This window comes from Demequina sp. NBRC 110052, from assembly GCF_002090075.1.
In the GTDB taxonomy this organism is placed as follows: domain Bacteria; phylum Actinomycetota; class Actinomycetes; order Actinomycetales; family Demequinaceae; genus Demequina.
Map to the genome: position 1 here is coordinate 455,046 of NZ_BBRI01000002.1, position 113,046 is coordinate 568,091.

Sequence of the window (113,046 nt, forward strand, 5' to 3'; positions counted from 1 at the left end):
TCGCCCGAATACGATTCGGACGAAATGTGACATTCTTCACATTAGCCTTGTGCGTCCGGTCCGTACACCCCAGTGAGGTTAACTCTGCGTTAACTCTCCCGTGCTGCGGCGCGCGCGTGCTCGGGCCGACGCAGCGGCTCCCTAGTGGGCTGTCTCGCCCGGCGCCAGCACAGCCTTGAACGTGCGCAGCATGATCGACACGTCGCCCAGCAAGGACCAGTTCTCGACGTAGTAGAGGTCCAGACGCACCGCATCGTCCCACGTGAGCGCTGAGCGGCCGCTCACCTGCCACAGTCCCGTCACGCCCGGCCGCGTCAGCAGCCGACGCTTCGCCGAGTCCGTGTACATCGCCACCTCGGCAGCGATCTGCGGACGCGGACCCACGAGGCTCATGCTGCCACCGAGCACGTTGAGCAACTGGGGCAGCTCATCGAGCGAGTACTTGCGCAGAATCCGCCCGATCGGAGTGATGCGGGGATCGTTCTGCACCTTGAAGAGCGGGGTCTCCGAGGTGCCCTGCTCGCGCAGCAGCGCGGCGAGCTCCCTATCAGCACCGGGCCGCATCGACCGGAACTTGAGCATCGCGAAGGGCTCACCGCCCAGACCGATGCGCTCGGACCGATACAGAATGGGCCCTGGACTCGTCGCCCTCACCGCAATCGCGAGCGCGATCAGGATCGGCGACAGGAGAGCGAGCAACACCGCGGAGACGGCCACATCGAACGACCGCTTGAGGAACCTGTTGCCGCGCGAGAGCTCCGGCGTATCCACATGCAGCAGCGGAAGCCCCGCCACGGGACGGGCATGGAGACGCGGATCTCCGACGCCGACGATGCTCGGCGCAAGCACCAGGTACTGCTCGCCGGGCCGCAGCTCCCAGCTGATCTCCTGCACCCTGTGCGCGGTCAGCACGTCCGCGCTCGTGACGACCACGGTGTCTGCGCCCGCCACCGCCATGGCTCCCTGGACATCGCTCGGATCTCCCACGATCGGCACAGAGGTCCCTGCGACCATATCGCCGGCGGCGCCTCCCGGGACCGTGGCCCCCACGACGCGATACCCCGCGTGAGCCGTGCGCCCGAGCTCCTCTGCGATCTCGCGCACCGAGCTCGACGATCCGACGAGCAGCACGGTGGAGCAGTACTCACCGTCCAGGCGGCGCGCGCGGAGCCACAGTCGCCACAGCCAACGCTCGACGAACAGCGCGAGGAGACCCAAGGGCACCGTGAGGAAGAGGAACGGCTTGATCGACTCGACGTCGAACACGTACGCGAGAGTCGCCGTCACGCCGAACACCATGAACGTCGCGTCGAACACGCGCTCGTATTCGCCGGAGCCGAAGCCTGCGACCCGAGGCGCCCTGGTGTCAGCGAGCGCGAGCGCAGCCTGCCACGACACCAGCAGCAGCACAGGAAAGCCGAACACCAGGCCGACGAGCGGACCGATGGGCGTCTCCGCCGGGAGCTCCACCCCGCCGTACAGCGCGATCTCCGCTGCCCCCACGACCCACACGAGCGCCGCCAGGTCGGTCACGAACAGGCGCCGCGCATACGTGCGCCGCCAGTCCGCTCTGCGCGGAGGCGACCCCAGGTTCGCGCCCTCTGCCTTGATCCGGCTCGGCGCGGCGGCGATGGCCGCCACCCCTGCCGTCCTCTGATCCGTCATTCGTCCGACCCCCCACCTGGTCGTTGCACGTGCCTCGCGGTCCCACTCCCGCATACGGGGCGTCCCCAACCCCGCCGATGACTGCTCGAGCGCTACCCACGCTAACGGACAAATGTGACGATCATGTGACATCCATCACATTTCAGACACTCGTTCAATGTCGCGCTCGGATCCGAGCAGACCGCGAAGGATCTCGGCGTGACTGGCCGCCGCCTGAGACGGCAGGTACTCCTTCGCGGCCTCGAGGCGTCGGCTCCGGTCGGCGTCAGTGTCCTGGCGCTGGCGCGCCCGCACGAGTCCGGCGGCGAGCGCAGACACATCGTCCACCGGGACGACCTCGCCGAGCGCCGGGTCGGTGATGATGTCGGCCGGGCCGAAGTCACAGTCCGTCGCCAGGACCGGCACCCCGCACTGCAGGGCCTCGACGAGCGCCACCCCGAAGCCTTCCCACCGCGAGGCGAGCACGAAGCAGTCCGACGCCGCGATCTCGTCCTCGGGAGCGGACACGTAGCCGACGAACTCCACCGTCTCGCCGAGCCCGAGCGAAGCGGCCAGCTCGCGGAGCTCGTCACGCATCGGCCCGTCGCCGACGAGTCGCAGGCGTGCGCCGTCGAGGTGTGGAGCCGCGAGCGCGAAGGCCCGCAGCAACTGGTCCTGACCCTTCTGTCGCGCGAGCCGCGCCACGCTGACGAACGTGAAAGGCTCGCCGGCCGTCCGCTCGTGCGCCGTCGGGCGGAGGTCGCGCACAGGGTTCTTCGCGAAGTGCACCGGAGCGCGGGACGACAGGTGCGCCGCCGCATACCGTGCGAGCGAAGGCGACACGGCGAGCACGGCGCTCACGGACCGCGCGACCCACGCACGATAGGCGACGAAGGCGAGCTTCGTCGTGACGTTGCCGTCCGCTTCCTCGACCTGGGGATTGCCATGGAGGTGTGGGACGAGCCTGACGGAGCGCGCGCCACGCGTCGCGACCCACGCCACCGTCGACGCCTCCACCTGCGGAACCACGAGCAGGTCGATCTCTGCGCGCCGCACGAACCGCCTCAATGGTCCCGCGAGCGACATGAGCCGCGGGACACCCAACTCGTGCTTCGTGTACGGCACATCCGCAAGCTCGGGCTCCTCATAGTGAGAGGCGAACGCCACATGGACGTCGAACTCGTCACCGTGTTCCCGCGCGAGCGTGCTCGCAAGCTCATGGACCACGCGTTCGATGCCTGCGAACACCGGAGACGGCGGCACCACATAGGCCACCCGCGGGCGGCGCGCTTCCTTGCTCTCGTCGGCAGAACCCCCACGGCGTCGGCGTGGGAGCACCTGTCCATACACGTCGTCGTAGTCGCGCTGCATGCGTGCGACGGTGAATCGCTCGGACCCGCGCCGGGCGCGCTCACGCCAGTCCCCCAGCGCTCCCTCGCCTGACATGAGCTCGCGGAACGCGTCCGCAAGCTGCCCCGGCGCATGCGTGTCCACCAGGTGACCCGCCGCGCCGTAGCCGAGCACCTCCGGGATGCCACCGACGCGGGTCCCGACTACGGCCGCACCGGCGACGCGCGCCTCCATGACCGTCAGCGGGCACGGATCAGCGAGCGAGGCGGTCACGACCACGTCCGACTCGGCGAGGTACGGCCACGGCGTCACCGTCGCGCCGAGAAAGTGCACGCGATCCTCGAGCCCGGCGGACTCCACCTGCCGCTCGAGATCCTGCTGGGAGGGACCCCACCCGAGGATGTTCAAGTGCCACGCGGGGTGCTCCTCGGCGACGCGACGGAAGCCCTCGACGACGTCGTCGACCGCCTTGCGCGGGTGGAGCCCGGACAACGTGGTGACCGAGGGGCGGCGCAGGGCTCCGATGTCGTCGAACGGCAGGCCCTCGCGCGCCGAGCCGGCGGTGCCGTTGAGCACTGTGACCACCTGCCAGTCGGGGTAGCGCCGGGAGCGCAGCAGGCGCCTCTCCGCCTCGCTCACCGCGACCACCCTGCGACCCGCACGCATGAGCCAGGAGTGGGCGTCGAACGAGTTGTGCATCGTCGTGACGAGCGGCGCGCGGAATGCGAGTGACACGGGAAGGGCGATCACTGCCGACGACATCATGTGCGCATGCAGGACGTCCGGCTTGACGCGCCTGACGAGCTTCGCGAGGGCTACGGCGTTGTCGATCGCGTGCCGCTTCGAGTCGGGCTCGGGCAGGTCGGTGACATGCACGCCGCGCGACGCGAGCACGTTGTCGTAGTCGCCTCGCGCGCTCGCGAACCACACGTCGTGCCCCGCCTCCGCCTGGGCGCAAGCGAGGTCGACGGCGAGATGCACGCTTCCGTTGCCCCGAACCGCATGCTTGAGCAGGTGGACGATCTTCATGTGCCGCTCTCCTTCCCCGAGCGTGGTGGCCTCACTTGGGCGACACCTTTCCCCCCAGTGCACGTTCGGCGGTCCGCGTGGAGACGCGAGCCGTCGGCTGGTACTCGAACCCTCCCTGTTTGCCGAGCGACTGCACCCCATGACTCCTCAATGTGGCGATCTGCTCGGACGCCCGGGTCGCGCTTCCGTGGGTGTACACGGGGTAGACGCTCTCGAGCAGGTGCGTCCCCTCGATCCTGAGATCTCCGTCGAAGAGTCCGTGCTTGCGCACATGTGTCAGGAAGCCACTCTCCGCGCTGTTCACGTCCGGCGCGCTCTGCGACGCAACGACCTCGACGCAGAAGTACTCACGACCCTCTGCAGTGCCGTAGAAGTCGGAGTGCATCGTCAGGCGCTTCCAGTCGCCCGAGTGCGAGAAGTTGTACAGGATCGATGTCGAGAATCCCCTGTCACCGGCGAAGCTGCACAGCAGCGAGATGATGGTGACCGTCGGGAGCGGCTCGGCGTTCACGCCCACCAGTTCAAGCGCCCGATGCACCGGGATGGTCGAGACCACCTGCCGCGCGGCGACCTCGACGCCCTCGGCACGCACCATCGCCACATCGCCGGTCGCCTCGATCGCAGTTGGGCGGCACCCGAGCACGAAGTCGACGCCGGTGTCGCGCAACCGATCGACCACCGGCCCGTACAGCGCCGCGAAGCCCTCGCGCGGTCGCACGAGCTGGCGGTTCGGAGTCGCTTCGGCCGCGTCGTCGGACGCCCGACGCGGCGCGATCCTTCTCGCAGCGGCGGAGCCGAACGCGGCGAGCCTGGGGCGCAGTGCCGCGCTCTGAGCGATCCACATCATCCTCGCGCGCGCGAACTCCAGGTCGATCTCCTCGGCGGGACGTCCGTAGAAGCGCTCGATGTAGTGCTCGAGCCCCGTCCGGTGCGCGAGCCTCGCGCCGACCCAGAAGCGCGCGAAGTCACGTGCGTTGCGCTGGCGCCGGTGGCGCAGCCTGCAGCCCACGAGCGAGCCGGCCATTCGCGCCCACTCCAGCGGACCGGCGGCGATGAGATCGTCCCGCACTGAGATCGGGTACTCGGCGATGCGCCCCTGCGGATTCAGACGCGACCAGCTCGGCTCGACCGGCACGTACTGCGGCAGCAGTTCGGGGAACCGATGCACCAGCGGAGAGTCATCCTGGAAGATGAGGCTGCCGACATCGAACGTGTACGGGCCGATCGAGAAATCGAGGTGGTTGCCGCCGGCCTGCTGGTACTCGTCGAGCACCAGGACGGAGCACGCCCCGCGCTCGACGAGGACCGATGCGGACACGAGACCGCTGATCCCGGCGCCGAGGACGACGGCGTCGTAGGTGCTGTGGCGTGCCCCCCGGTCCGCCACCTCAGTGCACGACCCTGCCTGGGGGCGCGCCGCTCGTGAGCCGCAGATACTGCTGGCGATGCCCGAAGCGCGCGCGAGCGAAGGCGTGTAGAGCGTGACGCGAGGAGCTTGGCACTGTCGGCGACCTCCCGTGAGTGTGGGGATGAGGTACGCACGTCTGCCCGTCGATGTCGGGTGACGCTGGTGATTCGTGGAACCCGGCCGAGAAGATGAATCGCACGCTAGCACAGCGCCCCTCGGCGTCCGCAAGGGTCCCCGTGCAACTGCTCGTGCGTACTCGGGCAGCGGGGCGTCAGGTCACCGTCGCAGGCGTGGGACCGACGCGGGAAGCCGCCGGGGAATGCCGCATGGCCTGGCTGCCGCCTTCGTCGGCGCGCGCGGCCTCCTCGCGCCGATGCGCGACCACGATGCCCGCGAGCACCCCGAGGCACATCCACAGGAGCCCATCGGTTGGCGACAGATCCGGACCCGAGACGATCTTCGTGGCGAGCACCGCCGCGAGCACCCACACCACGGGACGCGCCCGGCGCACCGCGAGCGCGGGACCGACGACGGCGGCGATCGCGCCCACGAACAGGAGCGTGCCGACGAACCCGGTGGTGCTGAGCAGGGTCGCGACGAACGAGGAGGCGCGCCCGCTGCCGAGCCCGACGCCGAAACCGTACGTGTCGAGGAAGATCTCGAAGGACCGCGCGTCGGTTCCCGACCTCGCATCGAACGAGTCGGACTCCACCTTGTCGCCGACCACGCCCGTCACCCACGCGTAGATGGCCGGCGCCGCCGCGACCAGCAGAACCCCTGCTCCCCATAACGTCGCGGCGGAGGACGGCGCCAGCACCGCGCGGCGCCCGAGGAGAGCGCCGAGAGACACGACGGCGACGAGCCCGAGCATGATCATGCCGACCACGACGAAGGAGGTCGACGTCGAGACGGCGCCCAGCAACGCGGCCACCGTGCCGACGAGCAGGTGCGCGATCCTGCGCGCACCTCCCACCTGGCGCGCGCGGGCGATCGCGTACGTCATCGTCGCGATGACCACGCCAGCCAACGCCGCCGGCTCCGAGGTGATGCCTCGGAAGCGTTCGACTCCCCCAGCTGCGGTCTCGATGTACGCGAAGGTGGGAGAGTTGTCGAACACCCCCTCGGGGAATGGAACGCCCTGGTGAACCGCAAGATAGCGCCACCCAGAGAGCAGGATCGCGGCATACAGCGTGAGGCCGATGGCCTGGGGACCGATATGCGAGGTGTACGCGAAGATCACGACGACGCACACGCTCAGGCCGAGGTAGACGATCTGGGCGACGTTCGACATGGTCAGGTCTCCCGCGGCGAGCACGGCGCCGGACGGAGTCTCCGTGCGCAACCCGCTGAACAGCAGCGGCGCGACGACAGTCACCAGCACCGACCAGCCGAAGAAGCCGAGGAACAGCCCCCACCCGGGCATGCCCGCGAGCCGCCGCAGGTCTCCGCGGGAGCCAAGGAACCTCGCTCCGAGCACCACCACCAGTCCCGCAGCCACGGCGTAGAACGTCGGCACCGCGACAGGTCCCAGCACGAGCGCGGCGCCCGCCGAGGTGGCTCCGGCGAGCGCCAGGGCGCGGTCATAGCGTCGCGTCGCCAGGCCGTACAGGACCAGCAACGCGGTGCTGGCAGTCAGGAGCCCCATGCCCGTAAGGTACCTTGCGAGGGGAAACAGCGCCGTGGGTCCAGGTGGTGGATCCATGCGCGTGCGCTCACCGCAGTCATCGGGAGGGGACCCATGGAACTGCTGGACTATCTCCGCGCCATCCGCAGAAGCTGGCTGCCGCTGCTCGCCGCCACTGCGATCGGAGCGATCGCCGGCGCGATGTATCTCTCGTCGGCGCCACAGGTCTACGAGGCCTCGACCCGCATCGTCGTCACCGCCAACGAGCCCGTCGGCATCCAGGATGCGCAAGCAGGCGTCGACTTCGCATCGAGTATCGCGGCGACCGTCGCGGGGATCATCGACTCGCCCGTCGTGCTCGAGCCTGCGGCGGCAGCGCTGGGAGGTGGGACGTCGACGGGCGACCTCGAGGCCATGGTCGGTGTGACCACCCAGGTCGCGACGGGCCTGCTGACCGTCACGGTCAGCGCGCACGAGCCCGGCCTCGCGGCCGATGCCGCTGCCACCGTCGCACGCTTCGCCGTCGAGGTCGTGCCTGACAGCGTCGGAGGCGAGAACCTGGCCGGCGACGACGCCCTCCGCCTAGAGATCCTCAGCCAGCCTGAACCTCCGTCGCAGGCGAGCTCGCCCGACGCGAAGCGCGTCCTGGTGCTGACGGGACTGATCGGCCTCGGCATCGGCCTGGTCGTAGCAATCGTGCGGTTCACGCGCGACGATCGCGTGCGTACCCGCGACGATCTCGCCACGCACGGCATCGGCGTGCTCGGCGTCGTCCCGGTGCCCGCACGCCGAGCGACCGCGCCGGACGCGGACCGCACCGAAGTGCCCGCCTCGTACCAAGAGCTGCGCACGCGGCTCCTTCAGGCGGCTGACACTGCAGGCCACAGCGTGCTGGTCGCTCCGCTGTCCGCAACCGCGTCGGATGCGGCGGTGCCTCACCAGCTCGCCCTCGCCTTCGCCCGCAGCAATCGCCGCACACTGCTCGTCGATCTCGACGGACGCGAGCAGCGGGCGTCTCGCCTGCTCGAACTCGCCGACTCCCCGGGCGCCATGGAGGTCCTCGCCGGTGAGGTCGACCCTGACTCGACCGTCGTCGCGACGCACGAGCGGGGGCTCTGGGCGTTGCCAGCCGGCCACGCCGCCGCTGATCCCGCCGACCTGCTCGAGCGGCCCTCGCTCTCGCGGCTGCTCCGATGGGCCGAATCGCAGTACGACACCGTGCTCGTCTCAGTTCCGCCTCTGCTCGACGTCGCCGACGGCGCCATCGTGGCAGGCGAGGCCTCCCAGGTGACGCTCACACTCCGCGCCGGAGCCGACTCTCACGCCTCGCTGCGCGCCGCCACCTCATCGCTTCCCGAGAGGCCCGGCGTCCTCACCGGCGTGGTGCTGATCGGCGCGCCGCACACGTGACGCGCTGGCCCACCACCCCGATCCCGCAGCACAGGCCGCACGAGAAAACCCTTGCCAGCATCGGCGGCACATAGGTAACTTAAGGGACGAATCGGTGGCGCGCGGGGGCTCTGTCGTGGCGACAGCGCGAAGCCTGTTCGTGAACGACCGAGTCACCGTGCCAAGCGAGGGGCGGGGTGTCATGGGCGGCGTACTCGTGCACGAATGGCTCGCGCCGGCAGGCGGCAGCGAGAACGTCTTCGAGGCGATGGGACGGATCTTCCCGGACGCCGACATGCTCTGCCTCTGGGACGACTCGCAAGGGCGATTCGCATCGGAACGCCTGCGAGAGACCTGGCTCGCACGTACCCCACTGAGACGCAGCAAGGCGCTCGCGCTGCCGTGGATGCCGCTGGCGTGGCGAATGCAACGTGGGCCCGAGTACGACTGGGCCCTGATCAGCTCTCACGCCTTCGCGCACCATGTCGACTTCGGTCGACCGGATCTCCCTCGCTTCGTGTACGTGCATACGCCCGCGCGGTACGTCTGGACTCCCGAGCTCGACAAGCGCGGGTCGAGCGCGACCGCCCGGCTGGTCGCCGCGACGCTCAAGGGTGGCGACAGGCGGCGCGCCCACGCAGGAGCGCAGTTCGCCGCGAACAGTGAGTTCGTCCGCGCACGGATCGCCGCAACCTGGGGCACCGACGCGGCCGTGATCCACCCGCCCGTGGACGTCGAGCAGATCCAGAGCCGCGACTGGACTGCCGAGCTGTCGGACGACGAGCGGCGGGTCGTCGACGATCTGCCCCAGACGTTCATCCTCGGCGCATCCCGATTCATCCCCTACAAGGAGCTCGACGTGGTCATTCGCGTGGGCGAGGCCTGCGATCTGCCGGTGGTGCTCGCCGGGAGAGGCCCCGAGCTGCCTCGGCTGCGCGAGCTCGCAGCCGAGTCGACGGTACCGGTCACGTTCGTGCTGTCGCCCTCGAACCCCCTGCTCTGGACCCTGTTCAGCAGGACATCGGTGTACGTCTTTCCCGCCGTGGAGGACTTCGGGATCATGCCCGTCGAGGCGATGGCCGCAGGCGCACCCGTGGTCGCGCGCAACGTCGGCGGCACCGCCGAGTCCATCGTGGACGGCGCGACAGGCGCCTTGACGGAGTTCGAGTCGGCTCAGGGCATGGCCGCCGCCGTGGATACGGCGCTGGCCACCGTGCGAGAGCACCGGCTCGAGCACGCCCGACGCTTCTCGCAGTCGCGATTCGCGACAGAGATCCAGGAGTGGGTCGCCGCATGAGCGCCCGGACCGTCGTCGTCAACGGAGCATTCCGACCTCAGCGAGTCACGGGACAGCAACGGTATGCCCGTGAGATCGCTGACCGGCTCGTCGCGCACCACGGGTTCGCCGAGCATGAGCCCACGGGGCACTGGGTCGGATCCTCGCTGCGCGAGTGGGCCTGGGCCGTCCTGCGACTGCCGCGGCTCGCTCCGAGCGCAGTCCTGGTGTCGCTGACGTCGCGCGCGCCCTTCGCACGCCGTCAGGTGCTCGTCGTGCACGACCTGTTCGTGCTCACCAACCCCGAGTGGTTCTCACGCAAGTACGTCCTCACGCACGCTCCGATCCTTCGCGCACAGCTCAGGATGGCGGCCGCGGTGGTCGCCGTGAGCGAGCCCACCGCGGCCGAGGTTCGCAAGCGCTACGACGGTGAGGTGGTCGTCGCCCCCAACGCCCCCAGTGACGTGTTCGCCACGGTGGAGCACGACGGCACACCGACGCTCGACGCGCTTGGACTCACACACGGGCAGTACCTGCTCACCGTCGGCAGCCGCGATCCTCGCAAGAACCTCGCCATGCTCGCGCAGGCGTACAGCCTTGTGCCCGCACCAGTGCGCGAGCAGCATCCCTTGGTCATCGTCGGCGGCGGAGCCTCGATCTACCGGGGGGAGCCGATCGACTGGCCCTCCGGGACCGTCGAGGCCGGCTACGTCTCGGACGAGGACCTCGCAACGCTGTACGCGGGAGCACGCGCGGTGGTCTTCCCTTCCCGCGCCGAGGGCTTCGGCCTGCCTCTGGTCGAAGCTGCGGCCGCCGGTGCCGCGGCTCTCGTGGTCTCCGACCTGCCAGTGTTCCGTTGGATCTGCGGGGACGACGCAATCTACGTCGACCCGACTTCGGCGCACGCGATCTCCGCCGGACTCACTGCCGCGATCGAGGAACGAGCGCCACGCATCGCCATCGACCTCGACCGGTTCTCATGGGACACCTCCGCGAGATCCGTGGCCCAGGCCTGCAACCAGGTGGCGGGACGGTCATGACCACCGCCCACTCGCGCGCGCTGACCGCGGCGATAGTGATCGCTTCAGCGAACCGGCCCGAGCTTCTCGGTGAGCTCACGGCCAGACTCGCGGCGCAGACCATCACTCCTGTGGCGAAGATCCTGTCAGTGCCGACGGCCGAGAGCCTTCCCGACGAGATCGACCCCTCGTGGGAGGTGGTGACAGGCACAAGAGGGCTCGCAGCGCAGCGCAACGCAGGCCTCGCCGCCCTCGGCGACCGCGCCGATGTCGTGCTCTTCTTCGACGACGATGCCGTGGTGCGTCGCGACTTCGTCGAGCGTGCGCTCGAGTTCTTCACCGCCCATCCTGAGTGCGTCGGACTCACCGGGCGTGTGCTGCTCGACGGCGCCGCGAGCAAGAGCTACGGCGAGGTTCCGCTTGACGAGGCGGATCGGCTCGTCGAGAGGTCCGAACGTGAACCCCTCACGGGTGAGTTCACGAGGGGTCGCACGCTCTTCGGCGCGAACATGGTCTTCCATCGGACGAAGGCCCCCGGTGTCCTGTTCGACGCACGACTGCCGCTCTACTCATGGCTCGAGGACCACGACTTCGCACGCCGCCTCATGCGCCACGGGTTCCTCGCCCACGTCGAAGACTGCGTCATCGTTCACCGCGGCGCAGCGTCGGGCGGACGCACCAACCATGTGCGCCTGGGCTACTCGCAACTCATGAACCCGATCCACCTGAACCGCACCGGAAGCTTCCCGCTGTGGCTCTCCGCGTGGGAGATCTTCCGTCCGACGGCCAAGAACGTGGTGCGCAGCGTCATCGGGCCCGAGACGTCGTGGCGCCGGGAGCGCCTCAGAGGCAATGCGCTCGCATTGCGCGACGTGCTGCGCGGTCGCATCACACCCGAACGGATCTCCACGCTGTGACCGCTCCATCACGGCTCGAGCGCCGCACGTCTGACGCGGACGAGTCCGGATGGCGGCGCAGAAGCGCGCGAGCCTGGGCGGCGGTCGCGCTGAGCCTGGCGGCCATCACCGCCGCCGTGGTCGCCGTCGACAGGCTGGGCGGGACAGGCGACGTGATCGTGAGAGCCTCATCGGCCACGGAAGGCACCGACCCGAACGACCTCGTCCGTGCCGCGCGCGACCTCGACGAGCCTGCACGCGCTCCCGAGCGCGCGATCGATGAACCCCTCGGTGAGCCGGACTACGCCGCGTGGGCGAACGTCGATCCCGTGTGGGTGTCGCGCACTCCCGCCAAGGGTTCGTGGCTCACACTCGAATGGCACGACCCCGCTGCGGTGAGCCACATCCGACTCGACGGCGCGGGCGGCCCCGCTCACGCCTATTCCGCAGCAGTGGTCACGTTCGACAACGGCGCCTCGGTGTGGGTGACGCCTGACCGGCACGGCAACGTCTCGGTCGACATCGAACGGGTGTGGGTGACGAGCGCCGAGATCCGATTCGTCGATGGCGCACCGGGCTCCGAAGCCGTGGCGCTACGCGCTCTCTCACTCGACGACTCCGGCTCCATCCAGAGCGGAGGGGCGGCGGGGGCACCCGCTCCTCGCGTCTCGAGCGCACAGGCGGGCGACTCTGCAGCGGCCCTGGCCGACGGGAGCATCGAGGAAGGCGACATCGGCGCGACCTGGTCACCCGACACCGCAGACCAGGCACCGTGGGCCGCGCTGTCGTGGGACGAAGCGACCGCTGTGGCGAGCGTCAGCATCGCCGGATCCACGGACGGCGGCGATCCGATGCACGGAACGCTCGTGTTCAGCGACGGCAGCACGATCCCTGTGAGCGGCGTGGCCTCCGGGACGCACCCCCTGACGACCATCGCTATCACGCCTCGCCGCGTCACGTGGCTGAGATTCGAGATTGCTGGCGACGCCGCACCCGTAGGCGAACTGCGCGCATACCCTGCGGGTTCGACGCCGCCGCGATGGCCGACGACGCGCGGCGTCGAGGTCGACGCGCCGGACGGGCCCGGGTGCACCGCGTCGTCGGCGGCGGTCGGCACCTCGAGCGGTGCGGAGCTGGCACTCGTGTGCCCGGCAATAGGTACCGCAGTCTCCGGCGATACGACGGTGGTGGTAAGCGCGGCGCCTGGGTCCTCCGTCACTGCAGCGGCGTGGGACCCGCGCTTGCAGAGCATCACGGACGTCGCGGAGTCAGTCGCCGACAGCGACGGGCGTGCAGTGCTCATGGTCGAGCTGGACCGACTGCAGCATGGGCCGGTGGCTCTCAAGGTCACGGCGCCCTCCGCCGCAGCTCCGCTCTACCCACAGCTGTACAACGTCTCAGGTGTGGCCGTCACGTCCGACGGCTTCGCTCCTGCGGGCATGACCCTCCAGTACGAGGACGACTTCTCCGAGCCCCTCTCGCTCACGCAGGAGGGCCACGGCGCCACCTACTCCGCCACTAAGCCCGACGCTGGCGGCAGGGGTGAGTTCGGCGACGCCGTGTTCGCAGATCCCGCATGGGGCACGGACTCCATCGGCACCTTGAAGGAGGAGTACCTGCGCATCAAGGTCGAACCGCTCGGTACGCGCGACGATCCATGGGGCTGGGAAAGACAGCACACGGGAGGCATCCTCTCCTCTGCGCGCGTCGGCGGGTCGGGGTTCTCAGCCCAGTACGGCTACTTCGAAGCCCGCATCCTCGCGCCGGCCGCAGCCGGATCGTGGCCCGCGTTCTGGATGCTGGACACCGAGAGCGCCCGGGCGCCTGCCGATGCCGCCGGAGAGATCGACGCGGTGGAGCTCTACGGTCACAACCCCACCGGCAGCTGCCACACCGCGCATAACTGGCTCTCCGACTCGGACGCGGTGGGGGTTGACTGCTTCCACGACAACGGCATGACTGACTGGGCTCTGACGTGGCACACGTACGGAGTTCACGTCCGCCCCGACGGTGCCGACATGTTCATCGATGGCAGGCTCATCACCTCGTGGAGCAACCTCGAGCTGGATGCACTTCCCTACTTCTTCCTCATCGATCTCGCACTGGGCGGCGGGTGGCCGGTCCACCTCGAACCGCTGGGGGAAGAGATCGAGATGTACGTCGACTGGGTACGCGTCTACACGTGAGGCGTCACGCCGCGGAAGGCTGTCGGAAGCGCATCTCCACGAGCCGTGACGCCAGCGCACGCGGAGCGACGAGCGTCGCGATCGACCAGCCTGCGACCATCAGTCTCCGTTTCGCCGAGTCCGGCCCCGGAACGAACGGAGAGGCCACGGCATCGCCGAGCATCCGCGCTCGAGAGTCACCCGGCAACGGCCGGTCCTGAGGACGCATCCTTCGCGCCGCGACTCTCAACTGGAGCAAGTGGCGCCCGCGGAACAGCGGAGCGTCCCCATCGGCCTCGTTGCCCGACAGCGCAAGCGCGAACCGATGCCTCTGGAGCGCCCTGGCCACATGGTCGCTGAAGCGGCGTGGATCAGCGAGGAGGAAGCTGTCGTTCTCTCCATGCTGTCGGTAGCGCGCCTGGGGGCGCTCTACCGTGATGACATCACCGAGGTAGGGCGCCGCGGCGAGACACGCGGAGTCGGTCCACGCGCCGCACGTGCCGTCAAGAGGGAACAGCTTCTCGAGGAAGGTGCGGGCGTACACGTTGCCCGTGCCCGGCGGCGTCGGGTACTCGCCCGTGGCCCGCATCCACCGACGGACGTCGTCCGGCGTCGGCACTCGGGCGAACTCGGGGAAGCGCGAGCCCGTGGGGATGCCGTCCCGGTCGATGCGGATCATCGGAAACTGCACCTTGCTGACGCGGTCGCTCCAGACGATCGCGACCTCGCGGGCGAGCGTCGGCTCGAGAAGGTCATCGGAGTCGAGGAACACGATCGCGTCGCCCGTGGACCTCGCGAACCCGACGTTGGATGCCTCGCGCGCTCCCGCGTTGGCCTGGAACACGGCCGTGATGCGATCCCCGTACGCGGCGATACGCTCCCGGGAGTCGTCGGTGGATCCATCGTCCACGACGATCACCTCGACGTCCGGCCAGTCGACGGCGAGCGCGCTGTCGATGGCGGCCTCGATGAAGCGCCCATAGTTGTAGTTGGGGATCACGACGCTGAGCCGCTCCATCATGCGCGACCTCCTGCGATCGCGCGGCGCGCCGTCCTGTACGTCGTCCTCGCCAGGTAGGCCCCCTCGATGGTCGCGAGCAGCGGCGCGCGCAAAGGCGTTCCCGACCGGGCGATGGTGCCCTCACGCCACATCGTCGAGCCTCTGAGCGAGGCGAGCGGCCCCTTCCACGGCTCCGTCGTCCACGTCTCCGTCCGCCCGAAGTCGTGCGATCTCGTTCCCACCGCGAGCGCCGTCGCGTCATCGGCCGTCGGCCAGACGATCGCGCGCCGCAGCCGCTTCCAGGCGCCAGGCGCATCGGCCAGGACCTTGGCCTCGCCGCCGGCGGCAACGTCTTCCTGCATGTAGCGCAGCACACCATGGAACGCCTCGCCCTCGAGGGGCAGCACCTTCTCAGACCAGCCGTCGACCTGTTCGAGGTTCGAGACCACGGCACCGTCCCGCTCGTCGAACCGCCTGACGCTCGGGAGCGCAGGCTCGAAGAGCCATTCCACGAAGTGCCAGTAGCGGAGCAATGAGCTGCGGGCCCGCCAGGGCGCGTAGCCGTCCGAATGCTCGATCAGGCCGTAGGTCGGCACGCGGGAGAGGTCCATGCCCGGCGCCCGCTGGTGCGCGATCAGGGCGGCGGAGACGCGCAGCTCGGGGAAGCCCTCGGCGAGCAGCAGTCCGGTAGTCCCATAGAGACCCGTGTCGACGAGCAGCGCGTGCTGCGCTCCTCCGAGGGACTCGCGCACGTGCCGGGTGAACCGCTCTGCCTGGACCAGGAGCTCTTCACGCGCCGGGGCGGCATCGGGGTGCGTCAGAACGGCGAGGACCGACGCAGCGTCGGCGGGCTCCTCGCCTCTCGGGATGTCTACGTCCATATCGACGCCCGAGAGCGCCTGTGCCGCCTCGCGGGCCGGAAGGTGCGAGAGCTCGCGCTGGATGGCCGTGCTGGCGGCCGGGCCGAACCGTGCGGACGTTCCCGTCAGGGCGGGCACGAGGGCGGGACGAATGGAGGTCAGCCGCGATGTCATGAACGGTACGGTCGCGGTCGGGGCGGGCCTCGCGACCGCGTCACCGAACCTCAGATACGCCTCGCGCAACCGCAGGCCCCCTCTGGCGCAGAACAGCATGGCCGTACCCTCAGGCACCTCGATCAGGCTCGCCAGGCTCATCAGCCTCAGGCAGAACTCTGCGACCACCGGACCGAGCACCGCTCGACCGAACTCCTCTGGCGTGGCCTCGACCATCACCTCACCCCCTTGAGTACATCACCAGCGCTTTCAGCCTTCCCACCGCGAGCGCGACCCCAAACGCGTGCCCCCGCGACAGATGGCGCGCGGCCCACCCCGCCGCAGTCGCTCTGCCGTAGTCCGCTGCCCACGTATCCCCCACGTGCAGGAAGTGCTCCGCCCCATAGCCTTCGAGGTCCGCCACCTTCTCGAAGATCCCGCCGTGGTGCTTCGTCGCGCCGAGTTCCGAACTGGTGTAGATGCGGTCGAACGGCTGCAGGCCGAGGACCCGCACCAACAGTTCGCCGACGTCGTCCGGCGCGTACCAGGTGTCGCTCGTCGCGATCACGCGCTGTCCCCGAGCGCGCGCCTCATCGATGATCGCGAGCGCTGGAGCCCCTGGCTTGAGCCGCTCGGCATCGACGTCCTTCTCGCACTCGGCAAGCACCGAGGCGGCTTCGCCTCCGAGGCCGACGCTTGCGACGGTCGCGCGGCAGATCGCATCGAACCGGGGATCAGCCCCGGGCCGTTCCATGCTGATGGCCCGGTACGCGTTCGTGTGCGCAAGGATCCGCGCCGCCGCGAGCGCACCCGGATCCACTCCCAGCCGCGGGGCGGCACGACGTCCGGACTTGACGAAGCGCTCAACCTGAGTGCTTCCGTCACGGAGCAGCACCGTGTCGAAGATGTCGAGCGACAGCACCGCCGGAGCCGGGGCGGTGACCGAGTCCTGCAGCATGCCGACGCTCACGGTGACCTCCGTGGGAGTGGAACAGCTCTGACGATCCGCCGCCATGCTAGCCCGAAGTGGCCGTTCGGCACTATCGATTTGTCCCAAGTGCCCCTAATGTTGACCCGTGGCCTCCGCCCCCGAGAAGGACCCGAGCTTCAAGCGTGCGGCAGTTCTCATGACGGCGACGAGCTTCCTCGTCCCCGCCGCAGGACTCGTCACCGCACCCATCCTCGCCCACGGCCTCGGCGCTGAAGGGCGCGGACTCCTTGCGGCTGCCCTCGCGCCGTCGGCGCTGATGCTCAACCTCGCCACGCTTGGCCTCCCCGACGCGCTGACCTTCCATCTGGCGCGCCGCCCCAGCGTCACGCGCCCGACGGTCTTGTGGGCGTCGGTCGCGACGCTGGCCGTCGGCATCCTCTCCGTCGCTGTGACGGTGTTGCTGCTGCCGTTCCTCGCGGATGGCGACTCCGAACTCGGCTCCCTGATCTTCGTGGCGAGCGCGTCGACCGTGCCCGCGCTCATCGTGGGGGTCGTGCGCGGGGCCGCGATCGGCCGCCAGATGTGGAAGCACGTCGCTATCGAGAGGCTCATCCTCACGGCGGGCCGTGTCGTCGCGTTCGGCGTGCTGTTCCTCACCGACACACTGACGGTGCTCACCGCCGTGATCGTCAACGTCGCACTGCCGGTCCTGGCGGGGGTCGTCTACATCGTCGTGGGCGCGAGGCCACCGCTCGATCAGGACAAGAGCGATGGAAGCGACGGCACGCTGAAGCCGCTGTTCGGCTACGGCGTGCGGGTCTGGTGGGGGTCGGTGGCGTCGATGACGCTGTCGCGCCTCGCCCCACTGCTGATGGTGCCCCTGTCCACCGCCTACGACCTCGGGCTCTATACGGTCGCCACCACGGTCTCCGACCTGCCGCTCGTGGTGGCGCTGGCGATTCAAGGGGCCCTGTTCGGCGTGGGAAGCCGCGATCAGCTCGCGTCGCGGGTCGCCGACACGTCGCGTCTCACCCTGCTGCTCGCGATCGTGGGTTCCTCAGCACTGGCGCTCACCTTGCCGTGGTGGATCGAGCCGCTCTTCGGACCGGAGTTCGCGCCGGCGCTGTGGCCGACGATCCTGCTCCTGATCTCGGCGTGCGTCTGCGTTCCCGGCCTCATGACCGCGAGCGGCCTGAGCTCGTGGGAGAGGCCCACGCTCCGGAGCGTGGGCCTGGCGATCACCCTGGTAGCCAACATCGCCGCGTTCGTGATCCTCGTCCCGCCGTTCGGTGTGTGGGGCGCGGCGTGGACGAGCCTGATCAGCAATGTCGTCATGACCGTCTTCATGGTCGTGATGGCGGGTCGCGTGCTCGGCCTGTCGCCCTGGGCGTTCGTGCGGATCACACGCGACGACGTGGCCCGGGCGTGGACCCTCGGCATGTCTGCGAGGGACCGTGCCTTCGCGATGGCGCGCCGCTAGCGTGCCGGTCAGCAGCGCCTAGCCCGGCCCCGCGTCCGACGCGCGGGCCGGGTCAAGCCCTTCGCCGTCGGCTCCCTCGACGGCGGCTTCGGCGACGTCCTCGTCGCGAATCGCGTGGCGTCCGACGACCAGCGCCCCGATCGCGGTGGTCAGCGGCACGGCGAGCACGAGCCCGATCGACCCGACGAGTGTGCGCACGACCTCCTCGGCGAACTCAGCGGACGTGAGCGTGACGCCGAGGCTCTGGCTGTAGAGCGAGACCATCATGATCGTGGGCAGTGCGGCCCCGACGTAGGCGAAGGCGATGGTGTAGACGGTGGAGGCGATGTGATCGCGGCCCACGCGCATGCCGCGCCTGAAGAGCTCCCAGCGCGACATGTCTGGCCGCACGGCGCGCAGCTCCCACACGGCGGAGGCCTGCGTGATGGTGACGTCGTTGAGGACGCCGAGCCCCGCGAGGATGATGCCGCACAGCACGAGGCCCTCGAGCGATACCCCGCGGTACCAGAACTCGAGGTGCACGCCCTCCTCGTTCCAGATGCCTGTCAGCCTCGAGGCTCCCACGGCCCACCAGGCAAGGGCCGCGGTGATCATCAGGCCCGCGAGCGTGCCGAGGTACGCAGTGGTGGTACGAGCGTTCGGGCCGTGCGCAAGGTACAGCAGCACGAAGAGCGCCCCAGAGCCGGTCACGAGGCCCACGATCAGTGGGTCCCCGCCTGCGAACAGCGCGGGGATCGTGAACAGGATCACCACTCCGAAGGCGGCGACCAGACCGAGCAGCGCACCGAGCCCGCGCCAGCGGGCGACGGCGAGCACGACGAGCACGTAGGCGATCGCCAGGATCAGCAGCGGCGAGCCGCGCTCGAAGTCGGCGAACACCAGGTACCCGTCGGGCAGTTCGAGCGCGCGGATGACATCGCCCGTGCGGATCTCGAGGGCGGGGTCCCCGGTGCCGAGCAGGATCACCTCACCCTGATCCTCCTCGCCCCGGATCAGCGCGCCGTACTCTCCCTCGACCCCGCTCGAGGCTGGCCCGATGATCTCGGCGGTGACCCACCGCGAGCCCTCAGCGGCCGTGGGCCAGGTGCCCAGCTCGTCGGCGTCCTGAGGCCACACGACGGCCGCGCCGACCAGGGTCAGGAACAGCACCACCCCCACGATCGACGCAAGGATGATCGACGTGCGCTCGCTCGCCCGGGGAGCGGACTCGAGCGCGGTGCCGTGCGAGTGGCCCGCGCCCATGGGATCACGCGCCCAGGAGCTTGGGCGCGAGGTACTCCGCGACCTTGCTGAGCGCCACGCGCTCCTGCTGCATCGTGTCGCGATCGCGGATGGTGACGGCCTGGTCATCCTTCGTGTCGAAGTCGACGGTGATGCAGAACGGTGTGCCCACCTCGTCCTGGCGGCGGTAGCGCTTGCCGATGGACTGCGTCACGTCGAGCTCGACATTCCAGTGCGCGCGCAGCTCGGTCGCGAGCGCCTGTGCGGTGGGCACGAGCTCCTCCGACTTGGACAGCGGCAGGACGGCCGCCTTCACGGGAGCGAGTCGCTTGTCGAGGCGCAGCACGGTGCGGGTCTCGGTGCCGCCCTTCGCGGTGGGCACCTCCTCTTCCTCATACGCCTCGACGAGGAACGCCATGAGGCTTCGCGAGAGGCCGGCGGCGGGCTCGATCACGTACGGGGTGAAGCGCTCGTTCGTGGTGGGGTCGAGGTAGCTGAGGTCCTTGCCGGAGTGCTCGGAGTGCGTCTTGAGATCGAAGTCGGTGCGGTTGGCGATTCCCTCGAGCTCGCCCCACTCGCTGCCCTGGAAGCCGAAGCGGTACTCGATGTCGACGGTGCGCTTGGAGTAGTGCGAGAGCTTCTCCTGCGGGTGCTCGAACAGGCGCAGGTTCTCGGGGTCGATGCCAAGGTCGGTGTACCACGCGTGGCGCGTGTCGATCCAGGTCTGGTGCCACTCCTCGTCGGTGCCGGGCACCACGAAGAACTCCATCTCCATCTGCTCGAACTCGCGGGTGCGGAAGATGAAGTTTCCTGGCGTGATCTCGTTGCGGAACGACTTGCCGACCTGGGCGATGCCGAACGGGGGCTTCACGCGCGAGGCACGCATCACGTTCTCGAAGTTCACGAAGATGCCCTGCGCGGTCTCGGGACGGAGGTAGTGCAGGCCGGAGTCGTCCGACGCGGCGCCGAGGTAGGTGCGCAGCAGTCCGTTGAACATCTTGGGCTCGGTGAACTGGCCGCGCGTGCCGCAGTTCGCGCACGCGATCTCGGCGAGGCCGCCCTCGGGCGCGCGGCCCTTCTTCTCCTCGAACTCCTCGAGCAGGTGGTCCTCGCGGTAGCGCTTGTGGCAGCTGAGGCACTCGACCAGCGGGTCGACGAACGCCTTGATGTGACCCGAGGCCTCCCACACCTGAGGGGCGAGGATCACGGACGAGTCGAGACCGACGATGTCGTCGCGGCTCGTGACCATCGCACGCCACCACTGGCGCTTGATGTTCTCCTTGAGCTCGACGCCGAGGGGCCCGTAGTCCCACGCGGAGCGCGTACCGCCGTAGATCTCACTGCACGGGAACACGAAGCCGCGGCGCTTCGCGAGCGAGATGACGTTGTCGAGACGGCTGGGTGCGGCCACGGGTTACTCCTTGCGGGCGGTCGTCGGATGCTCGCTCAAGTCTAGTGGTGCGGTGCGCAACCCCGAGCCCGCCGACGAGAGAGGGGTCCGGATCCTCCGCACGAGGACCCGGACCCCTGTGGCGGTCGGCCGCTTCCCCACAGCGGCCGACCACGATTCAGCTCGCGCGGCTCGCTGCGGCCGCAGCGCGCAAACGACTCCCTGGCTTCAGACGAGCTACATGTGCGGCCGCGACCGTGAGAGGCTCACCGGAGCGGGGATTGCGCCCCTGACGCTCAGCACGCGCGACGACGTCGAGCGACAGGATGCCGGGCAATCGCACCGACGCTCCCGCGGACGCGGCTGCGAGCAGGGAGTCTTCGATTGCAGCCAGGGCGCGGCTGGCCGCCCGGTCGCTGATGTCAGCCGCACTGGCCATGGCGGCAATGAGGTTCTGTCGTGAGACGGTCATCAAGGTCCTTTCGTCGTGACGCGCGAGGCGTCGAGGGTGCTGGAGTCGAGCAGCCCACGGCGCGCGGCTGCGACGAGTCGGCGCGGGAGCCGGTAGCGGCCGCCGTCGATCGTGGCCTCTGTGAGGGTGACGTGCTCCGCCTTCCACTGCGCGCGGCGCATGCGCGTCCGGGCGCGGGAGGTCTTGCGCTTCGGTACGGCCATCAGCCCTGCCTGGCCTTGAGGCGGGGGTTGCGCTTGTTGATCACGAAGGTCTTGCCTCGCCTGCGGACCACGATTGATCCTTCCTTGCGGGCGAGAGAGCGGATGCTTGCGCGCACTTTCATGAAATGTCCTTTCCGTAGCGGCGGTTGAAGCGCTCGACGCGCCCAGCGGTGTCGATGACCTTGGACTGACCCGTGTAGAACGGATGGCTTGCCGAGGAGATCTCGACGTCGATCACCGGGTACTCGTTGCCGTCCTCCCAGATGACCGTCTCCGAGGAACCGCGGGTCGAGCGCGTGAGGATTGCAAAGCCTGTTGATCGGTCGCGGAATACGACGGGTCCATATGCGGGGTGGATTCCCTTGCGCATCACCAGCTCGCCTTCGTCACGCCGGGGAGCTCGCCACGCAGGGCGGCCTGGCGGAACGACACGCGGGAGAGGCCGAACGTGTTCAGGTGGCCGCGAGGCCGGCCGTCCGCGGTGTCCCGGTTCCTCAGCCGTGTCGGGGAGGCGTCTCGCGGCAGGGCGTGGAGGGCTGACATGGCCTGTGCTCGCTCCTGGGGCGTGAGGTGCGGGTTCACCGACGCCTCCTTGAACTCGTGACGGCGCTCCGCGTAGCGGGCTACGGTCTGTTCGCGCTGGTGCTGCCGCGCGATCTTGCTCTTCTTAGCCATCAGCGGGTCTCCTTGAAGTCGACGTGGCACCGCGCGATCCGGTCGTACTTCCTGAGCACGAGGCGGTCCGGGGTGTTGCGGCGACTCTTGGTGGTGACGTAGCGAACGCCGGTGCCTACTGTCGACTCGAGAGTCACCTTGTCGCGGATGTCCTTGCGCGCGGCCATCAGATCCGCTCCCCCGTCGCAAGAAGGCGTGCCGCGACTGCTTCGATGCCATCCCGGTCAATCACCTTGAGACCCTTCGCGCTGACGAAGATCGTGACTCTGCGGCCGAGGCTTGGCACCCAGAAGGTCCGGCGCTGGATGTTGACCTTCCAGCGCCTCGAGCTGCGGCGGTGGGAATGGGAGATGGACTTTCCGAAGCTGGGCACCGCTCCGGTGACTTGGCATCGCTGTGCTGACATGTCGAACAAACTAGTAATGAGAATCGTTCTCGTCAAGTGCTACAGTCGGCCGCTATGAGCACCTTCACCATCTCCATCCTCGCGACGATCGATCCAGTGATCCGCTCGTCGCTGTCCTTCCAACTCGCTACCGACTCGCCGGACACCGTCGTCGTCGCTCACGATGTCGACGCCGACTCGGTATCCCACGTCGCCTCAGGGTCCTGCGGCGTCGTGGAGGAGACCAGCCACCCGCTTGCGCACTCATGCCTCTCTTGCGCAGTGCGGGAGGACGTAATCCCCACGCTCGTACGGATGCGCGAGGAGGGATGCTGGAGCCACGCCGTCGTCGCGCTTCCGGTCACCGCCGACCCCGCGCCCCTGCTCCGCTCACTCACTGTCGAGCTCGTCCGGGGCGGCGCTCTTGAGGGGAGTCAGTTCGGTGCCACCATCGCGGTGCTCGACGCCGACGCGCTCGTTGACGACGCGTTCTCGGACGACTTGCTCGCCGATCGCGGGATCGACCTCGGCGACGATGACGACCGCGTCGTCGCAGAGGCGGTCGGACCAATCGTCGCAGTGGCGGACGTCGTGCTGCTCACTGCCGACGACGCCCCGAGCCCCGACGCGCGCGCTCTCGCCGACCATCTTCGCGGCGAGGGCTCAGCGGTGGCGGTCGCACAGCTGGGCGAGATCGACCCGGTCGACCTGTTGCGCAGGACGGGCCGCCCCTCAGACTCCCTTGAACGCGTCTCGCCCACGCACCGATCGCGCCGTTCGGTGAGCGACTCATGCGGAATCTGGACGCTCACCCTCGACAGTCCGCACCCCTTCCACCCGGGCCGACTCCGCGCAAACATGCGGCGCCTCGCCGACCACCAAGTCCAGGCGCGCGGCCACTTCTGGGTCGCGTCTCGACCGCACGGCCTCTGCGTCTGGGAGTCCGCCGGCCGTCAGCTGCGCGTCGGCGAGCACGGCCCTTGGCCCTCCACGAAGCGGCGCACGCACCTGCGGATCACCGGCATGCATGGCGATCGCTCGATGATCGCTCAAGCGTTCGCCGACTCGCTGGTGCGGCCAGGTGAGGATCTCGGCGAGCAGCTGGACACGCTCGACGACTGGTTCCCGCAAGACTGACGACATTTTTGACAATGATTATCAATACTTTTAGGATGATGAACATGAAGATCACCACTCCCCGCGTCGGCATCGCCGCCGCAGCCTCCGCCGCACTGCTCCTCACGGCCTGCTCGTCATCGACCTCGGATGACGGCGCCATCGGGGACCCGGCCCTCACCGTCGCCGCCGCGTTCTACCCGCTCCAGTTCGTCGCCGAGCGCGTCGGCGGCGACGACGTCTCGCTCATCTCCCTCACGCCGCCAGGTGTCGAAGCCCACGACGTCGAGCTCTCCCCCGCCACCGTGCGCGAGCTCGGCACCGCCGACCTCGCGCTATACCTGTCCGACTTCCAGCCCGCCGTCGACGACGCGATCTCCACGACCGGCATCGCCTCGCTCGACGCCGCGAGCGTCATCGCGCTTCACGAGGCCGAGGAGCACGCTGAGGGCGACGAGGACGACCACGACCACGACCACGAGGGCGAGGATCACGCAGACGAGCACGACCACGGCGACTCGGACCCGCACTTCTGGCTCGACCCGCACCTGCTGGCCGAGCTCGCGGGGTCCGTTGCCGAGTCCTTCGGCGAAGCGGACCCTGACAACGCGGCCACCTACTCCGCGAACGCCGACGCCCTCGTGGGCGAACTCGAGGCCCTCGACGAGTCCTTCGCCACCGGCCTCGCGCAGTGCGAGCGGGACACGATCGTCGTGAGCCACGAAGCGTTCGGCTACCTCACCGAGGCCTACGGACTGCATCAGGAGGGGCTCGCGGGACTCGACCCGGACACCGAGCCGTCGCCCGCACGACTGCTCGAGATCCAGGACATCATCGCCGAGACCGGCGTGACCACCATCTTCACCGAGTCGATCGTCTCGACTTCGGTGGCCGAGGCGCTCGCGGCCGACGTGGGCGTCGAGACCGCCGTGCTCGACCCGGTCGAGAACGTCACCGACGGTGACGACTACATTGATGTCATGACCAGGAACCTCGCTGCGCTGCAGGCGGCCCTCGGCTGTGCCTGATCCCACCGAAGACCGCGCCGTCCCGCCCTCGCTCGTCGAGGCGCGGGACGTCCGCGTCTCCCTGCAAGGCACCGAGATCCTGCATGGCGTCTCGCTGACCGCGAAGCCGGGCGAGGTCGTGGCGCTCATGGGAGGCAACGGCTCCGGAAAGTCGACCTTCGTGCGCACGGTCGTGGGCGCACTGCCTCTCTCGAGCGGCAGCATCGCCCTGTTCGGCACGCCGGCATCACCAGAGTCAAGGGCCCAGCTCGGCTACGTCCCCCAGCGCCTCACCGCGGCGGGCGGCGTCTCCGCGACCGCGCAGGAGGTCGTCGTCTCGGGACTCCTCGGCAGCCGCGGCGAGCGACGTGGACCGCTGTCGCGTCTCGCGGGAATCCTGCCGCCGCACGACGCGCGCGAGCGCGCCCGAGCCGCGCTCGCCTCGGTGGGCATCGAGGATCTCGCTGGCCGTGACTGCAGCCGCCTGTCCGGGGGCCAGCAGCAGCGGGTGCTCATCGCGCGCGCCTTGGTGCGCGACCCGCTCCTGCTCGTGCTCGACGAGCCCATGGCGGGCGTGGACCTCGACTCCCAAGTGCACTTCGCGCACACGCTCGGACACCTCAAGGAGCACGGCGTGGGGATGGTGATCGTGCTGCACGAGCTCGGGCCCCTCGCCCGGCACATCGACCGCGCCGTCGTGCTCGAGCGCGGCTGCGTCACCTACGACGGCCCGCCCCCGCAGGACCTCGGCGTGCACGCCCTGCCCGGCCACGACCACGAGCACCCTCATGCCGGACCGCACGACGAGGACGAGCCGACGATCGCATGGGAGGGGCCATGATCGCACTGCTCTCGGAGCCGTTGATCCAGCGGATGCTCCTGGTCGGCCTGCTCGTCGGATCGGCCGCGCCCGTCATGGGCACCTACCTCGTCCAGCGGCGCATGGCGCTTCTCGGAGACGGCATCGGCCACGTGGCTCTCGCGGGAGTCGCCGCCGGCTGGCTGGCGGGCTCAGCTGCGGGGCTGGCCGACCAGGACGCCTGGGCCATTCCCGGCGCCGTCATCTTCGCGATCACGGGCGCGATCCTGATCGAGCGCATGCGTTCGCGCGGCACCGGCGCCGACGTCGTGATGGCGATCCTCTTCTACGGCGGCATCGCGAGCGGCGTCCTGCTCATCGGACTCGCCGGCGGATCCAACGCCAACCTCATGGGCTACCTCTTCGGCTCGATCTCGACCGTCACCTGGGGCGACGTCTGGATGAGCGTCGGCCTCGCCGCGCTGATCCTGCTCATCGGCGTGGGCCTGCGCAGCGCGCTGTTCGCCGTGACCCACGACCAGGAGTTCGCACGCTCGACCGGGCTTCCCGTCGAGGTGCTGAACATGGTCGTCGCGATCCTCGCCGCGATCACCATCACCGTCGCGATGCGTGTCGTGGGCGTCCTGCTCGTGAGCGCACTCATGATCGTGCCGGTCGCGATCGCACAGCTGCTCACGCGGTCCTTCTCGCGTGTGATGGCCCTCGCCATGGGCATCGGCGCGACGCTCACCCTGACGGGCATCTGGATCACCGTGTTCTACGACATGCAGCCCGGCGCGCTGATCGTCGTGCTCGGCGTGCTCGCCTACGTCCTCGTCGCCGGCGCCACCGCGATGAGTGAGAGAATCCGACGATGACCGACGACGTCCAGCCGCGCCCCCGCATGACCAAGCAGCGGACCGCCGTCCTCGAGGCGCTCGCCGCAGGCGACTTCCGCTCGGCTCAGGACTGGCACGACCACCTCAAGCACGACGGCTCCTCGATCGGCCTCGCGACCGTGTACCGCACCCTGCAGTCCTTGGCCGAGGCAGGCGACGTCGACACCGTCGTCACCGACGCCGGCGAGACGCTCTACCGACGCTGCGAGACGCCCGAGGTCCATCACCACCACCTGCGCTGCCGCGTCTGCGGGAGGGCCGAGGACATCGATATCCCGGACTTCGAGGCCTTCGCCGAGAGGGTCGGCGCGCAGCACGGGTACGCGCGCATCGACCACACCGTCGAGCTCACGGGCGTGTGCGCCGAGTGCGCCGCGAAGGGCCACTGATGGCAGGAGTGCCCTCCTTCATCTCGGAGGGGCCGTGGCTGGGACTGTTCGCCTTCCTCTTCTGCGTCGTGCTGCTGCGAGCACAGGGCACCTATTGGGTGGGGCGCTGGGTGCGCTCGGGAGCCGAGTCCGCGTCCCACGGCGACGAGGAACGTCGCCGCGCGCGCTTCGCTCGGCGACTCTCGGGTCCGTCGTGGGACCGCGCGCAGGACTTCCTGGACCGTTGGGGCTTCGTCGGGGTCCCCCTGTCGTTCCTGACCATCGGCTTCCAGACGATGGTCAACGCCGCCGCTGGTTACACCCGCATGCGATGGGACCTCTACACCGCGGCGATGATCCCTGGGTGCGTCGCCTGGGCGACGATCTACTCGCTGCTGGGCCTGAGCCTGATCGATGCCTTCGGCCGCTCGCCATGGCTGGGCATCGGCGTCCTCGTGGGAGTGGTCGCCCTCGCGTGGGGCCTCACTAGGCTGCGCCGAAGCGCCGGTTCCGACGCGCGTACTCCTCGATAGCCGCCCACAGGTGCGTGCGGTCCACATCGGGCCACAGCACATCCGAGAACACGTACTCGGCGTACGCGGCCTGCCACGGCAGGAAGTTGCTTGAGCGCTGCTCGCCGCTGCTGCGCCAGAAGAGGTCCACATCAGGCATGTCCGGCTCATCCAGGTGAGCGGCGAGCGTCGCCTCCGTGATCTTCTCGGGGTTCAGCTCGCCCGACGCGACCTTGCGCGCGATCTCCTTGGCGGCGTCGGCGATCTCCGCCCTGCCCCCGTAGTTGACGCACATCGTCAAGGTGAGGACGGTGTTGTCCTTCGTGAGCTCCTCGGCCTTCTCGAGCTCGGTGATCACGGACTTCCACAGGCGCGGCCGACGCCCTGCCCAGCGCACCTTCACTCCCCACGAGTGCATCTCATCCCGGCGGCGGCGTATGACGTCGCGGTTGAATCCCATGAGGAAGCGCACCTCTTCGGGGCTGCGCTTCCAGTTCTCAGTGCTGAAGGCATAGGCGGAGATGTGCTCGACGCCGATTTCGATCGCGCCGGCCACCACATCCAGCAGGGAGGCCTCTCCCCTGGCGTGACCCTCGGTGCGCGGCAGCCCGCGCTCTTTGGCCCAGCGGCCGTTGCCGTCCATGACGACGGCGACGTGCCTGGGCACCGCCTCCCGTGGGATGTCGGGAGGCGTCGCACCACCTGCGTGCGGGAACGGCTTCGCGGGAGTCACGGAGCCCAAGCCTACTTGCGCCCGACGCTGGGGCCAGTCTGATCCGGGGCGTCGGAGCGCGACCGGTCGACCAGCCCGAGCGAACGCACCTTGCGCTCGAGGTGATACTGGGCATACGCCGCGATCAGACCCGCCGCGTCGCGGCGATGCCGCTCCTCGGACGCATCCGCCACCGCCCAGTCGCCCATCAGAAGCGCGCTCAGGAGCGCGAAGGTCTCCGGAGCGGGAGCCGCAGCCCCCGGAGGCCGGCACGCCTCGCAGACGGCGCCACCCTCGGCGATGGCGAAGGCCCGATGCGGCCCCGGCGCACCGCACACCGCGCACTCGTCGAAGCTCGGCGCGTAGCCCGCGATCGCCAGCGACCGGAGCAGGAACGAATCGAGCATCAGACCCGCGGCATGCTCGCGTCGGCTGAGCGCCCCGAGTGCGCCATGCAGGAGCCGATACTGCTGGTACGCCGGTTCCTTCTCGTGATCGACGAGCTTGTCTGCGGTCTCGACCATGGCCGTTGCTGCGGTGTACATCCCGTAGTCCTCGGCGATGCGGCGCGCATACGGCTCGCGCGTCTCGACCTGGCTGATGATGTCCAGGTTGCGCCCCTCGTAGAACTGGATGTCCGCGAGCATGAACGGCTCGACGCGCGCACCCAACCGGCTCGAGGTGCGCCTCACGCCCTTGGCGACCGCGCGCACCTTGCCGTGGTTCCGGGTCAGCAGCGTGACGATGCGATCGGCTTCACCCAGCTTGTGGGTGCGGAGCACGATGGCGTCGTCACGGTACAGGGGCACCCGCCTATTCTCCCCCGCGGGGCCGGCAACTCGGGGACGCGGGCCTACGCTTCGAGCGCGTCGTCCGCGTCCTTCTGCGGAATCCCGGACGCGCGACGGGACATCACCCAGTCCGCGTGCAGGTCGTCACTCTTCTTCTGGAGCAGCTCGACGTTGAGGTCCTGGTAGAGGTACGCGGGGATCCCCGTGGCGACATCGTGGAGAACTCCCAGCACCGTCTCGAAGTCCTCGCCGTAGACAGGCTCGGCACGCCAGGTCCAGATCGCGCCACCGTCGATGACGATGGGCACACCCACTGCATCGGGCCTCTGCAGTCGCTCAAGGGTTCGCGCGTGCAGGATGTCGTGGACTCGCCGTGCATCGTCGCCACGCACGCGCCACGCCGCATTGAATTCGGCAGACTCGAAGTCGATCCGACTCCCGCCGGCCATCTCGCGGCTCTGCTCCACGGTGTCGCGAGGCATAAGGTGCACTCGCGGCATGTCATCGTTGAACGGCAGGCCGATGATCTGATACGTGCCGAGCGACTCGGTCCCCTGAGGCCCGCCGACGTTGTCGACCATAAGGACCGTCGCCCAGTGGCCCCGGAAGCCGCCGACGAATGCAATACCGGCGTCCAGTTGCTTGCTTCCGTCGAGCGGGAAGGTACGAGCCTCCCAGACCCACCGAGGCGCCTGAAAGAGCGTCCACCCATGCCCTTCGGCATAGTCCTCGAAGTTCGCGTCATGCACAGCCTGCGACGCACCCTGCATCACGCCACCGACGATCGCGAGGGCCAGCCCCACGGCAATCACCACGAGGAACACCCATACGGGGACGGTCTGCAGATCCTGCGTGAGCGTGGTGTCCTCGACCCCCTCGACGGGATCGATGACCGCGCCCAGTCCGCGCCGGAAGAGCGCCATCCCTCCGACGATCATCATCGCAGTGCCGACCCACGTCACAGTGTTGCTCCGGCTGAACCTGAACCCCATGGCTTCCCCAGCTCATTTCATGATCGAGTCACGACTCTCGATGCTGAGGAGAATGTAGAGCCAACGAGGCCCACACGACCGCGACGCGCCGAAAGGAGCCTCGCGGCAAGACCACTGCGCCGGCTACTCCGGGGATGGAGCGACAGCGTCTTCGAGCCCGGCGAGGATCATGTCGAGACCCACGTCGAACGACGCTCCGAACGAGTAGTCGGGCTGCGCGACATGCTCCATCGCGAGCCGCGTCAGCTGCGGATACTCCCCCGTCATGAAGGCCTGCGCAATGTCGGCAGCCGCCTCTGAGAGTCCATCGCCTCCAAGATCGGGCAGATTGGCCTCCTCGATCGCGAAGCCGTACACGAAACTGTCCAGGATCGCGTAGCCGTGCGCCATGAGGGGCAATGACAGGCCGCCGCGCTCCAGGGTGGCGAGCATCGCCTCATGATGCCGGAGCAGCTCGGGCCCCGGTGACCTCCTCGACTCGAGAAGTGGCACAGCCCACGGATGACGCACCAGCACCACGCGTGCGGAGCGGCAGCGAGTGCGGATGGCCTCGCGCCACTCGAGGCCCTCCGGAGGCAGATCGATCTCTGAGAAGACCCGCTCCACCATCAGGTCGAGCAGCGTCTCCTTACCGTCGACGTGGGTGTAGAGAGTCATGGGCTTGCTGCCGAGCTCGGCCGCGAGTGCGCGGATCGTGAGCGCCTCGACTCCGTGCCGGTCCGCAAGCTCCATCGCCGCATCAACGATGCGCTCCTTGGAGAGCTTCGCGCGGGGGGCGGACGAGGCGGGCATGACGACTCCTTCGATGGATCGTGGGCGGATGGGCCTGCTCAAGTGTCACAGATCGAGGGGGCATGGCCGCCGCCTGGCACATGCGTGTCGAGTGGCGGCCACTCCCCTGGGACGTACACGTCAGTACGCCGCCGACGACATCGCGGCGATGCCATAGCCGAGCAGGAAGACCATCCCACCGGAGCTGAGCATCAGCATGGACAGGATCGCGGGGATCGCATACCACGGGTACTCCTTCTTCTGGTCGGTGACGGCGGCCGGGGATGACGTGCCGGACATGATGTTCTCCTTACGAGGTTCGTACTTTGTACGGCAACTACCGTAGAGCGTACTTAGTACGCTCGCAACAAGGCTGGTAAATACACGACTCCCGCCGACTCGCTTGACGTTCGTACTAAGTACGTCTAGCGTTCTCGGTGGCAAGCGTACTTAGTACGAACACACCAGATCCCGGGGAGGGAATCATGAACGCCAGCACCACCGCTGCCGCCTCGGCGGCCTCCATCGCCGCTGCCGCCTCCGCGACGGACGGCACCTCGGACACTGGGCCGGCCTCCACGATGAGCGCCGCCGTCCAGCGCCGCTACGCCGGACCCGAGCAGATTCGCGTCGACGCCGTTCCGGTGCCTCAGCCGGCCGACGACGAGGTGCTCGTCGAGGTTCACGCCGCGGGCGTCGACCGCGGCGTGTGGCACCTCGCGACCGGCCGTCCGCTGGTCATGCGCGCCATCGGCTTCGGACTGCGTCGCCCCAAGCAGCCCGTGCAGGGCACCGACGTGGCCGGCGTCGTCGCAGCCGTCGGATCCGCAGTCACCCGCCTCGAGGTGGGCGACCAGGTCTTCGGCAGCGCCGACGGCTCGTTCGCGCAGTTCGCAGTCGCCAAGGAGAGCCGACTCGCCAAGAAGCCGGCCGGCACCTCGATGATCGACGCGAGCGCGATGCCCGTCTCCGCCGTCACCGCCCTGATAGCGGTCGAGAGCTCAGCCCAGGTCAAGGCCGGTCAGCGTGTGCTCGTGATCGGCGCGTCGGGAGGCGTCGGCTCGTTCGCGGTCCAGATGGCCGTCGCCGCCGGCGCTCACGTCACCGGGGTCGCGTCCGCCGCAAAGTCCGAGCTCGTGCGCGAGCTGGGTGCTGAGCGCGTGCTCGACTACCGCACGGCGGATGTCACCGCGCTCGACGAGACGTTCGACGTCATCCTCGACACCGGCGGCCTGACGCCGCTGCGCCGACTGCGTCGCATCCTCTCCCCCACAGGCACACTCGTGATCGTCGGGGGCGAGGGTGGCGACTCCGTGCTTGGCGGATCCGGCCGTGCGCTCGTCGCCCCGCTCGTGTCGACGTTCACGTCGCAGCGCCTCATGGGGCTCATGTCGGCCACCTCGTCCGACCGCCTGGAGCGCGTCCGAGAGCTCGTTGAGGCCGGCTCCGTACGCGCCGCGGTCGACCGCACCTACCCGCTCGACCGCGCGTCCTACGCGGTGACCGATCTGGCCGACGGCCGCATCGCAGGCAAGGCCGTCGTTACCGTCCGCGACGCCAGCTGAGCGCCCCCGCCTCAACTCCCCGACCACCACCACACCCTTGCCTGTCACCACCTCGAATCCATCGGAGAACCTGTCATGACCACTCGCAATGAACTCACCACCGCCGCCGCCGCGCGACTCGCAGGCATCGGCTACATCGCCATCGTCGTGCTCGCCATGGGCGCCAACTTCCTGGTGCGCAACCAGCTCGTCATCCCCGACGACCCGGCCGCCACCATGAGCAACATCGCCGAGAACGCCACCACGTTCCGCCTCGGCATCGCGGGCTTCGCGCTGATCGCCATGCTCGATATCGGGATCGCGTGGGCGCTGCACGTGCTCCTCCGCCACACCGGAGAGCGACGTTCGCTGCTCGCGGCGTGGCTGCGCCTGGCCTACACGATCGCCTTCATCCCCGCGATCGCGTTCATGTACCTCGCGCTCCAGCTCGCCGTGGGCGGCGACGTGGTCGCCGGACTCGGAGAGGCCGAGCGCGAGGCGTGGACTGGCCTCGCCATGGAGGCTTTCGACATCACGTGGCTGCTGTCCCTGGTGGCCTTCGGGCTGCACCTGATCGCGCTCGGCCGCATCCTCGTCGCCTCCCGCATCGGCCCCCGCGCCCTGGGCTACGGTCTGAGGATCGCGGGCGGCACCTACGTCGCCGACACCTTCGCCCACCTCCTGATGGCGAACTACGCCGACTTCAGCGGCGCGTTCCTCGCGGTCGTCGCGACCGCGTCGATCGTGACCGAGGTGTGGTTCACGGTCTGGCTCCTGGTCCGCGCACCGCGGACGGTGGCCACCCTCCCCGGCAAGGAGCCGGAGCTCGTCGCGGTCTGATCCGCTGCAGGCGGCACGCCCGCGACGACAACGCCCCGTCGGTCCACTTCGAGGACCGGCGGGGCGTTCGCGCGCGTCCTGGCATCGCATCAGTGCCGGTTCCGGAGACATTCTCAGCACTCATGCGATGCCACCGCGCCCCAGCCGCGGGTGCCACACCCGCGGCGAGTGTGCGGACGCGCCGGGTCTGCCGTGGTCGACGGCTCGCCCGGCGCGTCCGGTCCCCGGGGAACGCACGTGCCCGTGGTCGACGGGAGCGCGCTCAGCGTCCTGGGGACGCCGCGGTGTCACCGAGCCTGGCGGTTCACCGCGGAGATGATGGCCTTGAGCGTGGCCGTCGTGATGGAGGGGTCGATGCCGACTCCCCAGAAGATCTCGTCGCCGATCTGGCATTCGACGTACGCGGCGGCACGCGCGTCTCCGCCCGCAGTCATCGCGTGCTCCGCGTAGTCGAGCACGTCCACCTTCACGCCGCGCGTGCCGAGCGCGGCGACGAATGCCTCGACCGGGCCACCTCCCGAGCCCTCGATGGTCACCGGAACGCCCGCATCGGTCACGTCTGCCGCGAGAGTGTCGGGACCGGCGTCGGACGAGGTGGTCCGCGTCCCCTGGAGCGCGAACCTTCCCCACTGCTTGCCGGGATCCGTCGCGGGCAGGTACTCGTCCTCGAAGATCCGCCACAGCGCATCGGCCGTCATCTCGACGCCCGTCGCATCGGCGTGCTGCTGGACGACGCGTGAGAACTCGATCTGCAGGCGGCGGGGAAGGTCGAGATGGCGCTCCGACTTGAGCAGATACGCGACACCGCCCTTGCCCGACTGCGAGTTGACGCGGATGACCGCCTCGTAGCTGCGGCCCACGTCCTTGGGATCGATCGGCAGATAGGGCACGCCCCACACGATGTCGTCCACGGTGACGCCGTCGCGGTCCGCGCGGGCCTGCATGTGCTCGAATCCCTTCTTGATCGCGTCCTGGTGCGAGCCCGAGAACGCGGTGAAGACCAGGTCGCCACCCCAGGGGTGACGCGGATGCACGTCGATCTGGTTGCAGTACTCGACCGTGCGACGCACCTCGTCGATGTCGGAGAAGTCGATCTGAGGGTCGATGCCCTGGCTGAACAGGTTCATGCCCAGAGTCACCAGGTCCACGTTGCCCGTGCGCTCGCCGTTGCCGAACAGGCAGCCCTCGATGCGGTCGGCGCCTGCCATGTAGCCCAGCTCGGCCGCCGCGATCGCAGTGCCGCGGTCGTTGTGCGGGTGCAGGCTCAGCACCACGGAGTCGCGGTAGTCGAGGTGACGGTTCATCCACTCGATCGAGTCCGCGTAGACGTTCGGCGTCGCCATCTCCACCGTCGCCGGCAGGTTGACGATCACCTTGCGGTCAGGAGTGGGCTTCCAGACGTCGAGGACCGCATTGCACACGCGGACGGCATACTCGAGCTCGGTCCCCGTATACGACTCGGGGCTGTACTCGTAGAACACCTTCGTCTCAGGGATCTGCTCCTCGAACTTCTGGCACAGCATCGCTCCGTGCGTGGCGATGTCGACGATCTCGTCCTCGTTCGCGCGGAACACGACCTCGCGCTGCAGAACCGAGGTCGAGTTGTACAGGTGGACGATCGCCTGCTTGGCGCCTCGGATGGACTCGTAGGTGCGCTCGATCAGGTGCTCACGCGCCTGCGTCAGTACCTGAATCGTGACGTCGTCGGGGATGCGGTCCTCATCGATCAGCGCGCGGACAAAGTCGAAGTCCGTCTGGCTGGCGGAGGGGAAACCGACCTCGATCTCCTTGTAGCCCATCCGCACCAGCAGGTCGAACATGCGCATCTTGCGCTCGGCGTTCATAGGCTCGATGAGCGCCTGGTTGCCGTCGCGCAGGTCCACCGCGCACCAGCGGGGTGCCTTGTCGATGATCTTCGACGGCCAGGTGCGGTCAGGGAGGTCCACGCGAATCTGCTCGTGGAAGGGCACGTACTTGTGGATCGGCATGGCCGAAGGCCTCTGCTCGCCGCCGGTGTAGTGCGTCGCGTTCGTGGGGGTGGTGCTCTCGCTGCTCATGATGCTTCTCTCAGGGGTTCGACTCGTCCGTGGGCCGGCACACCAAGCGCCGCGACGAGGAGCCAGCCTGTTCTAGGCCTCGTCGCGGCAGCTAAGAAGCAGCGAGCGTGCGCGCATGCGTTCACCATAGCGCACGCGTTCCGCGCGCTGTCCACCCTCGTTCAGAAGCCCAGGCGGCCCAGCTGCTTGGGATCGCGCTGCCACTCCTTGGCGACCTTCACGTGAAGGTCCAGGTAGACACGCCTCCCGAGCAGCCGTTCGATGCCTTGGCGGGCCGTCGCGCCGACCTCCTTCAGACGCGATCCCGCACGCCCGATGACGATGCCCTTCTGCGAGTCACGCTCGACGAACACGTGCGCCCGGATCTCGAGGATGTCGCGACGCGCCTCCTCGTCGTCGGGCTCGACCATCTCCTCCACGACCACCGCAAGCGAGTGGGGAAGCTCGTCCCTCACTCCCTCGAGCGCGGCCTCGCGGATGAGCTCGGCGACCATGACGTCGATCGGCTCATCGGTCACCTCTCCCGACGGGTACAGCGCAGGGCCTTCGGGCAGACGCGAGACGAGCACGTCTGTGAGCACGTCCACCTGGATGTCCTTGACCGACGACACGGGCACGACCTCCGCCCAGTCACCGAGCTGCGACACCTCGAGCAGGTGCTCGGCGACCCGGTCGCGCGAGACCGTGTCCACCTTGGTGACGATCGCCACGACGGGCGCCCTCGCCTCGGACAGCTCGCGCGCGATCCACTTGTCGCCGGGGCCGATCTTCTCGTCGGCTGGCAGGCAGAAGCCGATGACGTCGACCTCGGCGAACGTCTCCCGCACGAGGTCGTTGAGGCGCTCCCCGAGCAGCGTGCGCGGCCGATGCAGCCCCGGGGTGTCCACGATCACCAGCTGCGCGTCGTCACGGCTGACGATGCCACGGATCGCACGCCGCGTGGTCTGCGGACGCGACGACATGATCGCGACCTTCTCCCCCACCAGGGCGTTCATCAACGTGGATTTGCCCGCGTTGGGCCTTCCCACGAAGCACGCGAAGCCCGATCGGAACTGCGCCGTCTCACTCATCGTCCTCATCCGCCTTCCTGCGGCCACGCGACCGCGACGTCCGGTGCTCACCGGTCGACGCCTCCGCCTCATCGTCCTCCTGAGCGCGCGTCACCACCAGCGTCGTCAGCCGTCGACGCCGACCCTCGGCACGCTCGGCGACGAGCACCAGACCGTGGACCTCGGCTCGCGATCCGGGGATCGGGACCTTGCCGAGCGCCTTCGCGAGCAGACCCGCTGCCGTCTCGACATCCTCGTCGTCGATCTCGACCTCGAAGAGCTCGGCGAGCTCGTCGAGCGCGAGGCGCGCGGGCACCCGGTAGGCGTCGTCGCCGAGGCGTTCGACCTCCGGCGCAGTCCTGTCGTGCTCGTCGACGACCTCGCCGACGATCTCCTCGAGCGCATCCTCGATCGTGACCAGCCCCGCCACGCCGCCGAACTCGTCGACCACGATCGCCATGTGGAAGACCTCGTCCTGCATGCGCCGCAGCAGGTCGTCGGCCGGCACGGACTCGGGGACGAACTCGGGTTCGCGCATGAGCGCGTCAACCGGCTCGTCCAGCCGCTCCGGGCGGTCCCAGGTGTCGCGCACGCAGTCCTTGAGGTAGACGACGCCACGCACGTCGTCGGTGCCGTCTCCGATCACTGGCACACGTGAGTAGCCCGAACGAAGGAACAGCACCATGGCCTTGCGCACGGGCACGCCCGCCTGGATCGTGATCATGTCCGTGCGCGGCACCATCACCTCGCGAGTCAGCGTCTCGCCGAGCGACACGACCGAGCGCAGCAGCTCGGCGTCCTCCTCCTCGAGCGCGTCCTCGGCCTGATCCACGAGGTCTGCGGCCTCGCGCAGCTCCGGGTAGCTGAGCGACGGCAGCACCGCGCGCAACGGTGTGGTGAGCCAGATCAGCGCCCACGCGACGGGCGCGAGCGCGCGGAGCGTGGACTCGGGGTAGGCCTTCGCAATGCCGCGCGGCAGCGCGCGCACGACGAGCAGTGACAGCGCCGCACCGATGCCCGCGGCTGCGGCGAGCACCGGACCCCAGTCCCAGTCGAGTCCGTCCGCGATCTGCCAGCCCACGAAGGCCCACGCGACCAGCGCGATGGCCTCCATGATCGCGTACACGACGGAGGAGGCATTGTCGGCATGGTCCGGTAGGGCTGCGAGCCGCGCGGCGGTGGTCGGCCGACCGTCTGGCCTGGTAGCACCCTCGATCTCGCGCTCGCGTGCGTACGGCAGCTGCTCGAAGGCCGCGACGACCGCATGCATCACGGCCGCCGCGACGGAGGCGACGACCACGAGCGCGACGACGGCGCCCCACGGGAACGGATCCATGGCGTCCAGGCTAGTGGGCGAGCCCTGCCGGGCCCTCCGCGTCAGGCCTCACGCATCGCCAGGAAGGTCAGCAGGAGGCGGCGCTGCAGCGCGAACATCTCCTTCTCCTCCTCCGGCTCGACGTGGTCGTAGCCGAGCAGGTGCAGGATGCCGTGGGTGGTGAGCAGCAGCATCTCCTCTTCCGCGGTGTGCCCCGCCTTCACGGCCTGAGCGGCGGCGACCGACGGGCATACAACGATGTCGCCGAGCAGGCCTGCAGGCGTCGGCTCCTCGGCGGTGCCGGGACGCAGCTCATCCATGGGGAAGCTCAGCACGTCCGTGGGGCCGGGCTCATCCATCCACTGGATGTGGAGCTGCTCCATGGCGGGCTCGTCGACGAACATGATCGCGAGCTCGGCGCCCTCGGCGACGTGCATCTCGCCCAGCACGAAGCGCGCGAGCTCGGCGAACTCGACCTCGTCGATGACCGCCTCGGTCTCGTTGTTGACCTCGATCACTCGTCGGCCTCCTTGCGGGCTGCGGGCCGGTCGCGCCGTTCGCGACCGTGCGTGTCGTGCCTGTCCCTGCGCTCGAAGCGCCGCTGCTGGCCTTCACCCGCGTGCGGGGCCTCGTGCCGCTCGTACGCGGTGATGATGTCGCTCACCAGACGGTGGCGCACCACGTCGTCCGCACCGAGTCTGCAGAACGCGATGTCGTCGACGCCCGCGAGGATCTCGCTGGCGACCTTGAGACCCGAATGCGTGCCGCCCGGCAGGTCGATCTGCGTGACATCGCCCGTGACGACCATCGTGGAGCCGAAGCCCAGCCGCGTGAGGAACATCTTCATCTGCTCGCGCGTGGTGTTCTGCGCCTCGTCGAGGATCACGAACGCATCGTTGAGGGTGCGGCCTCGCATGTAGGCGAGAGGCGCGACCTCGATCGTGCCGGCCTCCATGAGCTTGGGGATCGACTCGGGGTCGACCATGTCGTGCAACGCGTCGTACAGCGGCCGCAGGTAGGGGTCGATCTTCTCCGAGAGCGACCCTGGCAGGAACCCCAGCCGTTCCCCCGCCTCGACTGCGGGGCGCGTGAGCACGATGCGGTTGACCCGCTTGGACTGCAACGCGGCCACCGCCTGCGCCATCGCGAGATACGTCTTGCCGGTACCCGCCGGGCCGATGCCGAAGGTGACGGTGTGCTCCTCGATCGCCTTCACGTAGTCCGCCTGGCCCTGCGTCTTGGGGCGGATCGTGCGTCCACGGGTCGACAGAATCGACCGGGACAGGACCGAGGTGGGCCGCTGCGCACTCGCGGCTGCCGCAGCGCTCGCCACGCCCTGCGCACCCCGCAGCATGCGCACGGACTCACGCGCCACGTCGGGCGTCAGCGGCACTCCTGCTGCGAGCACCGAGCGGAGCTCTTCCACTGCCGTGGCCGCAGCAGCGACATCCGCTTCCGCGCCGGTGAGCACGATCCGATTGCCGCGCACGTGGATGTCCACGCTGGGGTAGGCACGCTCGACCTCGCGGATCACGCCGTCCCCGGCGCCGAGCAGCTCCGGCATCGATGCCGCATCGTCGACCTGAATCTCACGGCTGGCGGTCACGCAGGCTCCCATCCGAGCTCGCCGCCACCCAGCACATGACCGTGCACGTGGAACACGCTCTGCCCCGCGCTCGCGCCCGTGTTGAAGATCCAGCGGAACTCGCCGCCGCACTCTGCGTCGGCGACCTCCCGCGCGACCTGCGCCATGCGGGCGAGCAGCGCAGGAGACGCATCGGCGAGCTCGGCCACGTTCGCGTGGTGAGCGCGGGGGACGACGAGCACGTGCACGGGCGCCTTGGGTGCGATGTCGCGGAACGCGATCACGTCGTCTGACTCGACGACGATGTCGGCGGGGATCTCCCCGTCGACGATGCGGCAGAACAGGCAGTCGGTCATAGGTCCAGCGTACGGGTTCGGTCCGACGCCGCGACCCCGCCCGACGCCGTGGTCACCACGTGCGTCGCAGCGCGGCGAGGGCCGCGATCGCCGCCGGTCCCGCGCTCGAGGCGCGCAGCACGTGCGGCCCGAGGAGCACGGCCTCGGCACCGGCACCGACCAGCGCCTCCACCTCGTCGTCAGCAATCCCTCCCTCGGGCCCGACGACAAGCGTGACCGGCTGGGCATGATCTGCCCAGGTGAGAGACGTGAGGGGGGTCGCGGCGACCTCGTGCAGCACGAGCACGCGCGCGCCCGCAGCCACGGCACCTCGCACCCGGGAGACCAGGTCACGGGTCGTGACGAGCGGCTCGACCTCCGGCAGCACCGCACGTCGGCTCTGCTTCATGGCCGCGAGCACCAGGGACGCCCAGCGCGCGCGCCCCTTGTCCGCCTTGGGCCCGCGCCACTGCACGATCGACCGTGCGGCAGCCCACGGCACCACGGCGGTCACGCCGAGCTCCGTCGCCGACTCGATCGCCTGCTCGTCGCGTGCATTCTTCGCGAGGGCCTGGACCAGCGTGATCGCGGGGTCCTCGTCACACGCCGTCTCCTCGACCGCGACCGTCAGCGATCCCTCGCCGATCTCGACGATCGGCCCGCCCGCGCGTCGGCCGTGTCCGTCGACGAGGTCGAGCCGCTCGCCGACGGCGCGACGCTGCACCGTCGTGGCGTGGCGCGCCTCCGCGCCATCGAGCACCACGAGGCTCCCGATCACCGCGTCGGACACGGCCGGGCACAGGAAGACCGGGGCCGTCATGGCGTCAGCCGCGGCCCTTGAACGCGTCCTTGAGCCGGGAGAACACACCGCCGCCGATGGGCGCGAGGCGTGCTTCGGGCATCTCCTCGCCTCGGAGTGTGGCGAGCTGCGTCAGCAGAGCCTCCTGCTCCTCGGTGAGCTCCGTGGGCGTCTGCACATCCACATGGACGTACAGGTCGCCGCGGCCCTGGCGCTGAAGCCGGCCCACGCCCAGCCCCTTGAGGCGCACTGTGTGACCCGCGTGGGTGCCGCGCGCGACGTCCACGTCCTGGTGTCCATCGAAGGTCTCGACCGAGAGCACGGTGCCCAGCGCGGCGGCCGTCATCGGCACCTCGAGTGTGCAGTGGAGGTCGTCGCCGCGGCGCTCGAACACGGGGTGCGAACGCTCGCGGATCTCGACGTACAGGTCGCCCTTGGGGCCTCCGGCCACGCCCGCGTCTCCCATCTGCGGAAGGCGGATGCGCGTGCCCGTCTCCACGCCAGCCGGGATATCCACCTTCACTGTGTGACGCGAGTGCGTGCGCCCGCGACCTGCGCAGTCGGGGCACGGAGACGAGATCACGGTGCCGTAGCCACCGCACGCGGGGCACGGCGACGTGGTCATGACGTTGCCCAGCAGCGATCGAGCGACGCGCTGCACCTGACCCTGGCCGCGGCACTGCGAGCACGTCGTGGGCTGGGTGCCCGGCGCGCAGCACGATCCCGAGCACGTGCCGCACACGTCGGCGAGGTCCACCTTCACCTCGCGAGTCACGCCGAACACTGCCTCCTCGAGTGAGACCTCGGCGGTCACGAGCTGGTCGCCGCCGCGCGCCACGCGCGAGCGCGGACCTCGCTGCTGCTGCCCGAAGGGACCGCCGGATCCTCCGAAGAACTGCTCGAAGATGTCCTCGAAGCCGAAGCCCTGAGCCCCGCCCTGCGCCCCGGACGCGGCACGGGGATCCGCACCGCGGTCGAACATCGCGCGCTTCTCGGGATTCGAGAGCACCTCGTAGGCCGCACCGACCTCCTTGAAGCGCTCCTCGCCCTCGGGGCCCGCGACATCGGGGTGCAACTCGCGCGCGAGCTTGCGGTACGCCTTCTTGATGTCCGCGTCGGAGGCATCACGGGAGACGCCGAGGATCTCGTAGTAGTCCTTCACTTAAGACTCCACCACCTTGGAGAGGTATCGGGCCACCGCTCTCACGGCGGCCATGGTCGAGGGGTAGTCCATGCGGGTGGGGCCGAGCGCGCCCAGGAGCGAGCTCGCGTCCCCCGAGCGGCCGTAGCCAGCCGCGACGATGGAAGTGTGTGCGAGAGCGTCTGTGCGGGTCTCAGCGCCGATGCGCACCGCCACGTCACCGCCGTCGCTCGCCATTTCGTGAAGCAGGCGCATGAGCACCACCTGCTCCTCGAGCGCGTCGAGCACCGGGCCGATCGCGTCGGCCTCGAGCCCGGCGCCGCGCGCCAGATTGGACGTGCCGGAGAAGACGACGCGCTGCACGACCCCGCCCTGCGCCGCCTGCGAGACGGTGTCGGCGATGTCCTTCGCCCAGGTCGGCTGTCCCGCACGGGCGGCCCACGCCGCGAGCGCGACCCGCGCCGCATCGGGCATGAGCCCCACTGCGGCGTCATTGAGGGACCTGTTGGCAGCGGCGATCGCGTCGTCCGCAACCTCCTCGCCGAGCATGACCGTGGACTGCTCGACTCGCGCATCGGCGCTGACGACCACGACGAGGACCCTGTCCGCGCCGAGCCGCACGAGTTCCACGCGCTGCACGGCCGCGCCCTGCGATGACGGGTACTGCACGACCGCCACCTGGCGCGTGAGCTGGCTGAGCAGACGCACCGAGCGCTCGATGACGTCGTTGAGGTCGACTGCATCGGCCAGGAACGTCGCGATCGCGCGTTTGTGGCTGTCCTGCATCGCAGCCGAGGCCAGATGGTCGACGAACGAGCGGTAGCCCTTGTCTGTCGGGATGCGTCCCGCCGAGGTGTGCGGCTGAGCGATCAGCCCCTCATCCTCGAGGATCGCCATGTCGTTGCGGATCGTCGCGGGCGAGACGCCAAGCGCCGTGTGTGCCGCCAAGGCCTTGGAACCGACCGGCTCCGAGGTCGAGACGTAGCCCTCCACGATCGCGGCGAGCACTGCCCGCCGTCGCTCCTCGCTCATGAAACCCTCCCGCTGGCACTCATCGTGTCAGAGTGCCAATCCTAACCGCTCGCGCAAGAGTCACTTGAGGGCCGTCGCGGCCTCCACGTCCAACGACGGGGCCGGCCTTGCGACTCGCGGGCGACCCCTCAGGCGCGTCGGCGTGGAGAACCTCCCGCAAACGGCCCGTTCTCGCTACATTGGGGGTGTCGGCAACGCGGCTCAGGGGGGCATTCACGGTCCGCCTCGCCGCGCGGCCGTCGTACGCATGTCCGTATCTCCAACCATAGAAACGGTGTCCCACATGTCTGAGACCCCTCCTCCCCCGCCCGCTGCACCGCAGCCCGCGGCCCCGATGTCGCCCAACGACGAGCGCATGTATGTGACGCTCGCGCACGCCGGCATCATCCTGTTCGGCTTCCTCCCGCCGCTGATCGTGTGGCTGATCGGCAAGGAGCGCTCCGCGTTCGTCGACCGTGAGGCCAAGGAGGCGCTGAACTTCTCCATCCTGATTTCGATCATCTACGTGGTCTGCACGGTGACGTCGTTCCTGATCATCCCGCTGCTGATCATGCTCGCCGCCTGGATCGCGAGCATCGTGTTCTGCATCCAGGGCGCGATGGCCGCGAACAAGGGGCAGGACTTCCGCTACCCCTTCAACTGGCGCATCATCAAGTAACGCCAGGCGGCCTCAGGGTCGACCCCGATCTCAGGTTCAGGGCCCCGCTCCTTCCTCGGAGGGATGCGGGGCCCTGGCACGTCGCGGCACGATGGAGCCATGAACGACACCGACTCCTCCGCCACGCCCGGCGAGGCCACGCCCGACGCGCCGCCCGCCGCCTCCGACTCCGCCCCTGGGGCGCCTCAGCAGCCCGCGCCGGCCCCGCCGACCGCCGGCACCCCCGCGGTGCAGCCGATGCTCGAGACGGAGGCCCGCACCTGGGCCATGCTCGTGCACCTCATCGCCGCGATCGCCGCGTTCCTGTCGGCCGGTACGCTCTCCTGGCTCGCCCCGCTCGTGATCTGGCTCATCTTCAAGGACCGCTCGGCTCTCGTGGACCATCACGGCAAGCAGAACCTCAACCTCCAGCTCACCGTGCTCGTCACGGGAGTCGGTGCCGTGGTGCTCGGCCTGATGCTCTTCGTCGTCGGCATCATCTTCACCCTGATCATCTGGGGCATCTACTGGCTCTACGCGATGATCATCTCAATCGTCGCCGCAGTGAAGGCGAACAACGGCGAGTACTACTCGATGCCGCTGATCATCCCGTTCCTGCGCTGACCCAGCCTTCCGCCGAGTGCCTGCCGGCGGAACCGCTCCGAGGCCCCGGCCGCCGCTCCGTACCCGGCAGCCGGGGCCTCGGCATGTCTGCGCTGTCGCGGCTCCGGCGAGCGCGCTGCCTCCTGTGAGGACATGGCTGCTCTCACGGCGCCGCCGGGAGCACTCAGTGCCTCGCGGCACGCACGGTCATGAGGGCCGAGGTCTAGGTCAGGTCCCTGATCGCCGCGTCGGCGAGCAGGCGCCCCTTGAGGGTCAGTCTCAGGGTGCCGCGGATCGCGTCGGCACCCTCGAGGAGCCCCTCCGCGATCAGGCGCGCCACCTCGGCGGGCCTGGGCTCTGGCAGATCCACCACCGGCAGCCCCGCAGCCAGGCGCAGGCGAAGCATCACGGATTCCAACGCCAGATCGTCGGCGCTCAGCGGCTCGCGCTCGGCCTCCGGGCTCTCCCCCGCGGCGATGCGGTCGGCGTACGCGCGCGGGTGCTTGACATTCCACCACCGCTCGGCGCCTCGCTCCTCACCGGAAGGCCCGACGCGGGGGCCCAGGTAGCTGTGCGCTCCCGGCCCGATCCCCCACCAGTCCTGGCTGCGCCAGTACGCGACGTTGTGGCGGCATGCCTGCTGGGGCTCGCGCGCCCAATTCGACACCTCATACCAGGCGTAGCCCGCCGCAGACAGGCGTGCGTCGGCGAGCTCGTACATGTCTGCCTGAGTGTCCAGGTCGACAGCCTCGATCTCGCCCCTGCGCAGCTGCACGCCCATGCGCGTGCCCGGCTCGATCACGAGCGCGTAGGCGCTGATGTGATCGGGCTCGAGCGCGATCGCGGCCGCGAGGCTCGTCTCCCAGTCCGCGAGCGACTCCCCCGGCGTGCCGTAGATGAGGTCGACGCTCACCGCGAGTCCGGCGTCGCGCGCCCACGCGACTGCGCGGGCGACGTTCTCAGGATCGTGCGTGCGCTCAAGCGTCGCGAGCACGTGCGGCACCGCTGACTGCATGCCGAAGGACACCCGCGTGAAGCCTGAGCGCGCGAGGGCCGCCAGCGACTCGCGCGAGACGGAGTCCGGGTTCGCCTCGGTGGTGACCTCCGCGTCGGGCGCGAGGCCCCAGGTGGTGCGGACGCCGTCGAGCAGACGCGCGAGCGCCGCGGCGTCGAGCATCGTGGGCGTGCCGCCGCCCAGGAACACCGTCTGCGCCGGGCGCTCGTCGCCCGCCATCGCAGTGCGCGCGAGCGCCATCTCGCCGAGCGCGGACTCCACGTAGCCCTCGCGAGTGGCCCCTCCCACTTCCGATGGCGCGTACGTGTTGAAGTCGCAGTAGCCGCACCGCACACGGCAGAACGGGACGTGGATGTAGACCCCGAAGTCGCGGTGAAGCGCCTGGGCGGCCACAGCGTCGGGCATGCCTACTTCTTCTTGCCCTTGTCCGAGCCGTCGTCCGCGGTGGACAGCGCCGCGATGAACGCCTCCGGCGGCACCTCCACCGAGCCGATGTTCTTCATGCGCTTCTTGCCGGCCTTCTGCTTCTCGAGCAGCTTGCGCTTGCGCGAGATGTCGCCGCCGTAGCACTTGGCGAGCACGTCCTTGCGGATCGCGCGAATGGTCTCGCGCGCGATGATGCGCGCGCCGATCGCGGCCTGCACGGGGATCTCGAACTGCTGGCGGTCGATGAGGTTCTTGAGCTTGCCGACCATCATCACGCCGTACGCGTAGGCCTTGTCGCGGTGCACGATCGCGGAGAACGCGTCGACCTGCTCGCCCTGGAGCAGGATGTCCACCTTCACGAGGTCGGCGGACTGCTCGCCCGCGGGCTCGTAGTCGAGCGAGCCGTAGCCGCGCGTGCGCGACTTGAGCTGGTCGAAGAAGTCGAAGACCACCTCGGCGAGCGGCAGCGTGTAGTGCATCTCCACGCGGGTCTCGGACAGGTAGTTCATGGTGCCCATCGTGCCGCGGCGCTCCTGGCACAGCTCCATGACCGTGCCGATGAACTCGCTCGGCACCAGGATGGACGCGTTCACGACCGGCTCGCGCACCTCACTGATCTTGCCGCTGGGGAACTCCGACGGGTTGGTGACGGTGTGCACCTTGCCGTCCTCCATCTCGACCTCGTACACCACGTTCGGCGCGGTCGAGATGAGATCGAGTCCGAACTCGCGCTCGAGACGGTCGCGCACGATCTCCAGGTGCAGGAGCCCCAGGTAGCCGCATCGGAATCCGAAGCCGAGCGCCACCGAGCTCTCCGGCTCATAGACCAGGGAGGCGTCGTTGAGCTGAAGCTTGTCGAGCGCATCGCGCAGCACCGGGAAGTCCGAGCCGTCCACCGGGAACAGGCCCGAGTAGACCATCGGGCGCGGATCGCGGTATCCGCCCAGCGCCTTCTCCGCCCGACGCCCGGCAAGGGTCACCGTGTCGCCCACCTTGGACTGGCGCACGTCCTTCACGCCCGTGATGAGGTAGCCGACCTCGCCGACGCCGAGGCCCTTGCTCGGCTTCGGCTCGGGGCTGATGACGCCGATCTCCAGGAGGTCGTGGCTCGCGAGCGTGGACATCATGGTGATGCGCTCGCGCGGCTTCAGCGAGCCATCCACCACTCGCACATACGTGACCACTCCGCGATACGTGTCGTACACGGAGTCGAAGATCATGGCGCGCGTGGGAGCGTCGGCGTCGCCGACGGGAGCCGGGATGGATCTCACGACGCGGTCGAGCAGCTCGGGCACTCCCGCGCCCGTCTTGCCGCTCACGCGCAGCACGTCGTCCACGTCGCAGCCGATGAGCTGCGCGAGTTCCGCGGCGTAGCGGTCCGGGTCGGCCGACGGCAGGTCGATCTTGTTGAGGACCGGGATGATCTCCAGGTCGTTCTCCATCGCGAGGTAAAGGTTCGCGAGCGTCTGCGCCTCAATGCCCTGCGCCGCGTCGACCAGCAGGATCGCGCCCTCGCACGCGGCCAGCGACCGCGAGACCTCATACGAGAAGTCCACGTGGCCCGGGGTGTCGATCATATTGAGGGCGTACGCCTCGCCCTCGACCGCCCACGGCATGCGCACGGCCTGCGACTTGATCGTGATCCCACGCTCGCGCTCGATGTCCATGCGATCCAGGTACTGCGCCTTCATCGCGCGCTCCTCGACCACCCCGGTGAGCTGCAGCATGCGGTCAGCGAGCGTCGACTTGCCGTGGTCGATGTGCGCGATGATGCAGAAGTTGCGGATGAGCGCGGGCGCGGTGGCGGCGGGCTCGATGCGGGGGTCTGTCACGGTGGGGCGGGATCCTCGTCGGGCGGTGCGGGCAGGAGTACCTATCGTCCCACGTTTCCGCAAGTGTTCATGCGTGGGCGATTCCTGCCGATATCAGTCCTGACGGCCTCTCCCCCTGGGGCCGCAGTCTGAGGGGACTGACCCATGACCACGGACATGCTGTTCCGGCAGGCGTTCATCGCCTCGCCCATCGGCATGGCGATCCTCGACGTCGAGGGCCGCTTCCGAAACGTCAACCCTGCGCTTGCGCGCATGCTCGGTCGCGACGCCTCGGAGCTGCAGGGTCGCTCGATCGCCGACTTCACGCACCCGGACGATTCCCCGGCGGCGCTCGGCATGATCGATCGCGTCGCCGGGGGCGCCGTGCCCGACGCTCAGGTCCAGCAGCGCTTCCTCCATCCCACCGGCGACAACGTGTGGGCGCGCGTCACCGTGTCGCGCTCGCTGTCCGGCACCGACCGCGTGCTGATCGCGCAGATCGAGGACGTCACCGAGACCCACCGCGCCAAGGACCTGCTGCAGCGCCGCGCGATGTACGACCACCTCACGGGACTCGCGAACCGCCAGCTCCTGAACGACCGGCTTGCGCTCGCGCTCGACAATCACGCCGGTCGCACGACGACCGTCGCGTGCGTCTTCCTCGACGTGGACCACTTCAAGATCGTCAATGACTCGCTCGGGCACGAGGCGGGCGACACGATGCTCGTCGAGATCGGGCGGCGCATCCAGAACGCGGTGCGGCCAGGCGACACGGTCGCGCGGCTCGGCGGCGACGAGTTCGTGGTGGTGCTCGAGAACGTGCGCAGCCGCGCGGCAGCCGAAGGCGTCATCTCACTCATCACCTCAGCCGTGCAGGCTCCCGTGATCGTCGAGGGCCACGAGATCGTCCCGACCGTCTCGGCTGGACTCGCTCTCGCCGACCCCGACTCGACTGCGGAGACGCTGGTGCGTGCCGCCGACACCGCGATGTTCGCCGCCAAGCAGGCCGGCCGTGCGCGCGTCGAGGCGTATCACCCGACGATGCACCGGGAGGTCATGTCCAAGCTCTCCGTCGAGGCTGAGCTGCGTACCGCGATCCGCGAGGGCCAGCTCGTCGTGCACTATCAGCCGGTCGTCGAACTCACCACGCGCCGTGTGGTGGCCTTCGAGGCGCTCGTGCGCTGGCAGCACCCCTCCCGCGGGCTGCTCATGCCGTCGGAGTTCATCGCGATCTCCGAGGAGGCGAACCTCGTCGTACCGCTCGGCTCGTTCGTGCTGCACGAGGCGTGCAGGTTCCTCGCCTCGCGCCCCGAGTTCGCGGGACGCGTGTTCGTCAACGTCTCGACCAAGCAGATCGGCGCGGCGGATCTCGCCCGCGTGGTGCGCTCCGCGCTCGCGGAGAGCGGCGTCGAGCCCGCGCGGCTGGGGCTCGAGATCACCGAGTCCGGAATGCTCATGGCCTCCCACGCCGCAACCTCGGACCTCGAGTCGCTCCAGCAGCTGGGCGTCGACATGATCATCGACGACTTCGGCACTGGCTATTCGGCCCTGTCGTCCGTCCTGCTCAACCCCGTCGCCGGCCTCAAGCTCGCGCGCGAGTTCACGCTGCGCCTGGGTGATCGCGCGACGGGAGACCGCATCTCGACTGCGATGGCCACGCTCACGTCCTCACTGCAGATGTACGGCGTGATCGAGGGCATCGAGACCGAGGCCCAGTACGCGATCGCTCGCCAGCACGGCTGGACGTTCGGCCAGGGCTTCCTCTTCGGACATGCGACTCCCTCCGAGCGGCTTGCATTCGAGCCCGACGGCAGCGTGCGCATCCTGCCCGAGCACTCCGAGTCCGGCCCCGGGACGGTCCTGCCGGGAACCTTCTCGTCGGAGCGGACGGGCGCTTTCGGCTTCAGCCAGGACCTCGGTGACGACCTCGACGACGAGCTCGCGCGCCTGCTCTGACGCCCGACGCTGTGGCAGGCTCACCCCATGACCTCCACCGGACGACGCGTGCTGGGCGCGCTCGGGCGCACCGTGCGGTCCGCCCTGGCATCGACGGCGCGGCGTGCGCGATCGTCCTCCGGCCCTGGGAGTCGCGGGAGAGCGGGTCACCCTGACTACCCCGGTGACTTCACGGGCCGACTGCGTCCGCGCTACAGCCCCCATCCGGACGGTGAGCCCGACCCCGGCGAGATCGTGTGGACGTGGGTGCCGTACGAAGAGGACCACGCACAGGGCAAAGACCGCCCTGTGCTGCTGATCGGGCACGACGGCCCGTGGCTGCTCGCGCTCCAGCTGACGTCGCAGGACCACGACCGTGACGCCGAGCAGGAGGCGCGGTGGGGGCGGTACTGGATGGACATCGGCACCGGCGCGTGGGACCATCGACGACGTCCGAGCGAGGTCAGGCTGGACCGCGTGATCCGCGTCGATCCGGACCAGGTGCGTCGCGAGGGTGCGGTGCTCGACCGACGGATCTTCCGGCGCGTCGCGCGTTCGCTCCGCAAGCACCATCGGTGGTAGAGTAAGAGGCCGTGCGTGCGCGAGGAGCCGCGCCGCCCCCAGATTTTCAGACCTACTACCCAAGGATTCACCTGTGGCCAACATCAAGTCCAAGATCAAGCGCATCGGCACCAACGAGAAGGCTCGCCTGCGCAACGTCGCCGTGAAGTCGGAGCTCAAGACCAACGTGCGCAAGGTCCGCGAGGCCATCGCCGCGGGCGACAAGGAGAAGGCTCAGGCCGCTCTGTCGACCGCCTCGGTCAAGCTCGACAAGGCCGTCTCCAAGGGCGTCATCCACAAGAACCAGGCGGCGAACCGCAAGTCGGCTCTCGCCAAGCAGGTCGCCGCTCTCTAGGGCTTTCCAGCGCCGCTCGCGCCCCCGCCGCTCGTCGGCAGGGGCGCGTCGTGCTTTCTGGAGCGTGCGCGCCCATCGGCTGCAACTTCTGCAGCGCGGGGCCTCGGGCCTCAGCCGTCCGCGAGTTGCGAGACGCGCCTGACCGCGCGCTCAAGCGCGAAGTGCGGAGCGCGGGCCGCGCCCTTGATCTCGGCGTCCGCCGCCGCGACGCACTCGATCGCCTCCGCCAGCGTGTCGGCATTCCAGCGCCGCAACTCCTTGGACGCGCGATCCACCTGCCACGGCGCGAGGCCGAGCTCGCCGGGGTTCATGCGCCGTCCGCGCGCGGCGCCCACCTTGGCGAGCGTGCGCAGCTTCATGGCGAGCGCTGCGACGAGCGGCACCGGATCGGTGCCCGTCGACACTGCGTGGCGCACGAGCGAGAGCGCCTCACCTGTCCTCCCCGCGATCGCGGCGTCCGCCACAGCGAAGCCCGTCGCGTTGACCCGCGAGCCGTAGTACCGGGCCACGTGCTCCTCGGTCAGCGAGCCCTCGACGTCGTCCATCAGCTGCTTGCACGCCGCAGCGAGCTCAGCGACGTCCGAGCCGACCGCGTCGACGAGTGCACGCACCGCCCGTGCAGCGATGGGACGCGAGGCACGCACGAACTCCCCCTGCGCGAACTCCACGAGCTCCGCATCCTTCTTGATCGCGGCGCACGCGTACTGCGGGACTCCCGCCTTGCGCATGGTGTCGAGAAGCTTCTTGCCACGCACTCCCCCGCCGTGCCGGATCACGACCGTGACGTCCGGGTCGGGCGCCTCCACGTAGGCGAGCGCGTCGGCGAGGAACTCGTCGTTCATGCGCTCGGCGCTCTCCACCACCACGAGCGCAGGATCGTCGAAGAGTGACGGGCTTGCCGCGGCGAGCAATGCGCCCTTGGTGTACGCGCCTGCGTCGAGCACCGTGGTCGACGGCGCCGCACCACCGCGCCTCAGCCCCGCCGCGATGCGCTCCACCGCACGTGCCGCGAGCAGCTGCTCCGGCCCGCTGACCAGCACCACGGGGGCGGGTGCCGCCGAGTACCACTCGAGGTCTGGTCGTCGGGTCGCTGTCGCCATGCGCCTAGCCTGCCACGGGCCGGGGACATCTCGAGGCGATCCCGAGGGCGCCGTCCCAGGTGAGCGCGATGTCACCACACTCGTCGGTCCGAAGGATCTCTGTAGCCGCCGACCCGTACAGCGACAGGGCGCTGGAGGCGGGGTGTCCGTACGGATTGTCAGCGCCCACTGATACGAGGGCCACGCGCGCGGAGATGAGCGAGGCGAGGCTCGCGTCCTGGCTCGCGGAGCCGTGGTGGGCGACCTTGACGGCATCGACGATCACCGGATCGATCGCGCCGCCGAGCCTCCGCTGCCCCGCTTCCTCGAGGTCCCCGAGCAGCAGCGCCGAGACAGCACCTCCCGTGACGAGGAGAGCGAGCGACGCGTCGTTCACCTCCGACTCGTCCGACGCTCCCGCGTCTCCCCCGGCGGCGCCTTCGGTGGGCAGCACGGAGACAGTCGCCTCTCCGACGCCCACCCGGGTGCCCGCCGCGGGAACCTCGCCTGCCACGCCGAGCGAGGAGAGGTCGCCTTGCGCGGACGCGGCTCCCGCGGCCGAGGTCCACGCCGCACTGATGGTCGCCACACGGGAGATCTCCAGGATCGCGCCGTCGTGGTCGGCGTGAGGATGCGTGAGCACCAGCAGCGGCACGTCGTGCACGCCGAACCGCCGCAGACACGCGGCGCCCGCGCCGCCCGGCGGACCCGTATCGACGACGACCGCCTCGTGGGGCCCGGAGCGTACGAGCGTCATGTCGCCCTGCCCCACGTCGCACGAGACGACGGCCCAGTCCTCGGGCGCGGGCGGGCCCGCCGCGGCCCTCACTGCGGGCACCGCGAACGCCACGGCCGCGAGGAACCCGCCACTCGCGGCCCAGATCCATGCTGAGGCGCCCGGACGCGCGGAGCCCACGCTCACGATCCCTACGGCGAGTGCGACGGATACTGCGGCCATCGCCAGCACCCCTCCCGCTCCCGCAGGCCACGCGAGCCGCGCGCCTGGCAGCGCCGCGAACCCCGTCGCCGCCGCAGCGACTGGAGCCGCGCTCACGGACGCCAGATCGATGAGCGCCTCGGCTCCCGGGAGGCCCGCCGCCGAGAGCACCAGCGCGACGAGCCCGAGCAGTGTCACCGGCATCGCCGCGACCGCAGCGATGAGATTCGCAGGCACCGTGAAGGGCCCCGCCTGGGGATTGAGGAGGATGAGCAGCGGCGCACACGCGAGCTGCGCTGCCAGCGGCACCGCGACAGCCGTCGCGACACTGGGCACAAGTGCGCGCTGCAGCGAGCGCGCCAGCAGCGGCGCGAGCAGCACGATCGCTCCGACGGCGAGAACTGACAGCATGAACCCGATCTCGAGCGCCAGGTGCGGGTCCCACGTCAGGAGCAGAAGGACCCCTGTCGCGAGCGCGGGCATCGCCTGCGCGGGCCTGCCCCACGCTAGCGCCACCGCCACCACGAGCGCCATCGTGAGCGCGCGCACCACCGACGGCCCTGGCAGGACGACGGCGGTGAACGCTGTCATCGTGCATGCGAGGACGACGGCGCGGAGCACGCGGGGCAAGCGCAGTCGCCGGAGCAGCGCGCTTGCCGCGAGCGCGACGATGGCGAAGTGCGCGCCCGAGACTGCCGTGAGGTGGGTCAGGCCGACCGCGCGCATCGCGTCGCTTTGGTCCGCGGGCATCTCACGTGTGTCGCCGATCACCATCCCGCGGACGAGGCCGCGCCGCGAGTCCGGCAGTGCGGCCGTGAGTGTGCGGAAGTCCTCGCGGACTCGACCGACCTCACCCCACAGCCCGGTCGGCTCCTGCGCGCTGACGAGCTCAGCATCCCAGGCGATCGCAACCGCGCGGCCGGCGCCCGCGTCGGAGAGGAGGGCGTCGAACGCGATCCGCTGACCCAGCCGCAGGTCCGTCCACGGACCTGACGCGATCACGACCACGCGCGCGTGCGCGGCGCGCGTGCCAGCCGCGCCGCCATCGCGATCCGGGGGTCCCACGGTGTCGATGTCGAGCTCGACGGCCACGCGCGGCTCACGCGTGAACGCATCGACACCCACGGGCCGTGGCTCGTCGACGACCGTCGCGGCGAGCTCGACGCGATCGCCGATCGCGGCACGCAGCGGCGCCTCTCCCTGGAGTCTCGCGTGCCCGACGAGTGCCGCCCCGCCCGCGGCGATGCACGCGACGACCAGCGCCCCTCCGGCGATGCGCCGCGCTCTCTCCCACGTCGCGCACACGAGGAGTGACAGGCACGCCGCTGCGGCGAGCGTGCACACCACCGCGAGCTCGGATGCGCGCGCTGACCGCTGCGCCGCGACGATCCATACGGCTGCCGCGGCGGGGACCAGGCGCAGGTCGTGCCGCGTCATACGGTGACGAGGGGCCGCAGCCGGGCGAGCGTGGCCGCACCCACGCCGCTCACTCGCTCGAGATCGTCGACGGAGGCGTATGGCCCGTGTGCGTCCCGGTCCGCCACGATCGCCGCCGCGAGGACCGGACCGACGCCGGGGAGCTCCTCCAGGGCATCGAGGTCGGCGGTGTTGAGGTTCACGGGCCCGTCGCCCACCTCCTCGCCGACGCGTGGCACGAGGATGCGTTCGCCGTCCGCGACCGCGCGCGCAAGATTGACTGCGTCGAGGTCTGCGTCATCGGAGGCGCCCCCGGCGGCCTCGATCGCATCCGCGAGCCGTGACCCGGCGGGCACCACCACCAGGCCCGGATCGCGGACCGCGCCCGCGACGTGGACGACAGCGTCGGGCTGCTGGCTCGGCGCCAGCGCCACGACCGACGGCGCGACAGAGGGCACCGTGCTGGTCGTGCCTGCACGGGCCAATCCCCACGCGAGACCTGCGAGCACTGCCACCACGACGCCGAGCGAAGCCGCCGCACGACCTGACAGTCGCCACCGCGCGCCGCGCGCCTCGTGCGGCACAGGGTTACCGTGCGCCGCCTCGTACGCGCGCGATGCGGCGCGCGCCAGCCCCTCGCGCCAGCGCGCTTCCACGTCCAAGGAGTCCTCGGATGCCGCTGGCAGCGCGGACCTGTCCCGTGGCGAGAAGGACGCATGCCCTGTCAGAGAGTGCGACGGCTGCCGGGGCTGCTGATCGGGAGTTTCGGGTGGCTCGTGTGGCGATGCCATGCGACGACGCTAGGCGCGAGCCTGGCATCACGGGCGCGGGAGTGCCCGAGGTCGTGGACAGCCCCGGTCACGCCCGCGGCTGGGGACGACGCGGTCAGTTCTCAGTCGACGGAGCCAGGCACCGTGGGCGCGAAGTGTCCGACGTCGAGGTCCGGCGCATCGACCGCCACCGCAGCAAGCACTCCCACACCCGTGTGCGCGGCGAGCACAGCACCCACCGAACCCGTGAGCACCGTGACGCCCGGGACGAGTGCCCGCAGGCGCGCGGCAGCCTCATCCACCACGACGGGATCGAGTCCCTGAACCGCCGCGACCGGCGCGCGCATCCGCCCGCACTCGTCCGCGATCCTCGCGAGCACGGCCTCGCGCGCGCGCCTCGTGGTCCGCACACGCGAGGCCACGGCGATCTCGCCGTCCTCGATCACGAGGATCGGTCGCATCGACAGCGCGGAACCGAGCGCCGCCGCAGGCCCGGAGAGTCTGCCGCCGCGACGCAGCGGCTCGAGGCTGTCCACGGTGAAGACGCATGCCGACGACTCTGCGGCGGCACGCACCGCATGCGCCACTGCGACGGCATCAGCACCGGCGCGCGCGTGCGCGGCACCGACGAGCGCCGCAAGGCCCTGCGCGAGTGCGACCGTGCGCGAGTCGACCACTGTGACGGGAACCGCGGCGTCAGACGTGCCCGCGCCCGCAGCGACGTATGAGCCGGACAGGGCACGTGAGAGGGTGACCGCGACGATCGCCTGGGCCCCCGCGTCGGCCGCCTTGCGGTACGCGGTCGCGAAGGCCTCGGGGCTGGGCTGCGACGTCGAGACGCGACTGCGTGCCTCGAGCAGCGTGACGATCTCGTCAGGGCTGACGTCGATCCCCTCGGCGAGATCGCGGTCGCCCACGATCACGCGCAGAGGAACCACGCGAATGCCGGTGTGCGCAGCGACGGCGGCATCGAGCGACGCGGCGGAATCCGTCACCACCGCCACCTGCGCCGTCATGGCACCAGGCTACCGAGAGGTCAGCGCGAGACCTGCGCATACACGGTGTGGAACGCCTCGGGCATGTCCGCCACCGTCGCGTTGTACATCCCCTCGCCCGAGTTGATCACGAGCGAGGTCGGAGGGCGCGAGACCATCGTGGGGCCGTTGACGGCGATGCCGAGCCCCTGAGAGAGCGGATCACTGCCTGCGAGGCCCACTGCAGCTGCGGGACGCGCCATCCCCGAAGCCGCCTTCTCGACGAACTCACGCACCGTGCGGCGCGCGTTCTCGGTCTTGCGCACGCGGTCGGCGACCTCCTGCGTGTTGCGCCCCACCTTGATCACGGGTCGCATCTTGAGCAGGGTGCCGAAAGCTGCCACGGCGCCCGACATGCGGCCTCCGCGGCGGAGGTACTCGAGCGTGTCGACCGTGAAGTAGGACACGGAACCGTCAGCGACGCTCTGTGCCGCGGCGGCGACCTCGTCGGCGGTGCCGCCGAGGACCGACGTCGCACCGGCAGCGAGCGCCGCATAGCCCTGCGCCATCGACGTCGTGCCCGTGTCGACCACGGTGACGGGGATGGGCGAGGTGCGCGCCGCGGTCTGCGTCGCGATCACGGTCTTCGACAGGGAGGAGCCGACCATCACGGCGACGATCGCGGAGGCGCCTGCATTGGCGCAGTCCGTGAAGGCTGACGAGAGGGCCTGCACGTGGGGCTCCTCGGTGCGCACCGACGCGCCGGACTCCATACGTGCAAGCACGTCGGCCTCGGAAAGCGTCCCGTCGGCGAAGATCTCATCGCCGATCACCACGCGCACGGGCACGACGTAGACGCCGAAGTCCGCGGCGAGGTGCGGGTCGATGCCGCACGCCGAGTCCGTGATGACCGCTACGGTCCGTTCTGCCATGTCGTCGTTCCTTCACCTGCGCCGGTTCGGCGCGACCGGAGCGCGCCGGGTGGGTGCCGCTCAGGGTTCGTCGAGAGAGGGCCGGGGGCGGGTGCGCCGCCTCGGCTCGACCTGAGGGTACCCACGGCACAGCGCGACTGGCCACCTGGCGTGAGCATGGTCACAGAGCGTCACCTCCCGGGACCTGCACGCCCAAGCCCGACGCTCGGGCTGGGCGAACAGGGCGCGGGCGCCTAGCGCGGCGCCGCGCCAGGCAGGGTACGACGCGCGTCAGGCGGTGACGATGTTGACGAGCTTCGGCGCGCGCACGATGACGGTGCGGATCCCGGCGTCGCCGATCGCGCGCTGCGCGCCCTCGGTCGCGAGGGCCAGCTCCTTCAGCTCGTCCTCGCCGATGCTAGGCGGCACCTCGAGGCGGGCGCGCACCTTGCCCTTGACCTGGACGATGCACGTCACGGTCTCCTCGACCAGCAGTGACTCGTCGACCTGGGGGTACGTCGCGAGCGCGACGTCCTCGTGCCCGAGCATCGACCACATGTCCTCGGCCGCGTACGGCGCGAACAGGCTCAGCAGGATCGCGACGACCTCGGCGGCCTCGCGCACGGCCGGATCGGCGGGGCCCACCCCCGCGTCGATCGCCTTGCGCGTGACGTTCACGAGCTCCATGACGCGCGCGACGACCACGTTGAAGCGGAACGACTCGACGAGCTCCTGCGACTCCTTGAGCGTGCGGTGCGTGTGCGCGCGCAGCTCGGCGTCCCCGGTCGAGGGGTCGGCTCCGGGCCCGCTCGTCACGTCCCGCGCGAGGCGCCAGGCGCGCGCGAGGAACTTCGCCGACCCGGCGGGCGAGACGTCGGCCCAGTCGATGTCGTCCTCCGGCGGGCCTGCGAAGGCCATGGTCAGACGCACCGCGTCCACGCCGAACTCGTCGAGCTGATCGGACAGGCGCACCAGGTTGCCGCGGCTCTTCGACATCGCGGAGCCGTCCATCTGGACCATGCCCTGGTTCAGGAGCGCGGAGAACGGCTCGCTGAAGTCGACCATTCCCATGTCGCGAAGCGCCTTGGTGAAGAAGCGCGAGTACAGCAGGTGCAGGATCGCGTGGGTGACGCCGCCGACGTACTGGTCGATCGGCGCCCACTTCTTCGCGTCCGTCGCGTCGAACGGGACGTCGTCGCGCTCGGTCGAGAGGTAACGCAGGTAGTACCAGGACGAGTCGACGAACGTGTCCATCGTGTCGGTGTCGCGCAGCGCGGGGCCTGCACACTTCGGGCAGGTCGTGTTGACCCAGTCCGACGCGGCGGCCAGCGGTGACTGACCTTTGGGCTTGAGGTCCAGGCCCTCGGCGGGCGGCAGCGTGACGGGCAGCTGGTCGTCCGGCACGGGCACCTCGCCGCACGAGTCGCAGTGCACGATCGGGATGGGCGTGCCCCAGTAGCGCTGGCGCGAGATGAGCCAGTCGCGCAGGCGGTAGTTCACTGACTGCTCGCCCGCACCATCGGCGGCGAGGATCTCGATGGCCTTCGCGATCGCGTCGGCCTTCGCGAGCCCGTCCAGCGGCCCGGAGTTGACGCACACGCCCTCGCCCACGGTCGCGATGCCCGACTCGTTCGGGTCCGGCAACGGCTCGCCGTCCTCGTCGCGCACGTCCACGACCACGCGCACGGGCAGGTCCATCGCGCGGGCGAAGTCGAGGTCGCGCTGGTCGTGCGCCGGCACGGCCATGATGGCGCCGTGGCCGTAGTCGGCCAGCACGTAGTCCGAAGCCCAGATGGGCAGGCGCTCGCCGTTGACGGGGTTCACGCCGTAGCGCTTGAGGAACACGCCGGTCTTGGGGCGCTCAGTCGAGAGTCGATCGATCTCCGAGGCGTTCTTCACCGACTCGACGTAGCGGTCGAACTCCTCGCGCACCTCACCGTCGGCGCCGTTCGCGAGCTCCGCGGCCAGGTCCGAGTCCGCGGCGACCACCATGAACGTCGCGCCGTAGAGCGTGTCGGGACGCGTCGTGTAGATGTCGATCGGCTCGTCGCGACCCTCGATCTCGAAGCGCACATCGGCGCCCGTCGAGCGGCCGATCCAGTTGCGCTGCATCGCGATGACCTTCGACGGCCAGGTGTCGCGCAGCGTCTCGAGGTCGTCCAGCAGCTCGTCCGCGTAGTCGGTGACCTTGAAGTACCACTGCGTGAGCTTCTTCTTGGTGACGGGAGTGTCGCAGCGCTCGCACAGCCCGCCCACCACCTGCTCGTTCGCGAGCACCGTCTGGTCCTTGGGGCACCAGTTCACCTGGCTGGGCTTGCGGTACGCGAGGCCACGCTCGAACAGGCGCGTGAACAGCCACTGGTTCCAGCGGTAGTAGTCGGGGCGGTGCGTCATCAGGACGCGATCCCAGTCGAACGAGCACGCGTAGCGCTTCATCGACGCCCTCTGCTGGGCGATGTTGTCCTCGGTCCAGCCTGCGGGGTCCACGCCGCGCTTGATCGCCGCGTTCTCCGCGGGCAGTCCGAAGCTGTCCCAGCCGATCGGGTGGAGCACGTTGAAGCCGCGCTGCACCCAGTGGCGCGCGATGACATCTCCCAGCGCGTAAGCCTCGGCGTGGCCCATGTGCAGGTCGCCCGAGGGATACGGGAACATGTCCAGCACGTACTTCGTGGGACGGTCATCGCCCTCGCGGCCTGAGCGGAACGGCTGACGCTCCTCCCACACGGGAAGCCAGCGCTCCTCGAGCGCGCGGAAGTCGTAGCGGGTCTCGTCGGCGTCAGGAGTCGTAGCGGTCACCCGAGGATTCTAGCGAGGCCCGCCACCGCGTCTGGCATCCGCGGTCACACGCCCGACGCACGGGCCGGCCGGCGCCCGACGGGCCCGAGGCGCAGGCCACCTCGCGCACCCATCCCCACCCGGCGTCGGGCGCGCGGTTCAGGCCGTCTGGGTGACCGTGACACGCACGTCCAGGCCCGACGTGGCGCCGGCGACGACCCCCGTGAGGGGAGGCACGTCTCGGTACTCGCGCCCACGCCCCACGACGACGTGACGGTCGCCGACCTCACGGTCGTTGGTGGGGTCGAAGCCGTACCAGTCGCCGCTCCACCACTCGACCCACGCGTGGGACTCGCCTGCAACGGACTCGCCGATCTCCGCGTCGCGCTTGGGGTGCAGGTAGCCCGACACGTACCGCGCGGGGATGCCGACGTGCCTGAGCGCGCCGATCGCGAGGTGCGCGAAGTCCTGGCACACGCCAGAGCTCACCTCCCACGCGTGCGTCGCCGGCGTATGGACCGACGTCGCCCCTGGCACATACTGGACTCGCGTGAACAACTGATCGCAAATCGCCCGCGCGGCCAGATCGGGCGCAAGCGTCCCGGCGGCGTCCTCGGCGATCTGCCTCAGCTCGTCGGTCGGCTCCGTCACCGGCGAGTTCTCAAGGTACTCGCACAGCAGATCGCGGAACCGGGGACCCTGAAGCTCCGACCATCCGACGCGCTCGTCGCGAGGCCGATGCGGCGTCACCTCGACGATGGACGTACCGACCACCGTGAGCGAGGAATGCGGCTGCAGCACCTCGAACGCGAGCACGTCCGTCTCCCAGTAGTCGCGATAGGTCGTTCTCCACGTCACGGGCGAGATGTCGATGCGCGAGTCGAGCACACGCTGTCGCGGCAGCCAGGCAGGAGTCAGGCGCGCCTCGTTGTACGAGCTGACGATCTCGCGCTCGTACGTGAACGTGGTGCGGTGCTCAACACGCAGCGTGCTCACCGGTCTCCCTCCCCCGTCGCGTGGAAGCTCACAGCGCTCCTCGACATCACAGCGCCTCCTGACTCCACAGCGTCGTCGACGCCGGCAGGAAGTAGCGATCCCGGATCAGGTCCGATGCGGTCGAGCAGGCGGCCTGCACCTCGTGCATCTGCCCCGTGAGGTCCGCGAGGATCTCGCGCACGTCGCGGTACTCGAGGTTGGTGCGCGCACGCCCCAGCGCGAGACGGGCTCGGTTGGACAGCGCCCGCCCGGTCTCGCTGCCCTCGATCTCCTGCAGGATCGTCTCCGCCCGGTCCAGGTTGTAGGCGATCGAGCGCGGGAACAGGCGGTCGACCAGCAGGAACTCGGCGGCGCGCTCCTCCGTGACGAGTGCCCTCACGGTCCGCAGGTACGCCTCATGGGCGGAGCACGTCCGCAGCAAGGTGGTCCAGTTCGGGCCGGTCGTGCCCTCGAGGTTCCGCGTCATCAGCAGTCGCGCGATCATGTCCGCGCGCTCCAGCGAGCGCCCGAGCTCCATGAAGTACCACGCGTCGTCGCGCGAGGTCGTCGCCGACATGAGGCCCCAGACGACGGCAGCGCGTTCGCGCACCCACACGAAGTAGTCGTGCGGCCGCGCCGCCCGCGTCCAGCGGGGCAGCTGCATGTGGGTCGTGTTGAGCGACTCCCACACCTCTGTCGAGATCACCTCGCGTGCGCGCCGCGCGTTCTCGCGCGCCGACGAGAGACAGCCCGCGATCGACGACGTCAACTCGCGGTCGAACGCGAGTGCCTGGAGCACGTCGCCGCGCGACACGGGCGGCTCCCACGGCGCGCTCATGACCGTCAGCAGCGACGCGTTCGCACTCGGCTCATCGACCCACTGGTCCTCAAGGAGGACGTTCAGGTGCACATCGAGAAGGCGCGCGGTGTTGTCCGCCCTCTCGACGTAGCGGCCGATCCAGAACAGGGACTCGGCGATCCGGCTGAGCATCATGGCCGGGCCTCCCCACTCTCGTGCGCACCGGACCTCGCGGGGCCCTGCTGCTGTTGCTGCTGTTGCTGCTGGCCGTGCGCGTAGTCCTCGGGATGCGCGCCCTGCGGCACCGGATCCACGCCGGCGAGCTCGACCTTCGCCTCTGGTGGCAGAGACGCGCCGCCGCGATGCCGGACTCCGCCGAGCACCCACGTGTCCTTCGAACCGCCGCCCTGCGAGGAGTTCACAATGAGCTGGCCCTTCTGGAGCGCGACGCGCGTCAGGCCGCCTGGCAGCACCCACACGTCGTCGCCGTCGTTGATCGCAAAGGGGCGCAGGTCCACGTGGCGAGGCTCGAGACCGTCCTCGGTGAGCGTCGGCACGGTCGACAGCTGGATCACGGGCTGAGCGATCCAGCCGCGCGGATCGTCGAGAATCTGGCGGCGCGTCGCATCGAGCTCCTCCGGGGAGGCCTTGGTGCCTATCACCACTCCCTTGCCGCCCGCGCCGTCGACTGGCTTGACGACGAGTTCGTGCAGGCGGTCCATGACCTCCTCGCGCGCCTCGGGCTCCTCGAGGCGCCACGTGTCCACGTTGGGAAGGATCGGCTCCTCGCCCAGGTAGTAGCGCGTCAGGTCGGGCATGTAGGTGTAGATCAACTTGTCGTCCGCCACGCCATTGCCGACCGCGTTCGCGATCGTGACGTTGCCCAGGCGTGCGGCGTTGATCAGCCCGGGAGCGCCGAGCGTCGAGTCCGGCCGGAACTGGACCGGATCCAGGAAGTCGTCGTCGATGCGACGGTAGATGACGTCCACGCGACGCCTGCCCGCAGTGGTGCGCATGTACACGCGACCATTGAGGGTCTCGAGGTCGCGCCCCTCGACCAGCTGCACGCCCATCGTGCGCGCGAGCAGCGAGTGCTCGTAGTACGCGGAGTTGAAGACGCCGGGTGTGAGCACCACGATCGTCGGGTCGTCCACACCGCCGGGCGCGGCTTTCGCGAGCGCGGCCCGGAGTCGCTGCGAGTACTCGAGCACGGGGCGCACGCCCATCGCGCCGAACATGTCCGGGTACATCTGGCTCATCGCGCGCCGGTTCGAGAGCACGTAGCTCACGCCAGAAGGCACGCGCACGTTGTCCTCGAGCACGCGCCAGATGCTGTGCTGATCCCGCACCAGGTCGATTCCGCTCACATGCACGCGCACGCCGTTGCCCGGCTCGATGCCCGCGACCGTCCGGTAGAAGTACTGGCTCGACGCGAGCAGTCGACGCGGCACGACGCCGTCCGTGACGCACCGCTGCGAGCCGTAGACGTCCGCGAGGAACGCCTCGAGCGTGCGCACGCGCTGCGCAATGCCGGGCGAGATGATGTCCCACTCGTCGGCGCCCACCACACGGGGCACGATGTCCAGCGGGAAGGGCCTCTCCTCGCCCGCATGGTCGAAGGTCACGCCCTGCGCAAGGTAGCTCGACGCGAGGGCCTCGGCGCGCGAGTAGAGGTCATCGCCCGACATCCGATCGATCTCGGCGTAGACGCGCCGATACGGCTCCCGCACCTGCCCGTCGACGTCCACGGCCTCATCCCACGCCTGCACAGGCGTGTATCCACTCCACGGGGTCGACGCGGGGTCCGTCATGCCCTCAGGCTAGCCACGACGTGTTTCGCCTGCATGACGGGCGGATGGCGGCAGTGCGACATGGCGGCATGCTTCCGACGCTGGCTGCGGAGCTCTGCCGCGACGACTTACTCGTCGTTCGGGTGGGCGACGCGGCCTTCGGCGTCGAGCGCGTCCCGGAGTTCGCCCGGGTAGACCCAGATCACGGTCTCGCCGACCAGTGAGCCGTTGAGCGGCCACGCCCCCTGTTCCGCGGGCAACGAGACTTGGACGCCAGTCAGCGCGAGGTCGGACCGCGGCGTATCCCCACGCTCGGAACTGAACGCAGCCAGTTCTCGCGGATACACCCAGAACTCGATCTGGTTGAAGCCACGGCCGATCTGCTCCTGGCTGAGGTCGACCGCCAAGGGCTCCGATTCGGGGACCCCCTCGAGCGCCACAAGCGAGGGCGGGATCTGTCGCGCCCAGAACTCGTGGTCCTTGAGCACTGCCTGGTCGCCATAGAGCGACCAGGCGAGGAAGACTGCACCGAGGGCAGGGATGCTCCAAGGGCTGCGGCGCGACGCCACGACCACAGCCACGGTCGCGATCACGCCGAACAGCACGATCGCCCACCAGGGATCCCGCTGGTCCGTCCCCACGAGAGCGTCGCTCAGGAAAGCGGAAACTGCGGGTGCGTGGGAGCCCTCCCATCTGCCGCCGAGGGGCATCAGCGGCACGACGAGCAAGAGGAACAGCGCCCCGGAGACCGCTGCGACGCCGACGACGGACCACGCGATGGCCCGAGAGAGGCGCGCAGCGAGGGCTGCGGCGCCGACCACCGCGAGCACAGGAGTGATGACCTCGATGTACCGGCCGTACGCGAACGCATCCAGGCGCGAGATACCCGCCGTCTCGCCCCAGGTGCCGCCCGCGAGCGTCATCACCACGAACACGATCGCAGCGACGACCGCAGCGAGCAGCCACCGCGACTCGAAGCGGTGCGCGCCCCGGCGCGCGCGCACCACGAGCACCAGCAGGCCGATGCCCGCAAGCCCGAGCCATGTGAGGGACTCAACCCAGGTCTGGGACACGATGGCGGTGACATAGTCTCCAAGCGATCCCGCAAGGAGCTGATCGATCTGACCAGCCGCCCGCTCGGCCTTCATGTAGTTCTGCTCCTCGATCCACAGCAGCAGCAGGTACGACGCCACCGAGATGGACGCAAGAAGCCCCCCGCCTCCCAGCGCATCCACGGGACGCTTGAACAGCATGACGGCGAAACCGACGGCGACGACGAACAGGAGCGGCAGCGCACGACCATGGACCAGGAACATCGCGCCGGCGGAGGCTCCGAGCAGCGCTGCCTGGCGGAACGAAGGGTTCCTCAGCTGGACGATCGCCGCCCATGCCGTGAGCATCACGACGAAGTGCAGGAGGTTCTCGGCGAGCAGGTAGTTGCTCTGGATCAGCATGGCCGGGCTGACCGCGATGACCGCGGCCATCAGAACGGACGCATTGCGACCTGCTCCGAACTTGCGTGCGACGCGCGACATGGGCCAGATCGTCGCGACGCCGATCGCGGCGTTGAGGAAGATCGCCATCCGGTAGACGGTCGCGGCCTCGTCGGTGAACAGCCACAGCGGCGCGATGAGGATCGCGAGCCCTGGCATGTACGAGCTGCCGAGCAGCACGACGGGGCCTTCGGGCCGCGCGAACAGCGCAGCGTTGAAGATCATGCCGGCTTCATCGGCCTGGTAGATCAGGCCCGTCGAGTCCCACGCGACGATGAGGTTGGCGACCACCACCACGGCGACCGCCACCCACACGGACCAGCGCGGAGGGTTCCACCGCCGGATCGCGATGCCGCCGCCCTTCGTCGCCCCGGCGCCTTCGTCCCGAGGCGCCGCCTTCACGGCGGGCGCTGTCTCGTTGTCGGGCACCGACTCCCCTGCCACGAGCGCGCCGGTGTCGTCCACAGTCTCCTCCGCCATGGCGGCAAGCCTAGGCCCCACCCATCGCGTCGCTGCCCTTCCCCCGCCGGGGTGCGCGCCGATACGCTCGAGCCATGGCATACCCGCGTGATCTGCTCGCGCCCGACGAGGACGTCGTCGTCGATGCGCATCCCCACTGGAAGGCGCTCATCGGCGCCGTCGCTACGACCCTGCTAGCGATCGCGCTCGCATTGCTGGCGTGGTGGTGGATGGACTCGGTCCAGTGGAGCGACGGCGTGGAGACCGGTGTGGGGATCGCCGTGGCGGTTGGCGTGGTCGTGCTCGTCGCATGGCTGGCGATCGCGCCGTACATCCGCTGGGCGACCACGCACTTCGTGGTCACGGATCGCCGCGTGATCTACCGCACCGGGGTGTTCACCAAGAGCGGCATTGACATCCCGCTCGCGCGCATCAACTCGGTGCAGTTCCGGCATGGGCTCATCGACCGGCTGTTCAAGACCGGCACGCTCATCATCGAGTCGGCCTCGGACGACCCGCTCGAGTTCGACGACATCCCGAACGTCGAGAGCGTCCACGCGCAGCTGTATCACGAGGTCAACGACGCACTCGACGGGGACGACGAGAAGTAGCCGACCGCAGCGTCGGGCCTTGTAGCGCCGCATCTGCGGCGATAAGGTTCGTCGCATGCCGCATCTGCGCATCTCCGAGGCTGCGTCGCTCCTGGGCGTGAGCGACGACACCGTCCGACGCTGGGTCGCCTCCGAGGGCATCGCCACCGCACGCGACGCCGCCGGCCGCACGCTCGTGGACGGCGTCGACGTCGCCCGCTTCGCGGCCCGCGCGAGCGCGCCGAACGACCGCACCGACGTGCTGCGCTCCGCGCGCAACCGCTTCCCGGGCATCGTCACGGCGGTCCACGCCGACAGCGTGATGGCGCAGGTGGACCTGCAGTGCGGACCTCACCGGGTGGTGTCGCTCATGAGCTCCGAGGCCGTGCGCGAGCTCGACCTCGAACCGGGATCGCTCGCGACCGCGATCGTCAAGGCCACGACAGTGATCGTCGAGGCCGCGCCTGGAACGGTACGATGAGGGCACCCCGATTCGCGGCGGTGGGCGCGGCCGCTCTCGCCCTCGCGGCCTGCGCGCCGACGGCCCTGCCCGAGGGCCGGCCCGAGACCCTGACGGTGCTCGCGGCGTCGTCGCTCGCGGAGGTGATGACAACGATCGTCTCCGACTTCGAAGCGGACCATCCCGACGTCAACGTCGCCGTGTCCTTCGCCGGGTCCTCAACGCTCGCGTCGCAGGTGCTCGAGGGTGCGCCCGCCGACGTGCTCGCAACTGCGGACGAGGCGACCATGGCGACCGTCAGCGACGAGCTCGAGATCGAGCCGCAGATCTTCGCGACGAACACCCTCACGATCGCGGTACCCGCGGGCAACCCTGGCGGGATCACAGGCGTCGACAGCCTGTCCGACGCGGGGGTAGTCCTGGTGACGTGCGCGCCGCAGGTGCCGTGCGGCGCGGCGACGGCACTGGTCGCGGAGGCGTCGGGCGCCACGCTCTCCCCTGTGTCAGAGGAGTCGAACGTCACCGACGTGCTGGGCAAGGTCGCTTCGGGCGAGGCCGACGCAGGCATTGTCTACGCGACCGACCTGGCGCGGGCGGATGGAGTCGAGGAGGTCGCTCTGGAGCATGCCGACGCTGTGGTGAACCGGTACCCGATCGCAGCGCTGCCTCACGCGTCGGGCTCGCCCTCGCAGCACGCGCGCGAGTTCGTGGCCGCCGTGCTGTCCTCCGAGGGCCGTGCGGTGCTCGCTGCTGCCGGATTCGGCGCGCCGTGATCGGCCCCCGCTGGCTCGTGCCACTCGCCGTCGCGGGCGCGCTCGTGGTGCTCCTGCCCCTCGCCGGCCTCGTCTCGAGGGTGGGGTGGTCCGAGTTCGGCACGTCTGTGACGGCGCCCGCCTCGCTCGAAGCGCTCGCGCTGAGCCTCAGGACGGCGACCATCGCCACGCTCCTCGTCATCGTGCTCGGCATCCCGCTCGGCTTCGCACTGCGTGCGATGCGCGGGCCCTGGCGCGCGCTCGTGCGCGCGATCGTGCTGGTACCGCTCGTACTCCCTCCCGTGGTCGGCGGGCTCGCCCTGCTGTACGCCTTCGGCCGTCGCGGGCTTCTCGGCGACGCGCTCGGCGGGTCGCTCGCCTTCACGACGGCGGCGGTCGTCCTGGCGCAGACCTTCGTCGCACTGCCGTTCATGGTCGTCTCCGTCGAATCGGCGCTCGCGCAGCGCAGTGGGCGTCACGAGGCGGTCGCCGGAACACTCGGCGCCTCGCGCACACGCATCCTGTTCCGCGTCACCCTTCCGGCGCTCGGTCCCGCGCTCGCGACGGGCGCCGTGCTGGCATTCGCGCGCGCGCTCGGCGAGTTCGGAGCGACGCTCACGTTCGCGGGATCGCTCGCCGGCGTGACGCGGACAGCGCCGCTGGAGATCTACCTGGCGCGCGAGACGGATCCCGCGCAGGCCGCGGCGCTGTCGCTCGTGCTCGTCGCGCTCGCCGTCGCGGTGGTGGCGATCGCCTACCGACCTGGGTCGCGCCGATGAGCCTCGATGCCCACGTGCTGATCAGGTCGCGGGCCGTCGACGCTCGCCTCACAGTCGAGCGCGGCCGCACCCTGGTGCTGCTCGGGACCAACGGCGCCGGAAAGTCCACGGTGCTCGAGGCGATCGCGGGGATCGTGCCGGTCGACTCTGGCGAGATCGCGATTCACGGTCGCGCACTCACCGGTGGCGGGCGACGCGTGCCGCTCGCGTCGCGTCGGATCGCCTTGCTGTCGCAGGACGACGCGCTGTTCCCCACGATGTCGGTGCTGGACAACGTCGCCTTCGGCCCTCGCTCTCGCGGCTCGTCCCGCGAGGAGGCGCGGCACACCGCGCGCGCCTGGCTTGAGCGCGTAGGTGCCACAGACCTCGCTGCACGCCGACCCACCGAGCTCTCGGGAGGGCAGGCCCGGCGCGTCGCGATCGCGCGCGCACTCGCGCCCGCTCCCGAGGCCGTCCTGCTCGACGAACCCCTCGCTCGGCTCGACGTCGAGGCCGCCACCGCGATCCGCGCGCTGCTTCAACACGTCCTGCGCGACGTCACCGCCATCGTCGCCACCCATGACGCTCTCGACGCGCATGCGCTCGCCGATGACGTGGCAGTGATCGAGGCGGGCGTCGTCGTCGAAGCCGGAACGGCGTCGGAGGTGCTGACACGACCTCGCACCGCGTTCGCCGCGCGTATGGCGGCGCGCGTGCTGATCCGCGGCACGATGCAGGGCGGAGCGCTCGTCCTCGTCAATGGGACCCGCGTACCGGTCGCCGGGGGCCCGAGGGCGGGCGCTGCGGCGGGGATCGCGGTGCGTCCCACTTTGATCGCGCTCGCGCTCGGCGACGAGCCGCGCGTGCCCGGCCGCGCGTGGGTCACGGACACCGTGGTCGCTCTCGAGCCGCGTGGGGATGAGGTGCGCGTGCACGGGTCGGCGGCCGCCGCCGACGTGGATCCGGCCGAAGCTTCGCGCATCATCGTCGGCGAACGCGTGCTGTTCGGGGTGCCTACGGGGCTGCCTGCATACGCGATCTGAGGCCGTTCTCACAGCACCGCCGCCGCGCAGGCGTTCTGTACGCAACCCCCGCGAAACACCTTGGTTCCTACACTGAAGCCATGTCCCCCGCACTCACCGGCGTCCTCATCGCGGTGGTGACCGTCTCCGACCGGTCGTCCCGTGGTGAACGCGTCGATGCGTCGGGCCCGATCCTTGCGGAGGCGCTACGGAGCCTCGGCGCCGAGGTGTGGGCCACGACCGTTCCCGACGGCGCCGACCAGGTGGAGCATGTGATCCGCGCCGCGGTCGCCGAGGGAGCCCGAGTGGTGCTCACCTCGGGCGGCACGGGCATCGGCCCGCGGGACTTGACCCCAGAGGGAACCGCGAACGTCATCGCGCGTCCGCTGCCCGGCATCGCAGAGCGCCTGCGCGCGGTCGATGCAGATGCGGTTCCGGGTGCGGTACTGTCGCGGGGCCTTGCCGGCCTCACGGGCGGCACGCATCCGGCGATCGTGATCAACGTCGCGGGCTCCACCGAGGCCGCGCGTTCTGCGGCCGCAGTCCTCGCCGACGTGCTTCCGCATGCGCTCTCCCAGCTCGACGGGGAGGACCACTGATGCCTGCGATCGCAGCCATCTCCGCCGATTCGCTGTCGCTCGACGCGCACGTACGCGCCGTGTCGGATGCCGCGCACGGAGCCGTCGCCACATTCGTCGGGCTTGTGCGCGACCACGATCCTTCCGTGGAGGGCGAGGTGACGCACCTCGAGTACTCGTGCCACCCCGACGCTCCGGCCGTCATCGCGCGCATCGTCGCCGAGGTCGAGGCAGCCTCGGGCACCGCGATCGCCGTGACGCACCGCACGGGCATGCTCGCCGTGGGCGAGGCGGCGATCGTCGCTGCCGCCGCCTCGGCGCATCGGGCTGAGGCCTTCGAGGCGTGCAGGACCGTGGTCGAGAGAGTCAAGGCGGAACTGCCCATCTGGAAGCGCGAGATCCTCGCGGATGGCTCGCACACGTGGGTGGGGATCGCATGAGTCACGCCAGGCTCGTCGACCGCTACAGACGCGTGCACCGCGACCTGCGCGTCTCGCTCACCGACCGATGCTCGCTGCGCTGCACCTACTGCATGCCTGCGGATGGCGTGCCGTGGCTCAAGTCCGCCACACTCCTGTCGACCGACGAGCTGGTGCGACTCACGCGCGTCGCCGTGGACCTCGGCGTCCGTGAGGTGCGACTCACGGGAGGCGAACCGCTGCTGCGACCCGACGTCGTAGACGTGGTCGGCGAGCTCGCCGCAATCGAGACGCCGGACGGACCTCTGGACCTGTCGCTCACCACGAATGCCCTGCGCCTGCCGGCCCTGGCCGCGCCCCTGCGCGATGCGGGTCTGAACCGCGTGAACGTCTCCCTGGACACGTTGCAGCGCGCGCGCTTCATGGAACTGACCCGGCGCGATCGACTCGCGGACACCCTCGCAGGGATCGAGGCCGCTCGCGCGGTCGGCTTCTCGCCCGTCAAGCTCAACGCCCTCATCATGCGGGGCGTCAACGACGACGAGATCGTGGACTTGGTCGACTTCGCGGTCGAGCGCGGCTTGCAGATGAGGTTCATCGAGCACATGCCGCTCGATGGCGGCCATACGTGGCGGAGGGAGGAGATGGTGACGGCTGAGGAGATCCTCGCCGCTGTCACCGAGCGGTACACGCTCGAGCCGCTGGGCCACGACGGCACGGCTCCCGCCGAGCGCTTCCGCATCGTCGGCACCGAAGCCACCGTCGGTGTCATCGCCTCGGTGACACGCAAATTCTGCGACCGTTGCGACCGCGTGCGGCTCACGGCGGACGGGCAGTTCCGCAACTGCCTCTTCGCCCACGAGGAGTCCGACCTGCGCACGCTGCTGCGAGAAGGCGCGGATGACGCCCGACTCGCTGAGGCGATGGTGGCCTGCGTCGCTCGCAAGCTGCCTGGACACGGCATCGACGACCCGAGCTTCGTCCAGCCGAGCCGCCCCATGAGCGCGATCGGCGGCTGAGCCACACCACCCGCGCGCGGCCTCCACCCTCGCGCTAGGCATCGACCTGAATGCGCGCTCGTCCGCCCAGCACCGGTGTGCGTGCGGGGTCGATCGAGCGCGGCGGGGTGAACCACACCTTGTGGTCTCTGACTTCGATTCCCCATCCGTCGCGGTGCACGTCGTGGTGGCAGCGGGTGCACAGCAGCACCCCGTTGGCCAGATCGGTAGGCCCGGAATCTCTCTCCCACCAGCGAATATGGTGCGCCTCGCACCAGTCGGGTGGGGCATGACACTTGGCGCATCCCCCATCGCGTTCCACCAACGCTTGCCGTTGGTCCCGCGTGAACAGCCGCTTGCGCCGGCCCCAGTCGAGTACCTCGCCTGCGCCGCCGAGGACCACCGGGATGACCTCAGCGTCGGCTGCGAGCCTCCGAGCAGTGGACGCCGATACTGGAATCGCCATGCCGTCGACCTCGGCAACGCCAGTCCCCTGACGCAGTTCCTCGAGCCCCAGGCGCACCACCACCGTGGTCTTGACCCCGCCGTGCTCGGCCTCACACCCTTGAGCGTGGCGCGCCAGCCAGGTCAACGCATCGGCGCGCAGCTGCCCCGCCTGAGGAGCAGCACCGCAGGCGGCGCCCGCCGCGACAGCGTCGCGGCGCTCCTGGAAGGTGCGGCGAACATAGCCGTCCAGGAAGGCACGCACGGGAGCAGCAGAGGCAGGATCGAGGCGTGCCGTGAGAGTCACGGAGCCGTCCGGCTCGTCGCGGAGGCTCGCGAACCGCTCCTCGAACAACTGCGCCTCGCGTGCTTCGAGTTCGCGCGGGTTCACCTGCGCCTCGGCGTGAGCGAGCAGACGGCGCACCTTCGTGATCGGCAGGCCGATCGCCTTGCGCACCACCCGGCCCTCCAGGTCGCGGAGCTGCTCGCTCTCGCAGCCCTGGGCGATCAACCTCTCAAGCACTCGCGCGATCAGTGCGCTTGCCTCCGTGGACAAGTCACCGCCCGTGACCGCGGCGGCAAGGTGCTCGAACCGCGGACGTGCCCCCTCATCCGCGGCACCGCTCCCTCCCACAGGTGCTTCCGCATCCGCCAGCACGCGACCCACCGTCATCAACCGATCCGCCTCACCTGTCGAGGCACCGGACTTCGTCGCGATCAGCTGCTGCGGGGACCCGAACCCCTCGCGACGTGCGAGCCCCTCCCGACCGTCGTCACGCGTCGAGCGCCGTGCAATCTCAGCAGCAACCCTCGCAAGAACGACATCCACAGCGCGCTTCGCGGCGACCGCTTCCTCCTGAAGCGCCAACAGGGCCGGCCTGGCAAGCGAGTCCGCCGACGACGCGCGACGTTGAAGACCCTCGAGGTCTGCCACACGCGCCGCCTGGGATGCCGTCATGAATACAGTCCATCAGACACCACTGACATTCAAACGCGATCAAACCGCATCTTCCACGGCATGGGGAGCGAATGGGACTCTCGACACCGACCGATGAGCGACGTGCACGCGAGAACTCCGGCCGAGCCCAGGGATCACCCTCCGGCGAACGGCGGCAGGACGTCGACGACGTCCCCCGAGGCGAGCTCCGCGGAGTCGTCCAAGCGGTCACCGCCACGCAGCATCGCGCACTGCCCGACGACGCGCTCGGCGTCCTCTCCCGTCGCGCCGAGGGCGGCACGCAGGTCGGCGACAGACGCGGCGTCGACGCTCAGCTCGTCAGCGCCGACAGCCTCGGCGGCCGCAGCGAACAGCCGCACGGCGATCACTCGCTCACCCAGCCAGTCGCCAGGCGCGATACCTTGTCGCATTCGAGCGAAATGTCGTCGCCCGCGGCGGCTCGCCTGCCGGCGGCGTACCCGATCAGGAACGTCGAGACGGGCGCAGCCGGGCGCACCACCGAGTGCGCGGCATCACGCGCGACGTCGAGCAATGCCTGCACATCGAGATCGCCGAGGTCCAGATCGAGTTCGTCGGCGAGCGCCGCCGCCCACTGCTCCAGCGCACTGTCGGTCATCCGAGCTGCTCCTTCCAGAACTGTGCGTCCTCCCACGTGTCCAGGTCGCGTGACACGCCGTCAGCGTCGGTCACCTGGAGCATCCTGAGGCCCGCCACCAGACTACGCATCGACCGCCCGGCCTGCGGGTCCGCGCAGCGTGCCGCGAGCGCCTCGGTGCGATAGACGGCGAGCAGCGGCTGCTCGTACCCCGTGTCGTCGACGAGCCAGGCGCCGTCGACGTCCTCCCCCGCTCCAGCGTCGGGCGGGAGCATCGCGAGCAGGGCAACCACTGCGTCGGACGCGCGCGGCGTGTCCACCGCGAGCACGACCGTCCAGGCCGCACCGCTCCCGAGGGCTGCGACGCCTGCGGCGACGGCGGCGGCCGGCCCTGACCCGGCCGGACTCTCGACGGCCCAGAGGACGCCCTCGCGGCGCGGGCCGCCCACGATGACGGTCTCGCGCGCCCCGGAGACGGCGGCCAACGTGCGGTCGAGCAGGGGCATGCCGCCGACGCTGAGGTCGGGCTTGGAGACGCCGCCCAGCCGGGTGCCGCGGCCGCCGGCGACGATGATCGCGTCGTAGGCGATCACTCGCGGCGCCACGAACCCGACTTGCCGCCGTGCTTCTCGACGAGCTGGATCTCGCGGATCACCGTGCCCTTGTCGAGCGCCTTGACCATGTCCACCACGTTCAGCGCCGCGACGGCGACGGCGGTGAACGCCTCCATCTCCACGCCGGTGCGGTCCGCCGTGCTGACGGCGGCGCGAATGCGCACGCCTTCGTCCTCGACACTCACGTCCACCGTCGCACCGTGCACTCCGATGACGTGCGCGAGCGGGAGCAGCTCGGGGGTGCGCTTGGCGGCGGCGATGCCTGCGATGCGGGTGAGCGCCATGACGTCCCCCTTCGGCACGGTGCCGTCGCGCAGCGCGGCGACCACGTGGGGGGCGCACGCGACGAAGCCCTCGGCGACGGCGGAGCGGACGGTTGGCCGCTTGGCCGTGACGTCGACCATGCGCACTTCGCCCCGCGCGTCGAGGTGACTGAACTCGCTCATGCGGTGAACCTCCTGACCATGACGATATCGCCGGGCTCGACGGCGTCGGCATCGGCAGGTACCCGCGCGAGGGCCTCGGCGGCCGCGAGGCGTGCGACCAGGTGAGACCCCGAACCTCCCGTCGTCGCGGGACGCACGGCGCCCGCTTCGATCACCACGGGCATGATCTGCTCGCGCCCCGGCGGGCAGCGCCACGCGACTGCCGCGGGCATCGGCTCCCATGCGGGCTCGGGCACTCCCCTGAGCGCCCTCACGGCAGGTCCCACGAACAGCTCGACGCACACGGCGACCGCCACCGGGTTGCCCGGGAGGCAGATCACCGGCGTACCGCCCACGTATCCCGCACCCTGGGGCTTGCCCGGTTGCATGGCGACGCGCACGAACTCGACGCCGGCGTCGGCCAGGCCCTCCTTGACGGGGTCGTGGTCTCCTACGCTCGCGCCACCGGTGGTGACCACCAGGTCGGCATCGGCGGCCTCGACGGCCCCGCGCACGGCGTCCCCAGCGTCGCCCACCGTTCCCAGGTCGACGGGCACGGCGCCGAGAGCGCGCAGCGCGGTGTCAAGCGTGGTCGCGTTGGACTCGTGGATCTGTCCCGGCCCCAAGGGCTCGCCTGGCGCGACGAGCTCGTCACCCGTGACGAGGAACGCGACGCGTGGCTTGGGCCACACCTCCAGTGTCGCCACGCCGGCCGACGCTGCAGCAGCCAGGTGCCTCGGCCTCAGTTCCACGCCGGCGGGGACGACGAGGTCGCCAGGCTTCGCGTCCTCCCCTCGGTAGCGCACGTGCGAGCCCGACGCCGTGGCTCCGGGGATCGTGACGGCGTCGCCGTCGCGCGTCACGAGCTCCTGCGGAACGACGGAGTCTGCGCCCGCGGGCACAGCCGCGCCGGTGAGGATGCGCACTGCCTGGCCCGCGGCGAGGACGCCGTTCCATGGGTGACCCGCGGCGGACTCGCCGACCACGGTCAGGGTTCCCGGAGCGTCGGCCGCGCGCAGGGCGTAGCCGTCCATGGCCGAGTTGTCGAAGGGCGGGATCGCGGTCGCCGAACGCACCTCGACGGCCAGCACAAGCCCTAGCGCGTCCTCAAGCGAGACCGTTACGGGGACCGGTGGCCTGAGGAGGCCGTAGATGTGCTGCAGATGCTCGTCGGCGCTACGCACGTGCACCCCCTGCGATGGGGAGGCTGCGCCATTGGCCGTCACGCGCATCGATGACCTGGAGAGTGCCGACGAGCCCCTTGCCTGCGCCGGTGAGCTGCACCACCGCCTGGGTCGCCATCGCAGTGCCCACCTGGCCGCACAGCGGCCCGAGCACTCCCCCGCCCTCGCAGACCGCGAGCTCTGGGGCGGGCTCGTCGGGGAACACGTCGCGGAGCGTGCGTCCGCCGCTGAACACCGTGACCTGGCCGAACCAGCCCTGCACGGCGCCCCACACCAGCGGGACTTCCAGGGCGGCGCAGGCGTCGGCGACGGCGTGGCGCGAGGTCCACGTGTCGGTGCAATCCAGGACGAGATCGAAGCCCTTCAGCGCCTCCGTGGCGTCGAGCGCTCCGGCGCCTCCCAGGCCCGACGCTGCCGTCCCGCCGTCCACGAGGCGCCCGTCAAGCGCATCGATCGTGACGCCGGGCGCGAGGCGCCCGAGAGCGTCGGCGGCAGCCTCGACCTTGGGGCGACCCACATCGTCCGGACCGAAGAGGACCTGGCGGTGAAGGTTGGTGACCGAGACGCGGTCCGAGTCGATGAGAGTCAGGTGACCCACCCCGCTCGTCGCGAGGTACAGCGCGACCGGGCAGCCGAGACCTCCGGCGCCCACGATCGCGACCCGCGCCTGAGCGAGCCGCTCCTGCCCCTCCGGGCCGAAGCCTGTGAGCGAGCGATGCCGGACGAATGCGTCGATCTCCACGTGCGCCACGCTACCGGGCGAGGCATCGGCGGCGATCACACCTCTGCACGGCTCCGCGAGTCCCGCACACGCCCCTGTCCATCGCAAGCCTCCGCTGCGCGCACCCCGCACCGCACCCGACGTGTCGTGGCGTCCCGCCTCCTCCGCGGCTCCCGCACGCAGTCTGCACCGCACCCGGCGTATCGGCGCCCTCAGCGTGTGCAACACGCCGTCTCCACGCCGATCCGCGTGCAGGGGCCGCGCCCGGGTTGAGAGAGGCGGGCTTGGCAGCCTGTCTCACCCCAGCGCGGCGGTCTCGTACCGGCCCGCGACGATGTCGACGAGCAGCGGGTGTGGCGCGAGGGGTCCGGTGACATAGTCGGCGCCGGCCTCGCCGAGCCGGTCCTGGAACACGCCGGGTGCGAGCAGAAAGGAGGCGAGCGCAACCGCGTCCTCCTCGCCGAAGTCGCGGGCCTGGTGCACGGCGTCGGCGACGGACGGGGACATTCCGGCGGCGAAGCCGACGCGCACGGGGCCATGCCACACCGCGCGCAGCAGTTCTGCGCTGCGATCCGTGTCGGCCTGGGAACGCTTGTCGGAGGATCCTGCTGGCGCGAGGACGACGGTCGCGTCATCAGGCACGCCTGCCTCCTCGAGCCGGGACAGCACGATCTTCATGAGACGCGGGTCGGGGCCCAGCGCGGGCGCGGCGACGATGTCGGGCCTGTCAGCGATGGCCCCGGCGATGTCGTGGTGCACGTGATACCCGGCGGCGAGCAGCAACGGCACGACCACTGCAGAGACGCCCTCCGTGACGGGCACCGAGGCGACCACATCGACGAGCTCAGGCCCGTGGACGTCCACGTAGGCCTCCCGCACGTCCACGTCAGGCAGCGCCGCGCGGACGTCCTCGAGCAACGCGCGCACCGTCTCTCGGCCGGCCTCGCTGCGCGTGCCGTGCGCGCACCCGATCAGAATGGGCCTCATGCGGTCACCGCCAACGCATACCCCCGCTTCACGACCGTCTTGACGAGTTCACGGCTGCCCGAGTTCTCGCGTAGACGGTTGATCGCCGCCTCGACCGCGTGCGGCCCGGCCTGAGCTCCCGGCAGCAGATCGCCGAGCTGGTCGCGTGTGAGCACATTTCCTCCTGCCTTCGCGAGAGCCCTCAGTATCTCGAGCCCTGTGGGCGTCAGCGGCAGCACGCGCCCATCGAGGACGGCCGCGGTCGCGCGCATCACCAGTGGCCCTGCGGGCGTGGTGATGGCGACGGTGTTCTCGCTGTAGTGCTTGACGAGCTCGCGCACGAGCGCTCCCAGCCGCCAACGCTCGGGCTGGCACGTGCGCAGCCCGGCACGCACCAACGGCGCTGCCGTCACAGGCCCGACGGCGGCGAGCAGCAGGTCTCCCGCGTCCACCCGGGCGCGCAGCGCGTCGAGCACGCCAGCCGAGCGCACTCCCTGAAGCCATGCCTCGGCTCCGGGCGCGGAGGTGAAGAGCACCGCGTCGGCCTCCCCCGCCGCCGCGGCCTCGATCCACCGTGCGTGCGCCGCGGGGTCGAGCGGCTCTCCCCAGCCATAGATGAGGAGCGACTGCACCTCGGCACCCGCCGCGGTGAAGGCCTCGTCGAGCCCGTCGGAGCCGTTGCCGTGATGCTGCACCGCAATGCGCAGTCCGGCGACGCCCTCGGCGAGGAGGTAGTCGCGCAGCTCGGCGGCGGTCTCGGACTCGGCAACCCAGTCAGCCTCGAGCCCGGCAGCCTGAATCGCGCCGCGAGCCTTGGGCCCGCGGGCGATCAGCCGAGCGGCTCCGAGCACGGCGAGCAGATCGTCGGCGAGGCCTGCGGCGTCTGCGGCCTCGACCCATCCGCGGAAGCCAATGCCGGTGGTGGCGACCACCACGTCGGGCGGTGCCGCGATCAGCGCACGTGTGTCCGCGATGAGGCGCTCGTCGTCCAGGTGAGGGATGGTGCTGATGGCCGCCGCGTGCTGGACGATCGCCCCGCGCCGCTCGAGTGCGGAGGCGAGCTCGCGCTTGCGGCGGTCGGCCGTGATGACCATCACGCACCCCGCCAGCGGCTCACCGATGTGGCTCACACAGCCCTCCACGACTCCGGCGTCGCCGCCACGTCACTGGCCAGCAGCCCGGGCGCCGCGACCTCACCGACGACGATAATCGCAGGAGGTTTCACCCCTGTTTCACCCGAGATACGAACAATCTCCCCCAGCGTGCCGTGGGTCACGCGCTGACGCGGAGTCGACCCGCTCTCGATGATCGCGACCGGCAAAGCAGGCGAGCATCCGCCCGCGAGGGCCGCCTGGACGATCTGCGGCAGCGCGCTGACTCCCATGAGGAACACGGTGGTGGTTCCGCCCGCCATGGAGGCGACGGCAGCGGCGTCAGCACCTGCGTGGCCGCTCGTGAGATGCACCGATGTGGAGACGCCGCGCTGCGTCACAGGGATACCCGCGAGCGCTGGCACCGACAGCGCGGAGGTGACGCCCGGCACGATCTCGCAGTCGACGCCTGCCACGAGGCACGCGTGAGCTTCCTCCCCTCCGCGTCCGAGCACGAACGGGTCGCCGCCCTTGAGCCTGACCACCGTGAGGCCTGCCTGCGCGCGCTCCACGAGGATGCGGTTGATCTCGGACTGCGGCACGGGGTGCTTGTCCGGGGACTTTCCGACGTTGATGACCTCCACCTCGGGCGGCAGACCTGCCAGCAGGGCCGTCGCACCCAGACGGTCGGCGACCACGACGTCCGCCTCGGCGAGCGCCTGCCGCCCGCGCACGGTGATGAGCCCCGGCGCGCCGGGGCCTGATCCCACGAGGATCACGCGTCCGGCGCGGTGGCGGCGTCGTCGCAGATCCACGTGGCCGGCGTCGAGGTGCGCGGCGACGGCGTCGCGGACCGCGCGGATGCGGCCTGGGTCCGGAACGTCGAGGGAGACGACGCCGACGGCCAGGTCGCCGTGGGTGGACATGGCGGCCTGGCGTGCGGACCCGCCCGACGCCTCGGAGGCTTGGATGCACCACGTCCGGCGTGCCTCGGCCCAGGTCGCGACGGCGCCGTCCACCTGTGGATCGCCCGTGGCCGTCACGACGAGCCAGGCGCCGTCCAGATCGCGCGGCTCCACTGTCCGTCGAGCGACCTCGACGTCACCGTGGGAGGCGAGGCGCTCGAGGTCGTCGCACAGTTCCGGCGCGATGATCCTCACGAGCGCCCCGTCGGAGAGGAATCGCCTGACGCGTCGTGCCGCGTGAGGCCCTCCCCCGACGATGACGACCTCCCGGCCCGCGAGGTCCAGGCCGAACAGGGTCGTCACGGACCCGCGGGTTCCGCGAGCGCAATGCGCACTTGCCCGTCCTCGACGCAGACGCGGTGCACGGTGAGCCTGCCCTCGTGTCCGGCGGCGGGCTCCTTGTCCATGGTGGCGAGGCAACGCCCGTCGAGCAGGGAGAAGACCTGCTTGTAGATCGGCGAGGCGATGGTCGGCTCTCCCGCCTTGTCGCCGGTGATGCCGCGCGACATCACCGAGGCACCCGAGAACGGGTCCAGGTTCTGCACCGCGTGGACCGACCCGTCGGCGAGTCGGAAGATCGCGACCTGCACGCCGTCGACGAGCGCCGCAACGCCCAGCTCTGGCGTGAGCCGATCGTAGGCGCAGACGGCGACGGTAGTGGTGTCGCGGGCGACGCCCGACGCGGTGGTGGTCATGAGCGAACCTCCAGGGTGGCGGGGGCGATGAGCACGGAGCCGTCGGAGCGCTCTGACGCGGTGGCGGGGCGGCGCTGGCCGCGCTGCTCCACGTAGGCGAGAGTCGGGTCGGGTTGCTCGGGCGCGTTGACGAAGGCCGTGAACTGCTTGAGGCGCTCCGGGTCGTTCAGCACGGCAGCCCACTCGTCCTCATAGGAGTTGATGTGGCGGGCCATGTGCGCGTCGAGGTCCGCGCAGATTCCGAGAGAGTCATCGACGATGACGGACCTGATCGCGTCGAGGCCTCCCTCGTAGTCCTCCTGCCACGGCGCGGTCCGCTGCAGGCGGTCAGCCGTGCGGACATAGAGCATGAGGTAGCGGTCGATCACCTTGAACAGCGTCGCGTCGTCCACGTCCTCGACGAGCAGTTGCGCGTGCTTGGGGGTGAACCCGCCGTTGCCGCCCACGTACACGTTCCACCCCTTGTCGGTGGCGATGACGCCCACGTCCTTGCCGCGCGCCTCGGCGCACTCGCGGGCGCATCCGGAGACGCCGAGCTTGAATTTGTGGGGGCTGCGCAGGCCGCGGTAGCGCAGCTCGAGGGCGATGGCCATCCCCACCGAGTCCTGGACGCCGTAGCGGCACCAGTCGGAGCCGACGCAGGACTTCACGGTGCGCAGGCTCTTGCCGTACGCGTGACCCGACTCCATGCCTGCGTCGACGAGCCGCTTCCAGATGGACGGCAGCTGTTCGAGGCGAGCACCGAACATGTCGATCCGCTGGCCTCCCGTGATCTTCGTGTACAGCCCGTAGTCCTGCGCGATCTGGCCGATGAGGATGAGGTGCTCGGGCAGGATCTCGCCGCCGGGCACGCGCGGCACCACCGAGTAGGTGCCGTCCTTCTGCATGTTGGCCATCACGCGGTCGTTGGTGTCCTGAAGCGCCGCACGGTCAGCGGCGAGCACATGCTCGTTGTAGAGCGTCGCGAGGATCGATCCGATCGCGGGCTTGCACAGGTCGCAGCCGCGGCCGGTGCCGAACCGCTCGATGATCTCGGAGAACGTGCGCAGCTCGCTCACTTGGACGGCGCTGAACAGCTGCGCACGTGACATCGCGAAGTGCTCGCACAGTGCGTTCGAGACCTCAATGCCCGCCTTCTCCAGTTCGGTGCCCATGATCTTCTTCACCAGCGGCAGGCACGAGCCGCACGACGTGCCGGCCTTGGTGCAGGCCTTGACCCCTGCGAGGTCCGTGCAGCCGTGCTCGGTGACGGCGCCACGGATGGCGCCGGCGCTGACGTTGTTGCACGAGCACACGCCCGCCTCGTCTGGCAGCTCGACGTTGGGTCGCTCAATCGCGCCTTCTGGCAGGAGCCAGCCAGCGGGGTCTCCCCCGACCTCGGATCCGACGAGGGGCCGCAGGCTCGCGTAGGCCGAGGCGTCTCCGACGAGGATCCCGCCCAGCAGGGTGCGCGCGTCGTCGGACACCACGAGCTTCTTGTACACGCCCGCCACCGGGTCGGCGTAGGTGAGCTCGAGCGCGCCTGGCGTGGTCGCGAACGCGTCGCCGAACGACGCGACGTCCACGCCAAGAAGCTTGAGCTTCGCGGCGGTGTCGGCACCCGGGAACGTCGAGACGCCGCCGAGCAGGCGATCGACGGCGATCTCCGCCATCGTGTTGCCTGGCGCGATGAGCCCGATGCACGAGCCCTGGATGCACGCGACCTCGCCGATCGCGGAGATCGCTGGGTCCTCAGTGAGGCACGTGTCGTCCACGACGATGCCGCCGCGCTCGCCCAGGGGCAGACCCATGTCGCGGCCGAGTTCGTCACGCGGCCGCACGCCGGTGGCGAAGACTACGACGTCCACGAGTTGCTCGCCCTGCTCTGCGAACTTCAGCGACCCCACGTGACCGTGCTTGTCGGCGCGGATCTCCTCGGTGGCGGTGTTGCACCGCACCTTGACGCCCGTGTTCTCGATCAGTCGGCTGAGCGCCTGGCCGCCTCCCTCGTCCACCTGAAGGTTCATGAGGCGGTCGGCGAACTGCACCACAGTGGACGTCGCGCCGAGCTCCTGGAGCGCCCCAGCAGCCTCGAGGCCGAGCAGACCGCCGCCGATGACGGCGCCGCGTACGGTGCGGCCCAGGTCTCTGCGCCGCTGCTGCACATATCCACGCAGCGCCGCGACATCGTCGATGGTGCGATACACGAACACGCCCGGCAGGTCCGAGCCCTTCACCGGCGGCGACCACGCGTACGAGCCGGTCGCCATCACCAGGTGGTCGTACGGGTACGTCCGACCGTGCGCGTCAGTCACGGTGCGCGCGGCTCGGTCCACCGACACCGCCTTGGCGTCGCGCTCGAGCGTGACCAGGGGGTCCTCCCACAAGGAGGGGTCGCCGAGTGCGAGCTCCTCCGGCTTGCGGCCCGTGAAGTAGCTGGTAAGGGCGACGCGGTCGTAGGGCGCACGAGGCTCCTCGGCGAGCACCGTGACCGCAAAGCGCCCCTCGGTGTCGCGCGCGCGCATCGCCTCGGTGAAGCGGTGCGCGACCATGCCGCCTCCGACGACGACGATCTGCTTTGTCTGAGCCATGGTGGCGCCTCCTCAACCCGCGAGCGCGGGAATCCTGGGTGCGGCTGCGCCGCTGTCGGTGGTGGTCGCGGCGGGCGCGGCGTGCGCCTCGATCAGCCGCTGGACGTTCGTGCGGCAGTCGCCGCAGCCGGTCGACGCGCGGGTTGCCTGCGCCACGTCGGCGACGTTCGCGCAGCCGTCGCCGATCGCGGCGACGATGCGGCCTTTGCTGACGGTGTTGCACTGGCACACTGTCGCGTCGTCGTCGAGGTCCTCCACGTTCTTCGCGGCCGCGGCGGGCGAGGCGCCGGCGAGCGGGCGCACGATCAGGTGTGCGGGGTCGGCCGGCACAGGGATGGCGCGCGTATACATCGCGGCCAGTTCGGACGCGCACTGCTTGTCACCCACCACGGTCGCACCCACGAGGAGGCCGTTCGAGACGACCACCTCCACGAAACGCCCGACGCTGGGGTCGGCCAGTCGCACGGCTCGCAGTTCGCGGTCGCCGTGGTCGAACTTGCCAGAGAGCCCCATGGTCACCACGTCGAGTCCCGAGGCCTTGACCCTGACCACGTCGGTGAGTCCCGCCTTCGCCTGATCGATCGCGGCGGTCTCGCCGTCGCACCAGGCGTCCACGAGGCGGCGCGCCTGGTCCCAGCCCTGCGCGACGAGCCCGGTGCCGCCCTCGGGCGGCTGGGCGCAGTCGCCGATCGCGAACACGCGCGGATCGGCGGGGCTGGCGAGCTGTGCGTCCACCACGATGCCTCGCTCGCATGGCAGGCCCGCGCGGCGCGCGAGGGCGGTCTCGGGGATGGTTCCCGCGCACATCACGAGCATGTCCGTGAGCGCTTCGCCGCCGTCGGTGAGGCGCACGCCCGTGAGCGTGCCCCGGCGCTCCAGGGCTCCGGCCACCGAGGCGCCCGTCACCACCTTCACGCCGAGCTGGTGCAGCGCACCGGTGGCGATCCCGGCGGCGGCGTCGCCGAGCTGACGCTCCATCACGCGTCCCGCATGGTGCACGAGCGTGACCGCGACGCCGCGTGCGGCGAGTCCCGTGGCCACCTCGATGCCGAGCACTCCCGCACCCAGCACCACGGCGCGTCGCGCCTTGGGCAGCCGCGCCAGCACCCCCTGCGCGTCGGCGAGATCCTTGAGGACGCTGACGCCTGGCACGAGCCCACGGTCGGTCGCGATGCCCTGGATGTCGGGGATCCGCGCCGCGGAGCCGGTCGCGATGACCAGGCGGTCGTACTCGTGGACGTCGCCGCGTGAGTCGGTCACGGTGCGGGCCGCGCGGTTCACGTGGACGGCGTGCACGCCGTCCAGCACGGAGGCGCGCGCGGGGTCGACGGCGCTCATGGCGAGCATCGACGCATCCGTCTTGCCCGCGACCACTGCGGACAGCAGCACCCTGTTGTAGGGGCCCTCCGGTTCCTTGCCGAGGATGGTGACCCGTGCGTCGGGCATGCGGGCGACCAGGTCCTCCACGAAGCGTGAACCGACCATCCCGTGGCCGATGACGACGACGTTCATCGCGCGACCGCCTCTCGCGTAGGGGCGGGCGCGATCGCGACCGCGGTGACCTTGAACTCGGGCATGCCGCTGATGGGGTCCGTCGCGTCATTGGTGAGACGGTTGGCGCTGCCCTTACCCGCCCAGTGGAACGGCATGAAGACCGTGTCGGGCCGCGTGTCTTCGCTCAGCCGGACGGACGCTTCCGCCGTGCCGCGGGCTGTCGTGAGCCGCACCGCGTCGCCCTCGGCGACAGCGAGAGAGTCCGCGAGCAGGGGGTGCATCTCGACGAACGGGCCAGGCTGGGCGGCGGCGAGCTCCGCGACTCGGCGGGTCTGGGCGCCGGACTGGTAGTGCTGCAGCACGCGGCCCGTGATCAGGTAGATCGGGGCGTCGGCCCTCACGTCGTCGGCCGGGGCGTGATGGTCCACTGGGATCAGCCGGGCACGACCGTCGGGCGTCGGGAACCCGTCGAGGAAGACGCGCGGTGTGCCAGGATGCCCGGCGCCGGGCACGGGCCAGAGCAGCTCCTCGCCCGCATCGAGCCGGTCGTAGGTGATGCCGGAATAGTCGGCCTTGCCCCCGGCCGACGCGCGGGCGAGCTCGTCGAAGACCTCACCAGCGGCGGTGGGGAACCCTGTCGGCACGCCGAGGCGGGTTGCGAGCTGCTGCAGGATCCACAGTTCCGAGCGAGCCTCGCCGGGGGCGTCGACCGCCTTGCGGCGGCGGATGATCCGGCCCTCGAGGTTCGTCATCGTGCCGTCCTCCTCGGCCCATTGCGTGACCGGCAGGATGACGTCGGCAAGCATCGCGGTCTCGGACGGCACGGTGTCAGCGACCACCAGCAGGTCGAGGCGTCGCAGGGCGTCCACGACCTTGGTGGCGTGCGGCGCGGAGACGACCACGTTGGAGCCGTGCACCAGCAGCGCGCGCGGGCCGCCGGGGGTGCCGAGCGCGTCGAGCAGCTGCACCGCCGGGATGCCCGGCCCCGGGAGCGAGTCAGGGTCGACGCCCCACACTCCGGCCACGCGCTCGCGCGCCAGCGGATCCGTGATCATCCGGTATCCCGGGAGCTGGTCGGACTTCTGGCCGTGCTCGCGCCCGCCCTGGCCGTTTCCCTGGCCGGTCACCGGGCCGAAGCCGCTGCCCACGCGACCGATCAGCCCCAGCAGCAGCGCGAGGTTGATCGCCGCCGTCACGCCCGCGGTGCCCTGGCTCATCTGCTCGAGCCCGCGCCCCGTGAGGATGTACGCGCCCCGACCGCCGTGCGACGGCGAGGCGGCGGCGAGCACGCGCGCGGTCTCGCGCAGGCGCTCCGCCGGGATCCCGCAGATGCCTTCGGCGCGCTCGGGCCACCAGGCCGCGACGGCGCGGCGGACCTCGTTGAGGCCGGTCGTCCGCTCCTCGAGGTATTCCTGATCCGCGAGCCCCTCGGCGAGCACGACATGCGCGAGCGCGAGCAGGACCACCAGGTCGGTGCCGGGCACCGGCGCGAGGTGCAGCCCCTGCCCGTCGCGCGTCAGCTTCGCGGTGACGGTCTCGCGGGGGTCCACGATCACGAGACCGCCGCGCTCGCGCACGCCTGCCAGATGCTGCACGAACGGCGGCATCGTGGCCGCCATGTTGGAGCCGACGATGAGCACGGCGTCGGCCCCCGCGAGGTCCGCGAGCGGGAATCCGAGCCCGCGATCCATGCCGAGCGCGCGGTTCGACGCGGCCGCGGCCGACGACATGCAGAAGCGACCGTTGTAGTCGATCAGCCGCGTGCGCAGGGCGACGCGGGCGAACTTGCCGAGGGCATACGCCTTCTCGTTCGTGAGCCCGCCGCCGCCGAAGATCGCCACGGCGTCGCGCCCGTGCTGTTCCTGAAGCGCGCTGAGCCGGGAGGCCACCAGGTCGAGCGCCTCGTCCCAGTCCGCCTCGCGGAAGCCGTCGTCGGCGGTGCGGAGGAGGGGGGCGGTGAGCCGGTCGGAGGCGCGCAGCACCTCCGCCGACGTCCACCCCTTCTGGCACAGCCCGCCCCTGTTGGTGGGGAACTCTCGCCCGGCCACCTCGACGGGGAGCCGCTCCCCCGGCGTGGGGTGGAGCGTCTGCGCGCATTGCAGCGCGCAGTACGGGCAGTGCGTGGCGACAGTCATCTCAGACGTTCGCCATCGGAGCGCCCTTGCGCAGGTAGAACACCCACGTGAGCGCGGCCATGAGCAGGAACACGCCCACGTAGATCTGCAGCGCCGGCACGATCGAGCCTTCGAACGTCTCGCGCGACCACTTGTAGACAAATGGGATCGCGAATCCGCCGAACGCGCCGACCGAGCTGATGATGCCGACCGCGCCCGCGCTCTGACGCTTGAAGTCGAGCACCGACTCCTCGGAGCCGTCGCCGTGCCGGTCGCGGAGGCGGTTGAAGATCGACGGGATCATCCTGTACGTCGAGCCGTTGCCGATGCCGGTGAGGGCGAACAGCGCCATGAAGCTCGCGAAGAACAGCGCGAGGTTCTCCTGTTGGACGCCGAGGACGGCGGCGTAGCCCGCGGCGGCCATCGCCACGAACGACGCAACAGTGATGATCGAGCCGCCGAAGCGGTCAGCGAGACGCCCACCATACGGACGGGCGAGCGAGCCGACCAGCGCGCCGAGGAAGCCCCACCCGAGCGCGATGTCGGCACGATCGAAGACCACCGTGAGAAGCGTCGGGAACGCGGCGGAGTAGCCGATGAACGAGCCGAACGTGCCGATGTAGAGGAACGCCATGAGCCAGGTGTGGCCGTGCCGCAGCGACCGTGCGGTCGGCTTCGGGTCCGCCTTCGCCTCGCGCAGGTTGTCCATGAAGAGAAACGCCAGCACTGCGGCGACGAGCGCGAGCGGAACATACACGAGGCCTGCGGCCGCCAGCCCGATGCCGCCCAGGCCGATCACGAGCGGCACGAGCTTCTGGGCGACCGCCACACCGATGTTGCCGCCGGCCGCGTTCAGTCCGAGGGCCCAGCCCTTGGACTTGTCGGGATAGAAGAACGTGATGTTCGACATGGAGGAGGCGAAGTTTCCGCCTCCGAAGCCTGCCGTCGCCGCGATCGCGATCAGCACCCCGAACGGGGTCTCGGGACGGCCGACGACCCAGGCCAGACCGAGCGTCGGGATCAGCAAGAGGAGCGCTGAGATCACCGTCCAGTTGCGCCCGCCGAAGATCGGCACTGCGAACGTGTACGGGATGCGCAGGAAGGCACCCACGCCCGACGCCACGGCGAGCAGGGTGAGCCCCTGCGAGGGAGTGAGCGCCCACCCGTTCGCGCCCGCCGAGACGAGCGCGCCCGAGTCGTCGAACGTGCCGTACATCTTCACGACCACGATCGACCACAGCAGCCACACCGAGAATCCGATGTGCTCGGCGACGATCGAGAAGACGAGGTTCCTGAACGCGATGGCCTTGCCTCGCGTCTCCCAGAAGAGTTCGTTCTCGGGCGTCCACCGTTCGATCCAGCGGCCCTTGCCTACGATTCCCGGCTCGATCTCGACGCCGGCGCGATCCTGCACTGTCATGGCCCCTCCCCAGGGTGCGCTCCCGACGGCGCGGAGCGCGCCGCCTCGGACAGCTGTCACGCTACGGAGGAGATGTTTCGCCCGCCTGCGCGCTATGTGAAACGTGCGCGAACTCTTCCTCACCTCACAGAGGGGGCCGCTGTGAGGTGAGGAAGCCCACGACGGACCCGCCGCTCGACAGTGCGAACCAGAATGCGCGGCTCACGCGGCATGTCGACCCCATTGCCCGTGTGATCGCGGGGTGTCGCAGTCGAGATTGGTTCGGACTGTCAGGAGGGAGGGGGCGCGGGAGTGGCGGCCAGCGCCGAGGCGAGCAGGTCGACCGCAGCCACCTGACCGAACACGAGAATCGCGGGAGGTACGATCCCCGACTTCGCCGCCACGTCGAGCACGTCGTCGAGCCTCGCACGCGTGATGCGCTCTCGCGGCGTGGTCGCCGACTCGATGATCGCGACGGGCGTCTCACCCGCCGCGCCCTCCTCGAGGGCCGCCTCCACGAACTGCGGCAGCGCCGTGACTCCCATGAGGACGATGAGAGTCGCACCGGAACGCAGCGCGGCGCGAGCGGTCTCGTCGGGTCCCGCATGACCCGAGGTGATGACGACCGACGTCGCGATGCCACGCTGCGTGGGCGGGATGCCTGCGAGCGAGGGCCCTGCGAGCGCCGACGTGATGCCAGGCACGACCTCGACGGGCACGCCTGCCGCCAGGCACGCGTGCACCTCCTCGCCACCGCGGCCGAAGATGAACGGGTCGCCCCCCTTGAGACGCACCACCGTGAGGCCCTGTGCCGCACGGTCGACCAGGATCGCGTTGATCTCGTGCTGGGGCACTGGGTGGTTGTCAGGGGACTTGCCCACGTTGATGACCTCGACGTGCTCAGCGAGGGCCGCGAGCAGTCCCGTGGCCCCGAGGCGATCGGTGACCACCACGTCGGCCTCCGAGAGCAGTCGCGCGCCACGGACGGTGATGAGGTCGACCGCACCGGGGCCCGAGCCCACGAGGATGACGCGACCGCCACGCCTGCGCACACGCCGCAGATCCACCTGCCCCGCGTCGAGGAGCGCGGCGAGGCCGTCGCGGACGCGAGCGACGCGCGCGGGGTCGGGCGCACCCTCGGACACGACGCCGACGCTCAGGTCGCCATGCCGCGACACAGCCGCGACGCGTGCGGCGGTGGCGAGCCCGTCCGAGGCGTTGACGCACCAGACGCGCCGCTCGGCCGCCCACGCGGCGATCTGCATGTTGATGTCGGCGTCGTCGGTCGCCGCGATCGCGAGCCACACGTCGTCGAGGTCCGACGCTGCGGCCGGGCGCCGCTCCCACCGCACGTCCCCGTGGGAGGCCAGCCTGGCGACGTCCTCCCCCGCTTCCGGCGCGACCACGAGCACGTCGGCGCCTGCGTCGAGGAGCGAGCGCACGCGACGCGCCGCGACGGTGCCCGCGCCGGCGACGAGAGCGCGCCTGCCGACGACGTCGAGCGACAGCAGCAGGCTCACGGGCCCGTGGCCTCGCGCCCGCCCCACGCTCCGACGGCGGCGACGATGCGTCGCACGTGGTCGTCGTCGAACGCGAGCGAGACGAACCACGCCTCGTAGGCACTCGGCGGCAGCGCGACTCCTTGACCCCTCAGGAAGTGGAACAGGTCGGAGTACGCCAGCGCGTCCTGCTCGGCGACCTCGTCGAACGTGGTCGGAGGCTCCTCGAGCCCCAGGAAGAACGAGAACAGCGTGCCGGCCTGGCCCACCGCATGGGCGATGCCAGCCCCGCGCAGCTCGGCGCTGACTCCCGTGCGCAGTGCGTCCGCGGTCCGCTGGAGGGTCGCGTACGCGCCGTCGTCGAGCAGGCGCATGGTCGCCAGCCCTGCGGCGACGGCCACGGGGTTTCCGGAGAGCGTGCCGGCCTGATACACGGTGCCGACGGGAGCGAGCATGTCCATGAGGTCGGCGCGGCCCGCGACGGCCGCGACCGGCAGCCCGCCGCCGATGACCTTGCCGAAGGTCACCAGGTCTGGCTCCCACGGCTCGCGCCCGGCGGCGATCTCAGCGTCGCGCTCGAGGCCCCACCCGCCTGCGGGGCCTGCCCGGAAGCCGGAGAGCACCTCGTCCACGATGAACACGGCGCCCTCGTTGCGGCACAGCTGCGAGGCGAGCCGGTGGAATCCTTCGGGGGGTGCGACGACGCCCATGTTCGCCGGCACCGCCTCGGTGATCACGGCCGCGATGCGCGAGCCGTGCTCCGCGAACGCATCCGTGAGCGCGTCGGCGTCGCCGTACGGCAGCACGAGCGTGTCCGCCGCGACGGCCGCCGTCACGCCTGCGGAATCGGGCACGCCGGCAGTCGCGAGGCCCGAGCCGGCTGCGACCAGCAGTCCGTCCGAGTGACCGTGGTACAACCCTGCGAACTTGACGATGAGGTCGCGTCCGGTCGCGGCGCGCGCGAGGCGCAGCGCGGTCATCGTCGCCTCGGTGCCGGTCGACACGAGGCGCACCTTCTGCGCGGGCGCGTAGCGGTCGCGGATCAGCTCCGCGAGCTCCACCTCGGACTCGGTGGTCGCGCCGAAGCTCAGTCCCCGCGACGCCGCGCCGCGCACGGCGGCGACGACCTCAGGATGCGCGTGGCCCACGATGCCCGCGCCCCACGAGCCGACGAGGTCGAGGTACTCCTTGCCGCTGGCGTCGGTGAGGGTCGCACCGCTCGCCGAAACGATCGGCAATGGCGTGCCGCCCACTCCATTCCACGCGCGCACGGGGCTGTTGACTCCGCCCGGGAGGATGTCGTTGGCACGTTCGATCCATGCCTGCTCGCCGCGCGCGGATCGGAATCCGAACTGCTGCATGCGGGTCTTGAGCCTGCTCGACTTCGGCTTCATGCGTCCTCCTCCAGCCAGGCGGCGAGCTCGTGCGCCGCGTAGGTCACCACGATGTCGGCTCCCGCGCGCACGATCGACGTGAGCGCCTCGGTGTGCGCGGCGCGGCGGTCGATCCAACCGCGCGCCGCCGCCGCCTCGATCTGCGCGTATTCCCCTGACACGTGATACGCGGCCACCGGCACGGACGACTGCGCCGCCACGTCCGCCAGTACGTCGAGGTACGGCAGCGCTGGCTTCACCATGACGAAGTCCGCTCCCTCTGCCTCGTCGAGCGCAGCCTCCACCGAGCCTTCGCGGCGGTTCGCGGGGTCCATCTGGTATGTGCGGCGATCGCCCTCGAGAGTGCTCTCGACGGCGTCGCGGAACGGACCGTAGAACGCGGACGCGAACTTGGCGGCGTACGCGAGCAGCGAGACGTCGGTGAAGCCGTCGGCATCGAGCGCGTCGCGCACGACCGCGACCTGGCCGTCCATCATCCCGCTGAGGCCGAGCACGTGCGCGCCCGCACGCGCCTGCGCGACAGCCATCCGGGCGTACACGGCGAGAGTCGCGTCGTTATCGACCGAGCCGTCCGCGGCCAGCACGCCGCAATGCCCGTGGTCCGTGAACTCGTCCAGGCAGAGATCGGCCATGACGACGAGGCGCTCCCCCGCGGCCGCGACCGCCTCGCGGATGGCGGCGTTGAGGATGCCGTCAGCGTCACATGCGGCAGTGCCCTCGGGGTCGCGAGTCGCGGGGATGGCGAAGAGCATGACCCCGCCGAGGCCCGCGTCGGCAGCGTCCGCGACGACGGACCCGATGTGGCTGAGCGGATACTGCTTCACGCCAGGAAGCGAAGGGATCTCGCGCGCCTCCTCGAGACCCTCGCGGACGAAGAGCGGCAGCACGAGCTGCGCGCGCTGAGGCCGCACCTCGCGTACGAGCCTCCGCATGGGCGCTGAGACGCGGAGCCTCCGCGGTCGGCGGATCAGGGTCATGCCTCTCCCTTCGCGGCCAGCGCGTCCGCCAGGGCGGCCGCGATCCCGTCGTAGCTGGGCGTCGCGGAGACGACATCCACCACGAGCCCCGCGGCCCGCGCTGCTGCGGCGGTCGTCTCTCCGATCGCCACCATCATCGTGCCTGCGGGCGGCATGTCGCATTGCGAGGCGAACCTCTCCGCCACGGACCCCGACGTCAGCAGGACGGCATCGAGCTCGCCCGCGCGCGCCGCGGCGACCGTCGCCGCCCCCGCGCCGGGGCCGTCCACCGTGCGATACGCCTCGACCGCTGTGACGTCCCAGCCTCGGCGCGCAATCCCCCGCTCGAGCGTCGGCGCGGCAAGGTTCCCCCGGGGAACCAGGACACGCCCCGAGCCGTGCGGGAAGTCGGCGACGATGCCTGCCGCGGCCTGGCGTCCGGACGGCACGAGGGCGACCTCGAGGCCCACCTCGGCGCACACGGCGCGGGTCGCCTCGCCCACGGTCGCGACCTGTGCACGCGGTAGGGGTTCGGACAGCGAACGCCCCGCTGCGGCGGCGAGTCGCGCCATCGCGAGGACGGCGTTGCGGCTGGTCACGGCGAGCCAGTCGAAGCCGCCCGTGCACCATGCCGCGACGGCCTCACGCAGGGGCGCTTCGTCTTCCGGCGGTGCGATCGCGATGAACTCGGCCTCGTCGACGCGGGCGCCCGCGTCCGCCAGGCGCACCGCGAGCTGTCGACGCTCCGGGGTGACGGGGACGAGCACGCGCACGCCCTCGAACGGGCGCGCGCTCACGGCTTCGTCACCAGGCGCGCGGCCCCGCGTCCGAGCAGCGCATGTGCGGCGGTGCGACCCAGGCGGGTGGCCTCGGCGACCGGACCTGTGACCACCTCGTTCAGCTGCAGCGAGCCCGAGGCGTCGAGTGCACGCACGTGCAGCCTGAGCGCCGCTCCGGTGACGGTCGCATACGCCCCGACGGGCGCGGAGCAGCCGGCCTCGAGCACGGCGAGGGCCGCCCGCTCGGCGGTGACCGCCGCGCGCGTGTCCGCGTCGTCGAGCGCGCGGAGCAGATCGCGCAGTTCGTCGGAGGCGTCGCGACGGATCTCGATCGCGAGCGCGCCCTGTCCCGCCGCTGGCGTCATGACGTCCACGGGCAGGAACTCCGTCACGGCCTCGGAAAGGTCGAGGCGTGCGAGGCCGGCGGCCGCCAGGACCACCGCATCGAGATCGTCGTCGATGCGCGCGAGGCGCGTGTCGACGTTGCCGCGGATGTCCACGACTTCCAAGTCGGGGCGCGCGCGCCGCAGCTGCGCGGCGCGGCGCGGCGAGCCGGTGCCGACCTTCGCGCCGGTACGCAAACCCGTGAGCGTCGCCCCGCGCGAGCACAGCGCGTCGCGGACGTCCTCCCTCACTGGGATCGATACGAGCTCGAGATCGGGGTGCTCGCCCACGGGCATGTCCTTGAGCGAGTGCACCACGAGGTCGCAGCCTCCCTCGAGCAGGTGGTCCCGCAGGGCCGCGACGAACACCCCGGTCTGCGACAGGCCCACGAGAGAGGCGCGCGAGGTGTCGCCCTGAGTGGTGATCGTCTCCAGCTCGACCGTCACCTCGTCGCCACGGGCCGCCCCCGAAGCCTCGATCGCATCTGCGACCTGCCGCGACTGGGTGCGCGCGAGCGCGCTGCCGCGGGTGCCGAGCGTGAGGTGCATGACGTCCATCGTCCCACGTCCCGGGGCACCGGGCGCTCATCGGAGGAGGGCTCGCGGGACTCGGCTGCGCGAGTCACGCCTCGCTGCGATACCCCGGGCCGCGGAACACGAGCACCAGGGCGATCACCGCGCCCACCAGCGCGAGCCACGCAGGCGCGAGATAGCCGAGCTCGAGCGAGATGAGCACGGCACCCAGGCCAGAACCCAGCACCGTGGCGGCATTGAGCGCCGAGTGGGAGAGAGCCGCGCCGAGCGATGGTGAGGCATGGACGACGTCCATGAGGTGCGTCTGCGCGGACTGGCTGAACACCTGCACACATGCGCCGAGCGAGACCAGCATCGCGACCGTCGGCCATCCGCTGTCGCCGAACAGCCCCAAGGCAAGCAGCGACAGCACGACGCCCGCGAGGCCCACGCGGGCCGCGAACGCGGACGAACGGTCAGTGAGCCTTCCACCCACCATGGCGCCTGCGGTGAGACCGAGGCCGAACAGGACCAGCGCGATCGTCACTGCGGAGGTCGCGAGACCGTTCGTCTCCTCGAGCAGCGGCACCATGTAGGACTGGACCGCGCCGAGGCCCGCGAAGCCGACGGCGATGGTGAGCAGCGCGGTCCACAGCGGCCGTCCACGAAGACTGCCGAGCTCGCCGCGCACGCTCGTGCCGTCGGCGCCGCGCACGTCGGGCGTGAACAGCCAGATCAGCACGAAGCCCACGAGGCCGACGAGCGTCACGCCGGCGTACGTGACGCGCCAGCTCGCTACCTCGGAGACCCACTGCATCGCGGGCACGCCGACGATCGCGGAGGCGGTCAGCCCGTACATGATGATGGCGATCGCCCGTCCCCGGCGCTCGCGGCCCACCGCGAGCATGGCCACGAAGCTGGCGGTGCCGAGCAGGGCGCCGTGCGGCAGTCCCGCGAGGAAGCGCACGAGCAGCAGCGCGCCGACGTTGGGCGCGAGCGCGGTCGCGGCCGACGTCACGACGAAGATCGCTGACATTGCGATGAGCAGGGTGCGGCGGTTCCAGCGCGCGAGACCGACCATGATCAGCGGTGCTCCGACCACAACGCCGAGCGCGTACGCCGTCATCGTGTAGCCGATCATGTCGACGCTGGTCGACAGCGAGCGCACCTGGTCCTGGATGACGCCCGCGGCCCCGCCCTGGGACAGTCCGATGCCGAACCCGGCGACCACGAAGGCCGCGAGCACTTGGCCGGGATGAGGGGCGTGCGCGCTGCGTGGCAGCCGCCAGCGCGGCAGGCCCGAGGGCGCGACAGGAGGCAGTGCCGTCATGGACGGCGACGCTGGTTCACGAGCACCGCGGCGACCGTGCCAGCGACGGCGAGAGCCGCCGCCGCCAGGATCGCGACGCGCGCGCCGGCGCTCAGCCCGCCGGCCTCATCGGACGCGGTCGTCTCGGGCGTGGGGCTCGGCTCTGCGGTGGCGCCCTGGCCCGACGCGGGGCTCGCCTGCGCGCTCGGGGTGACCGCGGCGTCGGGCGTGGGCGACGCGGAGGTCTTGGGCCCCTCGGGATCGCCCACCACGGTGAACGCGATCTCGCCGTCGAGCGGATGCCCGTCCTCCGCGACCACGCGATAGGCGAGCGTCCACGCCCCAGGCGCGAGCGCGTCGGGCACGTCCGCGGTGACGGCGGTACCGGCGACGACCGGCTCGAGGTCGATCCGGGTGTCGCCCTGGGAGAGCGCGAGCCGGGACCCGATCTCGAGCAGCGCGCCCGTGAACTCCACGGTGACGGTGCTGGGCGACGATCCCTCGGAGCCGTCGGCGGGGTCTGAGGACGCGAACGCGGTGTGCGCCCACGCGGGCGAGGCGATGGCCAGTCCGAGCGCGGCGAGCAGGAGCGCCGCGAGCGCGGCGAAGGCTCGGGAAGTGCGAAGCATGTGTCCATCATCGCGCATGCCGCACACGGCCGTCACCGAGCCGTCACCCGACATTCACTCGTCGCGCACCCCTTGCTCGCCGCCGGTGAGCCGCGATGGTCCACCATGGAGTCATGCGGGTAGCGCTGGTCGCCGAGTCGTTCCTGCCTCAGAGCAACGGGGTGGTGAACTCGCTGCTGCGTGTCCTCGAGCACCTCGAGCGCCGCGGCGATCAGGCGATCGTGATCGCACCCGAAGGACGCGGGGGCGAGGGGCCCGACCGCTACGGATCCGCCGAGGTCGTGCGCCTGCCTGCGATGGGGTGGCCCGGGTACCACGACGTGCGCGTCGCGCTCGTGGGCAGCGGACGGGTCGCGCGTGCCCTCGAGCGCTTCGATCCTGACGTGGTGCATCTCGCGAGCCCGTTCGTGCTCGGCTGGACTGCGGTGCGGGCGTGCGAGGAACTGCACCTGCCGTCCGTAGCGATCTACCAGACCGAGGTCCCCAGCTACGCAGACCGCTACGGGATGCCGTGGGGCGAGGGCATCCTCTGGGATCGCGTGCGCAGCATCCATCAGCGCGCGGATCTGACTCTCGCGCCGTCGTCGTTCGCGATGCGGCAGCTCGAGCTGCTGGGGGTCGACCGGCTGCGGCTGTGGCCGCGCGGCGTGGACTCCGAGCGTTTCCACCCGCGGCACCGGTCGCAAGCGCTGCACGATGCGTGGGCGCCTCAGGGCGAGATCGTCGTCGGCTACGTGGGACGGCTCGCGCCGGAGAAGCAGGTGCAGGACCTCACGCGCCTCGCAGGTCTTCCCGGGGTGCGCCTCGTGATCGTGGGCGACGGTCCGTCGCGCGAGGCGCTGAAGCGCGCCATGCCCGACGCGGTCCTCACGGGGCACCTGGGTGGCGCCGAGCTCGCCCAGGCCATGGCGACACTCGACGTCATGGTGCACACGGGCGAGCTCGAGACGTTCTGCCAGACCATCCAGGAGGCGCTCGCGAGCGGAGTCCCCGTGGTCGCGCCGCGCCGCGGAGGCCCCATCGACCTGGTGCACGACGGCGCCTCGGGGCACCTGTACACGCCGGGCGACCTCGGGGAGATGGCGGCGCACGTGCGCGGGCTCGTCGAGGACGCAGGGCGGCGCGAGGCGTTCGGAGCGCATGCGCGCGCAAGCGTCGAGAGGAACACGTGGGAGCACGTGTGCGACCGACTGATCGGGAGCTACGAGGAGGCGATCGCCCTGCACCATGCGCGTCCCGCACGCCCGTGGGACGTCCAGGACGAGGAGGTCGTGCTCGCATGAGGATTGCGCACGTCGCGAACTTCTACGGGCCCACGTCCGGGGGCCTGCGCACCGCGATGCATGCGCTCGGACGCGGCTACACCGACCGCGGGCACACGGTGCTGCTCGTCGTGCCGGGCGCCGAGGACGCCGACGAGGCGACCGAGTATGGCCGCAGGATCACCCTGGCGAGCCCCGTCCTGCCGCTCAGCGGCGGCTACCGCGTCATCTCACGCACGCGGGAGCTCAAGGGCATCCTGCAGGGCTTCCGTCCGGACGTGCTCGAGATCTCCGACAGGACGACGCTGAGGGGCCTCGGAGCGTGGGCGGGGCGCCACGGGATTCCTGCGGTCTTCTTCGCGCACGAGCGCGCCGACGGGATCCTCGCCGCCCACCTGCCCGCGCGGCTCGGGTCCAGCACGGCAGTGAGCGCGCTCGCCGACGCGCACAACCGCGGCACGGCACGGCGCTTCGCGACGCTCGTGTGCACTACCGAGTACGCGGCCGAGGAGCTGCGCCGCATCGGCGCCGATCCGGAGCTGGTGCCGCTCGGCGTGGACCTCGAGACGTTCCACCCGTCGCGGTTCGACCAGTCCGTACGTGACGAGCTCGCGAGTTCCGACGAGCGGCTCCTGGTCATGGCCTCGCGACTGTCGGCGGAGAAGCGCCCTGATCTCGCGATCGAGGCCACGCGGATCCTGGTCGAGCGCGACGAGCCCGTCCGCCTGGTGTGCCTCGGCACGGGGGCGGTCGAGCGCGAGGTGCGCACTCTCGCCGCGGGGCTGCCCGTGGACTTCCTGGGCTTCGTCTCGGGTCGCGAGCGCTTCGCGAAGCTGCTCGCCGCGGCGGATGCGGTGATCGCTCCGGGACCGATCGAGACGTTCGGGCTCGCGGCACTGGAAGCTCTCGCGTGCGCCACGCCTGTGGTGGTCAACGCTGCTTCCGCGCTGCCCGAGGTGGTCGGGTCGGCGGGGGTCGCGGCGGACGGCACCGCAGAGGCCTTCGCGGACGCCGTGCACGAGGTGCTGGCGCGCCCCGAGGAGGAGCGACGCGAGGCGGCGCGGGCGCGCGCGGAGCAACTGCCGTGGTCCCGCACCGTCGAGGCGATGCTGGACGTTCACGAGCGACTTCACACGAGGCCCGCCGCCGACGTGTGACGGCGACCGGGCCATGGAGGGGGCATGCCATGGCAGGACCGACCGTCGTCGCGTTGGGCGACTCCATCACCGTGGGCGTCGGCGATGGCGCCCAGGATCCCCGGGGTCCGTCGGGCTGGGCCGCTCACGTGGCGGCAGGGCTCGGCGCGGGCCGCTTCGTGAACCTCGCGGTCAACGGGACCCGCGCGCGCTCGCTGGGCGAGACGCAGGTGCCCTCGGCCCTCATGGAGCTGCCCGACGTGGTGCTGCTCACCGTGGGCGGCAACGACGTGCTGCGGGGAGACTTCGATGCGCGCGAGATCGAGAGCCACGTGCGGGACGCGCTCGCACGCCTCACCCGTCCGGGACGGATCGTGTGCCTCGCGACGATCGACAGGATCGGGCTGTTCGATCTCGTGGGAGCGCGCGTGGGCGAGCTCATGGGCCGCCGTGTGGTCGCCACGAATGCCGCGCTGGTGCGTGCGGCGATCGGCACGGGCACGGTCGTGGTGGACGGAGCGGCGGCCCTGGCTCCGGTCGGCCCGCGCGCGTGGCACATCGACCGCGTGCACCCCTCCGCGCTGGGTCATCGCGCGCTCGCCGCACGGACGCTCATGACGCTGGGCGCGCCGCGCGCGGCGCTGGCAGCGATCCCGTCGGCACCTCCGTCGCCCGCGCTCGGGGCACGCCTGTGGTGGCTCGCGCGGCACGGCACGCCGTGGGTGGCGAAGCGCTCACGCGACCTCATCCCGCAGGTGGCCGGCGTCGTCGCACACGAGCTCGCGGAGGATCGACGACGCCGACGCGCGACGCCCGCCTGAGCGCCCCCGCACGCGACGGAGCCCCGGTCCGCTGTGCGAACCGGGGCTCCGGGGAGGCGGGGCGGGCACCTCGTGGCGCCGCGCGCCCCGCGGGAAGGCTGCTAGACGAGCCAGCCGTTGCTCTTGACCACGTCGAGGGACCTCCACCACTTGCCGAGGCCGATGTCCTGACGTTGCAGCTCGACGAGCACGATCGCAGGGATCGCGAGACCCATGATGATGTGGTCGTCGAGGAACGGGTTCGTGGTCGGCCACAGGTGGGACGTGTACATCATCAGCAGCATGAGCGGCGCGGTCCAGGCCGCGACCTTGGTGCCGATGCCGAGCATGAGCGCGAGTCCGATGCCGAGCAGTCCGATCATGAAGATCCAGTCGGTCCAGCGCTGGTCGGCCAGGCCCTGGTAGAAGTCAGCGAAGGGGCCTGTGGCGGAACCGAGGTAGCCCTTGGTGACCGCGCCTCCGGACAGCCACGCACGCTCGCACATCACTGCGATGGTGCCAGTCTCGCCGTCCTTGCAGGTCGAGAATCCAAGTCCGATCAGCTTGTCGAAGAAGGGCCACAGAAAGTAGAAGCCGAGCGCGATGCGCGTGATGCTCAGGAGCTTCCAGCCCAGGGACGAGCCAGCATTGACGGAGGTGCTGGCTACCTCATTGTTGACTGCCATTGTCTTCTCCCTCTCGAATTCCGGTTTCGAGTGTCGGGTGACTCGTCATCGAGCACCTACGTCACACGGTAGACCTGTCACCATTTCCACGCGCAGGACGTGAGTCCCGGATAGAATTGCCTGCTAGAACCTCAAATCGGGCCGCATGCCCTGCCAGGTATACGCTGTGAGCCCCGGGTTCTCCCCCTCGCGCGGAACCCTGCGCGCACCGCGGGGCGTCCCGCTCCAGCGTCGGCCGTAGGCTGTCGTCATGACGATGCCGTTCCTCGCCCTGCCGTCCGAGACCACCGCCTGGCCCGCCTTCCTCACCGAGCACCTGGGCTCGCGCCTGACCGCCGCACGCGCGGCAGTCGAGGAGCTGCGCGAGTCCGCGCCAACCGACCCGGGGACCTGGATCGAGCGCTGGAACGTCGGCGACCTCGCGCTCGCGGACGTGCTCGAGCTGTCGTCCGTGATCGCAGAGGCGCATGCCGACAAGGCGGTGCGCACCCAGGCTGACGAGATCAGCACTGAGGCCCGGACGTTCGCGCTCGCACGCTTCCAGGACCCGCACGTCTACGCGTCGCTCGCCGCGCTCGACACGACCGCGCTCGACGCCGAGGCCGCCGAGGTCGTGCGCCGCCTCCTGGGCGACTTCGAGGCCCAGGGCGCCCACCTCGACGCCGAGGCGCGGGAAGAGCTGGCTCGCATCGACGCACGCCTCACCGCCCTGTCGGTCGAGTTCTCGGAGCACATCCGGGACTCGGTCGGCGAGATTCGCATCGCCCCAGACCGACTCGGCGGACTCCCGCAGGACTACATCGACGCGCACCCGGCCGGGGAAGACGGACTCGTCCGCGTCACCACGGAGTACCCGGACATGCTCCCGTTCCTCGACATGGCGGACGACCATGTGGCGAGACTCGAGCTCACGCTCGCGGACCGCAGCCGCGCCTACCCGGAGAACGAGCCCGTACTGCGCGAGATGCTCGAGCTGCGCCACCGCAAGGCCGTGATGCTGGGCTTCCCGGACTTCCCCACCTACGCGACCGACGCGATGATGATGAGCGACGGGGCCGGCATCGGGGCGTTCCTGGACGAGGTTGCCGCGGCCGCGCGGCCCGCCGGCGAGCGTGACGTCGCTCGCCTGCTCGAGCTCGCCCGGCGCGACCGCCCCCAACTGGCAGCGATCACGGCGGCGGACTCGCGGTACTACATCGAGAAGCTGAAGGCCGAGGAGCACGGCGTGGACTCGCGCGCGGTGCGGACCTACCTCAGCTACCCGAAGGTGCGCGACGGGATCCTCGCGCTCATGGGCCACCTGTTCGGGGTGGAGTTCGTCGCGGTCGAGGCGGTGAGCTGGCACGACGACGTCGAGGTGTACGACGTGCGGGACTCGGGAGAGACCATCGGGCGCATCCGCCTGGACATGCATCCGCGCGAGGGCAAGTTCGGCCACGCCGCATGCTTCGGCGTCGTGCCGGGGATCGCAGGAGTGCAGCTGCCAGAGTCGACCCTGCTGTGCAACTTCTCGCGCGGACTGCTCACGCACGACGAGCTCGAGACCTTCCTGCACGAGTTCGGCCACCTGGTCCACGCGATCTTCTCGGGCCACCACCGGTACGTGCGGACCGCGGGCTTCGGCGACCGCTGGGAATGGGACTTCATCGAGGCACCGTCACAGCTGCTCGAGGAGTGGGCGTGGGATGCGCGCGTGCTGCAGCGCTTCGCGACGAACGAGGCCGGCGAGCCGATCCCCACTGAGCTCGTGGATGCGATGCGCGCGGCACGCGACACGTGCATGGGACTGCTGACGTGCCGCCAGTTGGTGTACGGCGCCCTGAGCCATCGGCTTCACCGTGACCACCCCGAGGACATCGACGCGCTGTACAACGCCGTCGAGCGCGAGTTCGACGTGCGCGAACCGATTCCCGGCACGCACGACTGGGCGAGCTTCGGCCATCTCACGGACTACTCGTCGAACTACTACACGTACCAGTGGTCCCTATCGATCTGCCGCGACCTGTTCACGGCCTTCGACACGGACGACCTGCTGGACCCGGCCCCCGCGCGCCGCTACCGCGAGCGCATCCTCGCGCCCGGCGGCACCAAGCCAGCCGCGCAACTGTGCGAGGACTTCCTCGGGCGCCCGTACTCGACGGCCGCGTACCAGGAGTGGCTCGCGAGCCTGTAGGCGCCTCAGGCCTCGAGCGGCGCGACGAGCAGCCGATCGAGGAAGTCGGCGAGCGCGCCCGCCATATCGGTCGCCCCTCCGTCGAGCAGCCACTGCACCTGCAGTCCGTCCATGACGGCGACGATCTGGCGCGCGGCGACGTCCGGCCGGACTCCCGCGCGCAACTCCCCCGCCTGTGCAAGATCCTCGAGGGCGAGCGTGAGGTCCGCCAGCAGCGATCGGTAGCGGTCCTGGAAGTACGCATGCGCCGGGTGACCAGGGTGGGTCGACTCCGCAGAGAGGGTCGCGTACAGCTCGACGATGCCCCGGCGTCGCGCATTCACCCGAGCCGTGCGGACGAGCGACGCGAGGGTGTCGCGACCCGGTCGCCCGTGCGTCGGGTTGTCGACGCCGTCCTGCTCATCCCTGCGCGTCAACGCGGCCATGAGCAGCGCTTCCTTCGTCGGGAAGTGATAGAGCAGCCCAGGGTGCGTGAGCCCACAGCGGGCCGCGATGTCGCGCAGCGAGGTGCCGAGGTAGCCGGTCTCGCCGAAGATCTCGATGGCCGTGTCCACGATCATCGCGCGCGTCGCTCCGCCCTTGGCGGCCGCGCCGCGGCGAGGCGGGTCGACGGTGGTCATGCGCTTCCTCTCGGTAGGGGCGTCCGCGTTCGCGCTCGGGTGCTCTCGCGAGTATTCTTACCGATTGGTAAGAAAAGCGCGAGCCCGGCCCCGGCCGGCCCTCCCGATGACGCGAGACAAGGACGACAACCGTGACCGCACCCGCCTACCTCGACGCGACCCAGCCGACGCCCGCGCGCGTCGCGGACCTCGTCAGCCGCATGACCCTGGCCGAGAAGGTCGGCCAGATGATGCAGATGCACACCTACGACGGGGTCGACCACCTCATCGAGAAGTGGCACGTGGGCTCGATCCTTCACGCATCGCCGGACGGCCTCGCGCGTGCGCACGAGCTCCAGGACCGCTCGCGGCTCGGCATTCCGCTGCTGATCGGCGAGGACTGCATCCACGGGCACTCGTTCTTCAAGGGCGCGACCATCTTCCCCACCCAGCTGGGACTCGCGGCGACCTTCGACCCCGAACTGATCCGCCGCGTCGGGCGGGCGACGGCGCGCGAGGTGAGCACCACCGGCATCCACTGGACCTTCTCCCCCGTGCTGTGCATCGCGCGCGACCTGCGGTGGGGGCGCGTGAGCGAGACCTTCGGCGAGGACCCTTGGCTGATCGGCGAGCTCGCGTCGGCGCTGTTCCACGGCTACCAGGGCGACGGCGCAGGCGACCGCGAGGGCATCCTCGCCACGGCGAAGCACTTCGCCGCGTACTCGGAGACCCAGGGCGGGCGCGACGCCTCCGAGGCGGACGTGTCGCGCCGCAAGCTCCGCTCATGGTTCCTGCCTCCGTTCGAGCGTGTGGCCCGCGAGGGCTGCCGCACGTTCATGCTCGGCTACCAGGCGATCGACGGCACCCCGATCACCATCAACGACTGGCTCCTGAACGACGTGCTGCGAGGCGAGTGGGGCTACGACGGCATGCTCATCACTGACTGGGACAACGTCGGCAACCTGGTGCGCGAGCAGCGCCTCTTCCCGGACTATGCGGAGGCGGCGGCCGCCGCCGTCAAGGCCGGCAACGACATGATCATGACCACCCCCGACTTCTTCACGGGAGCGCAGGAGGCGGTCGCGCGAGGACTTCTGGACGAGGCTCTCATCGACGCCGCCGTCGGCCGCATCCTCACCGTGAAGTTCGACATGGGCCTGTTCGAGGACCAGCGCCGCCCCGACGCCGCCCGCCAGGCCGAGGTGATCGCGTGCGACGAGCACACTGCGCTGAATCTCGAGGTTGCGCGCCGCTCGATCGTGCTGCTGTCCAACGACGGCACGCTGCCCCTGAAGCGCTCCGCCACGCACACGCTCGCCGTCGTGGGCCCCAACGCCGACGACCCCGATGTGACGCTCGGCGACTGGGCGGGCGCGTCGGGCCAGGCCGACTGGCTCATGGAGGGCCATCCGCGCGAGCAGATCGCCACCGCGCTCGATGGGCTGCGGGCCCTCAGCGGCGCTGAGGTGACGTACGCCAAGGGCGCCGACATCCTCACCGTGGAGCCCGACCCGGCAGGCGGCTACTTCGCCGATGGCCAGCCGCGCGCGCAGATCGTCGTGCCCGCACACCCCGACGAGAGGCTCATCGCCGAGGCCGTCGCCGCGGCGCACGCGGCCGACGCCGTGGTCGCCGTCGTGGGAGACCGGGGCGAGCTCGTGGGCGAGGCCAAGTCAACCGCGACCCTCGAGCTGATCGGAGCCCAGGTCGCGATGCTCGACGCCGTGCTCGCCACCGGCACGCCCACCGTAGTCGTGCTCCTCGCCTCGAAGCCGCACGTGCTGCCTGCATCCGTCCACGAGAGGGCAGCGGCGATCGTGTGGGCCGCGAACCCCGGCATGCAGGGCGGCACCGCGCTCGCCGAGATCCTCTTCGGTGACGTCGAACCCTCGGGACGCCTACCCATCTCGTTCGCACGCCACGCGGGCCAGCAGCCAACCTTCTACAACCAGATCGACGCTCAGCACGGCGTGCGCTACGCGGACCTCACGCAGGAGCCCGCGTGGGTCTTCGGCGAGGGCCTCACCTACACCACAGTCGAGTACGCGAACCTCGAGGTGCTCACGCCGTCGCTCACGCCCGACGCCGTGGTCAGGGCCGCGGTGACGGTCGCCAACACGGGCACGCGCCCTGCGCTCGAGACGGTGCAGGTCTACGTGCGCGACGTGAACAGCTCCGTGACGTGGGCCGACCGCGAGCTCAAGGCGATCCGCCAGGTCGCTCTCGAGCCAGGAGAGTCCGCACGGGTCGAGATCGAGGTGCCCGCGAGCGCATGCACGATCGTGAACGCACGCGAGGAGCGCGTAGTCGAGCCCGGCGACTTCACCTTGCTCGTAGGCCCGTCGTCACGCCGGTCCGACCTGCTCGCGGGCGCCTTCCGGATCGAGCCCACCCCGGCGTCGGCCATCTCCTAGGATCGCTCCCGTGGCACACTCTCCCGTCTCTCCCGAGCTGAGACGCGCCCGCCTGGGCGTGTCGATGGTCTTCTTCACGAACGGCATCGTGCTCGGCGGCTTCGCGCCGCGCATCCCCGAGATCCGCGACTCGCTCGAAGTCTCGTACGGCGGGCTGGGCCTCGCCATGGCGATGTGGCCCGTGGGCGCACTGCTGCTCGGCCTCGTCGCGGCACCCATGATCCGCACCCTGCGCTCGTCCCGCGTGGCGGTCGTGGGCATGGCAGTCAGCGCCGTCGCGATGCTCGCCGCGGGAGTGGCCCCGTCGCCGGTATGGTTCGGCGCCGCGCTGTTCGTCGTGGGAGCCACGGACGCGTGGGTGGACGTCGCACAGAATGCGCACGGACTGCGCGTTCAAAGGCGATACAAGCGCTCGATCTTCAACTCGTTCCACGCACTGTGGTCGATCGGCGCCGTGACGGGCGGCCTCATCGGAGGTCTCGCCGCCGGACTGCAGGTCTCGGTGCCGTGGCAGTTCGGCGCGTCGGCGGTCGCCGTTCTCCTCGCCAACGCCGTCGCCTATCCGATGCTGCTGCCGGGGCCAGAGCCGCGTCACGCCGGGGCCGAGGGCGCGGACGAGGCGGGACTTCCGCACTCCGACGCCCCCGCGCACACCCCGCTTCACCGCATCCCGCTGCGCACCTGGGGCCTCCTGCTCGCGCTCACCGTCATCGCCATCGGCGGCGGGTGGGCGGAGGATGCCGCGTCCACCTGGTCCGCGTCGTACATGCGTGACGAACTCACGGCTGGCGCCACGCTCGCCGCGCTGGCCTTCGTCGCAATGCAGGGGCTCCAGTTCGTGGGCCGACTGCTCGGGGACGGCATGGTGGACCGCTGGGGTCAGCGCGCGGTGGCCCGCGCGGGCGGAAGCCTCGTCGCCGTCGGCATGGGACTCGCGCTCGCGTTCCCGTCGCAATGGGGGACGATCCTGGGCTTCGCCGCGGCCGGGTTCGGCGTCGCCACCCTGATTCCCGGCGCGATGCACGCGGCGGACGAACTGCCGGGGCTGAAGTCCGGCACCGGCCTGACGATCCTCTCGTGGCTCCTGAGGCTCGCCTTCCTGCTGTCGCCCCCGCTCGTCGGAGCGATCGCCGACGCCGCGAGCCTGCGCGTCGGACTGCTGCTCGTGCCGGTCTTCGGAGTGCTCATCGTGGCGCTCGCGGGAGCGATGGCGCCGCGCAGACCGACGGTTGACGCCTAGGGGCGCACGCGGGCGCGTGCGGTCGACGCGCGGGCGGACCAGGGATGCTGCACGATGTCCGCATGGGGTCGTTCGTCAAGCAGCGCCACGAGGTCACAGGCTCGCACTATGAGGCCGAGGCAGCGGGGCTGCGATGGCTCGCAGTCCCCGGCGGTGCACGCGTCGCGCGAGTGATCTCCTTGGGCCCACGCAGGCTGGAGATCGAACACGTCGAGCCCGTGCGCCCCACGGGCGACGCCGCGTACGACTTCGGCCGCGCACTCGCGCGTACGCACGCCGCGGGCGCCGTCGAGTTCGGCGCCCCACCCGAGGGCTGGGACGGGCCGCTCTATATCGGCGAGCGCGAGATGCCGTCCGTCGCGGCTTCCACCTGGGGAGAGTTCTACGCGAGCGGCCGGGTCATGCCGTTCGTCGGCCCCGCGCTGCAGGCAGGCCACCTGAACGAGGACGAGGCCGCCGTCGTGGCGGAGGCCTGCGAGGCGATCGCGTCGGGGACTCTCGACGACGACGCTCCCCCGGCCCGCATCCACGGCGACCTCTGGGCCGGCAACGTCCTCTTCGGGCGCGAAGGCGTCGTGCTGATCGACCCGGCCGCGCACGGCGGCCACGCGGAGACGGACCTCGCGATGCTCGCGCTCTTCGGCGCTCCCCACCTCGCCGACATACTCGAGGGCTATCAGGCCGTCGCGCCCCTGCGTGAGGGGTGGCGCTCGCGCATCCCGGCGCATCAGCTTCACCCGCTCGCGGTGCATGCGGTGGGGCACGGACGCTCGTATGGCGTCGCGCTCGTCGAGGCGGCCAGGCGCACGCTCGCGCTCGTCGCGTGAGGTCGGCTAGATCTCGACGGCCTCTCCTTCGCCCAGTTGCTCGATCGGCACGGCGACGTGTCCCGGAGCTCCCCAGTGCTTCGCCGCCATCGACAGCCCGATGTCGCTGAAGGCAGCGTCGTGGATCGCGATCGCCCGGCGCGGCGAGACAGCGTTGACATACGCCGCGGTCTCGGCGAAGCGTGTCCACGGCCCACTGATCGGCACCAGGAGCGTATGCACGGCGACGTGCGGCACCTCGTATGAATCCCCCGGGTGCAGCACCCTCCCGCCGAGCAGATAGCCGACGTTGGGGTCGCGCGGCACGTGCGGATACACCTCGGCATGCACGCCGCCGTGCACCGACACCTCGAGGCCCGCGAGGCGGAACTCGTCCCCAGGCTCCACGGGCTTCACCTGAGCCCCGATCTCCGTGAAGCGCTCGATCACCGACTCGAGCCCTCTGACGGGAAGCGAAGGCCGGCGCGCGAGCTCTGCGCTCAACGCATCGGAGTCGAGGTGATCGGCGTGAGCATGAGTGAAGAGGACGGCGTCGGCTCGCGCCAGCAGCTCGGGGGTGCGCGGATCGAACGACCCGGGATCGATCAGCACGGTCCGACCGTCGCGCTCGAGTTCGACGCATGCGTGGCGATGCTTGGTCAGTCTCATGGAGCTCCTCTCGACCGGCTCCACTCCACCGTACGCTCCGCGTCCACGGCTCGGCGCGCGACTCAACCCGCGGCGGCGCCCACGATCGCTCGAGCACGAGCCACCGCGGCGTCGAGACTCTCGACGAGGTGATCGCTGTCGGCAAGCGCATCGAGAGCCCCCGTGTGCTCCAGGAGCCCCACATGCCGGTCCTGCACGCCCTTGATCAGCACCGTGACGCCCCTGCGCTCGAGAGTCGTCACCACCTCGCCGAGCAGCTGGGCCCCTGTGGCGTCGAGCAGGCGCAGCTGCGACATGCGCAGGATCACCACCTCGACGCCGCGGATGCGCGCCACCCGCTCAAGGACCCTGTCAGCGGCGCCGAAGAACAGCGCGCCGTCGAGGCGGAGCAGCGCGATCCGCTCGTCGCCCGCGACAGCCTCGCCCGGAAGTTCCTCGCGGTGCACGCCCGCGGCCTGCGACACCGCCCGGAGCGCGAACACGGCGGCGACCGCGACTCCGATCACGATCGCGTAGATCAGATCGACGCTGACGGTCACGAGCGCGGTGAGGACGAACAGCAGCGCGTCCTGCCTGGACGCCTTCACGACCGATCTGACGACCCGAGGCCTCACCATCGAGGCCGCGGTCACCATGAGGACGCCCGCCAGCGCGGCGAGGGGCACCCGCGCGACGAGGGACGACGCGACCAGCACCACGCCCAGCAGCACCGCCGCGTGCGTGACTGCGGACACCCGCGTCCGCGCCCCCGCCTTCACATTGACCGCCGTCCTGGCGATCGCGCCCGTGGCGGGCATCCTGCCGAACAGGCCCGACGCGATCGACGCCATGCCCTGCCCCACCAGTTCGCGATCGGCGTCGTAGCCGCCGACGTCGCTGTAGGTCGAGGCGACCCTCGCCGAGAGGAGCGACTCGATGGCCGCCAAGGCAGCCACTGCCAGCGTGGGGCCCGCGAGCGTCTGCAGGGTCGCAAGATCGATGGCGGGCAGCTGCGGCGCCGGCAGGCCCGTGGGGAGCTCGCCGATCGACGGCACCGTCGACCCGAGCGCAACCGCACCAGCTGTGGCGAGGACGATCGCGACGATCGCGCCGGGCACCGCGCGCGTGAGCCGCGGCCACACCGCCATCACGCCGACAACGGCGATCACCACGGCGAGCGAGTGCCATCCGATCGCCCAGTCGGCGTGCAGCACCGAGTCGAGCGCAGCCCTCCACGCCTTGACTCCGTGCGAGCTCTCGGTGGCGCCGACCGCGGCCGGCACCTGCTGCAGGAAGATGATGATCGCGATGCCCAGCGTGAAGCCTTCGATGACGGGCCACGGGATGAGCCCCACAAGCCGGCCGAGCCGCGCGAACCCGGCGGCAGCGACGAGCACTCCGGCGAGGACCGTCACCAGCGCGAGAGCGCCGAGCCCGTGCTGTGCAAGCACCGGTGCCAGCACGACGACCATCGCTCCCGTAGGACCCGAGACCTGTACGTGGGAGCCGCCGAGGACGGCGGCAACCACGCCCGCGACGATCGCGGTGATGAGGCCGGCCTCCGCGCCAGCGCCTGAGGAGACGCCGAACGCGAGAGCCAGAGGCAGGGCGACGACCCCCACGGTCAGTCCGGCGAGCAGATCGACACGCCACGAGGCCCGCAACTCGGCGTAGTCACGGCGACCGGGAAGGAGAGCGCGCCACCCCGCAGCGCTCACAGCGCGCCCTCAGGGATGGGCCCACCCTGGCGGCGCGCAAGCTCCTCGTGCGACGCGAGGACATCGCGAAGCAGGGCACGCGCCGCGGCGAGCAGTCCCGCGACGGAGGGGTGCGCGAGCCGATAAGTGACGTGTCGCGCGTTCCGCTCAGACACGACGAGCCCGTAGCCGCGCAGCACGCGGAGGTGCTGGGAGAGGTGTGAGGGCTCGAGGCCCGTTGCGTCGATGAGCTCGGCCACAGTGAGCTCGCGCTCGGCAAGCAGCTCGAGGACTCGGATCCTCAGCGGATGTGCCAGGCCCTTGAAGAGGTCGGCCTTGACCTCGTTGAGCGGTCGTCCCGTGTTCATTGACTTCCCCTCGACATCCAGGTCCCATATGACGGATTCATCATGCCATCACTCTAGGCCTCGTCGCACCACTCCCGTCGAGCAGTCCGCACGGATCGGGACGCGACACGCCGCCGACCGCCCCCGGGAGACCGTACGACGCGGCATGTCGCGCGGGAATCCGTGCGGAGCGCCCGGGAATGTTCCTGAGAGCCTGGCGTTGATTACATGCAGATGCATATAATCGGACGCAAGCTGCGCCCCAGAGCCCTAGGAGTCATCATGCAGTTCGGCATCATGTCCGTCTCGGACATCACGCGCGACCCGGTCACGGGCCACACCCCCTCGGAGGCGGAGCGCATCGACGCGATCGTCCAGATCGCCAAGAAGACCGAAGAGGTGGGCCTCGACGTCTTCGCGATCGGCGAGCACCACAACCCGCCGTTCTTCTCCTCGTCCCCCACGACTCTGCTGGCGCACATCGCTGCGCTCACCGAGCGCCTCGTCGTCACGACCTCGACCACGCTCATCACCACGAACGACCCGGTGCGCTTGGCCGAGGAGTACGCGATGCTCCAGCACCTCAGCAAGGGCCGCATGGATCTCATGCTCGGCCGCGGCAACACCGCGCCCGTGTACCCGTGGTTCGGCCAGGACATCCGCCAAGGCCTGCACCTCGCGCTCGAGAACTACAACCTGCTGCACCGCCTGTGGCGCGAGGACGTCGTGGACTGGGAGGGCAAGTTCCGCACGCCGCTCCAGGGCTTCACGTCCACCCCTCGTCCGCTCGACGACGTGCCGCCGTTCGTGTGGCACGGCTCGATCCGCACCCCGGAGATCGCCGAGCAGGCCGCGTACTACGGCAACGGGTACTTCGCGAACAACATCTTCTGGCCCAAGGAGCACTACCAGCGCCTCATCGAGTACTACCGCAAGCGCTTCGAGCACTACGGCCACGGCACCGGCAAGCAGGCGATCGTCGGTCTCGGCGGCCAGGCGTTCATCGCGAAGAGCTCGCAGGACGCGCACGCGCAGTTCCGCCCCTACTTCAACGAGGCGCCTGTCTACGGCAACGGCCCGGCGATGGAGGACTTCGAGGAGATGACGCCGCTCAGCGTGGGCTCGCCGCAGGAGGTCATCGACAAGACCCTCACGTTCCGCGAGGCGTTCGGCGACTACCAGCGCCAGCTGTTCCTCATGGACCACGCCGGGCTGCCGCTCAAGACCGTGCTCGAGCAGCTCGACCTGCTCGGCGAGCACGTAGTGCCCGTGCTGCGCAAGGAGCTCGAGGCCAAGCGCGACCCCGAGGCCCCCGCGAACCCGCCGTCGCACGCCGACCTGGTCAAGGCGAAGTATGGCGACGAGGCTCCGCGCCAGCCCGCACCGAACGCCAACCGCGGCGACAACGTCACGGGCGGCTCGCCCTACCAGGACTCCGAGGCGGAGGTCACCGCCTACCCGACGCTGTGACCGCCCCGGCCACGACGTCTCGCCTCACTCGCGGTCGCACCGCGCTCGCGAACGAGGCCTGGGAGGCGGTGCTCACCGCCTACGCGGAGCTCATGCGCGACTTCGCGTCCGAGGAGGTCTGGTGCGACGCCTCGATGCGCGAGTACGACGTGCTGTACACGCTGTCCAAGTGCGACGAGCCGCAGCGGATCACCGAACTGGGCCGACACGTGCTTCTCAGCCAGCCCGGCCTGTCGCGCCTCGTCGACCGCCTCGTCGAGCGAGGCCTCGTGTCCCGGTGCGTCGACCCTGGCGACGCACGGGCCGTGCACGTCCAGCTCACCCAGGAGGGCCGCGAGGTCCAGCGCCGCATCGGGCGCGGACACGGCCGCTCCGTCGCCGAGGCGATGACCTCGGCCCTCACGGACGAGGAACTCACGCAGCTGCGCGCCCTCGCTACCAAGCTCGTCTCCACCGCAAGGGAGCATTCATGACCACCGACCCCTACCGCCTCGTCGTCGTCAGCGCCGGCGTCTCGGACCCTTCCTCCACGCGACTCCTGGCCGACCGCGTCGCCCAGAGCGTCGTCAACGCCGCCTCCGAGTCGGGCCGCAAGACGGCTGTCACCGTGATCGACCTCCGCGAGCTGCTCCCCGAGCTGCCCGCGGCGCTGTCCACGCAGCTGCTCGGCCCGCGCTTCGAGCGCGCCGTCGCCGCGCTGGGCCAGGCCGACGCGGTGATCGCCTCGACGCCCGTCTACAAGGCGGGCGCCTCGGGCCTGTTCACGTCGTTCTTCCAGGTGCTCGACAACGACCTCCTCATCGGCAAGCCAGTGATCCTCGCGGCCACCGCCGGAACCGCGCGCCACGCCCTCGTCGTGGACGAGGAGATGCGCGCTCTGTTCGCCTACCTGCGGGCCCTTCCCGTGCCCACGAGCCTGTTCGCCTCCACGGAGGACTGGCAGGACGACGCGCTCGCGACGCGCATCGACCGCGCCGCGCACGAGCTGGTGCTGCTGATGGCCTCGGGCTTCGCGCGCGACGTGCGAGAGCAGTCATGGAAGCGCTACCAGCACTCGTACGGGTCCGCTGGCGGCACCGAGCTCGACGTCGACACGGACACCGACCTCATGCGGCTCGCCGCCGGCGGATCGCTGCTCGGAAGCAAGGACCCGTTCGACCCTCGGGAATCCTGACACCGCGGGGAAGCGTTCGCGCACGGTGCGCGTTGACTCGGCCATGAACAGCCAGGAAGCCGACCGTTCGCTCGAGGTGCGTCGCGTCGACGAGCGCCAACGCTACGAGATCCTCGTTGCCGGCGAGCTCGCCGGCTTCGCGGAGTTCCGCGAGCGCGGCGACCGGATGATCTTCACGCACACCGAGGTGGATGCCTCGTACGAGGGTCAGGGTCTCGCCTCGCGACTCGTCGCAGAAGCGATCGACGACGCGGTGAAGCGCGACCGCGTCATCGTGCCGGCGTGCCCCTACGTGGCACGCTGGCTCACTCGACACGACGTCCCCGGCGCGCGCATCGAGTCCACCTGATCCTCGCTGGCGTCAGCGCCAGGAGATATCCTCTTTCAGTTGCCCTCGGCGCGAACCCGCGCTCCCCGCACTCCAGGAAGGCCTCGCCGCCGCATGTCTGATCGCACGCAGCTGACCGCCGTCGATACAGCCGTATCGGATGTCGACGCGGATCTTGCGCGACGCAACCGGACCGTCATCTGGATGCTGATCGTCGCGGCCTTCACCGTGATCCTCAACGAGACGATCATGGGAGTAGCGATCCCGCACCTCATGACGGACCTGGGGATCTCGGCCAGCCAGGCGCAGTGGCTCACGACCGTCTTCCTGCTCACGATGGCCGTAGTGATTCCCACGACGGGATTCCTGCTCCAGCGCTACCCCACGCGGGGCCTCTACCTGCTCGCGATGGGGCTGTTCACCGCTGGCACCGCGCTCGGAGCGCTCGCGCCGGGCTTCGAGGCGCTGCTGGTCGCCCGCATGGTCCAGGCCTCGGGCACCGCCATCATGTTCCCTCTGCTCATGACCACCGTCATGGAGCTCGAGCCTCCCGCCACGCGCGGACGCCGCATGGGCAGCATCTCCGTCGTGATCTCGGTCGCTCCCGCGATCGGTCCCACGGTCTCGGGCCTCGTCCTCTCGGTCGCGAGCTGGCGTTTCCTGTTCGTGGCGGTACTGCCCGTGGCGCTCACGGTGCTCGTGCTGGGCTATCTGCGCATGCGCACGGTCAACGAGCCGACCCGCACACACATCGACGTGGTCTCCGTGCCGATCTCCGCGCTCGCCTTCGGCGGCATCGTGTTCGGCCTGAGCCGTCTGGGTGAGGGCGTGGGCGAGGACCCGACGGTCGCGTTGTGGTCCTTCGGCATCGGGCTCTCCGCCATGGCGCTGTTCGTCTGGCGCCAGCTCGCGCTCCAGCGCGAGAACCGCGCGCTGCTGGACCTGCGCACCTTCCGGACCCGCACGTTCGCGGTCGCGGTCGCGACGTTCGCCGCGGCCATGATGTCACTGTTCGGCGCGATCATCCTGCTGCCGCTCTTCACGCAGGGCGTGCTCGGACTGACCGTGCTCCAGTCGGGGCTCATGCTCCTGCCTGGCGGCCTCACGAGCGGTCTCCTCGCGCCATGGGTGGGGCGAGCCTACGACCGCATCGGGCCGCGGCCGCTGCTGATCCCCGGCGCCGCGCTCATCGCTACCGCCATGCTCCTGATGGCGCTGTCCGCTTCCGTCGGCGCGCACTGGTGGCAGATTCTCGCGGCCCACGTCACGATGAGCGTCGGGCTGGCGCTGACGTTCACCCCGCTGTTCTCGGCGAGCCTCGGCTCACTTCCGCAGCGCCTGTACTCGCACGGTTCGGCGACGGTCTCGACGTTGCAGCAGGTCGCCGCCGCCGCCGGCACGGCGCTGTTCATCTCGGTGATGGCGCTCGTCACGGGCTGGGGCCTCGCGGACGGCCTGAGCGAGGCCGCTGCACAGGCCGGCGGCATCCGCGCCGCATTCACGGTCGCCGCTGTGATCGCAGCCGCAGGGATCGTGCTCGCGTTCTTCATCCAGCGGCCCGACAGCGCCGACGCGCACTCACCTGCGGTTCACTGAGCACCTCTGGGGCGCCGAGCGCGCGGATCTTCCCGCTCGCGCGCACCCGTCAGGTCTCGAGCGGAAGCACCGCCACCTGGAGGCTCGTCTCACCGTCGGGATCGCCGCCCCACACGAGCGTGACCGAGATGCCGTCCCCTTCGAGCTCGGCGTAACCGCCGACCTCGACGTCGCTGCTGTACTCGCCGCGCGCGAGCCCCGCGCCTTCGAGCGCGGCGATGTACGCCTCCACGGCTGCCGATCCGGCGACCGCCATCACGAGGATGGTGGTGTCGCTCTCGGAGATCGCAGAGAGGATGGTCCCCTCCGGCACGGGTACGCCCGCAGGCCACGACTCCGGCACCTCGACGCCGTCACCGTTGAGGTCGACATCGACGCTGCCATCGGTGCCCCGCTCGATGGCGTCCTCGACGGCATTCTCGATGCCGTCGCCCACGGCGTCGTCGACCGCGCTGTCGATCGCACCGCAGCCCGCCAGCGCAAGCGCGACCGCCGCCGCGACCAGTCCTTCACACCACCGCACACGCATGTGTTCCCCCGTCCCTCTCCTGCGTCCCAGCATCGCCCCGGCGCGCCGTCAGAGCAACCGGGAGAGCCTGCGGCTCGGCGGGCTCACAGGAGCCCGCGAGCGCGAGCGACGACCCGGCCGCGCTGCGAGTCCCAGAATCGGTGGAGCATCGCCGCCAGCTCGTCGGCGCTCTCGTCAGCCCCGAAGGCCTCGGTACCGGGCTCGAAGCGGACTCCGTCGGCGAGCGAGCCGAGCGCCACCGGATCGAACCCGAGCATGTCCACGAGGCGTGCGACGGTCGCGACGTCCCGGGGATGGTCGCCCGCGATGGCCGCGCCTCGGCGCTCGGGATGCCCCAGGGGAAAGGCCAGATTCTCGAGCTCGTAGAGGCTCATGTGACCCAGCGCCTTCACGACCCGGGAGTCCGTGAGATGGGCCTGCACGGTCTGGGAGGTCGAGGTGGTCGGATCGTCGAGGTCGGGCCGCGCACCGTCCAGCTCCCACCAGTAGTTCATCGCGTCCACCACGAGGGCGCCCGCGAGCGCCTGCGGGTCGAGCTCGCGCAGCCGTCCGAGCGGGATCGCAAGGACCGTCACGTCGGCACGACCGGCCTCCGCCAGGGTGACTGCACGTGCTCCCGGTGCTTCCCCGTCGACTCTCGCGCGCGTGCGGTCGACGTCGCCCGCGCCCGCGACCAGCACCTCGAGTCCAGCGGCCAGCGCGAGACGCGCGAGCGCGAGGCCTACCCTCCCGGGCCCGACGATGCCGAGCGAACGCACCTGGCCGGCCGGAGCGTCGGGCATGCTCACGCCTCGAAGGCCGCCACGTCGGAGTCCGCGAGTCCGGCGGCCACTCGTGCGCGCATGTCCTCGGACATCTCCGGCAGCGCGTCGACGGGGAAGAACCGCGCATCGGTGTTCTCGCCGTCCGCGG

At 70.4% G+C, this 113,046-nt stretch carries 111 protein-coding genes (1 of these 111 cut by a window edge); 39 read left to right on the plus strand and 72 right to left on the minus strand.

What is annotated here, in order from left to right; all coding sequences use genetic code 11:
* Window positions 1-141: 141 nt before the first annotated feature.
* The 4 genes from B7K21_RS02175 to B7K21_RS02190 form a co-directional block, all read right to left on the minus strand.
* On the minus strand, window positions 142-1,665 hold the full coding sequence (locus B7K21_RS02175; RefSeq protein WP_084073379.1) for a sugar transferase: 1,524 nt from the start codon (window positions 1,663-1,665) through the stop codon (window positions 142-144).
* 135 nt (window positions 1,666-1,800) lie between these two features.
* Entirely contained in the window at window positions 1,801-4,023 is a 2,223-nt protein-coding gene (locus tag B7K21_RS02180) for a glycosyltransferase (protein WP_159448381.1), read from the minus strand.
* A gap of 31 nt (window positions 4,024-4,054) precedes the next feature.
* Window positions 4,055-5,410 carry an NAD(P)-binding protein gene (locus tag B7K21_RS02185; RefSeq protein ID WP_084073383.1) on the minus strand — a complete coding sequence of 452 codons (1,356 nt, stop codon included), beginning with the start codon at window positions 5,408-5,410 and terminating at the stop codon, window positions 4,055-4,057.
* Window positions 5,411-5,702: 292 nt separating this feature from the next.
* Window positions 5,703-7,076 carry a hypothetical protein gene (locus tag B7K21_RS02190; protein WP_159448382.1) on the minus strand — a complete coding sequence of 458 codons (1,374 nt, stop codon included), beginning with the start codon at window positions 7,074-7,076 and terminating at the stop codon, window positions 5,703-5,705.
* Window positions 7,077-7,169: 93 nt separating this feature from the next.
* Here B7K21_RS02190 and B7K21_RS02195 point away from each other — a divergent pair, with 93 nt between their 5' ends.
* The 5 genes from B7K21_RS02195 (at window position 7,170) to B7K21_RS02215 (ending at window position 13,821) form a co-directional block, all read left to right on the plus strand.
* Complete coding sequence (locus B7K21_RS02195) at window positions 7,170-8,465, plus strand: polysaccharide biosynthesis tyrosine autokinase (protein ID WP_159448383.1); 1,296 nt, start codon at window positions 7,170-7,172, stop codon at window positions 8,463-8,465.
* A 139-nt stretch (window positions 8,466-8,604) separates the two neighbouring features.
* On the plus strand, window positions 8,605-9,741 hold the full coding sequence (locus B7K21_RS02200) for a glycosyltransferase (RefSeq protein WP_200806228.1): 1,137 nt from the start codon (window positions 8,605-8,607) through the stop codon (window positions 9,739-9,741).
* Window positions 9,738-10,760 carry a glycosyltransferase family 1 protein gene (locus tag B7K21_RS02205; RefSeq protein WP_084073392.1) on the plus strand — a complete coding sequence of 341 codons (1,023 nt, stop codon included), beginning with the start codon at window positions 9,738-9,740 and terminating at the stop codon, window positions 10,758-10,760. Before B7K21_RS02200 ends, B7K21_RS02205 begins: the two co-directional genes overlap by 4 nt.
* On the plus strand, window positions 10,757-11,656 hold the full coding sequence (locus tag B7K21_RS02210; RefSeq protein ID WP_084073395.1) for a glycosyltransferase family 2 protein: 900 nt from the start codon (window positions 10,757-10,759) through the stop codon (window positions 11,654-11,656). Before B7K21_RS02205 ends, B7K21_RS02210 begins: the two co-directional genes overlap by 4 nt.
* A complete protein-coding gene (locus tag B7K21_RS02215; RefSeq protein WP_084073397.1) occupies window positions 11,653-13,821 on the plus strand; it encodes a family 16 glycosylhydrolase in 2,169 nt (722 codons plus the stop codon). The genes B7K21_RS02210 and B7K21_RS02215 overlap by 4 nt, the downstream gene beginning before the upstream one ends.
* Before the next feature lie 4 nt (window positions 13,822-13,825).
* Here the strand turns inward: B7K21_RS02215 and B7K21_RS02220 are convergent, their stop codons facing one another.
* The 3 genes from B7K21_RS02220 to B7K21_RS02230 are packed head-to-tail and all read right to left on the minus strand — an operon-like array spanning window position 13,826 to window position 16,783.
* On the minus strand, window positions 13,826-14,821 hold the full coding sequence (locus B7K21_RS02220; protein ID WP_200806229.1) for a glycosyltransferase family 2 protein: 996 nt from the start codon (window positions 14,819-14,821) through the stop codon (window positions 13,826-13,828).
* A complete protein-coding gene (locus B7K21_RS02225; protein WP_084073399.1) occupies window positions 14,818-16,053 on the minus strand; it encodes a hypothetical protein in 1,236 nt (411 codons plus the stop codon). Before B7K21_RS02225 ends, B7K21_RS02220 begins: the two co-directional genes overlap by 4 nt.
* 1 nt (window position 16,054) lies before the next feature.
* Complete coding sequence (locus B7K21_RS02230) at window positions 16,055-16,783, minus strand: HAD family hydrolase (RefSeq protein WP_159448384.1); 729 nt, start codon at window positions 16,781-16,783, stop codon at window positions 16,055-16,057.
* Between the two features lie 106 nt (window positions 16,784-16,889).
* Here B7K21_RS02230 and B7K21_RS02235 point away from each other — a divergent pair, with 106 nt between their 5' ends.
* Window positions 16,890-18,224 (plus strand): oligosaccharide flippase family protein, encoded by a 1,335-nt coding sequence (locus B7K21_RS02235; protein ID WP_084073404.1) that lies wholly within the window; start codon window positions 16,890-16,892, stop codon window positions 18,222-18,224.
* Window positions 18,225-18,242: 18 nt separating this feature from the next.
* Here B7K21_RS02235 and B7K21_RS02240 read toward each other — a convergent pair whose 3' ends face one another.
* From B7K21_RS02240 to rpmB, 9 genes are all read right to left on the minus strand, one after another.
* The gene (locus B7K21_RS02240) at window positions 18,243-19,466 is read right to left on the minus strand and encodes a YibE/F family protein (RefSeq protein ID WP_234989142.1); all 1,224 of its coding nucleotides are present in this window, start codon (window positions 19,464-19,466) and stop codon (window positions 18,243-18,245) included.
* A 4-nt stretch (window positions 19,467-19,470) separates the two neighbouring features.
* Complete coding sequence (locus B7K21_RS02245) at window positions 19,471-20,856, minus strand: glycine--tRNA ligase (RefSeq protein WP_084073409.1); 1,386 nt, start codon at window positions 20,854-20,856, stop codon at window positions 19,471-19,473.
* Window positions 20,857-21,013: 157 nt separating this feature from the next.
* A complete protein-coding gene (locus B7K21_RS12905; protein WP_084073412.1) occupies window positions 21,014-21,307 on the minus strand; it encodes an HU family DNA-binding protein in 294 nt (97 codons plus the stop codon).
* Window positions 21,307-21,510 carry a 50S ribosomal protein L32 gene (gene rpmF, locus B7K21_RS02255; protein WP_084073415.1) on the minus strand — a complete coding sequence of 68 codons (204 nt, stop codon included), beginning with the start codon at window positions 21,508-21,510 and terminating at the stop codon, window positions 21,307-21,309. The genes B7K21_RS12905 and rpmF overlap by 1 nt, the downstream gene beginning before the upstream one ends.
* Entirely contained in the window at window positions 21,510-21,632 is a 123-nt protein-coding gene (locus tag B7K21_RS02260) for a ribosomal protein bL36 (RefSeq protein WP_084073417.1), read from the minus strand. The genes rpmF and B7K21_RS02260 overlap by 1 nt, the downstream gene beginning before the upstream one ends.
* Entirely contained in the window at window positions 21,629-21,880 is a 252-nt protein-coding gene (locus B7K21_RS02265) for a type B 50S ribosomal protein L31 (protein WP_084073420.1), read from the minus strand. The genes B7K21_RS02260 and B7K21_RS02265 overlap by 4 nt, the downstream gene beginning before the upstream one ends.
* Complete coding sequence (gene rpsN / locus B7K21_RS02270) at window positions 21,880-22,185, minus strand: 30S ribosomal protein S14 (RefSeq protein ID WP_084073422.1); 306 nt, start codon at window positions 22,183-22,185, stop codon at window positions 21,880-21,882. Before rpsN ends, B7K21_RS02265 begins: the two co-directional genes overlap by 1 nt.
* A complete protein-coding gene (gene rpmG / locus B7K21_RS02275) occupies window positions 22,185-22,352 on the minus strand; it encodes a 50S ribosomal protein L33 (RefSeq protein ID WP_084073425.1) in 168 nt (55 codons plus the stop codon). Before rpmG ends, rpsN begins: the two co-directional genes overlap by 1 nt.
* The gene (gene rpmB, locus B7K21_RS02280; RefSeq protein WP_084073428.1) at window positions 22,352-22,591 is read right to left on the minus strand and encodes a 50S ribosomal protein L28; all 240 of its coding nucleotides are present in this window, start codon (window positions 22,589-22,591) and stop codon (window positions 22,352-22,354) included. The genes rpmG and rpmB overlap by 1 nt, the downstream gene beginning before the upstream one ends.
* A 54-nt stretch (window positions 22,592-22,645) precedes the next feature.
* On the opposite strand from rpmB, the gene B7K21_RS02285 reads away from it, so the two are divergent.
* The 6 genes from B7K21_RS02285 to B7K21_RS02310 are packed head-to-tail and all read left to right on the plus strand — an operon-like array spanning window position 22,646 to window position 27,292.
* The gene (locus B7K21_RS02285; protein ID WP_084073430.1) at window positions 22,646-23,707 is read left to right on the plus strand and encodes a GTP-binding protein; all 1,062 of its coding nucleotides are present in this window, start codon (window positions 22,646-22,648) and stop codon (window positions 23,705-23,707) included.
* A 44-nt stretch (window positions 23,708-23,751) separates the two neighbouring features.
* Window positions 23,752-24,714: a metal ABC transporter substrate-binding protein gene (locus B7K21_RS02290; RefSeq protein WP_307155775.1), complete on the plus strand. Its 963-nt coding sequence runs from the start codon at window positions 23,752-23,754 to the stop codon at window positions 24,712-24,714.
* Window positions 24,707-25,534 carry a metal ABC transporter ATP-binding protein gene (locus tag B7K21_RS02295; RefSeq protein WP_084073435.1) on the plus strand — a complete coding sequence of 276 codons (828 nt, stop codon included), beginning with the start codon at window positions 24,707-24,709 and terminating at the stop codon, window positions 25,532-25,534. Before B7K21_RS02290 ends, B7K21_RS02295 begins: the two co-directional genes overlap by 8 nt.
* Entirely contained in the window at window positions 25,531-26,370 is an 840-nt protein-coding gene (locus B7K21_RS02300) for a metal ABC transporter permease (RefSeq protein ID WP_234989143.1), read from the plus strand. The genes B7K21_RS02295 and B7K21_RS02300 overlap by 4 nt, the downstream gene beginning before the upstream one ends.
* Window positions 26,367-26,780, plus strand: coding sequence for a Fur family transcriptional regulator (locus B7K21_RS02305; RefSeq protein ID WP_084073439.1), 414 nt, complete (start codon window positions 26,367-26,369; stop codon window positions 26,778-26,780). Before B7K21_RS02300 ends, B7K21_RS02305 begins: the two co-directional genes overlap by 4 nt.
* On the plus strand, window positions 26,780-27,292 hold the full coding sequence (locus tag B7K21_RS02310; RefSeq protein WP_084073442.1) for a DedA family protein: 513 nt from the start codon (window positions 26,780-26,782) through the stop codon (window positions 27,290-27,292). Before B7K21_RS02305 ends, B7K21_RS02310 begins: the two co-directional genes overlap by 1 nt.
* Here the strand turns inward: B7K21_RS02310 and B7K21_RS02315 are convergent.
* The 5 genes from B7K21_RS02315 to B7K21_RS12540 all read right to left on the minus strand — a co-directional run bounded on the left by B7K21_RS02315 (window position 27,246) and on the right by B7K21_RS12540 (window position 30,837).
* Entirely contained in the window at window positions 27,246-28,004 is a 759-nt protein-coding gene (locus B7K21_RS02315; RefSeq protein ID WP_373994275.1) for an isoprenyl transferase, read from the minus strand. The two genes, B7K21_RS02310 and B7K21_RS02315, sit on opposite strands and share 47 nt — an antisense overlap.
* Before the next feature lie 11 nt (window positions 28,005-28,015).
* Window positions 28,016-28,792: a DNA repair protein RecO gene (gene recO, locus B7K21_RS02320; RefSeq protein ID WP_084073446.1), complete on the minus strand. Its 777-nt coding sequence runs from the start codon at window positions 28,790-28,792 to the stop codon at window positions 28,016-28,018.
* 44 nt (window positions 28,793-28,836) lie between these two features.
* Window positions 28,837-29,766 (minus strand): hypothetical protein, encoded by a 930-nt coding sequence (locus tag B7K21_RS02325; protein ID WP_084073448.1) that lies wholly within the window; start codon window positions 29,764-29,766, stop codon window positions 28,837-28,839.
* A gap of 123 nt (window positions 29,767-29,889) precedes the next feature.
* Entirely contained in the window at window positions 29,890-30,558 is a 669-nt protein-coding gene (locus B7K21_RS02330; RefSeq protein WP_084073451.1) for a TetR/AcrR family transcriptional regulator, read from the minus strand.
* A 120-nt stretch (window positions 30,559-30,678) separates the two neighbouring features.
* Window positions 30,679-30,837, minus strand: coding sequence for a hypothetical protein (locus B7K21_RS12540; RefSeq protein WP_159448385.1), 159 nt, complete (start codon window positions 30,835-30,837; stop codon window positions 30,679-30,681).
* A 185-nt stretch (window positions 30,838-31,022) separates the two neighbouring features.
* Here B7K21_RS12540 and B7K21_RS02335 point away from each other — a divergent pair, with 185 nt between their 5' ends.
* Entirely contained in the window at window positions 31,023-32,102 is a 1,080-nt protein-coding gene (locus B7K21_RS02335) for an NAD(P)-dependent alcohol dehydrogenase (RefSeq protein ID WP_200806230.1), read from the plus strand.
* A gap of 75 nt (window positions 32,103-32,177) precedes the next feature.
* Window positions 32,178-32,921 carry a DUF4386 domain-containing protein gene (locus B7K21_RS02340; RefSeq protein WP_084073454.1) on the plus strand — a complete coding sequence of 248 codons (744 nt, stop codon included), beginning with the start codon at window positions 32,178-32,180 and terminating at the stop codon, window positions 32,919-32,921.
* Between the two features lie 287 nt (window positions 32,922-33,208).
* On the opposite strand, the gene leuA is transcribed toward B7K21_RS02340, so the two are convergent.
* From leuA to hrcA, 9 genes are all read right to left on the minus strand, one after another.
* Window positions 33,209-34,978: a 2-isopropylmalate synthase gene (leuA, locus tag B7K21_RS02345; protein ID WP_084073457.1), complete on the minus strand. Its 1,770-nt coding sequence runs from the start codon at window positions 34,976-34,978 to the stop codon at window positions 33,209-33,211.
* A 161-nt stretch (window positions 34,979-35,139) separates the two neighbouring features.
* A complete protein-coding gene (era, locus tag B7K21_RS02350) occupies window positions 35,140-36,057 on the minus strand; it encodes a GTPase Era (protein WP_234989144.1) in 918 nt (305 codons plus the stop codon).
* Entirely contained in the window at window positions 36,041-37,363 is a 1,323-nt protein-coding gene (locus tag B7K21_RS02355) for a hemolysin family protein (RefSeq protein ID WP_084073459.1), read from the minus strand. The genes era and B7K21_RS02355 overlap by 17 nt, the downstream gene beginning before the upstream one ends.
* 41 nt (window positions 37,364-37,404) lie before the next feature.
* Window positions 37,405-37,860 carry an rRNA maturation RNase YbeY gene (ybeY, locus tag B7K21_RS02360; RefSeq protein WP_084073462.1) on the minus strand — a complete coding sequence of 152 codons (456 nt, stop codon included), beginning with the start codon at window positions 37,858-37,860 and terminating at the stop codon, window positions 37,405-37,407.
* On the minus strand, window positions 37,857-38,960 hold the full coding sequence (locus tag B7K21_RS02365) for a PhoH family protein (protein WP_084073464.1): 1,104 nt from the start codon (window positions 38,958-38,960) through the stop codon (window positions 37,857-37,859). The genes ybeY and B7K21_RS02365 overlap by 4 nt, the downstream gene beginning before the upstream one ends.
* Complete coding sequence (locus tag B7K21_RS02370) at window positions 38,945-39,283, minus strand: histidine triad nucleotide-binding protein (RefSeq protein ID WP_084073467.1); 339 nt, start codon at window positions 39,281-39,283, stop codon at window positions 38,945-38,947. Before B7K21_RS02370 ends, B7K21_RS02365 begins: the two co-directional genes overlap by 16 nt.
* Window positions 39,284-39,335: 52 nt before the next feature.
* The gene (locus B7K21_RS02375) at window positions 39,336-40,082 is read right to left on the minus strand and encodes a 16S rRNA (uracil(1498)-N(3))-methyltransferase (RefSeq protein ID WP_084073469.1); all 747 of its coding nucleotides are present in this window, start codon (window positions 40,080-40,082) and stop codon (window positions 39,336-39,338) included.
* 4 nt (window positions 40,083-40,086) lie between these two features.
* Window positions 40,087-41,223, minus strand: a complete 1,137-nt coding sequence (gene dnaJ, locus B7K21_RS02380; RefSeq protein ID WP_084073472.1) for a molecular chaperone DnaJ — start codon at window positions 41,221-41,223, stop codon at window positions 40,087-40,089.
* Window positions 41,224-42,234 (minus strand): heat-inducible transcriptional repressor HrcA, encoded by a 1,011-nt coding sequence (gene hrcA, locus B7K21_RS02385; protein WP_084073474.1) that lies wholly within the window; start codon window positions 42,232-42,234, stop codon window positions 41,224-41,226.
* A 283-nt stretch (window positions 42,235-42,517) separates the two neighbouring features.
* Here hrcA and B7K21_RS12545 point away from each other — a divergent pair, with 283 nt between their 5' ends.
* Both B7K21_RS12545 and B7K21_RS02395 read left to right on the plus strand, forming a co-directional pair.
* Complete coding sequence (locus B7K21_RS12545) at window positions 42,518-42,892, plus strand: DUF4870 domain-containing protein (protein ID WP_159448386.1); 375 nt, start codon at window positions 42,518-42,520, stop codon at window positions 42,890-42,892.
* A 99-nt stretch (window positions 42,893-42,991) separates the two neighbouring features.
* Window positions 42,992-43,495, plus strand: a complete 504-nt coding sequence (locus tag B7K21_RS02395) for a DUF4870 domain-containing protein (protein WP_084073479.1) — start codon at window positions 42,992-42,994, stop codon at window positions 43,493-43,495.
* Between the two features lie 202 nt (window positions 43,496-43,697).
* Here the strand turns inward: B7K21_RS02395 and hemW are convergent, their stop codons facing one another.
* Both hemW and lepA read right to left on the minus strand, forming a co-directional pair.
* Window positions 43,698-44,894 carry a radical SAM family heme chaperone HemW gene (hemW, locus tag B7K21_RS02400; protein WP_084073482.1) on the minus strand — a complete coding sequence of 399 codons (1,197 nt, stop codon included), beginning with the start codon at window positions 44,892-44,894 and terminating at the stop codon, window positions 43,698-43,700.
* A gap of 2 nt (window positions 44,895-44,896) precedes the next feature.
* Complete coding sequence (gene lepA, locus B7K21_RS02405) at window positions 44,897-46,747, minus strand: translation elongation factor 4 (RefSeq protein WP_234989145.1); 1,851 nt, start codon at window positions 46,745-46,747, stop codon at window positions 44,897-44,899.
* Between the two features lie 144 nt (window positions 46,748-46,891).
* Here lepA and B7K21_RS02410 point away from each other — a divergent pair, with 144 nt between their 5' ends.
* The 3 genes from B7K21_RS02410 to rpsT all read left to right on the plus strand — a co-directional run bounded on the left by B7K21_RS02410 (window position 46,892) and on the right by rpsT (window position 49,577).
* A complete protein-coding gene (locus tag B7K21_RS02410) occupies window positions 46,892-48,682 on the plus strand; it encodes a bifunctional diguanylate cyclase/phosphodiesterase (protein ID WP_084073487.1) in 1,791 nt (596 codons plus the stop codon).
* A gap of 27 nt (window positions 48,683-48,709) precedes the next feature.
* The gene (locus tag B7K21_RS02415; RefSeq protein ID WP_084073490.1) at window positions 48,710-49,243 is read left to right on the plus strand and encodes a type II toxin-antitoxin system PemK/MazF family toxin; all 534 of its coding nucleotides are present in this window, start codon (window positions 48,710-48,712) and stop codon (window positions 49,241-49,243) included.
* Window positions 49,244-49,316: 73 nt separating this feature from the next.
* Window positions 49,317-49,577 carry a 30S ribosomal protein S20 gene (gene rpsT, locus B7K21_RS02420; protein ID WP_084073491.1) on the plus strand — a complete coding sequence of 87 codons (261 nt, stop codon included), beginning with the start codon at window positions 49,317-49,319 and terminating at the stop codon, window positions 49,575-49,577.
* Between the two features lie 110 nt (window positions 49,578-49,687).
* Here the strand turns inward: rpsT and holA are convergent, their stop codons facing one another.
* The 10 genes from holA to B7K21_RS02470 all read right to left on the minus strand — a co-directional run bounded on the left by holA (window position 49,688) and on the right by B7K21_RS02470 (window position 63,976).
* A complete protein-coding gene (gene holA / locus B7K21_RS02425) occupies window positions 49,688-50,677 on the minus strand; it encodes a DNA polymerase III subunit delta (RefSeq protein WP_084073493.1) in 990 nt (329 codons plus the stop codon).
* A 4-nt stretch (window positions 50,678-50,681) separates the two neighbouring features.
* Window positions 50,682-53,030 carry a ComEC/Rec2 family competence protein gene (locus tag B7K21_RS02430; RefSeq protein ID WP_084073496.1) on the minus strand — a complete coding sequence of 783 codons (2,349 nt, stop codon included), beginning with the start codon at window positions 53,028-53,030 and terminating at the stop codon, window positions 50,682-50,684.
* Window positions 53,027-53,665, minus strand: a complete 639-nt coding sequence (locus tag B7K21_RS02435; RefSeq protein WP_234989146.1) for a helix-hairpin-helix domain-containing protein — start codon at window positions 53,663-53,665, stop codon at window positions 53,027-53,029. The genes B7K21_RS02430 and B7K21_RS02435 overlap by 4 nt, the downstream gene beginning before the upstream one ends.
* Window positions 53,666-53,901: 236 nt before the next feature.
* On the minus strand, window positions 53,902-54,795 hold the full coding sequence (locus B7K21_RS02440; RefSeq protein WP_084073501.1) for a DegV family protein: 894 nt from the start codon (window positions 54,793-54,795) through the stop codon (window positions 53,902-53,904).
* Between the two features lie 20 nt (window positions 54,796-54,815).
* Window positions 54,816-55,685 carry a DegV family protein gene (locus tag B7K21_RS02445; protein WP_084073504.1) on the minus strand — a complete coding sequence of 290 codons (870 nt, stop codon included), beginning with the start codon at window positions 55,683-55,685 and terminating at the stop codon, window positions 54,816-54,818.
* Between the two features lie 270 nt (window positions 55,686-55,955).
* Window positions 55,956-58,460: a leucine--tRNA ligase gene (gene leuS, locus B7K21_RS02450; RefSeq protein WP_084073507.1), complete on the minus strand. Its 2,505-nt coding sequence runs from the start codon at window positions 58,458-58,460 to the stop codon at window positions 55,956-55,958.
* A gap of 138 nt (window positions 58,461-58,598) precedes the next feature.
* Window positions 58,599-59,435 (minus strand): transglutaminase family protein, encoded by an 837-nt coding sequence (locus tag B7K21_RS02455; RefSeq protein WP_084073509.1) that lies wholly within the window; start codon window positions 59,433-59,435, stop codon window positions 58,599-58,601.
* 46 nt (window positions 59,436-59,481) lie between these two features.
* The gene (locus tag B7K21_RS02460; RefSeq protein ID WP_084074770.1) at window positions 59,482-60,405 is read right to left on the minus strand and encodes an alpha-E domain-containing protein; all 924 of its coding nucleotides are present in this window, start codon (window positions 60,403-60,405) and stop codon (window positions 59,482-59,484) included.
* Window positions 60,405-62,024 (minus strand): circularly permuted type 2 ATP-grasp protein, encoded by a 1,620-nt coding sequence (locus tag B7K21_RS02465; protein WP_084073512.1) that lies wholly within the window; start codon window positions 62,022-62,024, stop codon window positions 60,405-60,407. The genes B7K21_RS02460 and B7K21_RS02465 overlap by 1 nt, the downstream gene beginning before the upstream one ends.
* Window positions 62,025-62,131: 107 nt before the next feature.
* Window positions 62,132-63,976: a hypothetical protein gene (locus B7K21_RS02470; protein WP_084073515.1), complete on the minus strand. Its 1,845-nt coding sequence runs from the start codon at window positions 63,974-63,976 to the stop codon at window positions 62,132-62,134.
* Window positions 63,977-64,050: 74 nt separating this feature from the next.
* On the opposite strand from B7K21_RS02470, the gene B7K21_RS02475 reads away from it, so the two are divergent.
* The 8 genes from B7K21_RS02475 to moaA all read left to right on the plus strand — a co-directional run bounded on the left by B7K21_RS02475 (window position 64,051) and on the right by moaA (window position 69,553).
* Window positions 64,051-64,566 carry a PH domain-containing protein gene (locus tag B7K21_RS02475; protein ID WP_084073517.1) on the plus strand — a complete coding sequence of 172 codons (516 nt, stop codon included), beginning with the start codon at window positions 64,051-64,053 and terminating at the stop codon, window positions 64,564-64,566.
* Window positions 64,567-64,621: 55 nt separating this feature from the next.
* Entirely contained in the window at window positions 64,622-65,026 is a 405-nt protein-coding gene (locus B7K21_RS02480; RefSeq protein ID WP_084073520.1) for a molybdopterin-binding protein, read from the plus strand.
* Window positions 65,023-65,778: a molybdate ABC transporter substrate-binding protein gene (modA, locus tag B7K21_RS02485; RefSeq protein ID WP_084073522.1), complete on the plus strand. Its 756-nt coding sequence runs from the start codon at window positions 65,023-65,025 to the stop codon at window positions 65,776-65,778. Before B7K21_RS02480 ends, modA begins: the two co-directional genes overlap by 4 nt.
* Window positions 65,775-66,536 carry an ABC transporter permease gene (locus B7K21_RS12400; protein WP_373994276.1) on the plus strand — a complete coding sequence of 254 codons (762 nt, stop codon included), beginning with the start codon at window positions 65,775-65,777 and terminating at the stop codon, window positions 66,534-66,536. The genes modA and B7K21_RS12400 overlap by 4 nt, the downstream gene beginning before the upstream one ends.
* Complete coding sequence (locus B7K21_RS12405) at window positions 66,533-67,558, plus strand: ABC transporter ATP-binding protein (protein WP_144016029.1); 1,026 nt, start codon at window positions 66,533-66,535, stop codon at window positions 67,556-67,558. The genes B7K21_RS12400 and B7K21_RS12405 overlap by 4 nt, the downstream gene beginning before the upstream one ends.
* Window positions 67,559-67,638: 80 nt before the next feature.
* Complete coding sequence (locus B7K21_RS02495; RefSeq protein WP_084073524.1) at window positions 67,639-68,136, plus strand: molybdenum cofactor biosynthesis protein B; 498 nt, start codon at window positions 67,639-67,641, stop codon at window positions 68,134-68,136.
* Window positions 68,136-68,555: a molybdenum cofactor biosynthesis protein MoaE gene (locus tag B7K21_RS02500; protein WP_084073526.1), complete on the plus strand. Its 420-nt coding sequence runs from the start codon at window positions 68,136-68,138 to the stop codon at window positions 68,553-68,555. Before B7K21_RS02495 ends, B7K21_RS02500 begins: the two co-directional genes overlap by 1 nt.
* Window positions 68,552-69,553, plus strand: coding sequence for a GTP 3',8-cyclase MoaA (gene moaA / locus B7K21_RS02505; RefSeq protein WP_084073529.1), 1,002 nt, complete (start codon window positions 68,552-68,554; stop codon window positions 69,551-69,553). Before B7K21_RS02500 ends, moaA begins: the two co-directional genes overlap by 4 nt.
* A 34-nt stretch (window positions 69,554-69,587) precedes the next feature.
* Here the strand turns inward: moaA and B7K21_RS02510 are convergent, their stop codons facing one another.
* The 22 genes from B7K21_RS02510 to B7K21_RS02615 all read right to left on the minus strand — a co-directional run bounded on the left by B7K21_RS02510 (window position 69,588) and on the right by B7K21_RS02615 (window position 93,229).
* On the minus strand, window positions 69,588-70,934 hold the full coding sequence (locus tag B7K21_RS02510; RefSeq protein ID WP_084073532.1) for an HNH endonuclease signature motif containing protein: 1,347 nt from the start codon (window positions 70,932-70,934) through the stop codon (window positions 69,588-69,590).
* Window positions 70,935-71,068: 134 nt separating this feature from the next.
* Window positions 71,069-71,302 carry a MoaD/ThiS family protein gene (locus B7K21_RS02515; RefSeq protein WP_234989147.1) on the minus strand — a complete coding sequence of 78 codons (234 nt, stop codon included), beginning with the start codon at window positions 71,300-71,302 and terminating at the stop codon, window positions 71,069-71,071.
* Entirely contained in the window at window positions 71,299-71,550 is a 252-nt protein-coding gene (locus B7K21_RS02520; protein WP_084073537.1) for a DUF6457 domain-containing protein, read from the minus strand. The genes B7K21_RS02515 and B7K21_RS02520 overlap by 4 nt, the downstream gene beginning before the upstream one ends.
* Window positions 71,547-72,134, minus strand: a complete 588-nt coding sequence (locus tag B7K21_RS02525; RefSeq protein WP_084073539.1) for a molybdenum cofactor guanylyltransferase — start codon at window positions 72,132-72,134, stop codon at window positions 71,547-71,549. Before B7K21_RS02525 ends, B7K21_RS02520 begins: the two co-directional genes overlap by 4 nt.
* On the minus strand, window positions 72,119-72,589 hold the full coding sequence (moaC, locus tag B7K21_RS02530; protein ID WP_084073542.1) for a cyclic pyranopterin monophosphate synthase MoaC: 471 nt from the start codon (window positions 72,587-72,589) through the stop codon (window positions 72,119-72,121). Before moaC ends, B7K21_RS02525 begins: the two co-directional genes overlap by 16 nt.
* On the minus strand, window positions 72,586-73,752 hold the full coding sequence (glp, locus tag B7K21_RS02535) for a gephyrin-like molybdotransferase Glp (RefSeq protein WP_234989148.1): 1,167 nt from the start codon (window positions 73,750-73,752) through the stop codon (window positions 72,586-72,588). Before glp ends, moaC begins: the two co-directional genes overlap by 4 nt.
* On the minus strand, window positions 73,745-74,494 hold the full coding sequence (locus B7K21_RS02540; protein ID WP_159448387.1) for a HesA/MoeB/ThiF family protein: 750 nt from the start codon (window positions 74,492-74,494) through the stop codon (window positions 73,745-73,747). Before B7K21_RS02540 ends, glp begins: the two co-directional genes overlap by 8 nt.
* A 276-nt stretch (window positions 74,495-74,770) precedes the next feature.
* Complete coding sequence (locus B7K21_RS02545) at window positions 74,771-75,460, minus strand: sirohydrochlorin chelatase (protein ID WP_084073551.1); 690 nt, start codon at window positions 75,458-75,460, stop codon at window positions 74,771-74,773.
* On the minus strand, window positions 75,457-76,569 hold the full coding sequence (locus B7K21_RS02550) for a uroporphyrinogen-III synthase (RefSeq protein ID WP_255373712.1): 1,113 nt from the start codon (window positions 76,567-76,569) through the stop codon (window positions 75,457-75,459). The genes B7K21_RS02545 and B7K21_RS02550 overlap by 4 nt, the downstream gene beginning before the upstream one ends.
* Window positions 76,566-77,798, minus strand: coding sequence for a uroporphyrinogen-III C-methyltransferase (gene cobA, locus B7K21_RS02555; protein WP_084073554.1), 1,233 nt, complete (start codon window positions 77,796-77,798; stop codon window positions 76,566-76,568). The genes B7K21_RS02550 and cobA (B7K21_RS02555) overlap by 4 nt, the downstream gene beginning before the upstream one ends.
* Window positions 77,795-78,190, minus strand: a complete 396-nt coding sequence (nirD, locus tag B7K21_RS02560; protein ID WP_084073556.1) for a nitrite reductase small subunit NirD — start codon at window positions 78,188-78,190, stop codon at window positions 77,795-77,797. The genes cobA (B7K21_RS02555) and nirD overlap by 4 nt, the downstream gene beginning before the upstream one ends.
* Entirely contained in the window at window positions 78,187-80,760 is a 2,574-nt protein-coding gene (gene nirB, locus B7K21_RS02565; RefSeq protein WP_084073558.1) for a nitrite reductase large subunit NirB, read from the minus strand. The genes nirD and nirB overlap by 4 nt, the downstream gene beginning before the upstream one ends.
* Window positions 80,761-80,772: 12 nt before the next feature.
* A complete protein-coding gene (locus B7K21_RS02570; RefSeq protein ID WP_084073561.1) occupies window positions 80,773-82,272 on the minus strand; it encodes an FAD-dependent oxidoreductase in 1,500 nt (499 codons plus the stop codon).
* Window positions 82,269-84,389, minus strand: a complete 2,121-nt coding sequence (locus B7K21_RS02575) for a molybdopterin oxidoreductase family protein (RefSeq protein ID WP_084073564.1) — start codon at window positions 84,387-84,389, stop codon at window positions 82,269-82,271. The genes B7K21_RS02570 and B7K21_RS02575 overlap by 4 nt, the downstream gene beginning before the upstream one ends.
* A 1-nt stretch (window position 84,390) precedes the next feature.
* Window positions 84,391-85,788, minus strand: coding sequence for an MFS transporter (locus B7K21_RS02580; protein ID WP_084073567.1), 1,398 nt, complete (start codon window positions 85,786-85,788; stop codon window positions 84,391-84,393).
* 269 nt (window positions 85,789-86,057) lie between these two features.
* Window positions 86,058-87,287: a uroporphyrinogen-III C-methyltransferase gene (gene cobA / locus B7K21_RS02585; RefSeq protein ID WP_084074772.1), complete on the minus strand. Its 1,230-nt coding sequence runs from the start codon at window positions 87,285-87,287 to the stop codon at window positions 86,058-86,060.
* Window positions 87,284-88,627, minus strand: a complete 1,344-nt coding sequence (locus B7K21_RS02590) for a glutamate-1-semialdehyde 2,1-aminomutase (protein ID WP_084074773.1) — start codon at window positions 88,625-88,627, stop codon at window positions 87,284-87,286. Before B7K21_RS02590 ends, cobA (B7K21_RS02585) begins: the two co-directional genes overlap by 4 nt.
* A gap of 29 nt (window positions 88,628-88,656) precedes the next feature.
* Window positions 88,657-89,637 carry a porphobilinogen synthase gene (gene hemB / locus B7K21_RS02595; RefSeq protein ID WP_084073570.1) on the minus strand — a complete coding sequence of 327 codons (981 nt, stop codon included), beginning with the start codon at window positions 89,635-89,637 and terminating at the stop codon, window positions 88,657-88,659.
* On the minus strand, window positions 89,634-90,413 hold the full coding sequence (locus tag B7K21_RS02600) for a uroporphyrinogen-III synthase (RefSeq protein WP_084073572.1): 780 nt from the start codon (window positions 90,411-90,413) through the stop codon (window positions 89,634-89,636). The genes hemB and B7K21_RS02600 overlap by 4 nt, the downstream gene beginning before the upstream one ends.
* Window positions 90,410-91,327 carry a hydroxymethylbilane synthase gene (gene hemC / locus B7K21_RS02605; RefSeq protein ID WP_084074774.1) on the minus strand — a complete coding sequence of 306 codons (918 nt, stop codon included), beginning with the start codon at window positions 91,325-91,327 and terminating at the stop codon, window positions 90,410-90,412. Before hemC ends, B7K21_RS02600 begins: the two co-directional genes overlap by 4 nt.
* A 73-nt stretch (window positions 91,328-91,400) precedes the next feature.
* Window positions 91,401-92,621 (minus strand): MFS transporter, encoded by a 1,221-nt coding sequence (locus B7K21_RS02610; protein WP_084073575.1) that lies wholly within the window; start codon window positions 92,619-92,621, stop codon window positions 91,401-91,403.
* On the minus strand, window positions 92,618-93,229 hold the full coding sequence (locus tag B7K21_RS02615) for a copper resistance CopC family protein (RefSeq protein WP_159448388.1): 612 nt from the start codon (window positions 93,227-93,229) through the stop codon (window positions 92,618-92,620). The genes B7K21_RS02610 and B7K21_RS02615 overlap by 4 nt, the downstream gene beginning before the upstream one ends.
* Window positions 93,230-93,342: 113 nt before the next feature.
* On the opposite strand from B7K21_RS02615, the gene B7K21_RS02620 reads away from it, so the two are divergent.
* From B7K21_RS02620 to B7K21_RS02630, 3 genes are read left to right on the plus strand one after another with little or no spacing between them, the layout of a single operon-like run.
* Window positions 93,343-94,512, plus strand: coding sequence for a glycosyltransferase family 1 protein (locus B7K21_RS02620; protein ID WP_084073579.1), 1,170 nt, complete (start codon window positions 93,343-93,345; stop codon window positions 94,510-94,512).
* Window positions 94,509-95,648, plus strand: a complete 1,140-nt coding sequence (locus B7K21_RS02625; protein WP_084073582.1) for a glycosyltransferase — start codon at window positions 94,509-94,511, stop codon at window positions 95,646-95,648. The genes B7K21_RS02620 and B7K21_RS02625 overlap by 4 nt, the downstream gene beginning before the upstream one ends.
* A 29-nt stretch (window positions 95,649-95,677) precedes the next feature.
* On the plus strand, window positions 95,678-96,448 hold the full coding sequence (locus tag B7K21_RS02630) for an SGNH/GDSL hydrolase family protein (protein ID WP_084073584.1): 771 nt from the start codon (window positions 95,678-95,680) through the stop codon (window positions 96,446-96,448).
* 101 nt (window positions 96,449-96,549) lie between these two features.
* Here the strand turns inward: B7K21_RS02630 and B7K21_RS02635 are convergent, their stop codons facing one another.
* On the minus strand, window positions 96,550-97,113 hold the full coding sequence (locus tag B7K21_RS02635) for a hypothetical protein (RefSeq protein WP_084073587.1): 564 nt from the start codon (window positions 97,111-97,113) through the stop codon (window positions 96,550-96,552).
* Window positions 97,114-97,363: 250 nt separating this feature from the next.
* Here B7K21_RS02635 and B7K21_RS02640 point away from each other — a divergent pair, with 250 nt between their 5' ends.
* Window positions 97,364-99,286 carry a M3 family metallopeptidase gene (locus tag B7K21_RS02640; protein WP_084073589.1) on the plus strand — a complete coding sequence of 641 codons (1,923 nt, stop codon included), beginning with the start codon at window positions 97,364-97,366 and terminating at the stop codon, window positions 99,284-99,286.
* Window positions 99,287-99,291: 5 nt separating this feature from the next.
* Here the strand turns inward: B7K21_RS02640 and B7K21_RS02645 are convergent, their stop codons facing one another.
* Complete coding sequence (locus B7K21_RS02645; protein WP_084073592.1) at window positions 99,292-99,906, minus strand: TetR/AcrR family transcriptional regulator; 615 nt, start codon at window positions 99,904-99,906, stop codon at window positions 99,292-99,294.
* Between the two features lie 131 nt (window positions 99,907-100,037).
* Between B7K21_RS02645 and B7K21_RS02650 the strand changes: the two genes are divergently transcribed.
* From B7K21_RS02650 to B7K21_RS02660, 3 genes are all read left to right on the plus strand, one after another.
* Complete coding sequence (locus B7K21_RS02650; protein WP_234989150.1) at window positions 100,038-102,299, plus strand: glycoside hydrolase family 3 N-terminal domain-containing protein; 2,262 nt, start codon at window positions 100,038-100,040, stop codon at window positions 102,297-102,299.
* Between the two features lie 10 nt (window positions 102,300-102,309).
* A complete protein-coding gene (locus B7K21_RS02655) occupies window positions 102,310-103,539 on the plus strand; it encodes an MFS transporter (RefSeq protein WP_234989151.1) in 1,230 nt (409 codons plus the stop codon).
* Between the two features lie 62 nt (window positions 103,540-103,601).
* Window positions 103,602-104,366 carry a fructosamine kinase family protein gene (locus B7K21_RS02660; protein WP_084073594.1) on the plus strand — a complete coding sequence of 255 codons (765 nt, stop codon included), beginning with the start codon at window positions 103,602-103,604 and terminating at the stop codon, window positions 104,364-104,366.
* Window positions 104,367-104,372: 6 nt separating this feature from the next.
* Here B7K21_RS02660 and B7K21_RS02665 read toward each other — a convergent pair whose 3' ends face one another.
* From B7K21_RS02665 to B7K21_RS02675, 3 genes are all read right to left on the minus strand, one after another.
* Entirely contained in the window at window positions 104,373-105,014 is a 642-nt protein-coding gene (locus B7K21_RS02665) for an MBL fold metallo-hydrolase (RefSeq protein ID WP_084073596.1), read from the minus strand.
* 62 nt (window positions 105,015-105,076) lie between these two features.
* Window positions 105,077-106,711, minus strand: a complete 1,635-nt coding sequence (locus B7K21_RS02670; protein WP_084073599.1) for a SulP family inorganic anion transporter — start codon at window positions 106,709-106,711, stop codon at window positions 105,077-105,079.
* A complete protein-coding gene (locus tag B7K21_RS02675; RefSeq protein ID WP_084073602.1) occupies window positions 106,708-107,058 on the minus strand; it encodes a helix-turn-helix transcriptional regulator in 351 nt (116 codons plus the stop codon). The genes B7K21_RS02670 and B7K21_RS02675 overlap by 4 nt, the downstream gene beginning before the upstream one ends.
* 261 nt (window positions 107,059-107,319) lie before the next feature.
* Here B7K21_RS02675 and B7K21_RS02680 point away from each other — a divergent pair, with 261 nt between their 5' ends.
* From B7K21_RS02680 to B7K21_RS02700, 5 genes are all read left to right on the plus strand, one after another.
* Window positions 107,320-108,507 (plus strand): LLM class flavin-dependent oxidoreductase, encoded by a 1,188-nt coding sequence (locus B7K21_RS02680; protein WP_084073604.1) that lies wholly within the window; start codon window positions 107,320-107,322, stop codon window positions 108,505-108,507.
* A complete protein-coding gene (locus B7K21_RS02685) occupies window positions 108,504-108,980 on the plus strand; it encodes a MarR family winged helix-turn-helix transcriptional regulator (RefSeq protein WP_234989152.1) in 477 nt (158 codons plus the stop codon). Before B7K21_RS02680 ends, B7K21_RS02685 begins: the two co-directional genes overlap by 4 nt.
* Window positions 108,977-109,681 carry a CE1759 family FMN reductase gene (locus tag B7K21_RS02690; protein WP_084073607.1) on the plus strand — a complete coding sequence of 235 codons (705 nt, stop codon included), beginning with the start codon at window positions 108,977-108,979 and terminating at the stop codon, window positions 109,679-109,681. Before B7K21_RS02685 ends, B7K21_RS02690 begins: the two co-directional genes overlap by 4 nt.
* A 43-nt stretch (window positions 109,682-109,724) precedes the next feature.
* Window positions 109,725-110,030: a GNAT family N-acetyltransferase gene (locus tag B7K21_RS02695; RefSeq protein ID WP_084073609.1), complete on the plus strand. Its 306-nt coding sequence runs from the start codon at window positions 109,725-109,727 to the stop codon at window positions 110,028-110,030.
* A gap of 93 nt (window positions 110,031-110,123) precedes the next feature.
* On the plus strand, window positions 110,124-111,605 hold the full coding sequence (locus B7K21_RS02700; RefSeq protein WP_084073611.1) for a DHA2 family efflux MFS transporter permease subunit: 1,482 nt from the start codon (window positions 110,124-110,126) through the stop codon (window positions 111,603-111,605).
* 49 nt (window positions 111,606-111,654) lie between these two features.
* Here B7K21_RS02700 and B7K21_RS12550 read toward each other — a convergent pair whose 3' ends face one another.
* The 3 genes from B7K21_RS12550 to B7K21_RS02715 all read right to left on the minus strand — a co-directional run.
* Window positions 111,655-112,134 carry a hypothetical protein gene (locus B7K21_RS12550; protein ID WP_084073614.1) on the minus strand — a complete coding sequence of 160 codons (480 nt, stop codon included), beginning with the start codon at window positions 112,132-112,134 and terminating at the stop codon, window positions 111,655-111,657.
* Window positions 112,135-112,217: 83 nt separating this feature from the next.
* Complete coding sequence (locus tag B7K21_RS02710; RefSeq protein WP_084073616.1) at window positions 112,218-112,916, minus strand: NADPH-dependent F420 reductase; 699 nt, start codon at window positions 112,914-112,916, stop codon at window positions 112,218-112,220.
* Between the two features lie 2 nt (window positions 112,917-112,918).
* Window positions 112,919-113,046: the final stretch of an NUDIX domain-containing protein gene (locus B7K21_RS02715; RefSeq protein WP_084073619.1), read on the minus strand. It continues 352 nt past the right edge of the window; the window shows 128 of its 480 coding nt (coding positions 353-480); its start codon lies beyond the right edge, outside the window; the stop codon is at window positions 112,919-112,921.

Bases quoted from the DNA above. Each gene is read 5' to 3' on its own strand.
- B7K21_RS02175 (WP_084073379.1), bottom strand. From the start codon at position 1,665: ATGACGGATCAGAGGACGGCAGGGGTGGCGGCCATCGCCGCCGCGCCG.
- B7K21_RS02180 (WP_159448381.1), bottom strand. From the start codon at position 4,023: ATGAAGATCGTCCACCTGCTCAAGCATGCGGTTCGGGGCAACGGAAGC.
- B7K21_RS02190 (WP_159448382.1), bottom strand. From the start codon at position 7,076: ATGGGGCTCCTGACTGCCAGCACCGCGTTGCTGGTCCTGTACGGCCTG.
- B7K21_RS02195 (WP_159448383.1), top strand. From the start codon at position 7,170: ATGGAACTGCTGGACTATCTCCGCGCCATCCGCAGAAGCTGGCTGCCG.
- B7K21_RS02205 (WP_084073392.1), top strand. From the start codon at position 9,738: ATGAGCGCCCGGACCGTCGTCGTCAACGGAGCATTCCGACCTCAGCGA.
- B7K21_RS02210 (WP_084073395.1), top strand. From the start codon at position 10,757: ATGACCACCGCCCACTCGCGCGCGCTGACCGCGGCGATAGTGATCGCT.
- B7K21_RS02220 (WP_200806229.1), bottom strand. From the start codon at position 14,821: ATGATGGAGCGGCTCAGCGTCGTGATCCCCAACTACAACTATGGGCGC.
- B7K21_RS02240 (WP_234989142.1), bottom strand. From the start codon at position 19,466: ATGGGCGCGGGCCACTCGCACGGCACCGCGCTCGAGTCCGCTCCCCGG.
- B7K21_RS12905 (WP_084073412.1), bottom strand. From the start codon at position 21,307: ATGACCGTCTCACGACAGAACCTCATTGCCGCCATGGCCAGTGCGGCT.
- rpmF (WP_084073415.1), bottom strand. From the start codon at position 21,510: ATGGCCGTACCGAAGCGCAAGACCTCCCGCGCCCGGACGCGCATGCGC.
- B7K21_RS02260 (WP_084073417.1), bottom strand. From the start codon at position 21,632: ATGAAAGTGCGCGCAAGCATCCGCTCTCTCGCCCGCAAGGAAGGATCA.
- B7K21_RS02265 (WP_084073420.1), bottom strand. From the start codon at position 21,880: ATGCGCAAGGGAATCCACCCCGCATATGGACCCGTCGTATTCCGCGAC.
- rpsN (WP_084073422.1), bottom strand. From the start codon at position 22,185: ATGGCTAAGAAGAGCAAGATCGCGCGGCAGCACCAGCGCGAACAGACC.
- rpmG (WP_084073425.1), bottom strand. From the start codon at position 22,352: ATGGCCGCGCGCAAGGACATCCGCGACAAGGTGACTCTCGAGTCGACA.
- rpmB (WP_084073428.1), bottom strand. From the start codon at position 22,591: ATGTCAGCACAGCGATGCCAAGTCACCGGAGCGGTGCCCAGCTTCGGA.
- B7K21_RS02285 (WP_084073430.1), top strand. From the start codon at position 22,646: ATGAGCACCTTCACCATCTCCATCCTCGCGACGATCGATCCAGTGATC.
- B7K21_RS02290 (WP_307155775.1), top strand. From the start codon at position 23,752: ATGAAGATCACCACTCCCCGCGTCGGCATCGCCGCCGCAGCCTCCGCC.
- B7K21_RS02300 (WP_234989143.1), top strand. From the start codon at position 25,531: ATGATCGCACTGCTCTCGGAGCCGTTGATCCAGCGGATGCTCCTGGTC.
- B7K21_RS02305 (WP_084073439.1), top strand. From the start codon at position 26,367: ATGACCGACGACGTCCAGCCGCGCCCCCGCATGACCAAGCAGCGGACC.
- B7K21_RS02310 (WP_084073442.1), top strand. From the start codon at position 26,780: ATGGCAGGAGTGCCCTCCTTCATCTCGGAGGGGCCGTGGCTGGGACTG.
- B7K21_RS02325 (WP_084073448.1), bottom strand. From the start codon at position 29,766: ATGGGGTTCAGGTTCAGCCGGAGCAACACTGTGACGTGGGTCGGCACT.
- B7K21_RS02330 (WP_084073451.1), bottom strand. From the start codon at position 30,558: ATGCCCGCCTCGTCCGCCCCCCGCGCGAAGCTCTCCAAGGAGCGCATC.
- B7K21_RS12540 (WP_159448385.1), bottom strand. From the start codon at position 30,837: ATGTCCGGCACGTCATCCCCGGCCGCCGTCACCGACCAGAAGAAGGAG.
- B7K21_RS02335 (WP_200806230.1), top strand. From the start codon at position 31,023: ATGAACGCCAGCACCACCGCTGCCGCCTCGGCGGCCTCCATCGCCGCT.
- B7K21_RS02340 (WP_084073454.1), top strand. From the start codon at position 32,178: ATGACCACTCGCAATGAACTCACCACCGCCGCCGCCGCGCGACTCGCA.
- leuA (WP_084073457.1), bottom strand. From the start codon at position 34,978: ATGAGCAGCGAGAGCACCACCCCCACGAACGCGACGCACTACACCGGC.
- era (WP_234989144.1), bottom strand. From the start codon at position 36,057: ATGAGGACGATGAGTGAGACGGCGCAGTTCCGATCGGGCTTCGCGTGC.
- B7K21_RS02355 (WP_084073459.1), bottom strand. From the start codon at position 37,363: ATGGATCCGTTCCCGTGGGGCGCCGTCGTCGCGCTCGTGGTCGTCGCC.
- B7K21_RS02365 (WP_084073464.1), bottom strand. From the start codon at position 38,960: ATGGGAGCCTGCGTGACCGCCAGCCGTGAGATTCAGGTCGACGATGCG.
- B7K21_RS02370 (WP_084073467.1), bottom strand. From the start codon at position 39,283: ATGACCGACTGCCTGTTCTGCCGCATCGTCGACGGGGAGATCCCCGCC.
- B7K21_RS02375 (WP_084073469.1), bottom strand. From the start codon at position 40,082: ATGACGGCCCCGGTCTTCCTGTGCCCGGCCGTGTCCGACGCGGTGATC.
- hrcA (WP_084073474.1), bottom strand. From the start codon at position 42,234: ATGAGCGAGGAGCGACGGCGGGCAGTGCTCGCCGCGATCGTGGAGGGC.
- B7K21_RS12545 (WP_159448386.1), top strand. From the start codon at position 42,518: ATGTCTGAGACCCCTCCTCCCCCGCCCGCTGCACCGCAGCCCGCGGCC.
- B7K21_RS02395 (WP_084073479.1), top strand. From the start codon at position 42,992: ATGAACGACACCGACTCCTCCGCCACGCCCGGCGAGGCCACGCCCGAC.
- hemW (WP_084073482.1), bottom strand. From the start codon at position 44,894: ATGCCCGACGCTGTGGCCGCCCAGGCGCTTCACCGCGACTTCGGGGTC.
- B7K21_RS02410 (WP_084073487.1), top strand. From the start codon at position 46,892: ATGACCACGGACATGCTGTTCCGGCAGGCGTTCATCGCCTCGCCCATC.
- B7K21_RS02415 (WP_084073490.1), top strand. From the start codon at position 48,710: ATGACCTCCACCGGACGACGCGTGCTGGGCGCGCTCGGGCGCACCGTG.
- holA (WP_084073493.1), bottom strand. From the start codon at position 50,677: ATGGCGACAGCGACCCGACGACCAGACCTCGAGTGGTACTCGGCGGCA.
- B7K21_RS02430 (WP_084073496.1), bottom strand. From the start codon at position 53,030: ATGACGCGGCACGACCTGCGCCTGGTCCCCGCCGCGGCAGCCGTATGG.
- B7K21_RS02440 (WP_084073501.1), bottom strand. From the start codon at position 54,795: ATGACGGCGCAGGTGGCGGTGGTGACGGATTCCGCCGCGTCGCTCGAT.
- B7K21_RS02445 (WP_084073504.1), bottom strand. From the start codon at position 55,685: ATGGCAGAACGGACCGTAGCGGTCATCACGGACTCGGCGTGCGGCATC.
- B7K21_RS02460 (WP_084074770.1), bottom strand. From the start codon at position 60,405: ATGCTCAGCCGGATCGCCGAGTCCCTGTTCTGGATCGGCCGCTACGTC.
- B7K21_RS02465 (WP_084073512.1), bottom strand. From the start codon at position 62,024: ATGACGGACCCCGCGTCGACCCCGTGGAGTGGATACACGCCTGTGCAG.
- B7K21_RS02470 (WP_084073515.1), bottom strand. From the start codon at position 63,976: ATGGCGGAGGAGACTGTGGACGACACCGGCGCGCTCGTGGCAGGGGAG.
- B7K21_RS02475 (WP_084073517.1), top strand. From the start codon at position 64,051: ATGGCATACCCGCGTGATCTGCTCGCGCCCGACGAGGACGTCGTCGTC.
- B7K21_RS02480 (WP_084073520.1), top strand. From the start codon at position 64,622: ATGCCGCATCTGCGCATCTCCGAGGCTGCGTCGCTCCTGGGCGTGAGC.
- modA (WP_084073522.1), top strand. From the start codon at position 65,023: ATGAGGGCACCCCGATTCGCGGCGGTGGGCGCGGCCGCTCTCGCCCTC.
- B7K21_RS12405 (WP_144016029.1), top strand. From the start codon at position 66,533: ATGAGCCTCGATGCCCACGTGCTGATCAGGTCGCGGGCCGTCGACGCT.
- B7K21_RS02495 (WP_084073524.1), top strand. From the start codon at position 67,639: ATGTCCCCCGCACTCACCGGCGTCCTCATCGCGGTGGTGACCGTCTCC.
- B7K21_RS02500 (WP_084073526.1), top strand. From the start codon at position 68,136: ATGCCTGCGATCGCAGCCATCTCCGCCGATTCGCTGTCGCTCGACGCG.
- moaA (WP_084073529.1), top strand. From the start codon at position 68,552: ATGAGTCACGCCAGGCTCGTCGACCGCTACAGACGCGTGCACCGCGAC.
- B7K21_RS02510 (WP_084073532.1), bottom strand. From the start codon at position 70,934: ATGACGGCATCCCAGGCGGCGCGTGTGGCAGACCTCGAGGGTCTTCAA.
- B7K21_RS02520 (WP_084073537.1), bottom strand. From the start codon at position 71,550: ATGACCGACAGTGCGCTGGAGCAGTGGGCGGCGGCGCTCGCCGACGAA.
- moaC (WP_084073542.1), bottom strand. From the start codon at position 72,589: ATGAGCGAGTTCAGTCACCTCGACGCGCGGGGCGAAGTGCGCATGGTC.
- B7K21_RS02545 (WP_084073551.1), bottom strand. From the start codon at position 75,460: ATGAGGCCCATTCTGATCGGGTGCGCGCACGGCACGCGCAGCGAGGCC.
- nirD (WP_084073556.1), bottom strand. From the start codon at position 78,190: ATGACCACCACCGCGTCGGGCGTCGCCCGCGACACCACTACCGTCGCC.
- nirB (WP_084073558.1), bottom strand. From the start codon at position 80,760: ATGGCTCAGACAAAGCAGATCGTCGTCGTCGGAGGCGGCATGGTCGCG.
- B7K21_RS02570 (WP_084073561.1), bottom strand. From the start codon at position 82,272: ATGAACGTCGTCGTCATCGGCCACGGGATGGTCGGTTCACGCTTCGTG.
- B7K21_RS02575 (WP_084073564.1), bottom strand. From the start codon at position 84,389: ATGACTGTCGCCACGCACTGCCCGTACTGCGCGCTGCAATGCGCGCAG.
- B7K21_RS02580 (WP_084073567.1), bottom strand. From the start codon at position 85,788: ATGACAGTGCAGGATCGCGCCGGCGTCGAGATCGAGCCGGGAATCGTA.
- B7K21_RS02590 (WP_084074773.1), bottom strand. From the start codon at position 88,627: ATGCAGCAGTTCGGATTCCGATCCGCGCGCGGCGAGCAGGCATGGATC.
- hemB (WP_084073570.1), bottom strand. From the start codon at position 89,637: ATGACCCTGATCCGCCGACCGCGGAGGCTCCGCGTCTCAGCGCCCATG.
- hemC (WP_084074774.1), bottom strand. From the start codon at position 91,327: ATGCACCTCACGCTCGGCACCCGCGGCAGCGCGCTCGCGCGCACCCAG.
- B7K21_RS02610 (WP_084073575.1), bottom strand. From the start codon at position 92,621: ATGACGGCACTGCCTCCTGTCGCGCCCTCGGGCCTGCCGCGCTGGCGG.
- B7K21_RS02615 (WP_159448388.1), bottom strand. From the start codon at position 93,229: ATGCTTCGCACTTCCCGAGCCTTCGCCGCGCTCGCGGCGCTCCTGCTC.
- B7K21_RS02620 (WP_084073579.1), top strand. From the start codon at position 93,343: ATGCGGGTAGCGCTGGTCGCCGAGTCGTTCCTGCCTCAGAGCAACGGG.
- B7K21_RS02625 (WP_084073582.1), top strand. From the start codon at position 94,509: ATGAGGATTGCGCACGTCGCGAACTTCTACGGGCCCACGTCCGGGGGC.
- B7K21_RS02630 (WP_084073584.1), top strand. From the start codon at position 95,678: ATGGCAGGACCGACCGTCGTCGCGTTGGGCGACTCCATCACCGTGGGC.
- B7K21_RS02635 (WP_084073587.1), bottom strand. From the start codon at position 97,113: ATGGCAGTCAACAATGAGGTAGCCAGCACCTCCGTCAATGCTGGCTCG.
- B7K21_RS02640 (WP_084073589.1), top strand. From the start codon at position 97,364: ATGACGATGCCGTTCCTCGCCCTGCCGTCCGAGACCACCGCCTGGCCC.
- B7K21_RS02645 (WP_084073592.1), bottom strand. From the start codon at position 99,906: ATGACCACCGTCGACCCGCCTCGCCGCGGCGCGGCCGCCAAGGGCGGA.
- B7K21_RS02660 (WP_084073594.1), top strand. From the start codon at position 103,602: ATGGGGTCGTTCGTCAAGCAGCGCCACGAGGTCACAGGCTCGCACTAT.
- B7K21_RS02665 (WP_084073596.1), bottom strand. From the start codon at position 105,014: ATGAGACTGACCAAGCATCGCCACGCATGCGTCGAACTCGAGCGCGAC.
- B7K21_RS02675 (WP_084073602.1), bottom strand. From the start codon at position 107,058: ATGAACACGGGACGACCGCTCAACGAGGTCAAGGCCGACCTCTTCAAG.
- B7K21_RS02680 (WP_084073604.1), top strand. From the start codon at position 107,320: ATGCAGTTCGGCATCATGTCCGTCTCGGACATCACGCGCGACCCGGTC.
- B7K21_RS02690 (WP_084073607.1), top strand. From the start codon at position 108,977: ATGACCACCGACCCCTACCGCCTCGTCGTCGTCAGCGCCGGCGTCTCG.
- B7K21_RS02695 (WP_084073609.1), top strand. From the start codon at position 109,725: ATGAACAGCCAGGAAGCCGACCGTTCGCTCGAGGTGCGTCGCGTCGAC.
- B7K21_RS02700 (WP_084073611.1), top strand. From the start codon at position 110,124: ATGTCTGATCGCACGCAGCTGACCGCCGTCGATACAGCCGTATCGGAT.
- B7K21_RS12550 (WP_084073614.1), bottom strand. From the start codon at position 112,134: ATGCGTGTGCGGTGGTGTGAAGGACTGGTCGCGGCGGCGGTCGCGCTT.
- B7K21_RS02710 (WP_084073616.1), bottom strand. From the start codon at position 112,916: ATGCCCGACGCTCCGGCCGGCCAGGTGCGTTCGCTCGGCATCGTCGGG.